Source organism: Streptomyces sp. NPDC000983, from assembly GCF_040299205.1.
GTDB lineage: Bacteria > Actinomycetota > Actinomycetes > Streptomycetales > Streptomycetaceae > Streptomyces.
Genome location: NZ_JBEPBM010000010.1, coordinates 55196 through 169555, shown reverse-complemented (window position 1 = coordinate 169555; position 114360 = coordinate 55196). Strand labels below are relative to the sequence as shown.

At 72.1% G+C, this 114360-nt stretch carries 105 protein-coding genes (2 of these 105 only partly in view); 40 read left to right on the top strand and 65 right to left on the bottom strand.

Annotated elements, in window-relative coordinates:
• From ABT296_RS14355 to ABT296_RS14345, 3 genes are all read right to left on the bottom strand, one after another.
• On the bottom strand, positions 1–45 hold the 5' portion of the coding sequence (locus tag ABT296_RS14355; RefSeq protein ID WP_351926886.1) for a response regulator. Its footprint begins 489 nt before the window's first position; the window shows 45 of its 534 coding nt (coding positions 1–45); its start codon is at positions 43–45; its stop codon lies off the left edge, out of view.
• Positions 46–186: 141 nt separating this feature from the next.
• Positions 187–537 carry a chorismate mutase gene (locus tag ABT296_RS14350; protein ID WP_351926884.1) on the bottom strand — a complete coding sequence of 117 codons (351 nt, stop codon included), beginning with the start codon at positions 535–537 and terminating at the stop codon, positions 187–189.
• Between the two features lie 194 nt (positions 538–731).
• Positions 732–1532, bottom strand: coding sequence for a S1 family peptidase (locus ABT296_RS14345; RefSeq protein WP_351926882.1), 801 nt, complete (start codon positions 1530–1532; stop codon positions 732–734).
• Between the two features lie 162 nt (positions 1533–1694).
• Between ABT296_RS14345 and ABT296_RS14340 the strand changes: the two genes are divergently transcribed.
• A complete protein-coding gene (locus ABT296_RS14340; protein ID WP_351926880.1) occupies positions 1695–2570 on the top strand; it encodes a hypothetical protein in 876 nt (291 codons plus the stop codon).
• Positions 2571–2735: 165 nt separating this feature from the next.
• Here the strand turns inward: ABT296_RS14340 and ABT296_RS14335 are convergent, their stop codons facing one another.
• A complete protein-coding gene (locus ABT296_RS14335; protein WP_351926879.1) occupies positions 2736–3641 on the bottom strand; it encodes an SDR family oxidoreductase in 906 nt (301 codons plus the stop codon).
• On the bottom strand, positions 3638–4387 hold the full coding sequence (locus ABT296_RS14330; RefSeq protein ID WP_351926877.1) for an SDR family oxidoreductase: 750 nt from the start codon (positions 4385–4387) through the stop codon (positions 3638–3640). The genes ABT296_RS14335 and ABT296_RS14330 overlap by 4 nt, the downstream gene beginning before the upstream one ends.
• A 77-nt stretch (positions 4388–4464) precedes the next feature.
• Between ABT296_RS14330 and ABT296_RS14325 the strand changes: the two genes are divergently transcribed.
• The 4 genes from ABT296_RS14325 to ABT296_RS14310 are packed head-to-tail and all read left to right on the top strand — an operon-like array spanning position 4465 to position 7786.
• On the top strand, positions 4465–5208 hold the full coding sequence (locus ABT296_RS14325; protein WP_351926875.1) for an enoyl-CoA hydratase family protein: 744 nt from the start codon (positions 4465–4467) through the stop codon (positions 5206–5208).
• Entirely contained in the window at positions 5209–6027 is an 819-nt protein-coding gene (locus ABT296_RS14320) for a CoA transferase subunit A (protein ID WP_351926873.1), read from the top strand.
• Positions 6024–6740 carry a CoA-transferase subunit beta gene (locus ABT296_RS14315; RefSeq protein WP_351926871.1) on the top strand — a complete coding sequence of 239 codons (717 nt, stop codon included), beginning with the start codon at positions 6024–6026 and terminating at the stop codon, positions 6738–6740. Before ABT296_RS14320 ends, ABT296_RS14315 begins: the two co-directional genes overlap by 4 nt.
• Positions 6740–7786 (top strand): NAD(P)H-dependent flavin oxidoreductase, encoded by a 1047-nt coding sequence (locus ABT296_RS14310; RefSeq protein WP_351926869.1) that lies wholly within the window; start codon positions 6740–6742, stop codon positions 7784–7786. The genes ABT296_RS14315 and ABT296_RS14310 overlap by 1 nt, the downstream gene beginning before the upstream one ends.
• 46 nt (positions 7787–7832) lie before the next feature.
• Here the strand turns inward: ABT296_RS14310 and ABT296_RS14305 are convergent, their stop codons facing one another.
• From ABT296_RS14305 to ABT296_RS14295, 3 genes are read right to left on the bottom strand one after another with little or no spacing between them, the layout of a single operon-like run.
• Complete coding sequence (locus ABT296_RS14305; protein WP_351926867.1) at positions 7833–8990, bottom strand: acetyl-CoA C-acetyltransferase; 1158 nt, start codon at positions 8988–8990, stop codon at positions 7833–7835.
• A 26-nt stretch (positions 8991–9016) separates the two neighbouring features.
• Positions 9017–9628 carry a TetR/AcrR family transcriptional regulator gene (locus ABT296_RS14300; RefSeq protein WP_351926865.1) on the bottom strand — a complete coding sequence of 204 codons (612 nt, stop codon included), beginning with the start codon at positions 9626–9628 and terminating at the stop codon, positions 9017–9019.
• A 15-nt stretch (positions 9629–9643) separates the two neighbouring features.
• Positions 9644–10429: an SDR family oxidoreductase gene (locus ABT296_RS14295; RefSeq protein ID WP_351926863.1), complete on the bottom strand. Its 786-nt coding sequence runs from the start codon at positions 10427–10429 to the stop codon at positions 9644–9646.
• A gap of 49 nt (positions 10430–10478) precedes the next feature.
• Between ABT296_RS14295 and ABT296_RS14290 the strand changes: the two genes are divergently transcribed.
• Both ABT296_RS14290 and ABT296_RS14285 read left to right on the top strand, forming a co-directional pair.
• Positions 10479–11618, top strand: coding sequence for an acyl-CoA dehydrogenase family protein (locus tag ABT296_RS14290; RefSeq protein ID WP_351926861.1), 1140 nt, complete (start codon positions 10479–10481; stop codon positions 11616–11618).
• A complete protein-coding gene (locus ABT296_RS14285) occupies positions 11618–12868 on the top strand; it encodes an acyl-CoA dehydrogenase family protein (RefSeq protein WP_351926859.1) in 1251 nt (416 codons plus the stop codon). The genes ABT296_RS14290 and ABT296_RS14285 overlap by 1 nt, the downstream gene beginning before the upstream one ends.
• Before the next feature lie 20 nt (positions 12869–12888).
• Here ABT296_RS14285 and ABT296_RS14280 read toward each other — a convergent pair whose 3' ends face one another.
• Positions 12889–13617, bottom strand: a complete 729-nt coding sequence (locus tag ABT296_RS14280) for a vWA domain-containing protein (protein ID WP_351926857.1) — start codon at positions 13615–13617, stop codon at positions 12889–12891.
• A 150-nt stretch (positions 13618–13767) separates the two neighbouring features.
• Between ABT296_RS14280 and ABT296_RS14275 the strand changes: the two genes are divergently transcribed.
• Both ABT296_RS14275 and ABT296_RS14270 read left to right on the top strand, forming a co-directional pair.
• Positions 13768–14679, top strand: coding sequence for a rhomboid family intramembrane serine protease (locus ABT296_RS14275; RefSeq protein WP_351926855.1), 912 nt, complete (start codon positions 13768–13770; stop codon positions 14677–14679).
• Positions 14676–15575, top strand: a complete 900-nt coding sequence (locus ABT296_RS14270; RefSeq protein WP_351926852.1) for a chitosanase — start codon at positions 14676–14678, stop codon at positions 15573–15575. Before ABT296_RS14275 ends, ABT296_RS14270 begins: the two co-directional genes overlap by 4 nt.
• 4 nt (positions 15576–15579) lie before the next feature.
• Here ABT296_RS14270 and ABT296_RS14265 read toward each other — a convergent pair whose 3' ends face one another.
• Both ABT296_RS14265 and ABT296_RS14260 read right to left on the bottom strand, forming a co-directional pair.
• On the bottom strand, positions 15580–16569 hold the full coding sequence (locus ABT296_RS14265) for a glycoside hydrolase family 113 (RefSeq protein ID WP_351926850.1): 990 nt from the start codon (positions 16567–16569) through the stop codon (positions 15580–15582).
• Positions 16570–16597: 28 nt separating this feature from the next.
• Positions 16598–18460 carry a DUF2334 domain-containing protein gene (locus tag ABT296_RS14260; protein ID WP_351926848.1) on the bottom strand — a complete coding sequence of 621 codons (1863 nt, stop codon included), beginning with the start codon at positions 18458–18460 and terminating at the stop codon, positions 16598–16600.
• Between the two features lie 453 nt (positions 18461–18913).
• On the opposite strand from ABT296_RS14260, the gene ABT296_RS14255 reads away from it, so the two are divergent.
• The 3 genes from ABT296_RS14255 (at position 18914) to ABT296_RS14245 (ending at position 22072) form a co-directional block, all read left to right on the top strand.
• Positions 18914–20158: a glycosyltransferase family 2 protein gene (locus tag ABT296_RS14255; RefSeq protein ID WP_351926846.1), complete on the top strand. Its 1245-nt coding sequence runs from the start codon at positions 18914–18916 to the stop codon at positions 20156–20158.
• A gap of 88 nt (positions 20159–20246) precedes the next feature.
• Positions 20247–21389 (top strand): non-hydrolyzing UDP-N-acetylglucosamine 2-epimerase, encoded by a 1143-nt coding sequence (gene wecB, locus ABT296_RS14250; protein WP_351926844.1) that lies wholly within the window; start codon positions 20247–20249, stop codon positions 21387–21389.
• A 17-nt stretch (positions 21390–21406) separates the two neighbouring features.
• Positions 21407–22072: a LamG domain-containing protein gene (locus ABT296_RS14245; protein ID WP_351926842.1), complete on the top strand. Its 666-nt coding sequence runs from the start codon at positions 21407–21409 to the stop codon at positions 22070–22072.
• A 110-nt stretch (positions 22073–22182) separates the two neighbouring features.
• On the opposite strand, the gene ABT296_RS14240 is transcribed toward ABT296_RS14245, so the two are convergent.
• From ABT296_RS14240 to ABT296_RS14230, 3 genes are all read right to left on the bottom strand, one after another.
• Positions 22183–23646 carry a glutamate synthase subunit beta gene (locus ABT296_RS14240; RefSeq protein ID WP_351926840.1) on the bottom strand — a complete coding sequence of 488 codons (1464 nt, stop codon included), beginning with the start codon at positions 23644–23646 and terminating at the stop codon, positions 22183–22185.
• Complete coding sequence (gltB, locus tag ABT296_RS14235; RefSeq protein WP_351926838.1) at positions 23639–28231, bottom strand: glutamate synthase large subunit; 4593 nt, start codon at positions 28229–28231, stop codon at positions 23639–23641. The genes ABT296_RS14240 and gltB overlap by 8 nt, the downstream gene beginning before the upstream one ends.
• 401 nt (positions 28232–28632) lie before the next feature.
• Positions 28633–29364: a VIT1/CCC1 transporter family protein gene (locus ABT296_RS14230; RefSeq protein ID WP_351926836.1), complete on the bottom strand. Its 732-nt coding sequence runs from the start codon at positions 29362–29364 to the stop codon at positions 28633–28635.
• A 271-nt stretch (positions 29365–29635) separates the two neighbouring features.
• Here ABT296_RS14230 and ABT296_RS14225 point away from each other — a divergent pair, with 271 nt between their 5' ends.
• The 7 genes from ABT296_RS14225 to ABT296_RS14195 all read left to right on the top strand — a co-directional run bounded on the left by ABT296_RS14225 (position 29636) and on the right by ABT296_RS14195 (position 37645).
• Positions 29636–30661: an ADP-ribosylglycohydrolase family protein gene (locus ABT296_RS14225; protein WP_351926834.1), complete on the top strand. Its 1026-nt coding sequence runs from the start codon at positions 29636–29638 to the stop codon at positions 30659–30661.
• Positions 30662–31035: 374 nt separating this feature from the next.
• Positions 31036–32190: an ADP-ribosylglycohydrolase family protein gene (locus tag ABT296_RS14220; protein WP_351926832.1), complete on the top strand. Its 1155-nt coding sequence runs from the start codon at positions 31036–31038 to the stop codon at positions 32188–32190.
• Positions 32191–32198: 8 nt separating this feature from the next.
• On the top strand, positions 32199–33377 hold the full coding sequence (locus ABT296_RS14215; RefSeq protein ID WP_351926830.1) for an ADP-ribosylglycohydrolase family protein: 1179 nt from the start codon (positions 32199–32201) through the stop codon (positions 33375–33377).
• Entirely contained in the window at positions 33365–34759 is a 1395-nt protein-coding gene (locus ABT296_RS14210) for an ADP-ribosylglycohydrolase family protein (RefSeq protein ID WP_351926828.1), read from the top strand. The genes ABT296_RS14215 and ABT296_RS14210 overlap by 13 nt, the downstream gene beginning before the upstream one ends.
• Positions 34756–35649, top strand: coding sequence for a ribokinase (rbsK, locus tag ABT296_RS14205; RefSeq protein ID WP_351926826.1), 894 nt, complete (start codon positions 34756–34758; stop codon positions 35647–35649). Before ABT296_RS14210 ends, rbsK begins: the two co-directional genes overlap by 4 nt.
• The gene (locus ABT296_RS14200; RefSeq protein ID WP_351926824.1) at positions 35646–36836 is read left to right on the top strand and encodes a CaiB/BaiF CoA transferase family protein; all 1191 of its coding nucleotides are present in this window, start codon (positions 35646–35648) and stop codon (positions 36834–36836) included. The genes rbsK and ABT296_RS14200 overlap by 4 nt, the downstream gene beginning before the upstream one ends.
• Positions 36833–37645: an HpcH/HpaI aldolase/citrate lyase family protein gene (locus tag ABT296_RS14195; RefSeq protein ID WP_351926822.1), complete on the top strand. Its 813-nt coding sequence runs from the start codon at positions 36833–36835 to the stop codon at positions 37643–37645. Before ABT296_RS14200 ends, ABT296_RS14195 begins: the two co-directional genes overlap by 4 nt.
• 72 nt (positions 37646–37717) lie before the next feature.
• On the opposite strand, the gene lgt is transcribed toward ABT296_RS14195, so the two are convergent.
• The 11 genes from lgt to hisI form a co-directional block, all read right to left on the bottom strand.
• A complete protein-coding gene (gene lgt / locus ABT296_RS14190) occupies positions 37718–38725 on the bottom strand; it encodes a prolipoprotein diacylglyceryl transferase (protein ID WP_351926820.1) in 1008 nt (335 codons plus the stop codon).
• A gap of 82 nt (positions 38726–38807) precedes the next feature.
• Positions 38808–39584 (bottom strand): DsbA family protein, encoded by a 777-nt coding sequence (locus tag ABT296_RS14185; RefSeq protein WP_351926818.1) that lies wholly within the window; start codon positions 39582–39584, stop codon positions 38808–38810.
• 107 nt (positions 39585–39691) lie between these two features.
• Positions 39692–40510, bottom strand: a complete 819-nt coding sequence (trpA, locus tag ABT296_RS14180; protein ID WP_351926816.1) for a tryptophan synthase subunit alpha — start codon at positions 40508–40510, stop codon at positions 39692–39694.
• Positions 40507–41790: a tryptophan synthase subunit beta gene (gene trpB, locus ABT296_RS14175; RefSeq protein ID WP_351926815.1), complete on the bottom strand. Its 1284-nt coding sequence runs from the start codon at positions 41788–41790 to the stop codon at positions 40507–40509. The genes trpA and trpB overlap by 4 nt, the downstream gene beginning before the upstream one ends.
• A 105-nt stretch (positions 41791–41895) precedes the next feature.
• Entirely contained in the window at positions 41896–42063 is a 168-nt protein-coding gene (gene trpM, locus ABT296_RS14170) for a tryptophan biosynthesis modulator TrpM (protein WP_351926813.1), read from the bottom strand.
• 21 nt (positions 42064–42084) lie between these two features.
• Positions 42085–42894, bottom strand: a complete 810-nt coding sequence (trpC, locus tag ABT296_RS14165) for an indole-3-glycerol phosphate synthase TrpC (RefSeq protein WP_351926811.1) — start codon at positions 42892–42894, stop codon at positions 42085–42087.
• A gap of 123 nt (positions 42895–43017) precedes the next feature.
• On the bottom strand, positions 43018–43464 hold the full coding sequence (locus tag ABT296_RS14160; RefSeq protein ID WP_351926809.1) for a DUF2752 domain-containing protein: 447 nt from the start codon (positions 43462–43464) through the stop codon (positions 43018–43020).
• A gap of 63 nt (positions 43465–43527) precedes the next feature.
• Complete coding sequence (locus ABT296_RS14155; protein ID WP_351926807.1) at positions 43528–43767, bottom strand: HGxxPAAW family protein; 240 nt, start codon at positions 43765–43767, stop codon at positions 43528–43530.
• 106 nt (positions 43768–43873) lie between these two features.
• Entirely contained in the window at positions 43874–44512 is a 639-nt protein-coding gene (locus tag ABT296_RS14150; RefSeq protein WP_351926805.1) for a TIGR02234 family membrane protein, read from the bottom strand.
• A gap of 51 nt (positions 44513–44563) precedes the next feature.
• Positions 44564–46042, bottom strand: coding sequence for an anthranilate synthase component I (locus ABT296_RS14145; RefSeq protein WP_351926803.1), 1479 nt, complete (start codon positions 46040–46042; stop codon positions 44564–44566).
• A gap of 11 nt (positions 46043–46053) precedes the next feature.
• Positions 46054–46452: a phosphoribosyl-AMP cyclohydrolase gene (gene hisI, locus ABT296_RS14140; protein WP_453174336.1), complete on the bottom strand. Its 399-nt coding sequence runs from the start codon at positions 46450–46452 to the stop codon at positions 46054–46056.
• 73 nt (positions 46453–46525) lie between these two features.
• Here hisI and ABT296_RS14135 point away from each other — a divergent pair, with 73 nt between their 5' ends.
• Positions 46526–47161, top strand: coding sequence for a TIGR03085 family metal-binding protein (locus ABT296_RS14135; RefSeq protein WP_351926798.1), 636 nt, complete (start codon positions 46526–46528; stop codon positions 47159–47161).
• Between the two features lie 57 nt (positions 47162–47218).
• Here the strand turns inward: ABT296_RS14135 and hisF are convergent, their stop codons facing one another.
• Genes hisF through hisD form a run of 8 tightly spaced genes read right to left on the bottom strand, consistent with a single transcriptional unit; the run spans position 47219 to position 52914 of the window.
• The gene (gene hisF / locus ABT296_RS14130) at positions 47219–47974 is read right to left on the bottom strand and encodes an imidazole glycerol phosphate synthase subunit HisF (RefSeq protein WP_351926796.1); all 756 of its coding nucleotides are present in this window, start codon (positions 47972–47974) and stop codon (positions 47219–47221) included.
• The gene (locus ABT296_RS14125; protein ID WP_351926794.1) at positions 47971–48372 is read right to left on the bottom strand and encodes a RidA family protein; all 402 of its coding nucleotides are present in this window, start codon (positions 48370–48372) and stop codon (positions 47971–47973) included. Before ABT296_RS14125 ends, hisF begins: the two co-directional genes overlap by 4 nt.
• Positions 48369–49094: a bifunctional 1-(5-phosphoribosyl)-5-((5-phosphoribosylamino)methylideneamino)imidazole-4-carboxamide isomerase/phosphoribosylanthranilate isomerase PriA gene (priA, locus tag ABT296_RS14120; RefSeq protein ID WP_351926792.1), complete on the bottom strand. Its 726-nt coding sequence runs from the start codon at positions 49092–49094 to the stop codon at positions 48369–48371. The genes ABT296_RS14125 and priA overlap by 4 nt, the downstream gene beginning before the upstream one ends.
• Positions 49094–49738 (bottom strand): imidazole glycerol phosphate synthase subunit HisH, encoded by a 645-nt coding sequence (gene hisH, locus ABT296_RS14115; protein WP_351926790.1) that lies wholly within the window; start codon positions 49736–49738, stop codon positions 49094–49096. The genes priA and hisH overlap by 1 nt, the downstream gene beginning before the upstream one ends.
• Positions 49735–49899, bottom strand: coding sequence for a CG2302 family histidine operon protein (locus ABT296_RS14110; protein WP_351926789.1), 165 nt, complete (start codon positions 49897–49899; stop codon positions 49735–49737). Before ABT296_RS14110 ends, hisH begins: the two co-directional genes overlap by 4 nt.
• Positions 49896–50489 (bottom strand): imidazoleglycerol-phosphate dehydratase HisB, encoded by a 594-nt coding sequence (hisB, locus tag ABT296_RS14105; protein WP_030318918.1) that lies wholly within the window; start codon positions 50487–50489, stop codon positions 49896–49898. Before hisB ends, ABT296_RS14110 begins: the two co-directional genes overlap by 4 nt.
• A complete protein-coding gene (locus ABT296_RS14100) occupies positions 50486–51592 on the bottom strand; it encodes a histidinol-phosphate transaminase (RefSeq protein WP_351926786.1) in 1107 nt (368 codons plus the stop codon). The genes hisB and ABT296_RS14100 overlap by 4 nt, the downstream gene beginning before the upstream one ends.
• Positions 51589–52914: a histidinol dehydrogenase gene (hisD, locus tag ABT296_RS14095; RefSeq protein ID WP_351926784.1), complete on the bottom strand. Its 1326-nt coding sequence runs from the start codon at positions 52912–52914 to the stop codon at positions 51589–51591. The genes ABT296_RS14100 and hisD overlap by 4 nt, the downstream gene beginning before the upstream one ends.
• Before the next feature lie 160 nt (positions 52915–53074).
• On the opposite strand from hisD, the gene ABT296_RS14090 reads away from it, so the two are divergent.
• The 4 genes from ABT296_RS14090 to ybaK all read left to right on the top strand — a co-directional run bounded on the left by ABT296_RS14090 (position 53075) and on the right by ybaK (position 57018).
• The gene (locus ABT296_RS14090) at positions 53075–54652 is read left to right on the top strand and encodes an oxidoreductase (protein WP_351926782.1); all 1578 of its coding nucleotides are present in this window, start codon (positions 53075–53077) and stop codon (positions 54650–54652) included.
• 88 nt (positions 54653–54740) lie between these two features.
• Positions 54741–55754, top strand: coding sequence for a hypothetical protein (locus ABT296_RS14085; RefSeq protein WP_351926780.1), 1014 nt, complete (start codon positions 54741–54743; stop codon positions 55752–55754).
• Positions 55755–55765: 11 nt separating this feature from the next.
• Positions 55766–56506 (top strand): LON peptidase substrate-binding domain-containing protein, encoded by a 741-nt coding sequence (locus tag ABT296_RS14080; protein WP_351926778.1) that lies wholly within the window; start codon positions 55766–55768, stop codon positions 56504–56506.
• A 14-nt stretch (positions 56507–56520) separates the two neighbouring features.
• Positions 56521–57018, top strand: a complete 498-nt coding sequence (gene ybaK, locus ABT296_RS14075) for a Cys-tRNA(Pro) deacylase (RefSeq protein WP_351926776.1) — start codon at positions 56521–56523, stop codon at positions 57016–57018.
• A 285-nt stretch (positions 57019–57303) separates the two neighbouring features.
• Here ybaK and ABT296_RS14070 read toward each other — a convergent pair whose 3' ends face one another.
• The 4 genes from ABT296_RS14070 to ABT296_RS14055 all read right to left on the bottom strand — a co-directional run bounded on the left by ABT296_RS14070 (position 57304) and on the right by ABT296_RS14055 (position 61240).
• Positions 57304–57990 carry an AAA family ATPase gene (locus ABT296_RS14070; RefSeq protein ID WP_351926774.1) on the bottom strand — a complete coding sequence of 229 codons (687 nt, stop codon included), beginning with the start codon at positions 57988–57990 and terminating at the stop codon, positions 57304–57306.
• Positions 57991–58024: 34 nt separating this feature from the next.
• Positions 58025–58849, bottom strand: a complete 825-nt coding sequence (locus ABT296_RS14065; RefSeq protein WP_351926772.1) for an ABC transporter permease — start codon at positions 58847–58849, stop codon at positions 58025–58027.
• A gap of 85 nt (positions 58850–58934) precedes the next feature.
• The gene (locus ABT296_RS14060) at positions 58935–59909 is read right to left on the bottom strand and encodes an ABC transporter ATP-binding protein (RefSeq protein ID WP_351926770.1); all 975 of its coding nucleotides are present in this window, start codon (positions 59907–59909) and stop codon (positions 58935–58937) included.
• A 107-nt stretch (positions 59910–60016) separates the two neighbouring features.
• Positions 60017–61240 (bottom strand): NYN domain-containing protein, encoded by a 1224-nt coding sequence (locus ABT296_RS14055; protein ID WP_351926768.1) that lies wholly within the window; start codon positions 61238–61240, stop codon positions 60017–60019.
• Between the two features lie 224 nt (positions 61241–61464).
• Here ABT296_RS14055 and ABT296_RS14050 point away from each other — a divergent pair, with 224 nt between their 5' ends.
• Positions 61465–61629, top strand: a complete 165-nt coding sequence (locus ABT296_RS14050) for a hypothetical protein (RefSeq protein WP_351926767.1) — start codon at positions 61465–61467, stop codon at positions 61627–61629.
• Positions 61630–61727: 98 nt separating this feature from the next.
• Here the strand turns inward: ABT296_RS14050 and dnaE are convergent, their stop codons facing one another.
• A complete protein-coding gene (gene dnaE, locus ABT296_RS14045) occupies positions 61728–65267 on the bottom strand; it encodes a DNA polymerase III subunit alpha (RefSeq protein ID WP_351926765.1) in 3540 nt (1179 codons plus the stop codon).
• A gap of 181 nt (positions 65268–65448) precedes the next feature.
• On the opposite strand from dnaE, the gene ABT296_RS14040 reads away from it, so the two are divergent.
• From ABT296_RS14040 to ABT296_RS14025, 4 genes are all read left to right on the top strand, one after another.
• Positions 65449–66807: a DUF2252 domain-containing protein gene (locus ABT296_RS14040; RefSeq protein ID WP_351926763.1), complete on the top strand. Its 1359-nt coding sequence runs from the start codon at positions 65449–65451 to the stop codon at positions 66805–66807.
• A 96-nt stretch (positions 66808–66903) separates the two neighbouring features.
• Positions 66904–67602: a hypothetical protein gene (locus tag ABT296_RS14035; RefSeq protein ID WP_351926761.1), complete on the top strand. Its 699-nt coding sequence runs from the start codon at positions 66904–66906 to the stop codon at positions 67600–67602.
• A 68-nt stretch (positions 67603–67670) separates the two neighbouring features.
• Positions 67671–68510, top strand: coding sequence for a thioredoxin domain-containing protein (locus tag ABT296_RS14030; RefSeq protein ID WP_351926759.1), 840 nt, complete (start codon positions 67671–67673; stop codon positions 68508–68510).
• A 93-nt stretch (positions 68511–68603) separates the two neighbouring features.
• On the top strand, positions 68604–70265 hold the full coding sequence (locus ABT296_RS14025; protein ID WP_351926757.1) for an alkaline phosphatase D family protein: 1662 nt from the start codon (positions 68604–68606) through the stop codon (positions 70263–70265).
• Between the two features lie 17 nt (positions 70266–70282).
• Here ABT296_RS14025 and ABT296_RS14020 read toward each other — a convergent pair whose 3' ends face one another.
• Positions 70283–70855 (bottom strand): dienelactone hydrolase family protein, encoded by a 573-nt coding sequence (locus ABT296_RS14020; RefSeq protein ID WP_351926755.1) that lies wholly within the window; start codon positions 70853–70855, stop codon positions 70283–70285.
• 95 nt (positions 70856–70950) lie between these two features.
• On the opposite strand from ABT296_RS14020, the gene ABT296_RS14015 reads away from it, so the two are divergent.
• Positions 70951–72063 carry a mechanosensitive ion channel family protein gene (locus tag ABT296_RS14015; RefSeq protein WP_351926753.1) on the top strand — a complete coding sequence of 371 codons (1113 nt, stop codon included), beginning with the start codon at positions 70951–70953 and terminating at the stop codon, positions 72061–72063.
• Positions 72064–72102: 39 nt separating this feature from the next.
• Here ABT296_RS14015 and ABT296_RS14010 read toward each other — a convergent pair whose 3' ends face one another.
• From ABT296_RS14010 to ABT296_RS13990, 5 genes are all read right to left on the bottom strand, one after another.
• Positions 72103–73677 (bottom strand): Na+/H+ antiporter, encoded by a 1575-nt coding sequence (locus tag ABT296_RS14010; RefSeq protein WP_351927037.1) that lies wholly within the window; start codon positions 73675–73677, stop codon positions 72103–72105.
• Positions 73678–73763: 86 nt separating this feature from the next.
• The gene (locus ABT296_RS14005) at positions 73764–74234 is read right to left on the bottom strand and encodes a GNAT family N-acetyltransferase (RefSeq protein WP_351926751.1); all 471 of its coding nucleotides are present in this window, start codon (positions 74232–74234) and stop codon (positions 73764–73766) included.
• Positions 74231–75175 carry an RluA family pseudouridine synthase gene (locus ABT296_RS14000; protein WP_351926749.1) on the bottom strand — a complete coding sequence of 315 codons (945 nt, stop codon included), beginning with the start codon at positions 75173–75175 and terminating at the stop codon, positions 74231–74233. Before ABT296_RS14000 ends, ABT296_RS14005 begins: the two co-directional genes overlap by 4 nt.
• 43 nt (positions 75176–75218) lie before the next feature.
• Positions 75219–75818 (bottom strand): signal peptidase II, encoded by a 600-nt coding sequence (gene lspA / locus ABT296_RS13995; RefSeq protein ID WP_351926747.1) that lies wholly within the window; start codon positions 75816–75818, stop codon positions 75219–75221.
• 62 nt (positions 75819–75880) lie between these two features.
• A complete protein-coding gene (locus tag ABT296_RS13990) occupies positions 75881–76828 on the bottom strand; it encodes a TraR/DksA C4-type zinc finger protein (RefSeq protein ID WP_351926745.1) in 948 nt (315 codons plus the stop codon).
• Positions 76829–77425: 597 nt separating this feature from the next.
• On the opposite strand from ABT296_RS13990, the gene ileS reads away from it, so the two are divergent.
• A complete protein-coding gene (gene ileS, locus ABT296_RS13985) occupies positions 77426–80563 on the top strand; it encodes an isoleucine--tRNA ligase (RefSeq protein ID WP_351926743.1) in 3138 nt (1045 codons plus the stop codon).
• A 281-nt stretch (positions 80564–80844) separates the two neighbouring features.
• Here ileS and ABT296_RS13980 read toward each other — a convergent pair whose 3' ends face one another.
• The 16 genes from ABT296_RS13980 to rsmH form a co-directional block, all read right to left on the bottom strand.
• Positions 80845–82041, bottom strand: a complete 1197-nt coding sequence (locus ABT296_RS13980; RefSeq protein ID WP_351926740.1) for a DivIVA domain-containing protein — start codon at positions 82039–82041, stop codon at positions 80845–80847.
• Between the two features lie 53 nt (positions 82042–82094).
• Entirely contained in the window at positions 82095–82379 is a 285-nt protein-coding gene (locus tag ABT296_RS13975) for a YggT family protein (protein ID WP_007448661.1), read from the bottom strand.
• A 92-nt stretch (positions 82380–82471) separates the two neighbouring features.
• Positions 82472–83113 (bottom strand): cell division protein SepF, encoded by a 642-nt coding sequence (sepF, locus tag ABT296_RS13970; RefSeq protein WP_351926738.1) that lies wholly within the window; start codon positions 83111–83113, stop codon positions 82472–82474.
• 128 nt (positions 83114–83241) lie between these two features.
• Positions 83242–83961 (bottom strand): YggS family pyridoxal phosphate-dependent enzyme, encoded by a 720-nt coding sequence (locus ABT296_RS13965; protein WP_351926736.1) that lies wholly within the window; start codon positions 83959–83961, stop codon positions 83242–83244.
• 6 nt (positions 83962–83967) lie between these two features.
• On the bottom strand, positions 83968–84696 hold the full coding sequence (pgeF, locus tag ABT296_RS13960) for a peptidoglycan editing factor PgeF (RefSeq protein WP_351926734.1): 729 nt from the start codon (positions 84694–84696) through the stop codon (positions 83968–83970).
• The gene (gene ftsZ / locus ABT296_RS13955; RefSeq protein ID WP_351926731.1) at positions 84693–85883 is read right to left on the bottom strand and encodes a cell division protein FtsZ; all 1191 of its coding nucleotides are present in this window, start codon (positions 85881–85883) and stop codon (positions 84693–84695) included. The genes pgeF and ftsZ overlap by 4 nt, the downstream gene beginning before the upstream one ends.
• Positions 85884–86171: 288 nt before the next feature.
• The gene (locus tag ABT296_RS13950) at positions 86172–86966 is read right to left on the bottom strand and encodes a cell division protein FtsQ/DivIB (RefSeq protein WP_351926729.1); all 795 of its coding nucleotides are present in this window, start codon (positions 86964–86966) and stop codon (positions 86172–86174) included.
• A 25-nt stretch (positions 86967–86991) separates the two neighbouring features.
• Positions 86992–88083: an undecaprenyldiphospho-muramoylpentapeptide beta-N-acetylglucosaminyltransferase gene (gene murG / locus ABT296_RS13945; RefSeq protein WP_351926727.1), complete on the bottom strand. Its 1092-nt coding sequence runs from the start codon at positions 88081–88083 to the stop codon at positions 86992–86994.
• Between the two features lie 6 nt (positions 88084–88089).
• On the bottom strand, positions 88090–89442 hold the full coding sequence (gene ftsW / locus ABT296_RS13940; protein WP_351926725.1) for a putative lipid II flippase FtsW: 1353 nt from the start codon (positions 89440–89442) through the stop codon (positions 88090–88092).
• A gap of 108 nt (positions 89443–89550) precedes the next feature.
• On the bottom strand, positions 89551–90975 hold the full coding sequence (gene murD / locus ABT296_RS13935) for a UDP-N-acetylmuramoyl-L-alanine--D-glutamate ligase (RefSeq protein ID WP_351926723.1): 1425 nt from the start codon (positions 90973–90975) through the stop codon (positions 89551–89553).
• The gene (gene mraY / locus ABT296_RS13930) at positions 90957–92030 is read right to left on the bottom strand and encodes a phospho-N-acetylmuramoyl-pentapeptide-transferase (protein WP_351926721.1); all 1074 of its coding nucleotides are present in this window, start codon (positions 92028–92030) and stop codon (positions 90957–90959) included. The genes murD and mraY overlap by 19 nt, the downstream gene beginning before the upstream one ends.
• A complete protein-coding gene (locus tag ABT296_RS13925; RefSeq protein ID WP_351926719.1) occupies positions 92027–93433 on the bottom strand; it encodes a UDP-N-acetylmuramoyl-tripeptide--D-alanyl-D-alanine ligase in 1407 nt (468 codons plus the stop codon). The genes mraY and ABT296_RS13925 overlap by 4 nt, the downstream gene beginning before the upstream one ends.
• A 4-nt stretch (positions 93434–93437) precedes the next feature.
• Positions 93438–94958 (bottom strand): UDP-N-acetylmuramoyl-L-alanyl-D-glutamate--2,6-diaminopimelate ligase, encoded by a 1521-nt coding sequence (locus tag ABT296_RS13920; protein WP_351927035.1) that lies wholly within the window; start codon positions 94956–94958, stop codon positions 93438–93440.
• Positions 94959–95121: 163 nt separating this feature from the next.
• Complete coding sequence (locus tag ABT296_RS13915; RefSeq protein ID WP_351926717.1) at positions 95122–97077, bottom strand: peptidoglycan D,D-transpeptidase FtsI family protein; 1956 nt, start codon at positions 97075–97077, stop codon at positions 95122–95124.
• 7 nt (positions 97078–97084) lie between these two features.
• On the bottom strand, positions 97085–97540 hold the full coding sequence (gene ftsL / locus ABT296_RS13910) for a cell division protein FtsL (RefSeq protein ID WP_351926715.1): 456 nt from the start codon (positions 97538–97540) through the stop codon (positions 97085–97087).
• Positions 97541–97570: 30 nt separating this feature from the next.
• On the bottom strand, positions 97571–98527 hold the full coding sequence (rsmH, locus tag ABT296_RS13905) for a 16S rRNA (cytosine(1402)-N(4))-methyltransferase RsmH (RefSeq protein ID WP_351926713.1): 957 nt from the start codon (positions 98525–98527) through the stop codon (positions 97571–97573).
• A gap of 422 nt (positions 98528–98949) precedes the next feature.
• Here rsmH and ABT296_RS13900 point away from each other — a divergent pair, with 422 nt between their 5' ends.
• From ABT296_RS13900 to ABT296_RS13885, 4 genes are all read left to right on the top strand, one after another.
• Entirely contained in the window at positions 98950–99498 is a 549-nt protein-coding gene (locus tag ABT296_RS13900; RefSeq protein ID WP_351926712.1) for a beta-class carbonic anhydrase, read from the top strand.
• A gap of 237 nt (positions 99499–99735) precedes the next feature.
• Positions 99736–100764: an AAA family ATPase gene (locus ABT296_RS13895; RefSeq protein WP_351926711.1), complete on the top strand. Its 1029-nt coding sequence runs from the start codon at positions 99736–99738 to the stop codon at positions 100762–100764.
• On the top strand, positions 100764–102119 hold the full coding sequence (locus tag ABT296_RS13890) for a DUF58 domain-containing protein (RefSeq protein WP_351926709.1): 1356 nt from the start codon (positions 100764–100766) through the stop codon (positions 102117–102119). The genes ABT296_RS13895 and ABT296_RS13890 overlap by 1 nt, the downstream gene beginning before the upstream one ends.
• Entirely contained in the window at positions 102116–104494 is a 2379-nt protein-coding gene (locus ABT296_RS13885) for a transglutaminase TgpA family protein (RefSeq protein WP_351926707.1), read from the top strand. Before ABT296_RS13890 ends, ABT296_RS13885 begins: the two co-directional genes overlap by 4 nt.
• A 164-nt stretch (positions 104495–104658) precedes the next feature.
• Here ABT296_RS13885 and ABT296_RS13880 read toward each other — a convergent pair whose 3' ends face one another.
• The 3 genes from ABT296_RS13880 to ABT296_RS13870 all read right to left on the bottom strand — a co-directional run bounded on the left by ABT296_RS13880 (position 104659) and on the right by ABT296_RS13870 (position 106899).
• Positions 104659–105051, bottom strand: a complete 393-nt coding sequence (locus ABT296_RS13880) for an SCO2097 family morphological protein (RefSeq protein WP_351926705.1) — start codon at positions 105049–105051, stop codon at positions 104659–104661.
• 275 nt (positions 105052–105326) lie between these two features.
• Entirely contained in the window at positions 105327–106154 is an 828-nt protein-coding gene (locus ABT296_RS13875; protein ID WP_351926703.1) for a methyltransferase, read from the bottom strand.
• A gap of 145 nt (positions 106155–106299) precedes the next feature.
• On the bottom strand, positions 106300–106899 hold the full coding sequence (locus ABT296_RS13870; protein ID WP_351926701.1) for an SAV_6107 family HEPN domain-containing protein: 600 nt from the start codon (positions 106897–106899) through the stop codon (positions 106300–106302).
• Positions 106900–107059: 160 nt separating this feature from the next.
• On the opposite strand from ABT296_RS13870, the gene ABT296_RS13865 reads away from it, so the two are divergent.
• The 5 genes from ABT296_RS13865 to ABT296_RS13845 all read left to right on the top strand — a co-directional run bounded on the left by ABT296_RS13865 (position 107060) and on the right by ABT296_RS13845 (position 113149).
• Entirely contained in the window at positions 107060–107893 is an 834-nt protein-coding gene (locus ABT296_RS13865) for an ATP-binding cassette domain-containing protein (protein ID WP_351926699.1), read from the top strand.
• Positions 107865–109949: a YhgE/Pip family protein gene (locus ABT296_RS13860; RefSeq protein ID WP_351926697.1), complete on the top strand. Its 2085-nt coding sequence runs from the start codon at positions 107865–107867 to the stop codon at positions 109947–109949. The genes ABT296_RS13865 and ABT296_RS13860 overlap by 29 nt, the downstream gene beginning before the upstream one ends.
• Before the next feature lie 23 nt (positions 109950–109972).
• On the top strand, positions 109973–110602 hold the full coding sequence (locus tag ABT296_RS13855) for a TetR/AcrR family transcriptional regulator (RefSeq protein ID WP_351926695.1): 630 nt from the start codon (positions 109973–109975) through the stop codon (positions 110600–110602).
• A 378-nt stretch (positions 110603–110980) separates the two neighbouring features.
• Positions 110981–111607, top strand: a complete 627-nt coding sequence (locus ABT296_RS13850; protein WP_351926693.1) for a DUF4126 domain-containing protein — start codon at positions 110981–110983, stop codon at positions 111605–111607.
• Positions 111608–111637: 30 nt separating this feature from the next.
• Positions 111638–113149: a phytoene desaturase family protein gene (locus ABT296_RS13845; protein WP_351926691.1), complete on the top strand. Its 1512-nt coding sequence runs from the start codon at positions 111638–111640 to the stop codon at positions 113147–113149.
• 34 nt (positions 113150–113183) lie between these two features.
• Here ABT296_RS13845 and ABT296_RS13840 read toward each other — a convergent pair whose 3' ends face one another.
• Positions 113184–114125, bottom strand: coding sequence for an SCO2102 family sporulation regulator (locus ABT296_RS13840; RefSeq protein WP_351926690.1), 942 nt, complete (start codon positions 114123–114125; stop codon positions 113184–113186).
• Positions 114126–114181: 56 nt separating this feature from the next.
• Positions 114182–114360 carry the 3' portion of a methylenetetrahydrofolate reductase [NAD(P)H] gene (gene metF, locus ABT296_RS13835; RefSeq protein ID WP_351926688.1) on the bottom strand. The gene runs 745 nt beyond the window's last position, so 179 of the gene's 924 nt are visible here — the last part of the coding sequence; its start codon lies off the right edge, out of view; its stop codon occupies positions 114182–114184.

Below are 114360 nucleotides of genomic sequence, written 5' to 3'. Positions count from 1 at the left end.
GTCCTGGTGGTCGTCGACGATGAGGATTTTGGCGTCCGGCTCCATGGCGTGACGTCCCTCCCGCAGGGCGCGACCGGCTCGGGTCCGTGGCGCTGACGGGGTGTGCCCGCCGGCTGACGAGGAGTGCACAGCGCAGCATGCCCGCTGGGGGTGGGCCGTGTCACGCGCGGGGAGGGTCGGGGGTCGTCAGTCGGCCGTGGGCGGGTCGGGGTGGTTGGTGTCCTCGGCGATGCTTTCGTGGTGGCGGATGACCTCGGCGATGATGAAGCCGAGGAACTTCTCGGCGAAGGCCGGGTCGAGTTTGGCGTTCTCGGCGAGGGTGCGCAGGCGGGCGATCTGGCTGGCTTCGCGGGTGGGGTCGGCGGGCGGCAGCTGGTGGGCCGCTTTGAGGTGGCCGACCTGCTGGGTGCACTTGAAGCGTTCGGCGAGCATGTGGACGACGGCGGCGTCGATGTTGTCGATGCTGTCGCGCAGGCGGGCGAGTTCCGCGCGGACGGCGGGGTCGACGTCACCGGTGGTGGTGTTGCTGGTGGTCATGGGCGTGAAGCCTACGGTGCGGGGGGTGGGTGGCTCTTCGGCGGATGGGCTGGTTCCGGTGTGGCTGCGCCTCGCCGTGCCGGGTGCCTCTACGGAAGCGGGCCGCACGCCCCCTCCCTGTGGAAGGGGGCGTGCGGCCCGTGGTGCCGTGTGCCGGGTGGCGCCGGGTGCCGGTGCCGTGCCGTGCCGGGTGCTCAGAGGGCCGACGCGGCCCGGGCTATGTCGGCGGCGAAGGTGTTCACCTGGGTGTAGACGCCGGGCACGGCCGCGCGGGCGCAGCCGTCGCCCCAGCTGACGATGCCGACCTGGATCCACTTGCCGGCGTCGTCCTTGCGGAACATGGGGCCGCCGGAGTCGCCCTGGCAGGTGTCGACGCTGCCGCGGGTCCAGCCGGCGCAGATCTCTTCCTTGGCGACCAGGCGGTTGCCGTAGTGGCGCTTGCACACGCGGTCGGCGACGAACGGCACGGTGGCCTTGAGCAGCTTGTTGCTGCCGGTGCCCGCGCTCTCCCGGGTGTCGCCCCAGCCGGCGATCGTGAACATGCCGCGGTTGTAGCGGTCGGTGGTGGCGAGCTTCAGGGTGGGCTTGTCGATCGGCTTGGCGAGCTTGACGAGCGCCCAGTCCTTGCCGGTGCCGTCGTAGCCGGGGGCGACCTTGACCTTGGTCGACTTGACCTTGATGGCCGCCGAGGAGTTCAGGTCGTTGACGCCGGCGGTGACGGTGATGCGGGTGTTGTTGCCGGAGCCGTCCATGCAGTGGGCGGCGGTCAGGACGACGTCCTTCTTGTACAGCGCCCCGCCGCAGCCCATCGAGAGATGGACCATGAAGGGGAACTCGCTCTGTACCGCGGGCGTTCCTCCCACGACGCGGGTGTCCGCGGCCTGGGCGGCGCTCAGGGGCTGGAGGGAGGCGACGGCGAGGGTGACGGCGCCGAGGGCCGCGGCCCTTCTGGCAAGGGTCAGGCCGGCGCTTCTCTTGGGCTGGTTATGGGTCAACGCATGTCCTTTCGTGGGGGGTTGGGCGGCCCGCAGTATGAGGATCAAGGCGGGGTGATGGCAAGGACGGATCTCACGCACCCGCGAGGGAACCCGCCCGGGGAAATATCCCTCACATCCCCGTAGAGTGGATGGGGGTTCAGGCGTCTTGGGGGTTGGGACGTGACGAGCGGCGGACCGGTCGAGCACGGCTACCCGCACCTGGAGACGGTGCGGGCGGCGATCACGGCCCTGTACAAGCGGTTGTCGAACGACACCGTCCGGACGTTCGCGAGCAGTGTGGTCCCGGCCGACGTGGCCTTCTGCGACACGGACGATCTGCATCTGGGGGCGCAGCGGGTGGCCCGGGAGCTGGTGCGGCACTATCGGCTGCCGGACGCGCGGATCATCGTGAGCTTCCGTGAGATGACGCATGCGGCGAACGTCGAACTCGCCGCGGGGCCCGAGTACTTCGTGGAGTTGAACGACCGGTTCCGGACGCATCGGCGGGATATCGGGGCGGCGTTGGCGCACGAGATCATGCATGTGTATCTGCACCGGCTGGATCTGTCGTTCCCCGGTACCCGGGACAACGAGATCCTCACGGACACGGCGACGGCGTATCTGGGGGCCGGGTGGCTGCTGCTGGACGCGTACCGGGAGGACGGGGCGTCGTCGCAGAAGCTGGGGTATCTGACGCCGGAGGAGTTCGGGTACGTGCTCGGCAAGCGGGCGTTGGTCTTCGGTGAGGATCCCTCCGTGTGGTTCACCAGTGCGCAGGCGTACACGGCGTACGGGAAGGGGCTGGCGGAGGCCCGGCGGGACGGGGAGCGGCCGCCGTTGGTGGCGGCGGGGTGGGCGGGGCGGCGGCGGTATGCGCGGGACCGGCGGCAGGGGGGTGGGGTGGGGGCGGGGTATTCGTTCAGTGCGGATGGTGGGGGGCGGTTGCGGGTCTCGTTTCCTTGTCCTACCTGTCAGCAGCGGATTCGGGTGGCTGTGGCGGGGCGGGTGCGGGTGCGGTGCGGGTTGTGTCGGACGGTTCTGGAATGTGACACGTAGGACTTCTCTGGGTGCGCTTCGGGGCACCGGGGGTGCGGGTGTTCTTTGGCAGGTGCGGGCTCGTTGTGGCTGGTCGCGCAGTTCCCCGCGCCCCTGGGGTGAGGGCGCGCGCTGTCCGTGCGGTGGCAACCGGGGGTCTTGGTGGTCGCGGGGTGGGGGCGGAGTCTATTGTCCGTAGACCGGGGCTGGTTGTGGGGCCTTTGCTAGGAGGGCTCGGGTTGTTTCGCCTGCCTCGGTCGGGGTCCAGCGGGTGGGGTTGGTGGTGGTGGGGCCTCTGTGCCAGCCATTCATTACCGTGATGCGGCCGCCTTCCGCTTCGAAGACTCTGCCGGTTACTCCGGTGCAGGCTGTTGAGCCGAGCCAGACGACGAGGGGGGAGACGTTCTCCGGGGCCATCGTGTCGAAGCCGGTTTCGGGGGGTGCCATGCGGTCGGCGAAGGTGCGTTCCGTCATCCTGGTGCGGGCGGCGGGGGCGACGGCGTTGACCTGGACGCCGTAGCGGGCGAGTTCGGCGGCCGCCACCAGGGTCAGGGCGACCACGCCGGCCTTGGCGGCGCTGTAGTTGCCCTGTCCCACCGCGCCCAGCAGCCCAGCGCCGCTGCTGGTGTTGACGATCCGGGCCGCCGGGGGCCGGCCCGCCTTGGTCTCGGCGCGCCAGTGGGCTGCGGCGTGCTTCAGTGGCAGGAAGTGCCCCGTGAGGTGGACGCGGACCACGGCGTCCCACTCCTCCTCGTCGAGGTTGACCAGCATCCGGTCCCGGAGGAACCCGGCGTTGTTGACGAGGGTGTCGAGGCGGCCGTAGGTGTCGAGGGCCGTGCGGACGAGGGAGGCGGCGCCCGGTGTCGTGGCGATGTCGGCACCGTGGGCGACGGCTTCGCCGCCGGCGGCGCGGATCTCGGCGACGACGCGGGCGGCGGGGCTGTCGGCGTCGGGGGTGCCGTCGAGGCCGACGCCGAGGTCGTTGACGACGACGCGGGCGCCCTCCGCGGCGAAGGCGAGCGCGTGGGCCCGCCCCAGTCCCCGGCCCGCGCCGGTGACGACGACGACCCGTCCTTCGCAGATGCCGTTCATGATGCGGCTCCCTTCGTCGTCGGTGCCGCCGCGTCGAGGAAGGCGGGCCGTTCTCCGCCGCCGTGGACGTGGAGGCTCGCGCCGGTGATGTAGGCGGCGGCGTCGGAGGCGAGGAAGACGGCCGCCGCGCCGACGTCGGCCGGTTCGGCGAGCCGGCCGAGGGGGACGGTGCGGGCGACGGCCGCCAGGCCGCTGGGGCCGCCGTAGTGCAGGTGGGACAGTTCGGTGCGGACCATGCCGACGACCAGGGTGTTGACGCGGACCTCGGGTGCCCACTCGGCCGCCATGGAGCGGGCGAGGCTGTCCAGTCCCGCCTTGGCCGCGCCGTAGGCGGCGGAGCCCGGGGAGGGGCGGTGGCCGCTGACGCTGCCGATCATCACCACGCTGCCCCGGGAGCGGCGCAGCAGGGCGTGGGCGGCGAGGGTGACCGTGAGGGGGGCGAGGAGGTTGAGCTGCACCACGCGCGCGTGCCGTTCCGCGTCGGCGTCGGTGAGCAGCCGGTAGGGGGTGCCGCCCGCGTTGTTCACCAGGACGTCCAGCCGGGGCAGGGCGGCGAGGAAGCGGTCCACGGACGCCGGGTCGCGGACGTCGAGTGGGTGGAACTCGACGCCGGGTGCGGGGACTTCGGGTGGTCTGCGGGCGCCGGCGACGACGTGGGCGCCGGCGCGGGCGAGGGCGTCGGCGATGCCGGCGCCGACTCCGCGGGTGCCGCCGGTGACGACGGCGAGCTTCCCGTTCAGGTCCATCCGATGGCTCCCGTTCCGTTCGTTCCGCTGCTACCTTCCACCTAACAAACGTTAGGTGGAAGGTAGCTGATGCGCCCATGAGTGTCTCCACCTCGTCCCCGGAAAACGGGATCCGTCTCGTCACGGTGGACCGTCCGCCCGTCAACGCCCTGCCGGTGGACGCCTGGTTCGCGCTGGCCGACGCGGTGCGGGAGGCGGGCCGGGATCCACGGGTGCGGTGCGTGGTGCTGGCGGCGGCCGGCCGGGGATTCAACGCGGGCGTGGACATCAAGGAGCTCCAGGGCAGCGGCGGGAACGCGCTCGTCGGGGTCAACCGGGGCTGCTACGAGGCGTTCTCGGCCGTGTACCGGTGCGAGGTGCCGGTGGTGGCTGCGGTGCAGGGCTTCTGTCTCGGCGGGGGTGTGGGGCTGGCCGGGAACGCGGACGTGGTCGTGGCCAGCGAGGACGCCGTCTTCGGGCTGCCGGAGCTGGACCGCGGTGCCCTGGGCGCCGCCACCCACCTGGCCCGGCTGGTCCCCCAACACCTGCTGCGCGCCCTGTACTTCACCGCGCGGACGGTGTCGGCGGCCGAACTGCACGCGCACGGTTCGGTGTGGCGGGTGGTGCCGCGCGAGGAACTGCGGGAGGTGGCGCTGGAGTTGGCGCGGGAGATCGCCGCCAAGGACGGCGAGCTGCTGCGTCTGGCGAAGGCGGCCCTCAACGGCATCGATCCGGTGGACGTGCACCGCAGTTACCGCTTCGAGCAGGGCTTCACCTACGAGGCGAGTGTCAGCGGTGTCGGGGACCGGGTGCGGAACACCTTCGGACAAGGCGGTGGCTGAGTGAGGGACCAGGTGGACAAGACGCTCACCGCCGAGGAGGCGGTGTCCCGGCTCGCCGACGGCATGACCCTGGGCATCGGCGGCTGGGGCTCCCGCCGCAAGCCGATGGCCCTGGTGAGAGCAGTGCTCCGGACCGGGATCACCGATCTCACGGTCGTCTCCTGCGGTGGACCGGACGTCGGCATGCTCGCCGCCGCCGGACGGATCCGCCGCCTGGTCGCGCCGTTCGTCACCCTCGACTCCATCCCCCTGGAGCCGAACTACCGCGCGGCCCGGGAGCGGGGCGGGCTGGAGCTGACCGAGCTCGACGAGGCGATGTTCCTGTGGGGGCTGCGCGCCGCCGCGCACCGGATGCCGTTCCTGCCGGTGCGCACCGCACTCGGCTCGGACGTGATGCGGGTCAACCCGGCGCTGCGCACGGTGACTTCGCCGTACGAGGACGGGGAGACGTTCGTCGCGGTGCCGGCGCTGCGGCTGGACGCGGCCCTGGTGCACGTCAACCGCGCGGACCGGCGGGGCAACGGCCAGTACCTGGGCCCCGACCCGTACTTCGACGACCTGTTCTGCGAGGCCGCCGACGCCGCGTACGTGTCCTGCGAGCGGATCGTGGACACCGCGGAGCTGACGAAGTCGGGGGCGCCGCAGACCCTGCTGATCTCGCGGCACACCGTGACCGGGGTGGTCGAGGCGCCGAACGGCGCGCACTTCACCTCCTGCGCCCCCGACTACGGGCGGGACGAGGCCGCGCAGCGGGAGTACGCGACCACGCCCTGGGAGCAGTACGCCGGGCGCCTGCCGCACGCACCGGAGGAGCGATGACCGTCACCCGCGCCGAGTACTGCGTGATCGCCTGCGCCGAGACCTGGCGGGGCGCCGGGGAGGTCCTGGCCAGCCCCATGGGCCTGGTCCCCTCCGTGGGCGCCCGGCTGGCACGGCTGACGTTCGCGCCGGAGCTGCTGCTCACCGACGGGGAGGCGATGCTGGTCGCCGCGGACGGCACCGTGGAAGGCTGGCTGCCCTACCGGCGCCATCTGGACGTGGTCACCGGGGGGCGGCGGCACGTCATGATGGGCGCGAGCCAGATCGACCGCTTCGGCAACCAGAACATCGCGTGCGTCGGACCGTGGGAGAAGCCGCGACGGCAGCTCCTCGGGGTGCGGGGGGCTCCGGTCAACACCCTGAACAATCCCACCAGTTACTGGGTGCCCCGGCACTCCCGGCGGGTCTTCGTCGAGCGCGTGGACATGGTGTGCGGGGTCGGTCACGACCGGGCCGCCGGTGCCCGTCACCACCGGCTGGGGCGGGTCGTGTCCGACCTCGGTGTCTTCGACTTCGACACCCCCGACCGGTCGATGCGGCTGGCGTCGCTGCATCCCGGGGTGAGCGTGGAGGAGGTCCGGGAGGCGACCGGTTTCGCGCTGACGGTCGCGGACGAGGTGCCGTACACGCGTGAACCCGCCCCGGACGAGCTGCGGTTGATCCGCGAGGTGATCGATCCGGCGGGCAGCCGGGCGCGGGAGGTGGACCGCTGATGGAGACGGCGCTCACCCGGCTGGTCGGGGTCCGGCATCCGCTGGTGCAGACCGGGATGGGCTGGGTGGCCGGGCCCCGGCTGGTGTCTGCGGCGGCGAACGCGGGCGCGCTCGGCGTGCTGGCCTCGGCGACCATGTCCGTCGACCGGCTGCGGGAGGCGGTCCGGGAGGTCAAGTCCCGTACGCCGGAGCCGTTCGGGGTGAATCTGCGGGCGGACGCGGGGGACGCCGGGGACCGGGTGCGGGTGATCGTCGAGGAGGGGGTGCGGGTCGCGTCGTTCGCGCTGGCGCCCTCGGCCGAGCTGATCGCCGAGCTGAAGGGGGCGGGAGTGGTGGTGATCCCGACCGTCGGGGCGCGGCGGCACGCCGAGAAGGTGGCCGCCTGGGGCGCGGACGCGGTGATCGTGCAGGGCGGTGAGGGGGGCGGGCACACCGGGGAGGTGGCGACGACGGTGCTGCTGCCGCAGGTGGTGGACGCGGTGCGGATCCCCGTGGTGGCGGCGGGCGGCTTCTTCGACGGGCGGGGGCTGGTCGCGGCGCTGGCCTACGGTGCCGCGGGCGTCGCCATGGGCACCCGGTTCCTGCTGACGTCGGACTCGACGGTCCCGGACGCCGTCAAGGCGCGCTATCTGGCGGCGACGGTCCGGGACGTCACCGTCACCAGGGCGGTGGACGGGCTGCCGCACCGCATGCTGCGCACGGAGCTCGTCGACGCGCTGGAGCGGTCCGGGCGGGCCCGGTCCCTGCTGCGGGCGGTGCGGCGGGCGGCGGCCCTGCGGCGGCTGTCCGGGGTGGGCTGGCACCGGATGCTGCGGGACGGGCGGGCCCTCAGACACGGCAAGGAGCTGACCTGGAGCCAGGTCCTGCTCGCCGCGAACACCCCGATGCTGCTGCGGGCGTCGATGGTCGAGGGCCGTACGGATCTGGGGGTGATGGCGTCCGGGCAGGTCGCCGGGGTGATCGAGGACCTGCCCTCGTGCCGGGAACTGGTCGACCGGATCATGTCCGAGGCGGGCCGCACCATGGGCACGCTGCCGCCCGCCTGACCGAGGCGAGCGGGTGGCGCGTACGCCGCGGGCTTTTCGCGGCCCCCTACAGCCGTTCGATGATCGTCACGTTGGCCTGGCCGCCGCCCTCGCACATCGTCTGGAGGCCGAACCGGCCGCCGGTGCGCTCCAGTTCGTGCAGCAGGCTCGTCATCAGCCGTACGCCGGTGGCGCCCAGGGGGTGGCCGAGGGCGATGGCGCCGCCGTTGACGTTGACCCGGGCGGGGTCCGCGCCGGTCTCCTTCAGCCAGGCCAGGACGACGGGTGCGAAGGCCTCGTTGATCTCGACGAGGTCGATCTCGTCGATGGTCATGCCGGTCTTCTTCAGGGCGTGCGCGGTGGCCGGTATCGGCGCCGTGAGCATGCGGATCGGGTCCTCGCCGCGCACCGACAGGTGGTGCACGCGGGCCCGGGGGGTCAGCCCGTGTTCGCGGACCGCCCGCTCGGAGGCGAGGAGCATGGCCGCCGCTCCGTCGGAGACCTGGGAGGAGCAGGCGGCGGTGACGGTGCCGCCGTCGATGACCGGTTTGAGCGCGGCCATCTTCTCCAGTGAGGTGTCGCGGCGCGGGCCCTCGTCGGCGGTCACCTCGCCGAGGGCGACGAGTTCGCGGTCGAAGCGGCCCTCGTCGAGTGCGCGGACCGCCCGCTGGTGGGAGCGCAGGGCGAACTCCTCCTGGTCGCGGCGGCCGATGCCCCATTTCGCGGCGATCATCTCGGCGCCGGCGAACTGGTTCACGGGCCGGGAGCCGTACCGGGCCTTCCAGCCCTCGCTGCCGGCGAAGGGGCCCTCGGTCAGTCCGAGCGGTTCGGCGGCCTGCCGGGTGGCGAAGGCGATCGGGATCATCGACATGTTCTGCACGCCGCCGGCGACGACCAGGTCCTGGGTGCCGGAGAGGACGCCCTGGGCCGCGAAGTGCACGGCCTGCTGGGAGGATCCGCACTGCCGGTCGACGGTGACGCCCGGCACCTCCTCGGGCAGTCCGGCGGCCAGCCAGCAGGTGCGGGCGATGTCCCCGGCCTGCGGGCCGACGGCGTCGAGGCAGCCGAGGACGACGTCGTCGACGGCCGCCGGGTCGATGCCCGCGCGGGCCACGAGTTCCTTGAGGGCGTGCGCGCCGAGGTCGGCGGGGTGGACCCGGCCGAGCCCTCCCCCGCGCCGCCCCACGGGCGTGCGGACCGCTTCGACGATGTAGGCCTCGGCCATGACGACTCCCTCTCCCGGGGTGGGCGTTATGTGCGTACGGCGATCCCGTCCAGCACCATCGACAGGTACTGCCGGGCGATCTCCTCCGGGCTGTGGTGTCCGCCGGGCCGGTACCAGGACGCGGCGACCCACACCGTGTCCCTCACGAACCGGTAGGTGAGCCGGACGTCGAGGTCGGCCCGGAAGACCCGGTCCTCGACCCCGCGTTCCAGCGTGGACAGCCACGCCTTCTCGAACCTCAGCTGGGACTCGGCGAGGAACGCGAACCGCTCCTGCGCCACCAGTTGCTTGCTCTCCTTCTGGTAGATCGCGACGGCGGCGCGGTGCCGGTCGATCTCCCGGAACGACTCGGTGACCAGTGCTTCGAGGGTCTCGCGCGGGCCGCGGTCGGCGCCGAGGACGGTGTCGTAGCCGTCCCAGAGCTCGTCGAGGAAGGTGCGCAGGATCTCCTCCAGCATCGATTCCTTGGAGTCGAAGTGGTAGTAGAGGCTGCCCGCGAGCATGCCCGCGTGGTCGGCGATCTTGCGGACGGTGGTGGCGTTGTAGCCCTGCTCGGCGAAGACCTCGGCGGCTGTGTCGAGGAGTTCGCGGCGGCGCGCGGGCGCGGCCGTCACCTGGGGCTTCTTCTTGGTCGGCACGGTTCCATTCTCGTCCTACGGATGCTGTCCGCTGACGGAGACGACCTCTCCGGTCAGATAGGAGGAGTAGCCGGACGCCAGGAAGACGATCGTGTTGGCGACCTCCCAGGGTTCGGCGTACCGGCCGAGGGCCTCGCGTGCGGTGAGTTCGGCGAGGAGTTCGGGCGAGGTCACCTTCACCAGGTGGGGGTGCATGGCGAGGCTGGGCGCGACGGCGTTGACGCGGACCCCGTGAGCGGCGGCCTCGATCGCGGCGCAGCGGGTCAGGGCCATCACGCCGGCTTTGGCGGCGGCGTAGTGGGCCTGGCCGGCCTGGGCGCGCCAGCCGAGGACGGAGGCGTTGTTGACGATCACTCCGCCGGGTCCCCGCATCCGGCGCAGGGCGGCGCGGGTGCAGCGGAAGGTGCCGGTGAGGGTCACGTCGAGGACTTTCGACCACTGGTCGTCGCTCATGTCGACCAGCGCCGAAGTCCCGCCGAGCCCGGCGTTGTTGACGACGACGTCGAGGCGTCCGTGGTCGGTGAGGGCGGTGTCGAAGAGGGCGGCCACCTGGTCCTCGTCGGTGACGTCGCAGGGGACGGCGGTGACCCGGTCGGCGCCGAACTCGGCGGCGAGTACGGCCTGATGCTCCTTGAGACGTCCGGTGTGGGCGTCGCTGACGAGTACGCGGGCGCCCTCCTCCAGGAAGCGGCGGGCGGTGGCCCCGCCGATGCCCGTGCCGGCGGCCGCCGTGATGACGGCGGTGCGTCCCTTCAGCAGCCCGTGCCCCGGGACGTACGCGGGGCTCTCGACGCCTGTCATAGGGGCACGCTAACCTACCAAACACTTGTTAGGGAAGGAGTGGCGGCCGATGGATCTCACGTTCACCGAGGAGGAGACGGCCCTGCGCGCCGAGGCCCGGGCCTGGCTGCGCGAGCGGGTGCCGGCCCGGCCGCTGCCCTCCCTGGAGACCGAGGAGGGCTTCGCGGCGCACCGCGTGTGGGAGGCCGAACTGGCCGCGGACCGCTGGTCGGTGGTCGACTGGCCGGTGGAGTACGGCGGCCGGGGCGCCTCGCTGGTGCAGTGGCTGCTGTTCGAGGAGGAGTACTACGCGGCCGACGCGCCCGGCCGGGTCGGGCAGAACGGCATCGGGCTGCTCGCGCCGACCCTGTTCGACTTCGGCACCCCCGAGCAGCGGGCCCGGGTGCTGCCGCCGATGGCGACCGGTGAGGTGGTCTGGGCGCAGGCGTGGTCGGAGCCGGAGGCGGGCTCGGACCTGGCGTCGCTGCGGGCCCGGGCCGAACGTACGGCGGGCGGCTGGCTGCTTACGGGGCAGAAGACCTGGTCGTCCCGGGCCGCCTTCGCGGACCGCGCGTTCGGCCTGTTCCGCAGCGACCCGGACGCGCCGGGACCCCACGAGGGCCTGGTCTACCTGATGTTCGACCTGCGGGCCCCCGGGGTGACGGTCCGCCCGATCCGCCGGCTGGACGGCAGACCGGCCTTCGCCGAACTGTTCCTGGACGAGGTCTTCGTCCCGGACGAGGACGTGGTCGGCGAGCCCGGCCAGGGGTGGCGGATCGCGATGTCCACGGCGGGCAACGAACGGGGGCTGAAGCTGCGTTCACCGGGCCGCTTCCTGGCCGCGGCCCAGCGGCTGCTGCGGCTGTGGGAGGCCAGGGGGCGGCCCGCGGCACAGCGGGACCGGGTCGCCGACGCCCTGATCGGCGCCCGCGCCCACCAGTTGCACACCTACGCCGCCGCCTCCCGCGTCCGGGACGGCGAGCGGCTGGGCGCCGAGTCCAGCCTGAACAAGGTCTTCTGGTCGGAGTTCGACCTCGCCCTGCACGAGACGGCCCTCGACCTGCTCGGCGAGGAGGGCGAGCTGGCGGACTCCGCCTGGGCCGAGCGGTACGTCTTCGCCCTCGCGGGCCCGATCTACGCGGGGACCAACGAGATCCAGCGGGACATCATCGCCGAGCGGCTGCTGGGCCTGCCCAGGGGGCGGCGCTGATGCGGTTCCTGCCCGACCGTGAACAGCGGGCCTTCGCCGCCTCCCTGGACGCGATGCTGAGCCGCGCGGACACCCCGGCCGTCGTACGGGAGTGGAGCCGGGGCGAGCACGCGGTCGGGCGGGCGCTGTGGGCGCGGCTCGCCGGGGCCGGGGTGTTCTCGCTCGCCGCCGGGGAGGAGGCCGGCGGGGTCGGGGTGCGGCCCGTGGAACTCGCGCTCGCGTTCGTGGAACTGGGCCGGCACGCGGTCCCCGGCCCGCTGGTGGAGACCGTCACCGCGGCGCTGCTCCTCCCCGACGCGAAACTCACCGAGCGGCTGGTGACGGGCGAGACGATGGCCACGGTGGCCCACACCGGCACACCGCCCGCCGACACAGGGGCGGGCACGGGCCCCGGCACCGGAGCGGGCGCGGGCCCCGGCACCCGAACCGGCGCCCCCCGCACGGAACCCGGCACCTCCGGCGACGGGCCCTGCACCGGAGTCGGCACCCGACCCGGCACCCCCGGTGACGGCACCGGCACCGCCGACACCGGGCCCGGCACCCCCGGCGCCAACCCCGACACCGAACCCGGCACCCCCGGCGCCAACCCCGGCACCCCCAACACCGAACCCAGGACCCCCCGCGCCAACCCCGACACCCCCGGCACCGAACCCCACACCGGCCCCTACGCCCTCGACGGCGACGCTGCCGGCCTGTGGCTCGCCCTCACCCCCGCGGGCCTGTTCCGGTGCTCCGGGCACGGCCCCGTGCGCCGCTCGCTCGACCTCGCCCGGCGGCTGACCGCGCTGGAGGGGCCGGAACCGCTCCCCTTGGGCCCGTCCGCGGCGCGAGCCGTACCGCTCGCCCGGCTGGTCACCGCAGCCCAGGCCCTCGGCGTGGGGCAGGCCCTGCTCGACCGGACGGTCGAGCACGTCCGTCGGCGGACCCAGTTCGGCGTCCCCGTCGGCTCGTTCCAGGCCGTCAAGCACCGGCTCGCCGACGCCGAGGTCGCCCTCGCCTTCGCGCGCCCCCTCGTCCTCGGTGCCGCCCTCACCCTGGCCCCCGCCGAGGTCGCCGCGGCGAAGGCGGCGGCCTGCGAGGCCGCGTACGCGACCGCGCGCACCGCACTGCAGTTGCACGGCGCGATCGGCTACACGGCGGAGTGCGACCTGTCGCTGTGGCTGACCAAGGCGCGCGCCCTGCGCACCGCCTGGGGCAGCCCCGAGGAGTGCCGCGCGGCCGTGCTCGGTGCCGGTGACCGCCGCTGGTGACCCGCCGCGGCGAAGGAACGTCAGGCGCCCGGAGGCAGGATGCCCTGGGCCCGGGCGGCCGCCAGCCACTGGGGGAACTCGCCGACCAGGCGGTCGTAGAGGTCGGCGTCGGAGACCTTGCGCGGGTCCTGGCCGGCGTGGAAGAAGCCGGCGTTGTCCACCGCCCGCTTGTCCGGCACGGACAGCTCGTCGAGCTTGCGCAGATAGTCGAACTGCTTGCTGTTCGGGTCGCCGAAGCCGATGAACTGCCAGAACAGCGGCAGCCGGGCGGCCTTGCACAGGTACCGTTCCGCGGCGAGCTTGTTGATCGGGCCGCCGTCGGTCTGGAAGACGACCAGGGCGGGCTCGCGGGAGCCGCTGTCGAGGTAGTGGTCGATGACGGCGTCCATGGCCAGGTGGTAGCTGGTCTTGCCCATGTGTCCGAGCCCGGCCACGATCCGGTCGACGCGGCCCTGGTGGTCGGCGAGGGCGATGTCGGTCTCGGCGTCGACGTCGGTGGAGAAGAACACCACCGGCACCCGTCCGTCGTCGTCGAGGTGCGCGGAGAGCCCGAGGACGCGGTCGGCGAGCGCCTGCACACTGCCGTCCTTGTAGTAGGGCTTCATCGACCCTGAGTAGTCGACCACCAGGTAGACCGCGGCGCGCAGCCCGTCCAGGCCGTGCTTGGTGAGTGACACCCCGGCGCTCCTGTACGCGTCGACCAGCGCGGGCGCCGTCTCCTGGACCTTGCTGAGGCTGATCGCGGCCATCCGGTTTCCCCCTTGATCTCGACCGTCAGGCTGCCGAGGCTACGTCACTGCGGACCCGCCTCTCCCGGCATGCCCGGCTGTTGGTTATTTTGTTCGCCGCCGCCCCCACCGGCTCACAGCCCGTCCACATGCGTTTCGAGGAGAGCCGGCTTGGAACCCGAGTCCGCCGTCACGACCTGCTACCGCCATCCCGCGGTGGAGTCGTACGTCCGCTGCACGCGCTGCGAGCGGTTCATCTGCCCGGACTGCATGCGTGAGGCGGCCGTGGGCTACCAGTGCGTGGAGTGCGTCCGGGAGGGGGCCAGGTCGGTCCGGCAGGCGCGGACCGTCGTCGGCGGCCGGATCTCGGGCCCGCCGGTGGTGACGATCGCGCTGATCGCGGTGAACGTGCTGGCGTATCTGGCGGAGGTGCTGCGCCCGTCGATCGTGGAGCGGTTCTCGCTGGTCGGGGCGCGGATGCTGGGCCCGGACGGCGGCTACTACGTGTACATGTCGCCGCAGCCGGAGGGGTTCCGGGCCGAGGGTGTCGCCGCCGGGGAGTGGGAGCGGCTGATCACCAGCGCGTTCCTGCACCTGGAGCCCACCGACGGCGTCTTCGGGCTGATGCACATCGTGATGAACATGTTCTCTCTGTGGACGCTGGGCCGGGTGGTGGAGCCCATGCTGGGGCGGTCCCGGTATCTGGCGCTGTACCTGCTGTCGGCGCTCGGCGGGTCGGTCTGCGCGCTGCTGCTGGCCGATCCGGGGCAGTCCTCGCTGGGCGCGTCCGGGGCGGTGTTCGGTCTGGGGGCCGCGTACTACGTGGTGGCCCGGCGGATCGGCGCCGACATGCGCGGGGTCAACCGGTTCATGGGGTTCCTGCTGCTGTGGCTGCTGCTGTCCGCGGGGCTGACGTCCTGGCAGGGCCATCTGGGCGGGCTGCTGACGGGCGGGGCGGTGGCGCTGGCGTACGCGTACGTACCGCGTGGTCCGCGGCGCACGCCGATCCAGGTGGCGGCGTGCGCGGGGGTGCTGGTGCTGCTGATCCTGGCGGCGGCGATTCGAGTCGGAGGGCTCACATGAAACGTAAGGGAATCCTGGCATTCGCGGCGGTGCCCGTCGTGCTCACGGCGGGCGCGTACTTCCTGATGCCCACCGACTCGGCGCGGAGCCCGGACAGCGCCATACCGGTGGCCGAGCTGGCCCGTGAGGAGGCCAAGGAGCGGGCGGAGTCGGAGCGGGCCGCGGACGAGAAGACGATCGCGAGCCTCCCGCCCGGTCTGGCGGCGGCCGACGAGAAGGAACTCGCGCTGAAGGTCACGGCCTCCGCCGAGTTCTCCAGCCTGAACTGGCGGCTGGGCTACGCCAGCGTGGAGGACAACGGCGACGGGTGCGGCTACACGGCCGGCGTCGTCGGCTTCTGCACCGGCACCCACGACCTGCTCGCGCTGGTGGAGCGGTACACCGAGAAGTACCCGGACAACGCGCTGGCCCGCTATCTGCCCGCCCTGCGCGAGGTGGACGGCACGGACTCGCACGAGGGTCTGGAGGGGTTCCCGGCGGCGTGGCGGGCGGAGGCGAAGCAGCAGGCGTTCCGTGACGCTCAGGACGAGGAGCGCGACAGCGTCTACTTCGACCCCGCGGTCCGGCTCGCCAAGCTGGACGGGCTGGGCACGCTCGGGCAGTTCATCTACTTCGACGCGATGGTGCTGCACGGCCCGGACCTGAGCGCGAACGGCTTCTACGGTCTGCGGGAGCGCGCGCTGCACGAGGCGAAGCTGCCCGCCAAGGGCGGTTCGGAGAAGGCGTACCTGGACATCTTCCTCGACATCCGCAAGCAGGCCATGCTCCGCAAGAAGGCCACCGCGGACACCTCGCGCATAGACACCGCGCAGCGGGAGTGGCTGTACAACGGCAACCTGGACTTCGGCACCCCGCTGACCTGGCGGATGTACGGGGAGCCGTACCGGCTGCCCTAGGACCCTAGTCGGCGGCCCATGCCTCCTTGAGGACCCGCTCGGCGGGTTTGCCGTGGGGGGTGTAGGCGAGGTGGGCGGGGGTTTCCGCGCTGTCGGGCCAGTCGTCCCACATCCACCAGCAGACGCCGGCCCACCAGGGGCGGCCGGTGAAGGTGTCCAGCAGGGCCCGGTAGGCGGCGGCCTGTTCGGCGGCGCCGGGGCGGGTGCTGACCGTCCAGTCGTAGGGGGCGGTGGTCGTGCCGTGCTGGCTGACGTAGCCGGCCTCGGTGAACAGGATGCGCCGGCCCTGTTCGCGGGAGTAGGCGGCGAGGCTCTCGCCGATGGGTTTCCAGGCCCGGCGCAGGCGGTCGCCGGAGTCGGTGGGGCGGTCGGAGAGCGGCCAGTAGGCGTCGATGCCGATCAGGTCCAGGTCGCGCCAGAACCGGATGTGCCGGTACTCGTCGTAGTTGGCGGCGTAGGTGAGGGTGCCGTCGTAGCGTTCGCGGACCGCGGTGACGACCTCGCGCCAGGCGTCGCGGTCGCCGGAGACGCCGGCGAGTTCGGTGCCGACGGCGAGCATCTCGGTTCCGGTGTCGGCGGCGAGGGCGGCGTAGTGGGTGATCAGGCGGCGGTAGGAGGCGAACCAGGCGGCGCGGTCGCGGGGGCGGATCTCGGCGCGGTCCACGTCGCCGGGCAGGTCGACATGGGGTTTGATCATCACCTTCAGGCCGAGTGCGTGGGCCCGCTCCACGATCCGGCGCAGGCTCGCGTCGTCGGCGGTCTCCTCGGTGCGTCCGACGGCGGAGTCGGCGGGGTGTTTCTGGTACCAGGTAGGGGTGAAGGTGACCCAGCGGGCCCCGGTGGCGTGGATGTCCCGCAGATAGCGGTCGGCGTCGGGGCTGTCGTAGTCGGTGCGGTACCACGAGGGCAGGGTGATGCCGCGGATCACGGGCGTCTCCTGGGACGGCTGGGACGGCGCCCGGCAGCCGGCGGCGAGGAGGACCGCCGCCGTCACAACGGCGGTCCTCCCCCTCACTGCCGCCTCACAGGCTCGCGGGGCTGACGAAGGTGTAGCCCAGGGCCTTGATGCCCTCCACCGTCTCCCGCAGGGGCTGGACGGGGAAGTACGGGTGGTAGAAGAAGCTGGCGAAGCCGTCCCGTACGGCGAGGTTGGCCCTGGCCGAGGCGATCAGGTCGGCCGGCAGGCGGGGCGGATGGTTGTTGTATGCCTCCGGCTCGTAATTCCCGATGTTTTCGGGAATCACTTTGGTCCCGTACACATCACGGACGACGTACGGGAAGAACTGTCCGATGAAACGGTTCGGATCCGACGCGGTGCCGCTGAGCGTTCCGGAGAAATACAGCGAGCGTTCGAGTCGGGCCGCATAGTTCGAACTGAAGACCTGGTAATCGGTGGCGGAACCCGCGTAGTGCGGGGTCGTCCACAGGTTCGGCCTCGGCAGTCCCGCCGCCGCGAACTCGGCGAGCGCGCTGTCGACGCGCCCCTGGGCCCAGGCGGCGGAGTCCCCGGTGACCGGCCCGTCGTAGATCACGCTGTCCGCGGAGTCCACATGGGCCCGGTAGAACTCGAAGTCGTCGCCGCTGACGCCGTTGTAGGGGTTGGCCGCGTTGCCGTACTGGTGGGTGTAGCCGTGGTTCATCAGCACGGCGCCCCGGTCCAGCATGTACTTCAGCGTGTTGACCAGCTGGGGCCGGTCGGTGAGCTTCACCGTCTCCGGGACGCCGTTGTTGTAGGCGCCGTTGGGGTCGGTGTAGACGGGGATGACGTTGATGCCGTACGGGATCTGCTCCGCGTACAGGTAGTCGGCGATGGCCCGCAGTTCCGAGGGTTCGGAGTTGGGGCTGATGTCCTCCAGTCGTACGATCGCCCGGTGCCGTTCGGCGGTGGCCGGGGCGAGGGCGTCGAAGAGCAGGTCCTCGAAGACGATGACCCGGTCGCTCTCGGAGACGTAGGCGAAGGGGATCTCACCGATGTAGGTGAGGTTGGACGAGCGGACGGCCCAGCCGAAGGTGTGCCCGTTGGAGCTGTCCAGACCCTCGGCGACCCGGGTGACCTGCGGATATCCGGCACCCGTCAGCACGTTGGGGCGCAGGACCCCGCCGTCCTGCCCGGCCGGGATCTTCCGGGTGAGCGTCTGGCCCTTGTACGTCACCTGGGTGACGGTGCCGACGGAGCCGCCGTCCTCGTAGTACGACGTCGTCGGGTCCCAGCCGTACTTCTGGGTGAACTGGGCGACGCCGACGGCGCCGGCCATGTTCCAGATGTTGGCCCCCATCCAGGTCACGGGCTTGGTGGTGGTCATGGCGTCCTGGTAGAAGGCGGCCGGGACCGCGTCCGGGACGTCGCAGCAGTAGTAGGTCGAGCCGATGTACACCGTGGCGGTGTACGACTCGACCAGGCCCGCGGTGTACTGCGAGACGGGCTTGGCGGTCACCTCGCCGAAGTGGCCCGCGAGGTTGGCCGCGGCCATCGCGTACAGCTCGCCGAGGTGCCCGTAGGGGCCGGCCGTGTCGTACAGGACGAGGGTGGCCGTCCCGGCGGCGGGTCCGACCTCGGCCGGTGCGGCGAGGGCCGCCTGGCGGCCGACGGCCGAGGCGAGTGCGGTTGCCGTCTTCCGCGCCGGGGCGAGGGCCGCCCGGGCTTTGGCGCGCGGCCGGTCGTGCCGCGCCCGGTCGGCCTTGAGCTGGGCCTTCGCCCAGTTCTTGAGGTCTACCCGGTTGAGTCCGGACCGGGTTCCGTGCGATTCGCCGCGTCCCCGGTCCCTGTCGCCCGCCGCCTGCGCCCCGGCGGACAGGAAGGCTCCGCCGAGCAGTGCCGTGACGAGTAACAGGACCAGGGAAAGCCTCGAAAATCCCCGTCTCCGAGGCCGGTTGAGTGGTCTCACGATCAATCCCCCCACTTTGCCAAGGCTTTGGCAAAGAGTTATTCCGGCAAGAAGTCACCGATTGTTCTCGGCGATCAAGAAGGGTGTCAATGGGCCGTTCGGTGAATTACCCAGGGGACCGGTTGTCTCCACTCGATGATCGAACCGGTTCGTTTTCCTGGCACTCTTCTGGCCCGGCCCGGCAGTCTGCTAGGTTCCTCTTCGCGCGATGGGGACGCGCTGTGAAATGTGGGGGGAAAATGTACGGACGACCCGCCCTGGGGGCTCTGCTGCCCATGGCCGGGGCCATGGCCGCGCCGGAAGCGATACCGGGCCTACCATTGGCCAAAGCTCTGCAGGCGACGGCCGGTGCCGGATTCCTGCTCTACTGCCTGACCGCCTGCCTCATACTCATAACCCGGACGCACCTGCGCAGGCAGACAAGGAAAGCGCAGGTCAGCGCCGGTGGTGGCCATGATCGTTGATCTTCTGCTGTGGGCGAGCGCGAGCCTGATCGTGCTGGCCGGCTGTTACAACACAAGTCTTTTCCTTCTCTCCCGACGCAGAATTCGCCGTGTTCGCACGGACCGGAGAGAACGCTTCTACATATTCCTGCTCGCCTGCCTGAACGAGGAGCGAGTTCTTTCCGAAAGCCTCGCGCGTATCACCTCGCTGCCCGCCGGGAATTTCATGGCGCTGGTCATCGACGACGGCTCCGAGGACCGCACCGCCGACATCGCGCTGGCCGCCGACCCCGACCGGGTCCGGGTGCACCGGCGCACACTGCCGAACGCGCGCCGGGGCAAAGGGGCGGCGCTCAATGACGGAGTGCGCCATCTCAGGGAGTCGGGGCTGCTCGCCGGCCGCGATCCCGCCGATGTCGTGCTGTGCGTGGTGGACGCCGACGGGCGCCTCGACCCGCATGTGGTGCAGTCGGTGGACCCGTATTTCGACGACCCCCGCACCGGCGCGGTGCAGGTCTGCGTCCGGATGTACAACCGCCGCCAGGGGCTGCTCGCCCGGATGCAGGACATGGAGTTCGTCGTCTACGGCGACGTGTTCCAGAGCGCGCGCCGGTTCATCGGCAGCGTGGGCATGGGCGGCAACGGCCAGTTCATGCGGCTGTCCGCGCTCGACACCCTGGGCGGGGACGGCCCGTGGAGCGACAGCCTCACCGAGGACCTCGACCTCGGGGTCCGGCTGATCGCCAAGGGCTGGACCAACCAGCACTGCACCACCGCCTCGGTCTCCCAGCAGGCCGTGCTGAGCCTGCGCAGGCTGATCCGCCAGCGCTCACGCTGGTTCCAGGGCCATCTGCAGTCGGCCGGACTGGTCCCGCTCATCCTGCGGGACGTGCCGACGCGTCCGGCGCTGGACCTGCTGTACCACCTGTCCAGCCCGGTGCTGATCCTGCTCACCTCGCTGCTTCCGCTGTCCTTCCTCGTCGCCCTGGGGGCCACCACCGTGGCCTCGGTCCAGCAGGGACAGCCGCTGGTGTCGCCGATGTGGCTGCTCGGCCCGTACCTGCTGTCGTTCACCGCCGCCTACGCCTACGGATACGTCTACGCACGGCGCGAGCGTGACCTCGGTCTGGTGCGCTCGGTGCTGCTCGCGCACGTCTTCGTCTTCTACGGCTACATCTGGTTCGCCGCCGGCTGGTGGGGCTTCTGGCGGATGCTCACCGGCAAGCGGACCTGGCTGAAGACCGCTCGCACCTGAGGACCGGCGCGTCCGTACCCGCTCGACTCTCATCTCTCACCCTTTTCCGCGCGGCACCGCGGCCGCGCACGCCCGAGGGGGGCTTGCCATGTCCACATCTCCGTCCGTGATGCCCGTGCGCACCATGCTGGTGCTCGGCACCCGGCCCGAAGCGATCAAACTCGCGCCGGTGGCCCGGTCCATGGCCGCCGACGAGCGCTTCGAGCCGGTCGTCGTCACCACCGGCCAGCACCGGGAGATGCTCCACCAGATGCTCGGCCTGCTCGGTGTCGGCAACCGGATCGCGCTCGACGTGATGCGCAGCCGCCAGCAGCTGTCCGACCTGACCGCCCGGCTGGTCGCGGAGCTGGGGGAGGTGATGCGGGCGCAGCGGCCGGACCTGGTGGTGGTCCAGGGGGACACCACGACCGCGCTGGCCGGGGCGCTCGCCGCGTTCTACGAGCGGGTCCCGGTCGCCCACGTCGAGGCGGGGCTGCGCACCGGTGTCATCGACAACCCCTTCCCCGAGGAGCTCAACCGCAGCCTGATCGGCCGTATCGCCCGCTGGCACTTCGCCCCGACCCCGCGCTCGGCACGGCATCTGACCGACGAGGGCGTGCCCGAGGAGAAGGTGTTCGTCACCGGCAACACCGTCATCGACAACCTGCTGTGGGTGCTCGCCGAGGGCACCGGCGCGTGCGCGTTCCGCACCCGGGCCCGGCGGATCCTGGTCACCCTGCACCGGCGGGAGAACCAGGGCGACCGGATGCGCGGGATGGGCCGGGCGCTGGCCCGGCTGGCCGGGCGGGGGGACGTGGAGATCGTGCTGCCGCTGCACAAGAGCCCGGCGGTGCGGGAGGCGCTGCTGCCCGAACTCGACGGCCAGGACGGCATCTCGCTGGTGGAGCCGCTGGACTACCTGGACTTCGCGGCCACGCTCGCCGGGTGCGACCTGGTGCTCACGGACTCCGGCGGCATCCAGGAGGAGGCCCCGAGCCTGGGCAAGCCGGCCCTGGTGCTGCGGACCACGACCGAGCGGCCGGAGGCGGTGGAGGCGGGCGCGGCCCGGCTGATCGGCACCGACCCGGAGGTCATCGTGCGGGCCGCCGGGGAACTCCTCGACGACACCGCGCTGTACCGGCGGATGGCGGGCGCGGGCAACCCGTTCGGCGACGGGAAGGCCGCGGACCGGGTACTGGCTCAGCTGGCCGAGGACTTCGCGGCCGATGTCCCGGTGGACGCGACGGTCTGAACGCCATACTCGGCCCTGTGAACCAGCACTCCCGGCGTGGCGTCCGCACCGTTGTCGTGGCGGCGGCGGCGCTCGCCGGGGTGCTCTGGATCGCCCTCGGCCACAACGGCTCACCCGCCCCGGCACCGGCCGTGAAGCCGTGGGCGGACGGTTCGGTGCACGGCCCCTGGCTGTCGGTGTTCAACGGGCACGGCACCAACTCGGGCGACGACGACACCCTGTCCCTGTCGCCGAGGGCCGCCCGGGATCCGGGCACCACCCACGCGGGGCTGGTGGTGAGCACCCGGTCGTACGGGGACGTCCGCCTGACGGCCCGGATGCGGACGGTGGAGCAGTTGCGCACCCCGCACCCCAACCCGTGGGAGGTGCCGTGGCTGGTGTGGGCGTACACCGACCCGGAGCACTTCTACTACGTCACCCTCAAGCCCAACGGGTGGGAGCTGGGCAAGCGGGATCCGGCGTATCCGGGGGGTCAGCGGTTCCTCGCCACCGGGCACCAGCGGTACGAGGTCGGGGACCGGCACGGGGTGCGGGTGGAGCAGCGCGGGGCGTCGGTGACGGTGACGGTGGACGGGGAGCGGCTGGTGGAGTTCACCGACACCGAACGCCCGTATCTGGCGGGGAGGGTGGGGGCGTACACCGAGGACGCGACGGTGACGTTCGAAGGGCTGGAAGCCTCGTAGAAAGGGCGACGGCGTCTGCCCGGTCGTCCGGTCGGGGACAAGGGGCAGACGCCATCTGTGTTCCGTACGCCGTTGTACGGGACGTTTCCTGAGCGGTCCTCGAGGGACCGTCAGACCATGAGGGACCTGTCGGTCGGGCGGATCGGGGCCGGGAGGTCGCTGGCGCCGGTCAGGAAGCGGTCCACGCCGCGGGCGGCGGAGCGGCCCTCGGCGATGGCCCACACGATCAGCGACTGGCCGCGGCCCGCGTCACCGGCGACGAACACGCCGGGCACGTTGGTCTGGAACTCGGCGTCGCGGGCGACGTTGCCGCGCTCGTCGAGGTCCAGGCCGAACTGGTCGACCAGGCCGTTGTCACGGTCGGTGCCGGTGAAGCCCATGGCGAGGGTGACCAGCTGGGCGGGGATCTTCCGCTCGGTGCCCGGCTTCGGGGTCAGCCTGCCGTCGACGAACTCGACCTCGGACAGGTGCAGCCACTGGACGTTGCCGTCCTCGTCGCCCTCGAAGTGGGTGGTGGAGACGGAGTAGACCCGCTCGCCGCCCTCCTCGTGCGCCGAGGTGACCTTGTAGAGCATCGGGAAGGTCGGCCACGGCTGGGAGACGTTGTTCCGCTCCTCGTTCGGGCGGGGCATGATCTCCAGCTGCGTCACCGAGGCCGCGCCCTGGCGGTGGGCGGTGCCCACGCAGTCGGCGCCGGTGTCGCCGCCGCCGATGACGACGACGTGCTTGCCCTCGGCGGTGATCGGCGGGGCGACGTAGTCGCCCTCCTGCACCTTGTTGGCCAGCGGCAGGTACTCCATGGCCTGGTGGATGCCGTTGAGTTCGCGGCCGGGGACGGGCAGGTCGCGGGCGGTGGTGGCGCCGACGGCGATGACGACGGCGTCGTAGCGCTTCTTGAGGTCGGTCGCCTTGAGGTCGCGGCCGATCTCGATGCCGGTCCGGAAGCGGGTGCCCTCCGCGCGCATCTGCTCGATACGGCGGTTGATGTGCCGCTTCTCCATCTTGAACTCGGGGATGCCGTAGCGGAGCAGGCCGCCGACGCGGTCCGCGCGCTCGTAGACGGCGACGGTGTGGCCGGCCCGGGTCAGCTGCTGGGCGGCGGCCAGGCCCGCGGGGCCGGAGCCGATGACGGCGACCGTCTTGCCGGAGAGCCGCTCGGGGGCCTGCGGGGCGACGTCACCGGTCTCCCACGCCTTGTCGATGATCGAGACCTCGACGTTCTTGATGGTGACGGCCGGCTGGTTGATGCCGAGCACGCACGCCGACTCGCAGGGAGCCGGGCAGAGGCGACCGGTGAACTCCGGGAAGTTGTTGGTCGCGTGCAGGCGGTCGGAGGCGGCCGCCCAGTCCTCGCGGTAGGCGTAGTCGTTCCACTCCGGGATCAGGTTCCCGAGCGGACAGCCGTTGTGGCAGAACGGGATGCCGCAGTCCATGCAGCGGCTGGCCTGCTTGCTGATGATCGGCAGCAGGGAGCCGGGGACGTAGACCTCGTTCCAGTCGCGCAGACGCTCGCCGACGGGGCGGGACTTGGCGACCTCGCGCCCGTGGTTGAGAAAGCCCTTGGGATCAGCCATTGGTCGCCGCCTCCATCATCTTCTCGGTGATCTCGGTCTCGGTGAGACCGGCTCGCTCGGCGGCGTCCTTGGCGGCGAGCACTGCCTTGTACGTGCTGGGGATGATCTTGCTGAAGCGTGCGGCGGAGGCGTCCCAGTCGGCGAGGAGCTTCTCGGCGACCGTGGAGCCGGTCTCCTCGGCGTGCCGGCGCACCACGTCGTGCAGCCACTTGCGGTCGTCGTCGCAGAGGGTCTCGACGGCGTCGAGGTTGCCGACGTTGACGTTGTCCTTGTCGAGGTCGATGACGTAGGCGACACCGCCGGACATGCCGGCCGCGAAGTTGCGGCCCGTCTCGCCGAGGACCACCGCGTGACCGCCGGTCATGTACTCGCAGCCGTGGTCGCCCACGCCCTCGGAGACCACCAGGGCACCGGAGTTGCGGACGCAGAACCGTTCGCCGGTCCGGCCGCGCAGGAACAGCTCGCCGCCGGTGGCGCCGTAGGCGATGGTGTTGCCGGCGATGGTGGAGTACTCGGCGAGGTGGTCGGCGCCCCGGTCCGGGCGGACGATCACGCGGCCGCCGGAGAGGCCCTTGCCGACGTAGTCGTTGGCGTCGCCCTCCAGGCGGAGGGTGACGCCGCGCGGCAGGAAGGCGCCGAAGGACTGGCCGGCCGAGCCGGTGAAGGTGATGTCGACGGTGTCGTCGGGCAGGCCCGCGCCGCCGAACTTCTTCGTCACCTCGTGGCCGAGCATGGTGCCGACCGTGCGGTTGATGTTGCGGATGGCGACCTGGGCGCGCACCGGCTGGGCGTCGGTGGCGGAGTCCGCGGCGAGGGCGTCGGCGGCGAGCTTGATCAGCTCGTTGTCGAGCGCCTTCTCCAGACCGTGGTCCTGCTCGACGATCTGGTGGCGGACCGCGCCCTCGGGCAGCTCGGGCACGTAGAACAGGGGGGCCAGGTCCAGGCCCTGGGCCTTCCAGTGGTTCACCGCGCGGGTGACGTCGAGGGCCTCGGCGTGGCCGACGGCCTCCTCGATGGAGCGGAAGCCCAGCTCGGCGAGGATCTCGCGGACCTCCTCGGCGATGAACTTGAAGAAGTTCACGACGTACTCGGCCTTGCCGGAGAACCGGTCCCTGAGGGTCGGGTTCTGGGTGGCGATGCCGACCGGACAGGTGTCCAGGTGGCAGACGCGCATCATGACGCAGCCGGAGACGACGAGCGGCGCGGTCGCGAAACCGAACTCCTCGGCGCCCAGCAGCGCGGCGATGACGACGTCGCGGCCGGTCTTGAGCTGGCCGTCGGTCTGCACGACGATGCGGTCGCGCAGGCCGTTGAGCAGCAGCGTCTGCTGGGTCTCGGCGAGGCCGAGCTCCCAGGGGCCGCCGGCGTGCTTGAGCGAGGTCAGCGGGGAGGCGCCGGTGCCGCCGTCGTGACCGGAGATGAGGACCACGTCCGCGTGGGCCTTGGAGACGCCCGCCGCGACCGTGCCGACGCCGACCTCGGAGACCAGCTTCACGTGAATCCGCGCCTGCGGGTTCGCGTTCTTCAGGTCGTGGATCAGCTGGGCGAGGTCCTCGATGGAGTAGATGTCGTGGTGCGGCGGCGGGGAGATGAGGCCCACGCCCGGCGTCGAGTGACGCGTCCTGGCGACCCACGGGTAGACCTTGTGGCCGGGCAGCTGGCCGCCCTCGCCGGGCTTGGCGCCCTGGGCCATCTTGATCTGGATGTCGTCGGCGTTGACCAGGTACTCGGAGGTCACGCCGAAGCGGCCGGAGGCGACCTGCTTGATCGACGAGCGGCGGGCCGGGTCGTAGAGGCGGTCCGGGTCCTCGCCGCCCTCACCGGTGTTCGACTTGCCGCCGAGCTGGTTCATCGCGATGGCGAGGGTCTCGTGCGCCTCCTTGGAGATGGAGCCGTACGACATGGCGCCGGTGGAGAAGCGCTTGACGATCTCGGAGACCGGCTCGACCTCGTCGACGGAGATCGACGGGCGGTCGGAGACGAAGCCGAACAGGCCGCGGAGCGTCATCAGCCGCTCGGACTGCTCGTTCACCCGGTCCGTGTACTGCTTGAAGATGTCGTAGCGCGCGGTGCGCGTGGAGTGCTGGAGGCGGAAGACGGTGTCCGGGTCGAACAGGTGCGGTTCGCCCTCGCGGCGCCACTGGTACTCGCCGCCGATGTCGAGCGCGCGGTGCGCCGGGGCGATGCCGGAGGCGGGGTAGGCCTTGGCGTGGCGGGCGGCGACCTCCTTGGCGACGACGTCGATGCCGACGCCGCCGATCTTGGTGGCGGTGCCGTTGAAGTACTTCTCCACGAAGCCCTGGTCGAGGCCGACGGCCTCGAAGACCTGGGCGCCGCGGTAGGAGGCGACGGTGGAGATGCCCATCTTCGACATGACCTTCAGCACGCCCTTGCCGAGGGCGTAGATCAGGTTGCGGATGGCCTGCTCGGGCTCCATGCCGGGCAGGAAGGTTCCGGCGCGGACCAGGTCCTCGACGGACTCCATCGCCAGGTAGGGGTTGACGGCGGCGGCGCCGAAGCCGATGAGCAGGGCGACGTGGTGGACCTCGCGGACGTCGCCGGCCTCGACCAGCAGGCCCACGTGGGTGCGCTGCTTGGTGCGGATGAGGTGGTGGTGGACGGCCGCGGTGAGCAGCAGCGAGGGGATCGGCGCGTGCTCGGCGTCGGAGTGCCGGTCCGACAGGACGATCAGGCGGGCGCCGTTCTCGATGGCGGCGTCGGCCTCGGCGCAGATCTCCTCGATGCGGGCGGCGAGGGAGTCGCCGCCGCCGGAGACCCGGTACAGGCCGGAGAGGGTCGCGGCCTTGAAGCCGGGCATGTCGCCGTCGGCGTTGATGTGGATGAGCTTGGCCAGCTCGTCGTTGTCGATCACCGGGAAGGGCAGGGTGACGGAGCGACAGGAGGCGGCCGTGGGGTCGAGCAGGTTGCCGGCCGGGCCGAGGGAGGAGCGCAGGGAGGTGACGAGCTCCTCCCGGATGGCGTCCAGCGGCGGGTTGGTGACCTGCGCGAACAGCTGGGTGAAGTAGTCGAAGAGCAGGCGCGGGCGCTCGCTCAGCGCGGCGATCGGCGAGTCGGTGCCCATCGAACCGATCGGCTCGGCACCGGCCTTGGCCATCGGCGCGAGGATGATCCGCAGCTCTTCCTCGGTGTAGCCGAAGGTCTGCTGGCGGCGGGTGACCGAGGCGTGGGTGTGCACGATGTGCTCACGCTCGGGCAGGTCGGACAGCTCGATCTCGCCGGCTTCGAGCCACTCGGCGTACGGCGCCTCGGCGGCGAGCTGCGCCTTGATCTCGTCGTCCTCGATGATGCGGTGCTCGACGGTGTCGACGAGGAACATCCGGCCGGGCTGGAGGCGGCCCTTGCGGACGACCTTGGCGGGGTCGATGTCGAGGACGCCGACCTCGGAGCCGAGGACGACCAGGCCCTCGTCGGTGACCCAGTAGCGGCCGGGGCGCAGACCGTTGCGGTCCAGCACGGCGCCGACCTGCTTGCCGTCGGTGAAGGTGACACAGGCCGGGCCGTCCCAGGGCTCCATCATCGTGGAGTGGAACTGGTAGAACGCGCGCCGGGCCGGGTCCATGGAGTCGTGGTTCTCCCACGCCTCCGGGATCATCATCAGCACGGAGTGCGGCAGCGAGCGGCCGCCGAGGTGCAGCAGTTCGAGGACCTCGTCGAAGGACGCGGAGTCGGAGGCGTCGGGGGTGCAGACCGGGAAGATGCGGTCCAGCTCGCGCTCGCCGAACAGGTCGGAGACGAGCTGCGACTCGCGGGCGCGCATCCAGTTGCGGTTGCCCTTGACGGTGTTGATCTCACCGTTGTGGGCGACGAACCGGTACGGGTGGGCGAGCGGCCACGACGGGAAGGTGTTGGTGGAGAACCGGGAGTGCACGAGCGCGATCGCGGAGGCGAAGCGGCGGTCGGACAGGTCCGGGAAGAAGGGCTCCAGCTGGCCGGTGGTCAGCATGCCCTTGTAGACGATGGTGCGGGCCGACAGCGACGGGAAGTAGACGCCGACCTCGCGCTCGGCGCGCTTGCGCAGCACGAACGCGCGGCGGTCCAGGTCGATGCCCTCCGAGGCGCCGTCGCCGACGAAGATCTGCCGGAAGACCGGCATCGTCGAGCGGGCGGTGGCACCGAGCAGTTCGGGGGCGACGGGGACCTCGCGCCAGCCGAGGACGGTGAGCCCTTCCTCGCCCGCGATCGTCTCGATCCGCGAGACGGCGTCCGCGGTGCCGTCCTCGGGGAGGAAGGCGATGCCGACGGCGTACGCACCGGCCGCGGGCAGCTCGAAGCCGGCCACGGCGCGGAAGAAGGTGTCCGGAACCTGGGACAGGATGCCCGCGCCGTCGCCCGAGTCGGGCTCGGAGCCGGTGGCACCGCGGTGCTCCAGGTTGCGCAGAACCGTGAGCGCCTGCTCGACCAGCGCGTGGCTCGCCTCGCCGGTGAGGGTGGCCACGAAGCCGACGCCGCAGGCGTCGTGCTCGTTGCGGGGGTCGTACATACCCTGCGCAGCAGGGCGAGCATCCATGAACGACCAGTTCTGGCCATTCGCGGAATGCTGGGACGGCTGGCGCGGCGTACGCATCGGCTCTCCCGTCGTCGTCAGTGGCATTTCGGCATTCAGCTGGTGCCGAGGGACGACGTTGGCCCTCTGCGTGTGTGATCTGCTAGGAGATCAAAATTTCGTGCAGGTTACATGATGGAGCGGTTCTCGGGAACTGGATACACCGTTTCAACATGCGGACGCCGGGGGGTGACGGCGAGGCCGCGCACGGCGGCCGAAAGTCAAGGGGGGACCGAGTGGGGCGAGATCGGTCAGATCGATGCCCGTCGGACGGTGGCGAGGGGGACGTCGTCGCCCACCTCGCACAACTGCGCGGCAGGCACCATTGCCCACAGCGCTTACGGCTCATGCCCGGTGGTCCAGCACTCGAAACCAGCGAGTAACGGTTACTTATGCGGCCCATCGCATAAGTTCCAGTCCGCTTATCCTACGGCGATTCCGAAGAGGCTGCCCAGGGCGTACGTCACACCGGCGGCGGCACCACCCAGGGCAAGTTGCCGCAAACCGCTGTACCACCAGCTCCGCGCGGTCACCTTGGCCACGACCGCACCGCAGGCGAAGAGCCCGAAGAGGGCGAGCAGCACGGCGGGCCACAGCGCGGTGGCGCCGAAGAGATAGGGCAGGACGGGCAGCAGGGCGCCCAGGGCGAACGCGCCGAAGGAGGACACGGCGGCGACGGCGGGCGAGGGCAGGTCGCCCGGGTCGATGCCGAGTTCCTCGCGGGCGTGTATCTCCAGCGCCTGCTCCGGATCGCGGGAGAGCTGCCGGGCGACCTCGGCGGCGAGCGCGGGCTCGACCCCGCGCGACCGGTAGAGGGCGGCCAGCTCGGCCTCCTCGTCCTCGGGGTGCTTGCGCAGCTCCCGCCGCTCCACGTCCAGCTCCGCCTCGACCAGCTCGCGCTGCGAGGCGACGGAGGTGTACTCGCCGGCGGCCATGGAGAAGGCGCCGGCCGCGAGCCCCGCGAGTCCGGTCAGCACCACGGCCTGATGTCCGACCTGCCCGCCGGCGACCCCGGTCATCAGGGCGAGGTTGGAGACGAGCCCGTCCATGGCGCCGAAGACGGCGGGGCGCAGCCAGCCGCCGTTGACATCACGGTGGGTGTGGTTGTCGCGGTGCGCCTCGTGGAGCGTGGCCTCGGTCTCGATGATCGCCATGAAAGGGGTCCCCCTAGAACTAAGGAAAGGCTAACTTTGGACAAGTTCCACTCTTTGACAACGATCAATCTACGCCTCGCATTCCTCCATCGCCAGGAAGGAAAGGCTGGGCTAACCTGCGGCTTTCCGTCCGAGCGCTCATTCGATATGGAGGCTGCACAGATGTCGACCGGGTGACGCTGGGACCCGGGAGGCTCTCCCGCGCCCCTCCCGTGGCACACATGCGGCAAAGGGCTCCGCGCCCCGCGAGCCCCCGGAGGAGAGGCCGCGTATGGCATCGACCGCCTGCATTCCCTCGGTCCCGGCGCCGGGGGACGCCGCCGAACTCCGCGACCGGGCGCGCGGCGCGCTCCTCGGTCTGGCGGTGGGGGACGCGCTCGGCGCCCCGGCCGAGAACATGAAGCCGTCGGAGATCAGGGCCCGCTGGGGCCGCATCACTGGGTACGTGGTGGACCGCCCGGCCGGCACCGACGACACGGAGTACGCGATCTTCTCCGGGCTGCTGCTCGCCCGGCACGGCGCCGCGCTCACCCCGGCCCATGTGGAGGCGGCCTGGCACGAGTGGATCGCCGACCGGGACGAGGGGCCCTTCCGCGGCGCCGGCTTCAGCGAGCGCGGCACCCTGGAGAACCTGCGGCGGGGCCTCGCGGCCCCCATCTCCGCCCAGCACCGGCACGCCTGGAGCGACGGCCTCGCGATGCGGGCGGCGCCCTTCGGGGTGTTCGCCGCGGGCCGCCCGGCCGAGGCGGCCCGCCTGGTCGCGATCGACGGCTCGGTGAGCCACGACGGCGAGGGCATCTACGGCGGCCAGGCGGTGGCGGCGGGCGTCGCGGCGGCGATGGCGGGCGCCCCCACCATCGCGGTGGTGGCCTCGGCGCTCGCGGTGGTCCCCGACGACTCCTGGACGGCCCGCTCCCTGCGCCGGGCGGTGGCGGTGGCCCACCGCGGCGAACGCGCGGTCCGCTCCGCGGTGGTCATCGGCGGCTACCCCTGGACCGACCTGGCCCCCGAGGCGGTCGCCCTGGCCTTCGGCGCGTACGCGGCGGCCGACGGCGACTTCGTCCAGTCGGTGCTGACGGCCGTCAACATGGGCCGGGACGCGGACACCACGGCGGCCGTCGCGGGCGCCCTCGCCGGCGCGACCCAGGGCGCCCCCGCCATCCCCGCCGACTGGGCGGCGGCCATCGGCCCGGCCCGGGGCACCTGCCTCCCGGCGATGCGGGGCCACCACGTCCTGGACGTAGCGGACCTCCTCACCCCGGGCGACCGCACACCGGCACCGGAGACCGCCTCATGACCCCAGAACCGTTGAACTCATCCCCCGTCCTGACCGACGACCCCACCCCCCACCCAGCCTCCCCCCTCCTCGAAGACGGGACGACACTCCTCCCCACCTCCCCCCTCCTCGAAGCCGAGGCGCCCCACCTCCCGACCTCCCCGCCCCTCGAAGACGGGACGACACACTTCCCAGCCGCCCAACTCCTCGAAGCCGAGACCCCTCACCTCCCGACACCCGACAACACACTCGCCCCCGTCTCCGCCCCTCCGGCACCCGACAACGAGACCGCACCCCCTCCAGCCCGTCCGGCGCTTGAGGACGAGGCCCTTCGGGCCGACGGGGGTCCGGGGGGCGGAGCCCCCTGGGCGGGGCCGAAGGGGCGGCAGCCCCTGATGTCGGGAAGGGAAGGGGCGGCGGGGGCGAACAAAAGGACCCCCCGCCACATCGAGGGCCTCCTCCTCGGCCTCGCCGCGGGCGACGCGGCCGGCTGGCCCGCCGCCCGCCACAGAGCCGCCCGCATGCCGGAATGGACCCGCCGCCTCACCCGCGAACTCGACACCTTCGCCGAACAGAACGCCACCACCACCCTCCCCGTCCCCATCGCCCTCAACCAGCCCCCCGAACCCCTCCTCCTCGGCCCCTCCGACGACGCCGAGTGGGCGGCCTTCGCCGCCGAGGCAGTACTCCGCGCCGGCGACGACACCGTCCTCGGCGACCTGAGCCGCCACCGCCGCATGCGCGCGGCGATCGACCTCACCTGGAACGCCATGGCCGGCGAGGTCGCGGCCGCGGCGGACCGCGCCCCAGAGATCGAGTCCGCCGTACTCCCCCTGCGCGCCCGCATCTCCGTCCGCGCGGGTCTCGGCAACCTGGCGACCGGCCTGCGCCCGCCCGCCACCGGCCACGACAACCCGCACTACTTCGACGACGCCGCCTGCGTCCGCGCCTGCGTCCTCGCCGTCGCCCACCCCGGCGACCCCCGACTCGCCGCGGAACTCGCCGAGTTCGACGCCCGCTACACCCAGGACGGCGACGGCGTGCACGGCGCGAGGGCGATGGCCGCGGCGATCGCCCTCGCCCTGACCGGCGCCACCCCCGAGACCTGCGTCGCCGCCGCCCTCGCCGAACTCCCGCCCGCGACCGAGATCGGCCGCAACGCCCGCCACGCCCTGGCCCTCGCCCACGACGCCGACAGCGCCTTCGCACTCGTCCCGCACCTGGAGCACCAGATCGTCGACCACGTCTACAGCTACGGCATCGCCGCCGCCGAGACCGTCCCCGTGGCCCTCGCCCTGACCATCGCCGCGCACGGCAGGATCGCCGAGGCCGTACCCGCCGCCGCCTGCCTCTCCCGGGTCGCCGACTCCGCACCCGCCCTGGCCGGCGCGCTCACCGGCGCCCTGGGCGGCGGCGCCGCGATCCCCGCGTCCTGGCGCGACGCCTGCCGCACCCTGTCCGGCTGCGCCCTCCCCCGCCTCACCGGCACCGACCTCGTGGAACTCGCCGAACTCCTCGAAGCCACACAACCGGCCGCGGCAGGAGGATGATGCGGCGCATGAAGAGCAAATCACCAGAAAACTGGACAGAGACGGGCCTGGACGACCGGATCACGGGGGCACTCGTCGGAGCCGCCGTCGGCGACGCCCTCGGCGGCCCGGTCGAGGGCTACTCCCCCGAGCAGATCGCCGAACGGCACGGCGGCCGGGTGCACGGCATCGTCGGCCCGTGGAACGGCGACACCTGGCGCACGGCCCGCCCCATCGCGCCGTACCACAAGGGCGACGGACACGTCACCGACGACACCTTGATGACGCACGCGCTGATCCGCGTCTACGCCACCGTCCGCGACCACCTCGACGCCTACGCCGTCGCCGACCACCTGGTCCCGGACCTGATGACCACGCCCCGCTGGATCCCGGAGCTGGAGGCGGAGGCGCTCCCCCTGCAACGGGTCTTCCTCGCCGAGAAGTGGCTGGTGGCCCGCATCCACTACGGCCACGTCGACCCCCGGGAGGCCGGCGCCGGGAACATCGTCAACTGCGGTGCCGCGATGTACATGGCGCCCGTGGGCCTGGTCAACGCGGCCAACCCGGCCGCCGCCTACGCCGAGGCCCTCGACATCGCCGGCGCCCACCAGTCCTCGTACGGCCGCGAGGCGGCCGGTGTGTTCGCGGCGGCGGTCGCGGCGGCCTGCGCACCCGGCGCCACCCCGGACTCGGTGATCTCCGCCTGTCTGGCGCTGGCCAAGGACGGCACCCGCGAGGCGATCGAGAAGGTCTGCGAAGTCGCCGCCCGGCACAGCGAGTTCGAGTCGGCCCTGGTCCCGCTGCGCAAGGCGGTGGCCCCCTACGACACGGTGGGCCCCGACTACCGCTCCCCGTCGCTGGGCGCCCGCCGCCCCTCCCGGCTGCACGCGATCGAGGAACTCCCGGTCGCGCTGGGCATGTTGCTGCTGTCGGCGGGCGACTACCGCCGCACGGTGCTCGGTTCGGTCAACTACGGCCGGGACTGCGACTCCATCGCCACCATGTCCGGCGCCCTGTCCGGCGCCCTGGGCTCCCCGGTCCCCGAGGAGTGGTCGAAGCGGGTCGCCGACGCCAGCCGCCTGGACCTGTGGGAACCGGCCCGCACCCTGGCCGGGGTGACCCGCGAGGTCTTCGACCGGGACGTCCGCCGGCACCGCGCCCACGAAGCGGCGTTCGCCGCGCTCGGAGGCCCAGGATGCTCCGACTGACCTGGGTCCAGCCGGAGGACCTGATCGGCCACGAACTGCGCCAGGCCGCCCAGGACGGCCGCGAGCCGTCGAGGATCGCCGCACGCTGGAAGGCGGCCGGCGGACTCGACGCCCCCGAACGGGCCGGCGCCTCCGCCCAGCCGGCCTCCCGCTACCTCCGGCTCCTCGCCGAGGACCTGCTGGACGAACTGGCCGACCTGCACAGCACACTGGCGGACCGCGAACCGACGGACCTCGCCGCGATCAGGGCCCTGTGCCCGCACTGGCCGGCCCGCCCCGCCGCCGACGCCTCCCCGGGCGCCGCCACCCAGGGCCCCGCCTCCCCCGGCCCCGCCGCCCTGGAGGCCGCCTGGCTGGGCCGGGCCGTGGGCTGCCTGCTGGGCAAGCCGGTGGAGAAACTCCCCCTCGAAGCGATCCGCGCCCTGGCCGCCCCCACCGGCAACTGGCCCCCGACCGGGTACTTCACCGCCAAGGGCGTCCCCGCCGACCTGCTCGCCGCGCACCCCTGGAACCGCCGCTCGGCCGGCACCTCGCTCGCCGAGAACATCGACGGCATGCCCGAGGACGACGACCTCAACTACCCGCTCCTCAACCTGCTGCTGCGCCGGCGCCACGGCCGCGGCTTCACCACCGCGGACGTGGCCGGGCTGTGGCTCGCCGAACTCCCCGCCGGCCGCACCTTCACCGCGGAACGCATCGCCTACCGCAACCTCCTGTCCGGTCTGGAACCCCCGCGCACGGCCCACCACCGCAACCCGTTCCGCGAGTGGATCGGCGCCCTGATCCGCGCCGACCTGCACGGCTGGACCAACCCCGGCGACCCGGCGGCCGCCGCCGAGCAGGCCCACACCGACGCCGTCCTCTCCCACACCGCCAACGGCGTCTACGCGGCGATGTTCGTCGCCGCCGTCATCGCCCGGGCGGCCACCGGCACCCACGACGTCCACGCCTGCCTGCGCACCGGACTCGACGTCGTCCCGCCCAGCTCCCGGCTGGCCGCGGCCGTCCGGCACGCCGTAGGACTCGCCGCGGAACACACCGACTTCGACACGGTCGTCGACGCGCTGCACACCACCCACGCCGCGACCCACCACTGGGTGCACGCCGTCCCCAACACCGCCCTGATCGCCGCCGCCCTCACCCACGCCGACGGCGACTTCACCGCCTCCGTCTCCCGCGCCGTCTCCGGCGGCTGGGACACCGACTCCAACGGCGCCACGGCCGGCAGCGTCGCCGGACTCCTCGCCGGGCACCCCGACGCCCTCGGCGACCACTGGACGGCCCCGCTCAAGAACCGGCTGTCGACCTCGGTCGGCGACTTCGACGGCATCGGCTTCGACACCCTGGCCCAGCTCACCCACCGGGAGGCGCTCCGCCCATGACCCACATCGCCGTACTCGGCAGCACCAACATGGACCTCGTCGCCTTCGTGGAGAAGGCCCCCCAGCGCGGGGAGACGGTCACGGGCCGCGAGTTCCGTACGATCCCCGGCGGCAAGGGCGCCAACCAGGCCGTCGCCGCGGCCCGCGCGGGCGCCACCGTCTCCATGATCGGCGCGATCGGCAACGACTCCTTCGGCGCCCGGCTGCGCTCGACGCTGGAGCACTCCGGCGTGGAGACCGACCATCTGCGCACCACCGAGGGCTCCTCCGGCACCGCCCACATCGTCGTCGACGACCACGGCGGCAACGCGATCGTGGTGATCCCCGGCGCCAACGGCACCGTCGACCACCTCGTCCCCGGCGACGAGGGCCTGATCGCCTCCGCCGACGCCCTGCTGCTCCAGCTGGAGATCCCGCTCGCCGCCGTACTCGCCGGCGCCCAGGCGGCCCGCGCCCACGGCGTCCGCACCATCCTCACCCCGGCGCCCGCCCAGCCGCTGCCCCCCGAACTCCTCGCCGCTACCGACCTGTTGCTGCCCAACGAGCACGAGGCCGCCGCCCTCACCGGCCGCACCGACCCGCGCTCGGCCGCCCTCGCCCTGCTGGAGCGGGTCCCGCAGGTCGTCGTCACCCTCGGCGCCGAGGGCAGCCTGTACGCGACCCGCGAGGCCGAACCGGTCATCGTGCCCGCGCCCCGGGTCACCGCCACGGACACCACCGGCGCCGGTGACACCTTCGCCGGCACGCTCGCGGTGGCGATCACCGAGGGCCGTCCGATGCCGGACGCACTGGCCTGGGCGGCGGCCGCCGCCTCCCTGTCGGTGGAGCGCGCCGGGGCGTCGGAGTCGATGCCCTACCGCCCCGAGATCGAGGCGCGGTACACGTCATGAACCAGACCCCCCTGAGCGGGCTCCGCGTCCTGGACATGGCGACCCTGTTCGCCGGACCGCTCGCCGCGACGGCGCTCGGCGACTTCGGCGCCGAGGTCATCAAGATCGAGCACCCGGCGAAGCCCGACCCGTCCCGCGGCCACGGCCCGGCGAAGGACGGCGTCGGCCTGTGGTGGAAGCACCTGGGCCGCAACAAGCGGACCATCACCCTGAACCTGTCCACCCCGGGCGGCCGCGCCACCCTGCTCCGGCTGGCCGCCACCGCCGACGTGATTATCGAGAACTTCCGCCCCGGCACCCTGGAGAAGTGGGACCTGGGCTGGCCCGAGCTGTCCGCCGTCAACCCCCGGCTGGTCCTCACCCGGGTCACCGGCTTCGGCCAGTTCGGCCCCTACTCCCACCGCCCCGGCTTCGGCACCCTCGCCGAGGCGATGAGCGGATTCGCCGCGCTGACCGGCGAACCGGACGCACCCCCGACCCTCCCGCCGTTCGGCCTCGCCGACTCGATCGCGGGCCTGGCCACGGCGTACGCCGTCCTCACCGCGCTCGCCGCGCGCGAGCGCACCGGCGAGGGCCAGGTAGTGGACCTCTCCCTCATCGAGCCGATGCTCTCGGTGCTCGGCCCGCAGCCCACCTGGTACGACCAGCTCGGCTACGTCCAGCAGCGCACCGGCAACCGCTCCGCCAACAACGCCCCGCGCAACATCTACCGCACGGCGGACGGCGGTTGGGTCGCCGTCTCCACCTCGGCGCAGTCGGTGGCGGAGCGGGTCATGCGGCTGGTCGGCCGGCCGGAGCTGATCGACGAGCCGTGGTTCGCCACCGGCGCCGACCGGGCGCGGCACGGCGACGTCCTCGACGAGGCCGTCGGCGGCTGGATCGCCGAGCGGGGCCGCGAGGAGGTGATCGCGGCCTTCGAGAAGGCGGAGGCGGCCGTCGCCCCGGTGCAGGACGTCCGCGAGGTGATGACGGACCCGCAGTACCAGGCGCTCGGCACCATCACCACGGTCGACGACCCGGACCTCGGCCCGCTGCGCATGCAGAACGTCCTGTTCCGGCTGTCCGCGACACCCGGCGCGATCCGCTGGACGGGCCGCGCGCACGGCGCCGACACCGACGAGGTCCTCACCGAACTGGGCCTGACCCCCGCGGAGCTGACCGCACTGCGCTCGGAGGGTGCCGTATGACCACCCCGCTGACCTGGCTGTACGCCCCCGGCGACCGCCCCGAGATCATGGCGAAGGCGCTGCTGGCCGGCGCCGACGTGGTGGTGGTCGACCTGGAGGACGCGGTGGCGCCCGACCGCAAGGAGTACGCGCGGGCGGCGACCGCCGAGTTCCTCTCCGAGCCCCGGCCGGTCCCGGTCCACGTCCGGGTCAACGACCTGGACGGCCCGCTGGCCCCGGCCGATCTGCGGGCGCTGGCCGGACTCCCCGGGGTCGGCGCCCTGCGGCTGTCCAAGGTCTGCACCCCCGACCAGGTGCGGCGGGTCGCGCGGGCCACCGACCTCCCCCTGTACGCCCTGCTGGAGACGGCGCTCGCGATCGAGAACGCCTACGCCGTGGCCCGGGCCCACCCCGCCCTGACCGGTATCGCCCTCGGCGAGGCGGACCTGCGGGCCGACCTGGGCGTGCGGGACGACACGGGGCTGGACTGGCCCCGCTCCCGGGTGGTCGTCGCGGCCCGCGCGGCCGGTCTGGCACCCCCGGCCCAGTCGGTGCACGCGGACGTCCGGGACCTGGCGGGCCTGGCGGCGAGCTGCGCCCACGGCCGCGCCCTGGGCTTCCTCGGCCGGGCCGCCATCCACCCGCGCCAGCTCCCGGTGATCGAGCGGGCCTACCTCCCCACCGGGGAGGAGCTGGAACGCGCGGAGTCGATCGTCAAGGCGGCCGCAGCGTACGGGGGTGCGCAGGCGCTGGCGGACGGCACCTTCGTGGACGCGGCGGTGGTGGTGGCGGCGCAGCGCACGCTGTCCCTCGCCGCCCGCCGCGGCTGACGGAGGCCGGGAGCAGGGGACGACGAAGGGCGCCCGGGAATCCCCGGGCGCCCTGACCGTCGTACGGGAACGTCAGCCCTTCTTGGCCGACCCCGCCCCGTCGGTCGCCTCGTCCTTCACGCCGGAGGACTCCTCCTGCGGATCGTCGGCGCCCGCGGGCTCCACGTCGCTCTCGTCGTCGGCCTTGCCGATCACAGACTTGTCGGTCGCGGCCTTCTCAGCGTCCTCGCCGTCCTCGCCGTCCTCGCCTGCGGCCAAGTCGACGGCTCCCGGCTCCACCACCGCTTCGCGGCCCGGCCGCTTCTTCGCGGAGATCACGATGTACAGCACCGCCAGCAGGAACACCACCAGGGCGGTCCAGTTGTTCAGCCGCAGACCCAGGATGTGGTGGGCCTCGTCGACACGCATGTACTCGATCCAGAACCGGCCCGCGCAGTACGAGGCCACGTACAGCGCGAACGCCCGCCCGTGGCCGAGCTTGAAGCGGCGGTCCGCCCAGATGACGAGCAGCGCGACACCGACGCACCACAGCGACTCGTACAGGAACGTCGGGTGGTAGGTGCCCGGCTCCCGCCCGTCGGAGGAGGAGGTGATCTCCACCGCCCACGGCAGATCGGTGGCCTTGCCGTACAGCTCCTGGTTGAACCAGTTGCCCCAGCGGCCGAGGGCCTGGGCGAGGGCGATGCCCGGGGCGACGGCGTCGGCGTACGCGGGCAGCGGGATGCCCCGGCGCCGGCAGCCGATCCAGGCGCCCACCGCGCCGAGCGCGATGGCGCCCCAGATGCCGAGGCCGCCCTCCCAGATCTTGAAGGCGTCCACCCAGTCACGGCCCTCGCTGAAGTACAGCTCGTAGTCCGTGATCACGTGGTAGAGGCGTCCGCCGATCAGGCCGAACGGGACGGCCCACACCGCGATGTCGGCCACCGTGCCGGCCCGGCCGCCGCGGGCGATCCACCGCTTGTTGCCGAGCCAGACGGCGACGAAGACGCCGATGATGATGCAGAACGCGTAGCCTCGCAGCGGAATGGGGCCGAGGTGGATCACGCCGCGCGACGGGCTGGGGATGAAGGCAAGTTCCATGGCAGGGTCGACGCTACCCTGCCGGGCGGCGCGCGCGTCGGGCGGCCCGGCTACGGCTCCATAACGGGCGCGCCCGCGCACCTCACCCCTGGGCCGCCTCCTGCACCCGCTGTTTCAGCTTCTGCGGCGTCATCGACTGGTCCTGGTAGATGTTCTTGCCGTCGAGCAGGACGGTCGGCGTGCCGGTGAAGCCACCGCTGCGGAAGGCGTCGTTCGACTTCTCCACCCAGCTGTTGTGGGTGCCCTCCTCCACACAGGTGCGGAACGCGGGGGTGTCGAGCCCCTCGACCTTGGCGGCGAGTTCGAAGAGCTTGTCGTTGTCCGCGAAGGCGTCGTCGGTCTCGGGGGGCTGGTTCTGGTAGAGCACGTCGTGGTACTCGACGAACTTCCCGGCGTCCTGGGCACAGGCCGCCGCGTTGGCCGCGTTGCGGGAGCCGGAGCCGCCCAGGTTGCCGTCGATGATCGTCGCGAGGCGGTACTCCACTCTGAGCTGGCCGGCGTCGGTCAGCTCGTGGATCGTCGAGCGGTAGGTGTCCTCGAAGGACTTGCAGGCCGGGCAGCGGAAGTCCTCCCAGACCACGAGGGTCGAGGCGGCGTCCTCCTCGCCGGCCGGGATCGTCAGGCTGTCCTCGCCCTGCGCGCCCGAGGGCGCCACGACCGGTCCGGCGGATTCGCTGCCGTCGTCCTTGCCGACGTTGGCGGCGATCACTCCGATGACCGCCGCGAGCCCCAGCACGCAGACGACGCTCGCGCCGACGATCAGCGTGCGGCGGCGCTTCTCCGCGGCCTTCTGCTTCTCTCGCTCTGCCGCCATCCGGTCCCGGGCGGTGCGCTTTCCCTCACGGTTCTTCTCGCTCACACCCCGGAAACGAACCGGGGAGGCGCCCAGCGCCTCCCCGGTCCCAGGTCCACCCGTTCGAGTGATCGAGGTGAAATGTCCCGTTCGACAACAGGATGTTCCGCGCGCTACACCCGGCCGCGCACGCCCTTCGCCAGGTCCCCGGCGAGTTCCCGGACGGCCTCGACGCCGGCCGCGTCGTCCGGCGCGTCCAGCATCCGCTTCACGAAGGCCGAGCCGACGATGACGCCGTCGGCGAACCCGGCGACCTCGGCCGCCTGCACGGCGTTGGACACCCCGAGACCGACGCAGACGGGCAGGGCGCTGCCGGTGGCCCGGGTGCGCTCGACCAGGGCCTGCGCCTGCGTGCCGACCGACTCGCGCGTCCCGGTCACGCCCATCAGGGAGGCCGCGTAGACGAAGCCGCTGCCCGCCGCGGTGATCCGGGCGAGCCGCTCGTCCTTGCTGCTGGGCGCCACCACGAAGACGGTCGCGAGACCGTGCTTCTCGGCGTGCTCCCGCCACAGTTCGGACTCCTGGACCGGCAGGTCGGGCAGGATGCACCCGGCGCCGCCCGCCTCGGCCAGCTCGGCGGTGAACCGCTCGACGCCGTAGCGGTCGATGGGGTTCCAGTAGGTCATGACGAGCACCGGCTTCCCGGTGGCCCCGAAGGTCTCGCGGACCGTGCGCATCACGTCCGCGATCCGCACTCCGCCGCGCAGGGCGATGTCGTCGGCGGTCTGGATGACCGGGCCGTCGAGCACGGGGTCGCTGTGCGGCAGACCGACCTCGACGACGTCGGCGCCGCCGTCGAAGGCGGCCTTGATCGCCTCGATGCCGCCGTCCACGGTCGGGAACCCGGCCGGGAGGTAGGCGATGAGCGCGGCGCGGCCCTCCGCCCTGGCGGCGGCGAGGGTGTCGGACAGCAGCTGGATGTTCCCGCTCACTTGGCGTCCCCCGCGATCTCGGCGGTGTCGGCGGCGTTCGCCGCGACCTCGGCGTCGGTGTCGTACAGCCCGAAGTAGCGGGCGGCGGTGTCCATGTCCTTGTCGCCGCGGCCGGAGAGGTTGACCACGATCAGCCCGTCCCGGCCCAGCTCGCGGCCGATCTCCAGGGCGCCGGCGAGTGCGTGCGCGCTCTCGATCGCCGGGATGATGCCCTCGGTGCGCGACAGCAGGCGCAGGGCCTGCATCGCCGCGTCGTCGGTGACCGCGCGGTACTCGGCGCGGCCGCTGTCCTTGAGGTAGGAGTGCTCGGGCCCGATGCCGGGGTAGTCCAGACCGGCCGAGATCGAGTACGGCTCGGTGATCTGGCCCTCGTCGTCCTGGAGGACGTAGGAGCGGGAGCCGTGCAGGATGCCGGGCTCGCCCGCGGTCAGGGTGGCCGCGTGCTCGCCGGTCTCGACGCCGTGGCCGGCGGGCTCGCAGCCGATGAGGCGGACGTCGGCGTCGGGGATGAAGGCGTGGAAGAGGCCGATGGCGTTGGAGCCGCCGCCGACGCAGGCGACGGCCGCGTCGGGCAGTCGTCCGGCCCGCTCCAGGAGCTGGCGGCGGGCCTCCACGCCGATGACCCGGTGGAAGTCGCGGACCATGGCCGGGAAGGGGTGCGGGCCGGCGACCGTGCCGAAGAGGTAGTGGGTGCGGTCGACGTTGGCGACCCAGTCGCGGAAGGCCTCGTTGATGGCGTCCTTCAGCGTGCGGCTGCCGGACTTCACGGCGATGACCTCGGCGCCGAGCATGCGCATCCGGGCCACGTTGAGGGCCTGGCGCCGGGTGTCGATCTCGCCCATGTAGATGGTGCAGTCGAGGCCGAACAGGGCGCAGGCGGTGGCCGTCGCGACGCCGTGCTGGCCGGCGCCGGTCTCGGCGATGACGCGGGTCTTGCCCATGCGCTTGGTGAGCAGGGCCTGGCCGAGCACGTTGTTGATCTTGTGCGAGCCGGTGTGGTTCAGGTCCTCGCGCTTGAGGAAGATCCGGGCGCCGCCGGCCTGCGCGGCGAACCGCGGGACCTCGGTCAGCGACGAGGGGCGGCCGGTGTAGTTGACGAGGAGTTCGTCGAGCTCGCGGGCGAACTCGGGGTCGTGCTTGGCCTTGTCGTACTCGACGGCGACCTCGTCCACGGCGGCGACGAGGGCCTCCGGGATGAACTTGCCGCCGAATGCGCCGAAGTAGCCTTCGGTGCTGGGTACTTGGCCCTCGGGGTCGGGGATGAAGAACTCGCTGGGCATGCGGAAACCTCACGGTGAGTTTGGGAAGTACCTAATCGCCGTGGGGGCGGGGTTCGTCTCTTGGCTGCGGGCCCGATGTGGCTTGTCGCGCAGTTCCCCGCGCCCCTAAGGGGCGCGCTGCCATCGGCGGCCGTTCACCTGACCCGGTTCGTCGCCGATGACGTACCGCACGCGACGGCCGTGGACCCGGCGGGCGGGTGCGCGGCAGCCACGGGGGCGGCAGCCGCGCGCGAGGCGGGCGTACCGGTCCGTGGTCGTCGTCGTGAGAGTCATCGGGGTCAGCCTAACGGGTGATCAGCCGCGGCCGTGCCGGAGAGCCGGGTGTTCGCCTGCCGCCACGAGGTCGGCCACCGCCGACTTCGGGTCGCGGCCGGTGACCAGGGACTCGCCGACCAGGACCGCGTCGGCGCCGGCGTTGGCGTAGGCGATGAGGTCGTGCGGTCCGCGGACGCCGGACTCGGCGATCTTGACGACGTCGGCCGGGATCTCGGGCGCGACGCGCTCGAACGTGCCGCGGTCGACCTCCAGCGTCTTGAGGTTGCGCGCGTTGACGCCGATGATCCGGGCGCCGGCGTCCACCGCGCGCTCGACCTCGTCCTCGTCGTGCACCTCCACCAGCGGGGTCAGGCCGATGGAGACCGCGCGCTCGATCAGCGACTCCAGGGCCGGCTGGTCGAGGGCGGCGACGATCAGCAGCGCGAGGTCGGCGCCGTAGGCCCGGGCCTCCCAGAGCTGGTACGAGGTGACGATGAAGTCCTTGCGCAGCACGGGGATGTCCACCCGGGCGCGGACCGCCTCCAGGTCGGCGAGGGAGCCGCCGAAGCGCCGCTGCTCGGTCAGTACGGAGATGACGGCCGCGCCGCCCGCCTCGTAGTCGGCGGCGAGTCCGGCCGGGTCGGCGATCGCGGCCAGCGCGCCCTTGGAGGGGCTGGAGCGCTTGACCTCGCAGATCACCTTGACGCCGTCGCCCTTGAGGGCCGCGACGCCGTCCTTGGCGGCGGGAGCCTTGGCCGCGCGCTCCTTGAGTTCGTCGAGGCTGACGCGCGCCTGCCGCTCCGCGAGGTCGGCACGGACTCCGTCGATGATCTCGTCGAGCACACTCACGCGAGCGGCCCCCTTCCCGATGCGATGACGAAAACGGGTGGTCACTGCGATGGTATCCGCAGGAGGGCGTAGCCCTCGCATCCGGTTGACGGCGGTCCCACTACCTGGACGTTCACCGATTGATCAAGGATGCAGCCAGTCACCGAGGGGCAGGTTCCGGACAACCGTGAAGACCAGCAGCAACGCGCCGAGCGTCCACAGCCAGGCGGGTGCGAGGGCGAGCCGGAGCGGCCGTCCGCGCGCCGCGCGGACCACCCAGACGGTCCACAGCGCGGCGAAGCCCAGATAGCCCAGTACGGCCACCGCGTTGCTCTGGAGCGCGGCGGCGAGGTCGCCGTGGATGAAGGAGTGGGCGCTGCGCAGTCCGCCGCAGCCGGGGCAGTACAGGCCGGTGAACCGCAGGAGCGGGCAGACCGGGTAGTGGCCGGGCTCGTGCGGGTCCACGGTGCCGACGTAGGCGAAGGCCCCCGCCACGGCCGCGAGGACACCGGCGGGCGCGGCGAGCCGGCCCGGGACGGTGCCGGCGCGGGGCCGGGTCGCACTGCGGCTGTCGCTGTTCACGCCTCGCATTGTGCCCGTACAACGCGTGAGGGGCGGCCCGGGGCCGCCCCTCGACGAGTCGTTCCGCGCGGTTCAGCCCTCGACGGTGGCCGGCTCGCTCGTGCGCAGGGGCTTGCCGGCGTTCTTCTGGCCGAGGCCCATGCCCTTCATCAGCCAGCCGACGACGCCACCGAGGGCCACGACGGCCATACCGGCCCAGAAGCCCGCGGGGCTGGCCAGCACCATGAAGGCACCCGCGATGCAGAACCCGATGAAGGCGATTGTGACACCGGTCCAGGCGGCCGGGGTGTGACCGTGGCTGCTGCCCGCCATGACGTGCTCCTCGTTGCTGTGGGTAAGTCGGTGAGCCGGACGCTCGGTTCCATTGTCCCGCATGGGCATACGGGTGATGACCGCGGGTGGCCTTCGCCGGCAGCCCCTACGCGCCGGTCGGGTCCTCGCCCCGGTCGAGGGCCTTCCAGAGGTCCTCGGGGCGGTCGGGGTCCACGACGGGCGCCTTGCGGGGCTTGGGCGCGCCCGAGCGCTCGTAGCGGCTGGACATCGCCGGCCACGCCGGGGCGTAGCGCAGGGCGAGCAGTCCGGCGAGCAGCATCAGGGCCCCGCCGACGGCGGCGACGTACGGCCAGGCGGTGTGGCTGAGGGCGGCGACCGTGGCGGCGGTGTCGCCGGTGGCGCGGGCGGCCTGCTCGTCGAGGGCGGAGCTGTCACCGGCGCCGATCAGCGCGGCGGCGACGGTGCCGGCGCCGGAGAGCGCGAGCAGGCCCGCCACGAGCATGCGGCCGAGGCGGCGTACGGCGAAGACGGCGACGAGCGCGGCGAGGCCCACTATGGCGAGCGACGCGGGCACGCCCGTGACGTCGCTGCCCTTCGCGGTGAGCGGGAAGCCGCCGCCGGCCACCGTGGCGGTGCCCTCCGACCAGCTCTGTCGGGTGGCCAGCAGGGCCACGGCCGCGCCGAGCGCGCCGGAGAGCAGGGCCACGGCGAGGCTGAGCCGGCCGGCCCGGGCGGGTCCCGCGGATTCGGTACGGGGGTGAGGTACGGCAGTCACGTACTCCACTATCGCCTGAACCCCGGGCCATCCGTCACCCGGGGTTGTATGAGAAGCGCCCTATTTGCTCAGCCGGTTCGCCGTGTGCACGGCGCGGAGCACGGCGGCCGCCTTGTTGCGGCACTCGGTGTCCTCGGCGACCGGGTCGGAGTCGGCGACGATCCCGGCTCCGGCCTGGACGTAGGCGGTGCCGTCGCGCAGCAGCGCGGTGCGGATGGCGATGGCGGTGTCGGAGTCCCCGGCGAAGTCGAGGTAGCCGACGCAGCCGCCGTACAGGCCGCGGCGGGAGGGCTCCAGTTCGTCGATGATCTGCATCGCGCGGGGCTTGGGCGCGCCGGAGAGGGTGCCGGCCGGGAAGCAGGCGGTGAGGACGTCGAAGGCGGTGCGGCCCTCGGCGACCTTGCCGGTCACCGTGGAGACGATGTGCATCACGTGCGAGTAGCGCTCGATGGACATGAAGTCGACGACTTCGACGGAGCCGGGTGCGCAGACCCGTCCGAGGTCGTTGCGTCCGAGGTCGACGAGCATGAGGTGCTCGGCGCGCTCCTTGGGGTCGGCGAGCAGATCGTCGGCGAGGGCCTGGTCCTCCTGCGGGGTGGCGCCGCGCCAGCGGGTGCCGGCGATGGGGTGGACCATGGCCCGCCCGTCCTCGACCTTGACCAGCGCCTCCGGGGAGGAGCCGACGACGTCGAAGCCGTCGAAGCGGAAGAGGTACATGTACGGGGAGGGATTGGTGGCCCTGAGCACCCGGTAGACGTCCAGGGCGCTCGCGGTGCACGGCGTCTCGAAGCGCTGGGAGGGGACCACCTGGAAGGCCTCGCCGGCCCGGATGCGTTCCTTGACGTCCTCGACCGCCGCCCGGAACTCGGTGCCGCCCCACAGGGCGGTGTACTCGGGCAGTTCGGAGGGCGGCAGGACGGCCGGGGGCTGGGCGACGGCGCGGGAGAGGTCGGCCTCCATGGTGTCGAGGCGGGCGACGGCGTCCGCGTACGCCTCGTCGACGCCGGTGTCGAGGTCGTTGTGGTTGATCGCGTTGGCGATCAGCAGGACCGAGCCCTCCCAGTGGTCCATCACCGCGAGGTCGCTGGTGAGGAGCATGGTCAGCTCGGGCAGCTCCAGGTCGTCGCGCTCGCCGGGGCCGATCTTCTCCAGGCGGCGCACGATGTCGTAGCCGAGGTAGCCGACCATGCCGCCGGTGAACGGGGGCATGCCCTCCTGGTGGGGGGTGTGGAGGGCCTCGATGGTGGCGCGCAGGGCGGCGAGCGGGTCGCCGTCGGTGGGGACGCCGACGGGCGGGGCGCCCAGCCAGTGCGTGTGGCCGTCCCGTTCGGTGAGGGTGGCGGCGGAGCGGACGCCCACGAAGGAGTACCGGGACCAGGAGCGGCCGTTCTCCGCGGACTCCAGCAGGAAGGTGCCGGGGCGCTCGGCGGCGAGCTTGCGGTAGAGCGCGACGGGGGTGTCGCCGTCGGCGAGGAGCTTGCGCGTGACCGGGATGACGCGCCGGTCGGTGGCGAGCTTGCGGAAGGTCTCGAGGTCCATGGCCGGTGACCTTACTGATCTCCGGCCGGTACGCCGGAATCCTTGAGGAGGACGTCGGCGTCGAAGCAGGTGCGCGCGCCGGTGTGGCAGGCGGCGCCGACCTGGTCGACGCGGACGAGCACGGTGTCGGCGTCGCAGTCGAGGGCGACGGACTTGACCCACTGGTAGTGGCCGGAGGTGTCGCCCTTGACCCAGTACTCCTGGCGGCTGCGCGACCAGTAGGTGCAGCGGCCGGTGGTCAGGGTGCGGTGCAGCGCCTCGTCGTCCATCCAGCCGAGCATGAGCACCTCGCCGGTGTCGTACTGCTGGGCGATGGCGGGCACGAGCCCGTCGGCGCCGCGCTTGAGGCGGGCGGCGATCTCGGGGTCCAGGGGGCTGGGCTGGCGGGACTGGCTGGTCATGCCTGCCATTGTGCCGCGCGGCGCCCGGCGGTCCGGCCCGCGTCCACTGTGCGGACCCGGACGGCGGTCGTAGGCTGACGGCATGTCGACTTTCGCCAAGCGTGAACGACTCCTGCTGGCCGACCTCCTGGAGGCGGAGGGCCCCGAGGCCCCGACCCTGTGCGAGGGGTGGACCACCCGTGATCTCGCCGCGCACGTCGTGGTGCGCGAGCGTCGCCCCGACGCCGCCGGCGGCATCCTGATCAAGCCGCTCGCGGCCCGGCTGGAACGGGTGATGGGCGAGTTCACGGACAAGCCGTACGAGGAACTGATCCAGCTCATCCGCACCGGTCCGCCGCGCTTCTCGCCGTTCTCGCTGAAGCAGGTCGACGAGATGTCGAACACGGTGGAGTTCTACGTCCACACCGAGGACGTCCGCCGGGCCCGCCCCGACTGGGCGCCGCGCGAGCTGGACCCGGTGTTCCAGGACGCCCTGTGGTCCCGGCTGGAGCGCACCGCCCGGCTGATGGGCCGCGGCACGCCGACGGGGCTGGTACTGCGCCGCCCGGACGGCCAGACGGCGGTCGCGCAGCGCGGTACGCCGGTGGTGACGGCCACCGGGGAGCCGTCGGAGCTGCTGCTCTTCCTCTACGGCCGACAGGACGCGGCCGATGTGGAGCTGACGGGCGAGAAGGACGCGATCACCAGGCTGCACGAGGGGAAGCAGCTGGGCATCTGAGGGGTGGGGGCATGAGGAAGCCCCGGCCGTCGCACGGCCGGGGCTCGTCCTGCGTGGTCACCGGACGGGGTGGCCCGCTTCCCGCAGCGCCTGCTTGACCTGGCCGATGCGCAGGTCGCCGAAGTGGAACACCGAGGCCGCGAGGACCGCGTCCGCGCCCGCGCCGACCGCGGGGGCGAAGTCGTCGAGCCGGCCGGCGCCGCCGGAGGCGATGACCGGCACGGTGACGTGCTTGCGCACCGCCTCGATCATCTCGATGTCGTAGCCGTCCTTGGTGCCGTCGGCGTCCATCGAGTTGAGCAGGATCTCCCCCGCGCCCAGCTCCGCCGCCCGGTGCGCCCACTCGACGGCGTCGATGCCGGTGCCCTTGCGGCCGCCGTGCGTGGTCACCTCGAAGCCGCCGGACCCGGTGCGCCGCGCGTCCACCGACAGCACCAGCACCTGCCGGCCGAACCGCTCGGCGATCTCGCGGATCAGCTCGGGGCGGGCGATGGCGGCGGTGTTGACGCCCACCTTGTCCGCGCCCGCGCGCAGCAGCTTGTCGACGTCCTCGGCGGTGCGTACGCCGCCGCCGACGGTCAGCGGGATGAAGACCTGTTCGGCGGTGCGGCGCACCACGTCGTAGGTCGTCTCACGGTTGCCGGACGAGGCGGTGATGTCCAGGAACGTCAGTTCGTCGGCGCCCTCGGCGTCGTACACCTTCGCCATCTCGACGGGGTCGCCGGCGTCACGCAGGTTCTGGAAGTTGACGCCCTTGACGACCCGGCCGTTGTCCACGTCCAGGCAGGGGATGACTCGGACCGCCAGGGTCATGAATCCACGGCTCCTCTGTATGCCTCTAGTTCCACTTCGACCAGGATGCGCGGGTCGACGAAGCCCTCCACGACCAGCAGCGTGGAGACCGGACGCACGGCGCCGAAGATCTCCCGGTGGGCGCGGCCGACCTCGTCGACGTCCCGGGCGTGGCTGAGGTACATCCTGGTGCGGAGCACGGACCCGATGTCGAGCCCGAACTCGCCGATCGCCTCCACGGCGTGCGCGAAGGCGACCCTGGCCTGCTCGTACGGGTCGCCCTCGCCGTACAGCACCCGGCCCTTGAACGATGTCGTGCCCCCCACCAGGACACGGTCGCCCGCCGCGACGGCGCGTGCGAAACCGAAGGACTCCTCCCAGGGAGATCCGCTCTGCACCCGCCGCACGGCATCGGTCACGACACAGCCTCCAGGGCCTCTTCCAGGGTGAACGCCTTCGCGTACAGGGCCTTCCCGACGATGGCGCCCTCGACACCGAGGGGTACCAGTTCGGAGATCGCGCGCAGGTCGTCCAGCGACGACACGCCGCCGGAGGCCACGACCGGGCGGTCGGTGGCCGCGCAGACGTTCTTCAGCAGCTCCAGGTTCGGGCCCTGGAGGGTGCCGTCCTTGGCGATGTCGGTGACGACGTAGCGGGCGCAGCCCTCGTTGTTGAGGCGCTCCAGCGTCTCGTAGAGGTCGCCGCCGTCGCGGGTCCAGCCGCGGCCGCGCAGGGTCGTGCCGCGTACGTCGAGACCGACGGCGATCTTGTCGCCGTGCTCGGCGATGACCTTGGCGACCCACTCCGGGGTCTCCAGCGCGGCCGTGCCCAGGTTCACCCGGGTGCAGCCGGTGGCGAGGGCGGCGGCGAGGGTGTCGTCGTCGCGGATGCCGCCGGACAGCTCCACCTTGATGTCCATGGCCTTGGCGACCTCGGCGATCAGGGCGCGGTTGTCACCGGTGCCGAAGGCGGCGTCCAGGTCGACCAGGTGCAGCCACTCGGCGCCGGAGCGCTGCCAGGCCAGGGCCGCCTCCAGGGGCGAGCCGTAGGAGGTCTCCGTGCCGGACTCGCCGTGCACCAGGCGGACCGCCTGCCCGTCACGGACGTCGACGGCCGGGAGGAGTTCGAGCTTCGAAGGCATCAGAGGGTTCCGATCCAGTTGTTCAGCAGCTGCGCTCCGGCGTCGCCGGACTTCTCGGGGTGGAACTGGGTGGCCCACAGGGCGCCGTTCTCCACGGCGGCCACGAAGGGCTCGCCGTGCGTGGACCAGGTGACCCTGGGGGCCCGCATCGACGGGTTCTTGATCTCCAGGGTCCAGTCGTGGACGGCGTAGGAGTGCACGAAGTAGAAGCGGGCGTCCGCGTCCAGGCCGGCGAACAGCTCGGAGTCGGCCGGCGCCTCGACGGTGTTCCAGCCCATGTGGGGCACGATGTCCGCCTGGAGCGGCTCGACGGCGCCGGGCCACTCGTCGAGGCCCTCGCTCTCCACGCCGTGCTCGATGCCGCGGGCGAAGAGGATCTGCATGCCGACGCAGATGCCCATCACCGGGCGGCCGCCGGAGAGCCGGCGGTCGATGATCCAGTCGCCGCGGGCCTCGCGCAGGCCCGTCATGCAGGCGGCGAAGGCGCCGACGCCGGGCACCAGCAGCCCGTCGGCGTTCATGGCCGCGTCGAAGTCGCGCGTGATCTCGACCTGGGCGCCCGTGCGGGCCAGGGCCCGCTCGGCGGAGCGCACGTTGCCGAAGCCGTAGTCGAAGACGACGACCTTCTTCGCCGACGCGCTCAACTCCACACCTCCAGCCGCATCACACCGGCGACCAGGCACATCGCGGCGCCGATGGAGAGCAGGACCACCAGGCTCCTGGGCATCTCCTGCTTGACGAAGGAGTAGATGCCGCCGACCAGGAAGAGGCCGACGACGATCAGGACCGTGGAGAGGCCGTTCACAGGGCGCCCTTCGTCGACGGGAGGATGCCGGCGGCGCGCGGGTCACGCTCACTGGCGTAGCGCAGGGCGCGGGCGAGGGCCTTGAACTGGCACTCCACGATGTGGTGCGCGTTGCGCCCGTAGGGCACGTGCACGTGCAGCGCGATCTGCGCCTGGGCCACGAAGGACTCCAGGATGTGCCGGGTCATGGTGGTGTCGTACTCGCCGATCATCGGCGCCATCTTCTCGGGCTCGGTGTGCACGAGGTAGGGGCGGCCGGACAGGTCGACGGTGACCTGGGCGAGGGACTCGTCCAGCGGGACCGTGCAGTTGCCGAAGCGGTAGATGCCGACCTTGTCGCCGAGGGCCTGCTTGAAGGCGGCGCCGAGGGCGAGGGCGGTGTCCTCGATGGTGTGGTGGGAGTCGATGTGCAGGTCGCCCTCGGTCTTCACGGTGAGGTCGAACAGACCGTGCCGGCCGAGCTGGTCGAGCATGTGGTCGTAGAAGCCGACGCCGGTCGACACGTCGACCTTGCCGGATCCGTCGAGGTCGATCTCGACGAGGACCGAGGTCTCCTTCGTGACTCGCTCCACGCGTCCCACGCGGTTCATGCGCTCTGCTCCTTCTTCAGTTCACGGACCGCGTCGAGGAACGCGTCGTTCTCTTCGGGGGTGCCGGCGGTGACCCGCAGCCATCCCGGTACGCCGTTGTCCCGGACCAGGACGCCCCGGTCGAGGATGCTCCGCCAGGCGGCCTGGGTGTCGTCGAACCGGCCGAACTGCACGAAGTTGGCGTCCGAGGAGGTCACCTCGTAGCCGATCGCCAGCAGTTCGGCGACCAGGCGGTCCCGCTCGGTCTTCAGCTGCTCGACGTAGCCGAGCAGGGTGTCGGTGTGCTCCAGGGCGGCCAGCGCGGTCGCCTGGGTGACGGCCGACAGGTGGTAGGGCAGCCGGACCAGCTGCACCGCGTCGACCACGGCCGGGTCGGCGGCGAGGTAGCCCAGGCGCAGGCCCGCCGCGCCGAACGCCTTCGACATCGTGCGGGAGATGACGAGATTCGGCCGTCCTTCGAGCAGCGGCAGCAGCGAGTCGCCGTGGCTGAACTCGATGTACGCCTCGTCGACCACCACCATCGACGGCTTCGCGGCCTGCGCGGCCTCGAACAGCGCGAGGACGGTCTCGGGCGGGACGGCGTTGCCCGTGGGGTTGTTGGGGGTGGTGACGAAGACGACGTCGGGCCTGTGCTCGGCGATCGCCTGCCGGGCCGCGTCCACGTCGATGGTGAAGTCGTCGCCCCGCGGACCGGAGATCCAGCCCGTGCCGGTGCCCCGGGAGATCAGCGCGTGCATCGAGTACGACGGTTCGAAGCCGATGGCCGTGCGGCCGGGGCCGCCGAAGGTCTGGAGCAGCTGCTGGATGACCTCGTTGGAGCCGTTGGCGGCCCAGACGTTCGCCGGGCCGACCCGGTGGCCGGAGGTCTTCGTCAGGTACTCGGCGAGCCGGGTGCGCAGCTCCACCGCGTCCCGGTCGGGGTAGCGGTTGAGGTCGCGGGCCGCCTCGCGCACCCGCTCGGTGATCCGCTCGACCAGCGCCTCGGGCAGCGGGTAGGGGTTCTCGTTGGTGTTCAGCCGTACCGGCACGTCCAGCTGGGGCGCGCCGTAGGGGGACTTGCCGCGCAGCTCGTCCCGTACGGGGAGATCGTCGATGCCAGTCACTTGCCCTCGGGAACCTTCCAGCCGAACCGTGCCTTGATCGCCGCGCCGTGCGCCGGGAGGTCCTCCGCCTCCGCCAGCGTCACGACGTGATGGGCGACGTCGGCCAGCGCGTCCTCGGTGTAGTCGACGATGTGGATGCCGCGCAGGAAGGACTGCACGGACAGGCCGGAGGAGTGGCAGGCGCAGCCGCCGGTGGGCAGGACGTGGTTGGAGCCGGCGGCGTAGTCGCCCAGCGAGACCGGCGCCCAGGGGCCGACGAAGATCGCGCCGGCGTTGCGGACCCGGCCGGCCACGGCGGCCGCGTCGGCCGTGTGGATCTCCAGGTGCTCGGCGCCGTAGGCGTCGACGACCCGCAGGCCCTCCTCGACGCCGTCGACGAGGACGATCGCGGACTGCTTGCCCTTGAGGGCCGGGACGATCCGGTCCTCGATGTGCTTGGTCGCCGCGACCTGCGGCTCCAGCTCCCTCGCCACGGCGTCCGCGAGCTCGGCGGAGTCGGTGACCAGGACGGCCGCGGCCAGCGGGTCGTGCTCGGCCTGGCTGATCAGGTCGGCGGCGATGTGCACGGGGTCGGCGCTCGCGTCGGCGAGGACCGCGATCTCGGTCGGGCCCGCCTCGGCGTCGATGCCGATCTTTCCGGTGAAGTAGCGCTTGGCCGCGGCGACCCAGATGTTGCCGGGCCCGGTGACCATGTCGGCGGGCGGGCAGGACTCGGTGCCGTACGCGAACATCGCCACCGCGGTCGCGCCGCCGGCGGCGTAGACCTCGCTCACGCCGAGCAGCGCGCAGGCGGCGAGGATCGTCGGGTGCGGCAGGCCGCCGAACTCGGCCTGCGCCGGGGAGGCGAGCGCGAGGGACTCGACGCCGGCCTCCTGCGCGGGCACCACGTTCATGATCACGGAGGACGGGTAGACGGACCGGCCGCCGGGGGCGTACAGGCCGACGCGGTCGACCGGCACCCACTTCTCGGTGACCGTGCCGCCGGGGACGACCTGGGTGGTGTGCGTGGTGCGGCGCTGCTCGCGGTGGACCAGCCGGGCCCGCCGGATGGACTCCTCCAGGGCCGCGCGTACGGCGGGGTCGAGCTCCTCGAGCGCCTTGTCGAGGGCCTCCTCGGGGACCCGGACCCGCTCCAGCCTGACCCCGTCGAACTTCTCGGCGAAGTCGATCAGCGCCGCGTCGCCCCGATGATGCACGGCCTCGCAGATCGGACGCACCTTCTCCAGGGCGGCCGAGACGTCGAAGTCGGCTCGGGGCAGCAGGTCGCGCAGGGCGGGTCCCTGGGGAAGGGCGTCGCCGCGCAGATCGATTCGGGAGATCACGCCGTCAATTCTCTCAGACCGGGATCGGGCACCGTTCGCGCGTATCAATGGCTGATACAGAACGTGGAAGATCCCGTTCACCACTAGCGTTCCTGCCGTCACTCAGCGGGCATCACGGATGTACCGAACACATGGCGCAGCCGGGGAGGAAGGGAAGACCGTGACCGAGGGGGCCGGCATCCGGGGCGGAGATCTGCCGGACGACCTGACCGCCGCCGAGGCCGGCATGTGGCAGGCCTTCCGCAACGGCACCGTGTACGACCTGAGCAGCGGCGACTCGGTCGTCGACGATCCGCACGGCGGGCACCCCTGGGGGCCCGAGCGGACCGTGCGGGCCCGCATCGTGTGCTGGCTGCTGCTCGACGGGCCGCCCGCGCTGGCCGGCCGGGTGCCGTCGCTGAAGCTGGCCGGCGTGCGGATCAGCGGGGTGCTGGACCTGGCGGGCGGCACCGTGGATCCGTACGTGGAGCTGCGCGGCTGCCGTTTCGAGCGGGAGGTGCTGCTGCCCGAGGCCCGCTTCACGACCGTACGGCTGGTGGACTGCTCGGTGCCGCGGCTGGAGGCGGCCCGGCTGCACACCGAGGGCGACCTGCACCTGCCGCGCTGCCGCTTCCACAACGGCATCCGGCTGACCGACGCCCGCATCGGCACCGACCTGCTCCTCAACCAGGCCGTCGTGTACCGCGACCGCAGCGGCCGCTCGATCGCAGCGGACGGCATGTCGGTCGGCCAGGACCTCCAGGCGGAGCTGCTGGAGTCGCACGGCGAACTGAGCCTGCGCGGCGCGAAGATCGGCGTCTCGCTGAGCCTGCGCGGCGCCCGGCTGGCCAACCCCTACACCCGCCGCGCCCTCAACGCCCCGCAGCTGACCGTGGAGCGCTCGCTGTACCTGACCCCGGCCGGCCTGGGGAATCCGCTGCTCAGCGGGACCACCCCGGCCCGCGGCACCCGGATCCAGCGCTTCGAGTGCGAGGGCGGGGTCCGCCTGGACGACGGCCGGTTCGGGGACGCGGTCGACATGGAACGCGCCCGGTTCACCCTCACCGACGACCAGGAACTGTCGCTGCGCCGGATCCAGACGCCGGAGCTGCGCTTCCTCGGGGAGCGCCCGGCGCGCGGCACGGTGGTGCTGTCGGGTGCGCGGATCGTCAACCTGATGGACCGCGCGGACGCCTGGCCGGGCCCCGGACGGCTGCACATGGGCGGGTTCGCCTACGAGAACCTGGTGCCGCGCGGCCCGTTCCCGCTGGCCGAGCGGCTGGCCTGGGTGTCGGCGGCGACCGCCGAGTACAACCCGGAGCCCTACGAGCGCCTCGCCACCGTGCTCCGGGCGGGCGGCGAGGACGAGGACGCCCGCGAGGTGCTGCTGGCCAAGCAGCGCAGGCGCCGGGAGAGCCTGCCGGTCGCCGCGAAGTTCTGGGGGTACGTCCAGGACTGGACGGTCGCCTACGGGTACCGGCCGGGCCGGGCCGCGGTGTGGATGGCGGTGCTGTGGGCGGCGGGCTCGGTGGCGTTCGCGCACGCCGGTCATCCGCCCATCAAGCGGGGCGAGCATCCGGAGTGGAACCCGACGCTGTTCGCGCTGGACCTGCTGCTCCCGGTGATCGACCTGGGCCAGGTCGGCTTCTGGCAGCTCAACGGAGGCTGGCAGTGGCTGGCGGCGGCCATGATCCTGCTGGGCTGGATCCTGGCGACGACGGTGGCGGCGGGGGCGACCCGGCTGCTGCGCCGGGGCTGAAGCTTTTTACCGGTCCTTGACCGGCGGCAGTACAACTTTCCCCGAGTTCGCCCGACCCTCTGGCGCGGGTTCGGCACGCGGCTTTTCAATGGTCGACACCATGGCTCTGCTGCTGCCGTTCATCCGCGGTCCGCGGACGGCGAGGACCGCACCCCCCACCTCCGGTCCCCTCGCCGACGACGAGGTGCTGCTCGACGCGCCCGACGCCCGGCTGGGACCCGCGCTGGTCGCCGCCGCACGCGGTGACCACGAACCGGCCGCCGCCCTGCTGGCCGCCACCCGCGCGGCCGGGGAGTGGGAGCACCGGGACCGCTACACCGCCCGGCTCGCCGCCTTCGCCCACGCCCGCCCGGAGTGGTTCGACTCCTGGCGGTCCGCGGCCCCGCGCGACCCCGACGGCCTGCTGGTCGACGCCCAGCTGCGGGTGGACCGCGCCTGGCTGTCACCGGCCCGCGCCGAACTGCTGCGCGAGGTAAGCCCGCTGGTCACGGCGGCGGCCCACGGCGACGACCGCGACCCGGTGCCCTGGCGGATCGCCCTGGACCACGCCCGCGGCTCCCAGGCGGGACCGAAGTACGTCGAGGAACTGTGGGAGGCGGCCATGCGCCGGGCCCCCCACCACTACGGCTGCCATGTCGCGGCCCTGCGCTACCTGGCGTCCTCCTGGCACGGCTCGCACCTGGAGTGCCTGGACTTCGCCGACCGCGCCGCCCAGGACGCCCCGGCCGACTCCCTCGTACAGGCGCTGCCGGTGCGGGCGGTGTTCGCCTACCTCACCGACGGCTGCGGCCCCGAGCTGCCCCGGGCCCAGCTGGACGCGGCGGCGGACCGGGCGGCGGCCCTCTCCGCGCTGCTGCCGGCGGCGGACCCGTGGCCGGCGGAGCTGCGCAACCTGCTCACCTATGTGCTGGTACGGCTGGAGCGCACCCCGGACGCCCTGGAGCAGCTGCGGCTGACCGGCCCGTACGCCACGTCCTTCCCCTGGGACCGCTTCTCGGACGACCCGCTCGGGCACTGTCTGCGGGTGCGGGCCGAACTCCGGACGCCGTCGGGGCGTCCGATCTCCGGGCACCTCGGACGTGTCCGGTCCGGGGACCATTAGGCTGTTGCGTCGTGACCACCGTCCGGCTCCCGCTGTTCCCCCTGAACTCCGTGCTCTTCCCGGGGTTGGTGCTGCCTCTGAACGTCTTCGAGGAGCGCTACCGCGCCATGATGCGCACCCTGTCGAAGGCTCCCGACGACGAACCGCGCCGCTTCGCGGTCGTGGCGATCCGCGACGGCCACGAGGTGGCACCGAGCGCGCCCGGCATGCCCGACCCGACGACGCTGCCGCAGCGCGGGCCGGCGGCGGGCTTCGGCCCCGAACCCATCAAGTCCCTCCACGCGACGGGCTGTGTCGCCGACGCGGCCACGATCCGGGAGCGGGCCGACGGCACCTTCGAGGTGCTGGCGACCGGCACCACCCGGGCGCGGCTGATCTCGGTGGACGCCACCGGCGAGTTCCTGACGGCGGAGCTGGAGGAGCTGACGGAGGAACCGGGCGAGGAGGCCGGCGCCCTGGCCGAGGGGGTGCTGCGGGCCTTCCGCAAGTACCAGAAGCGGCTGGCCGGCGCCCGGGAGCGCTCGCTGTCGACGGGGGCGGAGCTGCCCGACGAGCCGTCGGTGGTGTCCTACCTGGTCGCGGCGGCGATGATGCTGGACACGCCCACCAAGCAGCGCCTGCTCCAGGCCCCCGACACCGCCTCGCGGCTGCGCGAGGAACTGAAGCTGCTGCGCGCGGAGACGTCGATCATCCGCAACCTGCCGTCGCTGCCGGCGGCGGACCTGACGCGTACGCCGACGAGTCTGAACTGAGGGCGGGCGGCCGGATGGCGAAGAAGCAGAAGGCGCAGCCCGGGGGCACTCCGGCGACGGTCGCCCTGACGGCGGCGGGGGTCCCGTTCACCACCCACGCCTACGAGCACGACCCCTCGCACCCCTCCTACGGCGAGGAGGCGGCGGAGGCGATGGGCGTCTCCCCCGACCGGGTCTTCAAGACCCTGGTGGCGGAGGTGGACGGCAGGCTGACGGTGGCGGTGGTCCCGGTGGCGGGCCAGCTGGACCTGAAGGCGCTGGCGACGGCGGCGGGCGGCAAGCGCGCGGCGATGGCCGACCCGACCCTGGCGGAGCGCACCACGGGCTACGTCCGGGGCGGTATCTCCCCGCTCGGCCAGCGCAAGAAGCTCCCGACGGTCCTGGACGCGTCGGCCACCGCCCACCCGACGATCTGCGTCTCGGCGGGCCGCCGCGGCCTGGAGATCGAACTCTCCCCCACAGCCCTGGCCACCCTCACGACAGCGACCCTGGCCCCCATCGCCCGCCCCTGACCCCTCGACGAACCCCCTTCTGTCCGCTAAGCAGACAGGACATGTCGAAAAAAACCCGAAAACGCAAATGGCGCCTGAAGAAGCGCAGGGCGAACCACGGAAGACGCCCGGCGTAAAAAAGACTCTCTTCAAACTCCGCCCGGCGCACCCACCAGCCCACCCGGCGCACCCACCAGCCCGTCCGGCGCTTGAGGACAAGGCCCCTTCGGGGCCGAAGCGGGGGCCCGGGGGCGGCAGCCCCCGGAGTCGGGACGGGAAGGGGCGGCGGGGGCGGAAAAAGCCCACCTAACCCACCGGCGCCCCGTACCCACCCTTCCCCCGGTACTGCTCCTCATAGGGATCCGGATCCCGGGGCCCGAACAACCCCGTCAACCCCAGATGCACCACCAGCGCAGAAATCGACCACACCAGCCACGCCCCCTTCGCATCGAGCTCAAGCGGCGCCGAGAACGTAACCCCCTTACCCACCTCCCGCGCCCGAGCGATGACATCGTCCGCAGGCCCGAGCCACACGCCCACCCGCCACGCCAGCAACGACCCCAGCAGCCCCCCGACCGCCAGCGCCACCACCAACGGCACACCCCCACGCCGCCGCGCGAGAAAGACCACGAGCGCACTCACCGCCCCGAAGGCGATCGCCAGCAGCGTGAAGGTCCCTTCGACACCGATGGCCTGCTCCCCCTCGGTGTCCTTGATGTAGACGACCCAGCCCCCGTCGACCATGTCCCCGACCAGCGGCACCCGCGGCGCCAGCCAGGACCACAGCACCCCGAGCAGCGCCCCGGCCACCGCGACGGCGACCGTGACGACGGCGGCCTCCCGCAGCTCGGTCCGCATGCCGGGCCCGTCGTCCTCGTACGCGGGCAGCTGCCCGTAGGGGTGGGGTCCGCCCCGGGGCACGGGAGGCTGCTGCCACGCGGTGCTGGCGGGCTGGTCACGCGGCGGCGGAGGCGGAGTCAACGGTGCGGTCACCCTGACATCGTGCCAGGCCCACCCGTGTGACGCGTCACCGGACGGCCGCCCGACGGTACGCCCAGGTGGCCGCGGCCAGCGAAACGACGCCGACCAGCCCGCAGACGGCGAGGTCGCCGAGGACGAACGCCCAGTCGGGCCGCTCGCCGAAGGTGCGGGCGAACGCGTCGACGCCGTAGGTGGAGGGCAGCAGGTCCCGGGCGAACCGGATCGCCTCGGGCATCCGCTCGGCGGGCAGTACGCCCAGCAGCAGTGCCGCGGACATGCCGAGCTGGCCGAGCACGGTCGCGAGTTCGGGCCGCGGGGCGAGCAGCCCCAGCGCGGCCCCGAGCCCGGCGAGGGCCGCCCCGGCGAGCGGGATCACCGCGATGAGCACCCACAGGTGCGTCAGCGGCAGGCCGAAGAGGACGCAGCCGAAGACGGCGGTGACCACGGTCCCGGGCACGGTGAAGGAGGCGTACGCGCCGGCGGCGCCGAGGACCACGGCGGCGGGCGGCACGGGCAGCGTCGCGTAGTGGTCGAGCCCGCCGCTGGAGCGCAGTTGCCCGAAGTACTGGGCGAGCAGGTTCAGGGCGACGAAGGCGACCACGAGGACGGAGGACCCGGCCACCACGGCCCGCGCCTCGCCGCCGCCGTCCACGACACCGCGCATCAGGATCATGATGCCGATGGACTGGAAGGTCGCCACGAACAGCAGCGGGATCCGGGCGACCCGCGCACGCGAGAGCTGGGCCCGGTAGACGGCGCACAGCGACGGCCACAGCCGGGCCCGCGGTCCGAGCTCGGCCGCGTCCGTGACGGGCGACTCGTCCGCGGCCAGCGCACGGCCCGGCAGAACCTCGGCGGGTACGACACTCACGTGGCGCTGCTCCTCTTCGCTGCGGCGGCGGTCCCGTTCCGTACGAATGCGACGCTGTTTGTACTCAAACCCGGCCGGGTGGCGCTCAAGCCTTCACCAGCCCCTGCTGCGCGGCCCCGCCCAGCGCCAGGTAGACGTCCTCCAGGCTGGGGGTGGCGAGGGTGAAGTCGTCGAGGGCGGAGAAGGCGGCCCCGCCGGTGACGGTGGCGACGACCGCGCGGGCCTCCTCGGGCGCCAGCCGCAGCGTCCAGCGGCGGCCCGACTCCACGACCCGGTCCTGCAACGCGGCCACCTCGGGCACGTGCAGGGGTGCCGCCTCCCGCCACACCAGGTCGACCCGGACCTCCCCGGCGACCTGTTCCTTGAGGCCGGAGGGGGTGTCGCAGGCGATGACCCGGCCGCGGTCGAGGACGGCGACCCGGTCGAGGACGGTCTCGGCCTCGATGACGTTGTGGGTGACGAGCAGCACGGTCGTGCCGTGTTCGGCCCTCCGCCGGTCGACGGCGGACCAGACCGCGCGCCGCGCCACCGGATCCATCCCGGTGGTCGGCTCGTCGAGCACCAGCAGCGGCCGCGCGCCGACGAGGGCGGCGGCGAAGCAGGCGAGCCGGCGCTGTCCGCCGGAGAGCTTCTTCAGGGGCCGCCCGGCCAGCCCGGTCAGGCCGAGTTCCTCCAGTACGGCGTCCCGCTCGGCGCGGGCCGCGCGCACCTCCAGGCCGCGGAGGCGGCCGGTGGTCTCGGCGGCGAGGGAGACGGTCAGTTCGTCGAGGGCGGTGGACTCCTGGCCGAGGTAGGCGAGGATCCGCGCGGCCCGTTCCGGGTGGCGCACGATGTCGTGGCCGAGGATTTCCACGCTGCCCCGGTCGGGCCGCATCAGCCCGGTGAGCTGCCGTACCAGGGTGGTCTTGCCGGCGCCGTTGGGTCCGAGCAGTCCGAAGATCTCACCGCGCCGGATGTCCAGGCGTACGTCGTCGGTGGCCCGTACCTCGGGGGTGCCCGGCGCGCCGCGCCGTCCGCGTACCGCGGGATAGGTCTTGGTCAGCCCGCGCACGGCGCACACGACATCCCCACGGGGCCGAAGTGCCGGTGTCGCGCGCGTACTCACAAGGGATGAGAGTACGGGGTCGCGCGGCCGGACCCGGCCCCGGGGGCGGCGTATGTGCCGTTTCACTCCCCCGCGGGAGCGTGTTCGGCGGCCGTCCGTACATCGATCTCGCGCCAGAACCCGGCCCGGATCGCGTACCGGTCGTGCTCGTCGATCTGGTCGTCCTTGTGCGCGAGCAGCCCGAACCGGGCCGCGTAGCGCAGCAGTTCCCCGTCGACGCGGTGCGGGATGCGCGGATACATCCCGGAGAGCTTCTGCACATGGCTCTGGTCACCGAGCCGTTCCACCCACCGTCGGGCGAACACCTGTCCGACCTCGTAGGGGTCGCCGCCGACGGTGGTGATGTCCTCCTCGCGGTCCGCCCACCGCTGCTCGGCCGTGGTCAGTTGGGCGAGGGTCGGCATGGTGGCGATGTCGTGCGGTTCGGCGGCGGTGCCGGGCCGGTCGACCCAGCCCTTGTCGGAGGACCAGCGCAGGGTGGCCCCGGCCGGGTGCGGGTGAGCGGCGGGCGGGGCCCCGGGGCCGCGCAGGGCGGCCAGGTCCTTCGGCGTGGGGACGCCCTTGGGCGCCGGCACCCGCTCCGGCGCGCCGTTCTCCGCCGCCACGGCCGGCTGGCGGTGCTCGCGGTCCTCGGCGGGCCGCTCGGCCGCGGCGAGCGCGGAGTCGGGCAGGGGTGCGGAGAGGATCGCGGCGATCTCGGGCCGCGGGGCGGGCGGCGGCGCGCAGACCCCGCCGAGCTCCTTGGCGCGTACGGCCTTGGTGATCCAGGTGCGGTCCAGCACCCGCCGCTCGTCGGCCTCGGCGACCAGGTCCTCGGACTGGTTGTAGTCGCCGTCGGCGGCCTGTACGGCCCACAGGTGGACGGCGACCCCGTGTTCCTTGGCGGCCATCATGCCGGGCAGCAGATCGCCGTCCCCGGTGACCAGGACGATGTCGGAACAGGCCCGGTTGCGGGCCAGTTCGGTCAGCTCCGCGTGCATCGCGGCGTCCACGCCCTTCTGGGCCCAGCGTCCGTCGCTGCGGGTCAGCGCGCCGAGCCGGACGGTCACCCGGGGCATCACGCGCAGCCGGCGGTGCTCGGGCTGCGGTACGCGGTCGGGGGCGCCGTCGAACCAGTAGATGCGCAGCAGCGGGCGTTCGGTGTCTGACTCGGCCCGTTCGCGCAGGCCCTGGATGAGGGCGGCGTGGTCGACGGTGATCCGGGAACGGGACGGCTCCCCGGCGAGGAGGGAGGCGGCGGCCCCGAGCAGATACCCGGCGTCCACCAGGACGATGCAGCGGTCCACGCGGTCCACCCTCTTTCCGGGAGGTTTGCTTCGGGCTTCCTTCGAGTCTGCCCGACCGCGCGAAGGTTAACGGCCGGAACTCGATCTTCGGCGTGGCGTTTGGGGGTGCCCGGCTCGAACCAGCCTCGTCACGGTCGGTAATGATACGAAATGCGCTCTTTGTCAGCCTATGTGAGTCTGGTCGCGGCCCTGGCCCCTAGATCCCCCTCAGGAGGCAGATCACCATGGCCAAGAACAAGAAGAGTGACCGAAAGCAGCCGCAGTCCGAGCGCGGGGCGCAGCAGGCCCAGCAGTCCTCGATGGAGGCGCAGGCCGAGCAGCGGATGTCCCAGGTGACCCCGGGCGACCTGGCGCGCAAGGGCAAGCAGAAGAGGTTCGGTCACAACTGACATCTTCATAACGGGGCCTTTGAAGCCCAGGCACATGACGAGGGGCGCACCCGGACGGATGCGCCCCTCTCGTATGTGCCACCGACGGCGGCCTCGGCTCAGCCGGCCAGGCAGGACGGGCCGAGCAGCACCTTCAGGTCGCCGAAGAGCGCCGGGTCGGGCTTGACCCGGTGCCGGTCCAGGCGCAGGACCGTCGTCCGGGTCGGGCCCTGGAGCTTGATGCGGACCTCGCTGTCACCCCGGTGGTGGCTGAGGATCTCGCCGAGGCGGCTGACCATGGGCGGGGTGACCTTGACGGCGGGGATGGTCAGGACGACCGGGGCGTTGGTGCCGGCGTTGGACAGGTCCGGGACCTGCAGCTCCATGGCGACCAGCCGCGGCACGTCCTCGCGCTTGTCGAGGCGGCCCTTGACGAACACGACCGCGTCCTCGACGAGCTGCGTCGAGACGAGCTGGTAGGTCGCGGGGAAGAACATGCACTCGATGGACCCGGCGAGGTCCTCGACGGTGGCGATGGCCCAGGCGTTGCCCTGCTTGGTCATCTTGCGCTGGAGGCCGGAGATGATGCCGCCGATGGTGACGACCGCGCCGTCCGCGTGCTCGCCGCCGGTGAGCTGGGAGATGCCCGCGTCCGCCTTGTCCGACAGGACGTGCTCCAGGCCGAAGAGCGGGTGGTCGGAGACGTAGAGGCCGAGCATCTCCCGCTCCTGGGCGAGCAGGTAGGTCTTGTCCCACTCGTCGGTGGTGAACTCCACGTCCAGTCCGAAGCCGGGCTCGTCGCTCTGCTCGTCGCCCATGCCGCCGAACAGGTCGAACTGGCCCTCGGCCTCCTTGCGCTTGACCGCGACCACGTTGTCGATCATCGGTTCGTACTGTGCGGTCAGGCCCTTGCGGGTGTGCCCCAGGGTGTCGAAGGCGCCGGCCTTGATGAGCGACTCGGTGGTGCGCTTGTTGCAGGCGGCGGCGTCGATCTTGTCGAGGTAGTCGGGGAAGGAGGAGTACTTCCCCTTGGCCTTGCGGCTCTTGATGATCGACTCGACGACGTTGCCGCCGACGTTGCGGACGGCCTCCAGGCCGAAGAGGATCACGTCGTCGCCCTGGGCGGCGAAGTTGTGCACCGACTCGTTGACGTTCGGCGGGAGCACCCGGATGCCCATGCGGCGGCATTCGTTGAGGTAGATCGCCGACTTGTCCTTGTCGTCCTTGACGGAGGTCAGCAGCGCGGCCATGTACTCGGCGGGGTGGTTGGCCTTGAGGTAGGCGGTCCAGTACGAGACGAGTCCGTACGCGGCGGAGTGGGCCTTGTTGAAGGCGTAGCCGGCGAACGGGACCAGCACGTCCCACAGGGCCTGGATGGCCTCGTCGCTGTAGCCGTTCTTCTGGGCGCCGGCCTGGAAGATGGTGAAGTTCTTCGCCAGTTCCTCGGGCTTCTTCTTGCCCATCACGCGGCGGAGGATGTCGGCCTCGCCGAGCGAGTACCCGGCGATGATCTGGGCGGCCTTCTGCACCTGCTCCTGGTAGACGATCAGGCCGTAGGTGACGGCGAGGACCTCTTCGAGGGGTGCCTCCAGCTCCTTGTGGATCGGGGTGATCTCCTGGAGCTTGTTCTTGCGCAGCGCGTAGTTGGTGTGCGAGTCCATGCCCATCGGGCCGGGACGGTAGAGCGCGGAGACGGCGGAGATGTCCTCGAAGTTGTCGGGCTTCATCAGGCGCAGCAGCGAGCGCATGGGGCCGCCGTCGAACTGGAAGACGCCGAGGGTCTCACCGCGCTGGAGGAGTTCGAAGGTCGTCGGGTCGTCGAGCGGGAGGGCCAGCAGGTCGAGGTCGATGCCCTTGTTGGACTTCACCATCTTGACGGCGTCGTCCATGATCGTCAGGTTGCGCAGGCCGAGGAAGTCCATCTTCAGCAGGCCCAGCGACTCGCACTGCGGGTAGTCCCACTGCGTGATGGTCACGCCGTCGGTGTGCCGCACCCAGATCGGGGCGTGGTCGACGATGGGCTCGCTGGACATGATGACGCCGGCGGCGTGCACGCCCATCTGCCGGACCAGGCCCTCCACGCCCTTGGCGGTGTCGATGACCTTCTTGACGTCCGGCTCGTTCTCGTACATCGCGCGGATCTCGCCGGCCTCGCTGTAGCGCGGGTGGGAGGGGTTGGTGATGCCGTCGAGGTCGATGCCCTTGCCGAGGACGTCGGCGGGCATGGCCTTGGTGAGGCGGTCGCCCATGGCGTACGGGTAGCCCAGGACGCGCGCGGAGTCCTTGATGGCGTTCTTGGCCTTGATCTTGCCGTAGGTGCCGATCATGGCGACCTTGTCGGAGCCGTACTTCTCCGTCACGTACCTGATCACCTCGACGCGCCGACGCTCGTCGAAGTCGATGTCGACGTCGGGCATGGAGATGCGCTCGGGGTTGAGGAAGCGCTCGAAGATCAGGCCGTGCGGGATGGGGTCGAGGTCGGTGATGCCCATGGCGTAGGCGACGATCGAGCCGGCCGCGGAGCCTCGGCCGGGGCCGACCGCGATGCCCTGCTTCTTGGCCCACATGATGAAGTCGGCGACCACGAGGAAGTAGCCCGGGAAGCCCATCGAGATGATGGTGTCCATCTCGTACTCGACCTGCTTCATGCGGTCGTCCGGGATGCCCTCGGGGAAGCGGCGGTGCATGCCGCGCATGGTCTCCTCGCGGAACCAGGAGACCTCGGTGTAGCCCTCGGGGATGTCGAACTTGGGCATGAGGTTCTTCTCGACGAACATGCCCGTGGTGTCGACCTGCTCGGCCACCAGGAGGGTGTTGGCGCAGCCCTCCTGCCAGGCGTCCGAGGAGTCGATGGCGTACATCTCGTCCGTGGACTTCAGGTAGTAGCCGGAGCCGTCGAAGCGGAAGCGGTCGGGGTCGGAGAGGTTCTTGCCGGTCTGGATGCACAGCAGCGCGTCGTGGGCGGTCGCCTCGTGCGCGTAGGTGTAGTGCGAGTCGTTCGTCACCAGCGGCGGGATGCCGAGCTTCTTGCCGATCTCCAGCAGGCCGTCGCGGACCCGGCGCTCGATCTCGATGCCGTGGTCCATCAGCTCCAGGAAGTAGCGGTCCTTGCCGAAGATGTCCTGGTACTCGGCGGCCGACTTCAGGGCCTCGTCGTACTGGCCCAGGCGCAGCCGGGTCTGGAGCTCGCCGGAGGGGCAGCCGGTGGAGGCGATGAGCCCCTCGGACCACTGGGAGATGGTCTCCTTGTCCATCCGGGGCCACTTCTGGAGCCAGCCCTCGGCGTAGGCGTCCGAGGACAGCTTGAAGAGGTTGTGCAGACCGGTGGAGTTCGCCGCCCAGATCGTCTTGTGGGTGTAGCCGCCGGAACCGGAGACGTCGTCCCGCTTCTGGTGCGGCTGGCCCCACTGGATCTTGCGCTTGTTGCGCCGGGACTCGGGGGCGACGTACGCCTCGATGCCGATGATCGGGGTGACCCCGGACTTCTTCGCCGTGTGGAAGAAGTCGTAGGCGCCGTGCAGGTTGCCGTGGTCGGACATGGCAATGTGGGTCATGCCCATCTCGTTGCACGCGTCGAACATGTCCTTGAGCCGCGCGGCACCGTCCAGCAGCGAGTACTGGGTGTGGACGTGCAGGTGCGTGAACGGCGGCTTTGACACGGCTGCGGCCTCCAAGGCGAACGAACGACGACGGATGTCCGACCGGCTGCGGACAGTCTGGGGGACAGCGTCGAAGTCTAAGCCTCGGCACTGACACACGCCGGGCACTCGCGCGTACCTTCGTGCGTTGGAGACGGCAGAGACGCTGTCGTACATGCACTGCACCAGGAGGCACCCAGCGATGTCGGTCCCGAAGCTCAGCGACGAGCAGCGCGGCGAGGAGATCCTCGCCGTATTCGACACCGCGTTCGGCGAGCTCCTGGCCGCCGACCCGGCCGCCTTCCGGGTGAAGTTCCGGAAGATGGCCGCCTCGGCGTTCGCCTTCTACCGGGGTACGGCGTGCCTCTTCTACCACGACCTGGACACCGCCAACGGCGGGGAGGGCGCGCCGGGCGGGTCGCGGATATACAGCGGTCCGTTCCTGGACGAGCGCACCTCGCGCGTGTGGATCCACGGCGATCTGCACGCGGAGAACTTCGGCACGTACATGGACTCCACCGGCCGTCTGATCTTCAACGTCAACGACTTCGACGAGGCCTACGTCGGCCCCTTCACCTGGGACCTCAAGCGGTTCGCCGCCTCGGTGGCGCTCATCGGGTACGCCAAGGCGTTCAGCGACGAGCAGATCACCGACCTGGTCCAGGTGTACGCGGGCGCCTACCGGGAGCGGATCCACTCCCTGGCAGCCGGCGCCAAGAGCGACGAGGTGCCGCCGTTCACCCTGGACACCGCCCAGGGGCCGCTGCTGGACGCGCTGCGCGACGCCCGCTCGCTGACCCGGTTCGGGCTGCTGGACTCGATGACCGAGATCCGGGACTTCGAGCGCCGGTTCGCCCCGGGCGGCGGCTCCGTCGAGCTGGACGCCGCGACCCGCTACAAGGTCCTCGCCGCGTTCGACGGCTACCTGGAGACGCTGCCGGAGTCCTCCCTGGCCCGCCCGGACTCCTACCGGGTCAAGGACGTCGTCGGCCGCCGCGGCATCGGCATCGGGTCGGCGGGGCTGCCCTCGTACAACATCCTGCTGGAGGGCAACAGCGACGCCCTGGAGAACGACGTCGTGATCTACATCAAGCAGGCCCAGACCCCGGCCGTCTCCCGGCACATCACCGACCCGGCGATCCGTGAGTACTTCCAGCACGAGGGCCACCGCACGGTGATCTCCCAGCGCGCCCTCCAGCAGCACGCCGACCCCTGGCTCGGCTGGACCGAGCTGGACGGCGCCGGGCAGTTGGTCGCGGAGGTCTCGCCGTACGCCGTGGACCTCGACTGGAGTGACATCGACGACACCGAGGAGATCGCGGCGGTCGTCGCCGACCTCGGCCGGGCGACGGCGACGATGCACGCGGCGGCGGACGACACCTCCGGCGAGTCCCTGGTGCCGTTCTCCACCGAGCGGGCCATCGACGCCGCCCTCGCGGCCGACGAGGACGGCTTCGCCGGGCTGCTGGTGGACTTCGCGCACGCGTACGGGGCACGCGCGCGGGCCGACCACCAGATCTTCGTGGACCTGTTCCGCAACGGCCGGATCCCCGGGCTGTGAACCGGTCCGCGAGAACCGCTCCGTGAGAGCCCTGCTGTGACGGCGGGGGCGCTCACAGGGTCCCTTACGCCCCTCCGTGCCAGACTCTCCAGCGCTATGGACATATCCGGGACCCAGTTGCGAGCGCTCCGCGCGGCGCTGTTCACGGCACTCGTCGTGACGCTCAGCACCGCGTCGCACGTTCTGCTGTCCCGGGCCCCGCTGCCGCTGAACACCGTGGCGCTGGTCGCCGTCACGGTGTTCGCGGTCGCCTACGCGCTGGCCGGACGGCAAGAGCGCGGCTTCGGCCGGATCGCCGCGCTACTGATCCCGCTGGAGCTGGCCGCCGACACCCTCTTCACCGCCGGCCAGCACGCCTGTTACGGCGCCGCCGGCGGCCCGGTCACCGGCCCCCTGCGCTCGGTCGGCCTGAATCTGCTGTGCGGCGACGGCACCCGGGTCGGCACCGCACTGACCGCCGTCGGCGAGCGGACCGGCACCGACCGGATCGCGGCCCTGCTCGCCCACTCCGACCCGAGGACCGCCTGGCTGCTGCTCGGCGCCCACCTCACCGTCGGTCTGCTCGCCGCCGCCTGGCTGCGCCGCGGTGAGCGCGCGCTGGCCCAGCTGCTGCGGGCCGTCGGCGCCACCACCTTCCGGCCGCTGCTGCTCGCGGTGGCCGCCGTGACCGTCCGGCCGGCCCGGTCGGCGCGCCGGGTGCCGCGCCCCCGCCGCCGTACCACCGCCGCCCGTGAGCGGCTCCTCGTGCACTCCCTGGGACGGCGTGGACCGCCCCGCTCGGCCGCTTTCGCCTGAGCAGAACCGGTCCACCCCTATGTATTCCGCACACACTGCGTGTGCGCTTCCCCATGGAGAAAACAGACATGAGCAAGCGGAACAGCCAGGCGGCGAAGTCGGCGGCGCGCGAGCGGCTGCGCGTCGAGCGCGAGCGCGAGGCCAAGCGGGCGAAGGTCAAGCGGCAGGCCGTGGTGGCCTGCTCGGTCGTCGGTGTGCTGGCCGCGGCCGGCGGTATCGGCTACGCCGTCGTCCAGTCGAACAAGCCCAGCCACTGGGAGTCCCTCCAGGACGCGAAGGTCGTCGCCCCGGCCAACACCACGGGCACCAACGGCACGACCGTCGTCATCGGTGAGGACAGCGCGAAGAAGACCCTCAAGATCTACGAGGACCCGCGCTGCCCGATCTGCGCCTCGTTCGAGCAGACGGTCGGCTCGACCGTCGACAAGGACGTCGAGGACGGCAAGTACAAGATCCAGTTCGTCGGCGGCACCTTCCTCGACGGCGACCAGCTGGGCGACGGCACGGTCGGCAGCAACGGCGAGGGCTCCAAGAACGCGATGAGCGCGCTCGGCGCCGCGCTGAACGTGAGCGGCGAGGCGTTCCTCGACCTCAAGACGGCGCTGTACTCCGAGAAGTGGCACCCCGAGGAGTCGGACGACAAGTTCAAGGACGACGACTACCTGATCGAGATCGCGGACACCGTCGACGCCCTGAAGGACAACGCGAAGTTCCGGAACGCCGTGAAGAACGGCACCTACGACGCCTGGGCGCTGGCCATGTCGAAGACCTTCGACACCAACAAGGACGAGGTCACCGGCACCCCGAGCCTGGTGATGGACGGCAAGATGCTCACCACCGACCAGGGCAACCCGCCGTTGACGGTGGACGAGTACACCACGCTGGTGAACGCGGCGCTCAAGGGCTGAACCGGCCCCCCGGGCCGAACCGGAGCCGAAGAGCGGGCGAACTTTCGCGAGTTCGCCCGCCCTCGTTCATACCGCTCAGTAACCTGATGGCTCGTGACCAGTCGACACAGATCCCACGAGCCGCTCAACTCCCTCTCCCCGCGCCGCCGTACGGTCGTCAAGGCCGCGGCGGCCTCCGCTGTCCTGGCCGGACCGCTCCTCGCCGCGGCGCCCGCCGGCGCCGCCGGCACGGCACCCGCGTTCCTGCACGGCGTGGCCTCCGGCGACCCGCTGCCCGACGGCGTCCTGCTGTGGACCCGGGTGACCCCGGTGCCGGAGGCGATACCCGGCTCCGGGCTCGGCCCGGACACCGAGGTCGCCTGGACCGTGGCCACCGACAGGGCGTTCACCCAGGTCGTCGCCGAGGGCTCCACCCGGGCCACGGCCGCCGCCGACCACACCGTCAAGGCGGACATCCGCGGTCTGCGGCCCGCCACCGACTACTGGTTCCGCTTCTCGGCGGGCGGCACGACCTCCCCGGCGGCGCGTACCCGCACCGCGCCGGCGGCGGACGCGGCCGTGACGGGCCTGCGCTTCGGCGTCGTCTCGTGCGCCAACTGGGAGGCCGGCCACTTCTCCGCGTACCGCCATCTCGCCGCCCGCGGCGACCTGGACGCCTGGCTGCACCTCGGCGACTACATCTACGAGTACGGCACCGGCGAGTACGGCACCCGCGACACCGTCGTACGGCCGCACGCGCCGGCGCACGAGATCCTCACCCTCGCCGACTACCGCACCCGGCACGGGCGTTACAAGACCGACCCCGACCTCCAGGCGCTGCACGCGACGGCGCCCTGCGTGGCGATCTGGGACGACCACGAGATCGCCAACGACACCTGGTCCGGCGGCGCGGAGAACCACACCGAGGGCGCCGAGGGCGCCTGGGCGGACCGTCAGGCCGCCGCCAAGCAGGCCTACTTCGAGTGGATGCCGGTGCGTCCGGCCGTCGCCGGCACCACCTACCGGCGGCTGCGCTTCGGCAAGCTGGCCGATCTCTCCCTGCTGGACCTGCGGTCCTTCCGCTCGCAGCAGGCGTCCGTCGGCAACGGCGGTGTGGACGACCCGGAGCGCTCGCTCACCGGGCGCGCCCAGCTGGACTGGCTGAAGGCGGGCCTGTCGGCCTCCGACACCACCTGGCGGCTGGTCGGCAACTCGGTGATGATCGCGCCGTTCGCCATCGGCTCGCTCGCCGCCGACCTGGTCAAGCCGCTCGCCGAACTGCTCGGACTGCCCAAGGAGGGCCTCGCCCTCAACACCGACCAGTGGGACGGCTACACGGACGACCGCCGTGAACTCCTCGCCCACCTGCGCGCGAACGCGATCCGCAACACCGTGTTCCTGACCGGCGACATCCACATGGCGTGGGCCAACGACGTCCCGGTGAACGCCGGCACGTACCCGCTGTCGGCCTCGGCGGCCACGGAGTTCGTGGTCACCTCGGTGACCTCCGACAACCTCGACGACATCGTGAAGGTCCCCGAGGGCACGGTCTCCGCGGTCGCCGCGCCGGTCATCAGGGCCGCCAACCGGCATGTCCACTGGGTCGACACCGACCGCCACGGCTTCGGCGTCCTGGACATCACCGCGGCCCGCGCGCAGATGGACTTCTACGTCCTGTCGGACCGCGCGAAGGCCGACGCCACGGCGTCCTGGGCCCGCTCGTACCGCACCCGCACCGGCACCCAGAAGGTGGAGCGCACCTACGACCCGGTGTGATCCGCGCGCTGCCGGCGTCAGCCGAGCGAGTCGAGGAAGCCGAGCGCCACCCGCCAGGTGGCCTCGGCGGCCTCGGCGTCGTAGTCCGGCAGGCCGGGGTCGGTGTACAGGTGACCGGCCCCGGCGTACCGGTAGATCTCCACGTCGGCGCCGGCCCGGCCCATCTGGAGGTACCAGGCGCTCAGCCAGTCGTCGGTCTCGTACGGATCGGGCTCGGCGACGTGCAGCTGCACCGGCAGTTCGTCCACCGCGGCGTTCGGCGCGATGTCCGAGGTGCCGTGCAGGAGCAGCAGTCCGCGGGCCTTGTCGTCGCCGAGGGCGAGGGTCTGCGCGACGGAGGCGCCGAGCGAGAACCCGGCGTAGACCAGGCCCCGTTCGGAATAGGGGGCGGCGGCCAGCACGGCCCGCCTGAGCAGTTCGTCCTTGCCGATCGCCTCCTGGGCGGCCATGCCCTCCTCGACCGTGTCGAACGTACGGCCCTCGAAGAGATCCGGCGTCCAGACCTCGTGTCCGGCCTCGCGCAGCCGGTCGGCCGCCTGCCCCACCGCGGGGCGCGGACCGAAGGTCGAGTGAAAGAGCATGATGTTCATGGGGCCATGGTGCCAGCCGGGTACGGCAGCGCCGTGTCCGGCGTCTCAGAGGGCCGGATGTTCAGCACCCCCGGATCGCGGTTACGTTCGAAGGCATGGAGAACGTACTCCGACCACTGATCGTGATCGGCGGCTCGGTCGTGCTCACCCTGCTCATCGGGTGGGTCACGGACGTGCTGCTGAGCAAGGCCGACCGCCGGCACTCCGAGACGCCCCTGTGGGGTCTGCTGCGCCGGGCCCGTGTCCCGTACCAACTGGTGCTCTGCGCGGCCCTGCTGAGGGGCTCCTACGACTCCGCCAAGGTGCTGGAGGAGCACCGGATCGGGATCGGCCAGACGCTGACGCTGGTGCTGATCGGCTCGACGGCGTGGCTGGTGATCCGGATCGCGGGCGCGGTCGTCGAGACGACGTACAGCCGTTACGCCCGCGTCCACCGCGACGCGGCCCGGGTACGGCGGGTGCGGACCCAGGTGACGCTGATCACCCGGGTGGTGGCGGCGGTGGTCGGCGTGGTCGCCGTGGCCGCGATGCTGCTGACGTTCCCCGCGATGCGGGCGGCCGGCGCCTCGCTGCTGGCCTCGGCGGGGCTCATCGGCATCGTCGCGGGTGTGGCCGCGCAGTCGACGCTGAGCAATATGTTCGCCGGGTTCCAGATCGCCTTCGGCGACATGGTGCGCATCGGCGACACCGTGGTGGTGGACGGCGAGTGGGGCACGGTCGAGGAGATCACGCTGACCTTCCTGACGGTGCGGACCTGGGACGAGCGCCGGCTGACCATGCCGGTGTCGTACTTCACCTCGAAGCCCTTCGAGAACTGGTCCCGGGGCGGCATCCAGATGACCGGCATCGTCTACTGGCACCTGGACCACTCGGCCCCGATGGACCTGATGCGCGAGCAGCTCCGCGACATCCTGCGCGCGTGCCCCGCCTGGGACGGCCGCTCCTGCGACCTGACGGTCACCGACGCCACCCCGAACACCATCCAGGTACGGGCGCTGGTGACGGCCAAGGACGCCGACGACATCTGGACGGTCCGGGTGACGGTCCGCGAGCAGATGATCCGCTGGCTCTCGCGCCACCACCCCTACGCGCTCCCCCGGGTCAACACCGCGGACGCCGCCCTGCCCCCGGGCATCCCGGCCCCGCTGCGCTCCCCGGACGGCGCCCCCTCGCGCCGCGCCCACGAGCCGCCGCGCACGGGCCGCTGACCACCGCGGGCCGCCCCCACGGGCGGCCCGCGGCGCCGGTCACCGCAGACTGCGTACGTCGAGATGGCGCAGCACGCGGTCCACCACCTCCGGATCGGCCCCCGGCTCACTGCGTGCCGCGAGCACCTCGTGCCGCGCCGCGCTCAGCATCTCCGTCTGGATCCGCCGCATCCGCTTGACCGTGCGCCGCACCTCCCGGCGCTCCTCGTCGCCGAGGTCCGGGGAGATCCGCACCCCGATCTCGAAGGCCCGCCGCATCATCTGCTCGGCCAGTTCGTCGGGCAGCTCCTCGACCGCCTCGATCTCCCGCAGCCGCCGCTTCGCCGCCCGGGCGGCGCGCACCGCCAGCTCCTTCTCGAACTCCTTCTCGTGTGCCGCGTCCGCCCGCACCCCCAGCCGTCTGACCAGCCACGGCAGCGTCAGCCCCTGCACCACGAGCGTCGCCATGATCACCCCGAACGCGATGAAGATGATCTCGTCGCGGTCGGGGAAGGCGGAGCCGTCGTCCACCTCCAGCGGGATCGCCAGCGCCAGCGCGACCGAGGCGACCCCGCGCATCCCCGACCACCACATCACGACGGTCTCCCGCCAGCTCACCGGGATGTCCTCGTCGTAGTCGCGCTTGGCGTGCATCCGCTTGGTCAGCCAGGTCGCCGGCAGCAGCCACAGCAGCCGGACCAGCACCACGACGCCCGCCACGGCCGCCGCCCAGCCCAGCAGCTCGCCCCAGCGCCCGGAGGCGGTCCGTACGGCGTTGTGCAGCTCCAGGCCGATCAGCCCGAAGGCGACGCCGGTGACCAGGGTGTCGACGACGTTCCAGACCGTGTGCCCGGCCAGCCGGGTCATCACGTCGTCCGCGTCGATGGCGTACTCCGCCAGGAACAGCGCGGTGACCAGCACGGCCAGCACCCCGGACCCGTGCAGCTCCTCGGCCAGCACGTAGGAGGCGTACGGCACCAGCAGGGTCAGCCCGATCTGCAGGGTCGGGTCGCCGAGCAGCCCCATGAGCCGGTTGGCGCCCCAGCCCAGGGCGAGCCCGACGGCCAGCGCCACCAGCGCGGAGAGGAGGAAGTCGAGCCCGGCCTGCCAGAAGGAGAAGCTGCCGCTGACGACGGCCGCGATGGCGACGTGGTACAGCACGATCGCGGTGACGTCGTTGAACAGCCCCTCGCCCTCCAGGATGGACACCAGCCGCCGGGGCAAGCCGAGCTGGCCCGCGACGGCGGTGGCGGCGACCGGGTCGGGCGGCGCGACCAGGGCGCCGAGCGCGACCGCGGCGGCCAGCGGCAGACCGGGGATGACCGCGTCGGCCACGGCGGCCACGCACGCGGTCGTCACGAACACCAGCGCCACCGCCAGCAGCACGATGGGCCGCACATTGGCGGCGAACTGCCGCCAGGAGGTCCGCCGCACCGCCGCGTACAGCAGCGGCGGCAACAGCAGCGGCAGGATCAGCTCGGGCGGCACCTCGACGTTGGGCACGAAGTCCAGCAGCGCCAGCGTCCCGCCGAGCAGGGTCATCAGCACCGGTGCGGGCAGCCCGAGCCGCTCCCCGACGGGGACGCTCACCACGGCCCCGAGCAACAGCACGAACAACAGGGCCAACTGGTCCACGGTCAGCGCTCCGGCGAGGTCGGCGTCCACAGGGCAGGGCTCAAGCCTGCCACGGCACCGCTCTCACCAGCGCTTTCGGCGCGAAGCTACACAGCGCGGCGCATCGCCCGGTGCGGGATGCCGGCGTCGGGGAACTCCGGCCCGTAGGCCTCGTAGCCGAGCCGCTCGTAGAAGCCGAGGGCCTGGGTCTGGGCGTGCAGGTCGACCGCGGCGAGGCCGCGCTCACGGGCCGCGTCCTCGATGGCGCGCACCAGCGCGGCGCCGATGCCGAGACCGCGTGCCTCCTTCGACACCGCGAGCCGGCCGAGCGAACCCACGGACGGGTCGCCGCCGACCTTCGCCGCGGCGGCCTCGCCGTGCAGCAGACGGCCCGCGCCGAGCGGCACCCCGTCCTTGCGCACCGCCAGCACATGCACGGCGACGGCGTCGTAGGCGTCGTACTCGATCTCCTCGGGCACGCCCTGCTCGCCGACGAAGACCTCCCGGCGCACCGCGAAGCACAGCGCCCGGTCGGCGTCCTCGGCGGCGACGCGCACGGCGTACGCGGGGACGGTCATCCGTAGGTCTCCTCGCGCACCTGGTCCAGCGCCTGCTGGAGGTCGTCGGGGTACTCGCAGGAGAACTCCGCCCACTGGCCGTCCCCGGGGTGCTCGAAGCCGAGCCGGACGGCGTGCAGCCACTGCCGGGTCAGGCGCAGCCGCTTGGCGAGGGTCGGGTCGGCGCCGTAGGTCAGGTCGCCGACGCAGGGGTGGCGGTGGGCGGCCATGTGGACGCGGATCTGATGGGTGCGGCCGGTCTCCAGCTTCACGTCGAGCAGGGAGGCCGCGCGGAACGCCTCGATCAGGTCGTAGTGCGTGACGGACGGCTTGCCGTCGGCCGTGACCGCCCACTTGTAGTCGTGGTTGGGGTGCCGGCCGATGGGCGCGTCGATGGTGCCGCTGGTCGGGTCGGGGTGGCCCTGGACGAGCGTGTGGTACCGCTTGTCGACCGTGCGCTCCTTGAACTGGCGCTTGAGCGAGGTGTAGGCGCGCTCGGACTTGGCGACGACCATCAGACCCGAGGTGCCGACGTCGAGCCGGTGCACGATGCCCTGCCGCTCGGCGGCGCCGGAGGTGGAGATCCGGTACCCGGCGGCGGCGAGCCCGCCGATGACGGTCGGCCCGGTCCAGCCCGGCGACGGATGCGCCGCGACCCCGACCGGCTTGACGATCACGACCACGTCGTCGTCGTCGTGCACGATCTCCATGCCCTCGACCGGCTCGGCCACGACCTGAACCGGCGCGGCGGCCTGCGGCATCTCGACCTCCAGCCAGGCGCCGCCGCTCACCCGCTCCGACTTGCCGACGACCGTGCCGTCGACCAGCACCTTGCCCGCCGCGGCGAGCTCCGCGGCCTTGGTACGGGAGAAGCCGAACATGCGGGAGATTGCGGCGTCGACGCGCTCGCCCTCCAGGCCGTCCGGCACGGGCAGGGTACGGATCTCGGGAATCGTGCTCACCCGTCGAGTATGCCGGACGGGTGAGCCGGTCCCGTACCGGTGCTCAGTCCTTGTGGACGGTGCCGTCCGGGTCGAGTCCCTTGAAGGACAGCAGCACGATCAGGATGCCGCCGCACACGATCGCCGAGTCGGCGAGGTTGAAGACGGCGAAGTGCTTGGGCGCGATGAAGTCCACGACCGCGCCCTCGAAGACGCCCGGCGAACGGAAGATCCGGTCGGTGAGGTTGCCCAGCGCACCGCCCAGCAGCAGACCGAGGGCGATGGCCCAGGGCAGGCTGTAGAGCTTGCGGGCGAGCCGGGCGATCACCACGATCACGGCGGCCGCGATCACCGTGAAGATCACGGTGAAGGCCTCGCCGAAGCCGAAGGCGGCCCCGGCGTTGCGGATCGCCTCGAACTTCAGCCAGTCCCCGATGATCTCGATGGGCTCGTGGTGCTCCAGCTTGGCCACCACGATCATCTTGCTGATCAGGTCGAGGGCGTACGCGAACGCGGCCACCGCGAACAGCACGGCGATCCGCCGCCTGCCCCTGGGCCGCGCCTCGCCGGCCTCCTGCCCGTTCGGCCCGGACGACTGCTCCGGCTCTGCCTCGGCCCCGTCCGGGGATTCCGGCGTACCGATGATGCGCTCCGCCTCTGTCAACGTGAGTCCCTCAACCTAGGTACCTGACTGAGGACGAGGGTACGGCACGCCCGAGTGGGCCCTCAGTACCGGCGTTCCTGCTTCTGCTTGCACTCCACGCACAGCGTGGCGCGCGGGAACGCCTGCATACGGGCCTTGCCGATGGGGTTGCCGCAGTTCTCGCAGAGGCCGTAGGTGCCGGCGTCCAGCCGCTCCAGGGCCCGCTCGGTCTGGGTGAGCATCTCCTGGGCGTTGGCGGCCAGCGCCAGCTCGTGCTCCCGGGTGATGTTCTTCGTCCCGGTGTCGGCCTGATCGTCGCCGGCGCCGTCCCCCGAGTCCCGCATCAGACCGGCGACGGCCCGCTCGGAGGAGGTGATCTCGGCCCTCAGTCGCTCCCCCTCGGACGTCAGCTCGGCGCGGGCCTGAGCGACCTCCTCGGGGGTCCAGGGGTCCTCACCGGGCCGTACCGCGAGCTCCCCCGGCACCACCGCCGCGGAGACGCGTGCCTGGGGAACGCCGCTCTTCGCCGCCGTGGCCGTGCCAGGAGTCTTCTTCGCAACCACCGTCGTGGCTCCCGTCTGCTCCGCGGCCTGCGCCGCACCCGCCGTCTTGGCCGTGCTCTTCCCCGCCGCCTTCTTGGCGACGGTCTTCCTCGCGGTGCTCTTCGCGGCCGCGGTCCTCTTCGCCGCGATCTTCTTCGCCGGGGTCCTCTTCGCCGCGGCCTTCCTGGCGACCGGCTTCCCGGCGGCCGCGCCGTCATTGGCGGCGCGGCCGGTGGCGGCGCCGCCAATGACCCCAGCCTCCGCGCTCTCCGCACCCTCCGCGGCGGCGCTCTCCGCCGCCTTCCTCGCCGTGCTCTTCCCGGCCGCCGTCTTCCTCGCCCGGCCCTTCCCGGTGGCGGTCCCGCCGGACCGCCCCGCGGACGCCCTGTGGGTGCTCCTCTTCCCGCCGACGTCCTCGGCCGCGTCGCCGGAGGCTGTCGTGGAGCTGCCGGTCGCCGACTGCTGTACGGCGGTCTTCTTCGCCACCATGGCCGCGACCCCTTCACATATTGTGATCTTGCTCGCGAATCGTGCTGGGACGATAAATCGACTCGAGTCCCGCGGCAATGGGGCGCACCGCCCGATTCGCCCGCCGCGCGGAGGCCACGTGGCCGACATGCATGCGTTGTGCCCAGCTCCCCGCCGGGTAATCCGCGAAGCCGGACGTCCCGGAATGCGAACACCCGTACCGGACCATTCGGGTCACCGCAGGCCACGCCCGACCCCGGTCCGAGGGGCCGGGAAAACCGGTCGGCCGCCGTCCCCGGCGCGCCGTACACTGGGCGGAGCGAAAAGCTTGGATGGGGACGAGTAGCGGCGTACGCAGCCCAGAGCGACCCGGGGACGGTGGGAGCCCGGGGGCGAGCGCGACGTGAAGATCACCCCGGAGCCGCCGGAAGAAAGCCCGGACCGAGGGCGAGTAGACCCGGCATCGCTGCCCCAATGAGAGGGCTCACCGAGGCACAGGACGCGTCGGGGGGCCAAGGAGGGTGGTACCGCGGGAGCGCGCCCGGAACGGCGCAACGCAAGACGCAGCTCTCGTCCCTCCGGACGGAAAGCAGCAAGTCCGCCGGAGGAAGCCCGCTGATGACACAGCCGACGTACCGCCAGGTGCCCGCCCAGGTCGACCTGCCCGCGCTCGAACACGCGGTGCTCGACTTCTGGCGCGAGCAGAAGATCTTCGCCAAGAGCCTGGAGCAGTCCGAGGGCCGCCCCGAGTGGGTCTTCTACGAGGGTCCGCCCACCGCGAACGGCATGCCCGGCGCCCACCACATCGAGGCCCGCGTCTTCAAGGACGTCTTCCCCCGCTTCCGCACCATGCGCGGCTACCACGTGGCCCGCAAGGCCGGCTGGGACTGCCACGGCCTGCCCGTGGAGCTGGCGGTGGAGAAGGAGCTCGGCTTCAGCGGCAAGAAGGACATCGAGGCGTACGGCATCGCCGAGTTCAACGCCAGGTGCCGCGACTCGGTGCTCCGGCACACCGACGCCTTCGCCGACCTGACGACCCGCATGGGGTACTGGGTCGACCTCGACGACGCCTACGTCACGATGGAACCCGAGTACATCGAGTCCGTGTGGTGGTCGCTGAAGGAGATCTTCAACAAGGGTCTGCTGGTCCAGGACCACCGCGTCGCCCCCTGGTGCCCGCGCTGCGGCACCGGCCTGTCCGACCACGAACTGGCCCAGGGCTACGAGACGGTCGTCGACCCGTCCGTGTACGTCCGTTTCCCGCTCACCTCCGGTCCGCTGGCCGGCGAGGCCGCGCTCCTGGTCTGGACGACGACCCCGTGGACGCTGGTGTCCAACACCGCCGTCGCCGCCCACCCCGAGGTCGGCTACGTCGTCGCGACCGACGGCCGGGAGAAGCTGGTCGTCGCCGAACCGCTGCTCGCCAAGGCCCTCGGCGAGGGCTGGGAGGCCACCGGCCAGTCCTTCACCGGCGCCGAGATGGAGCGCTGGACCTACCAGCGGCCCTTCGAGCTGGTGGAGTTCCCGGAGCCCGCTCACTACGTGGTCAACGCCGAGTACGTCACCACCGAGGACGGCACCGGTCTGGTCCACCAGTCCCCCGCCTTCGGTGAGGACGACCTCAAGGTCTGCCGCGCCTACGGTCTGCCGGTGGTCAACCCCGTCCGCCCGGACGGCACCTTCGAGGAGGACGTCCCCCTGGTCGGCGGCGTCTTCTTCAAGAAGGCGGACGAAAAGCTCACCGAGGACCTCCAGCAGCGCGGCCTGCTCTTCCGGCACATCCCGTACGAGCACAGCTACCCGCACTGCTGGCGCTGCCACACCGCGCTCCTCTACTACGCGCAGCCGTCCTGGTACATCCGCACCACCGCCGTCAAGGACCGCCTCCTCCAGGAGAACGAGAAGACCAACTGGTTCCCGGAGACGGTCAAGCACGGCCGCTTCGGCGACTGGCTGCAGAACAACATCGACTGGGCGCTCTCCCGCAACCGCTACTGGGGCACCCCGCTGCCGATCTGGCGCTGTGAGAACGACCACCTCACGGTCGTCGGCTCCCGCGCCGAACTCACCGAGCTGACCGGCACCGACCAGTCGGAACTCGACCCGCACCGCCCGTTCATCGACGACGTCACCTTCGACTGCCCGCAGTGCGCCACCACGGCCACGCGCGTGCCGGAGGTCATCGACGCCTGGTACGACTCGGGTTCGATGCCGTTCGCACAGTGGGGCTACCCGTACAAGAACAAGGAACTGTTCGAGTCCCGCTACCCGGCGCAGTTCATCTCCGAGGCCATCGACCAGACCCGCGGCTGGTTCTACACGCTGATGGCCGTCGGCACGCTGGTCTTCGACAAGTCCTCGTACGAGAACGTGGTCTGCCTCGGCCACATCCTCGCCGAGGACGGCCGCAAGATGTCCAAGCACCTGGGCAACATCCTCCAGCCGATCCCGCTGATGGACCAGCACGGCGCCGACGCGGTGCGGTGGTTCATGGCGGCCGGCGGTTCGCCGTGGGCGGCCCGCCGCGTGGGCCACGGCACCATCCAGGAGGTCGTGCGCAAGACCCTGCTGACGTACTGGAACACGGTCGCCTTCCAGGCCCTGTACGCCCGTACGTCCAACTGGGCGCCGTCCGCGGCCGATCCGGCCCCGGCCGACCGCCCGCTGATCGACCGCTGGCTGCTCTCCGAACTCCACGCGCTCACCGACCAGGTGACGCAGTCCCTGGAGACGTACGACACCCAGCGCGCCGGCAAGCTGCTCTCCGCGTTCGTCGACGACCTCTCCAACTGGTACGTCCGCCGCTCCCGTCGCCGCTTCTGGCAGGGCGACAAGGCGGCGCTGCGCACCCTGCACGAGGTCGTGGAGACGGTCACCAAGCTGATGGCCCCGCTGACCCCGTTCATCACCGAGCGGGTCTGGCAGGACCTGATCGCCCCGGTCACCCCGGACGCCCCGGAGTCCGTCCACCTGTCCTCCTGGCCGGAGGCGGACCTCACGGCGATCGACCCGGAGCTGTCGAGGCAGATGGTGCTCGTACGGCGCCTGGTGGAGCTCGGCCGCGCCACGCGCGCGGAGTCGGGTGTGAAGACCCGTCAGCCGCTGTCCCGCGCGCTGGTGGCGGCCTCGGGCTTCGAGTCCCTCGACCCCGAGCTGCACACGCAGATCACCGAGGAGCTGAACGTCTCCTCGCTGGCCTCGCTCTCCGAGGTCGGCGGCAGCCTGGTGGACACCACCGCCAAGGCCAACTTCCGCGCCCTGGGCAAGCGGTTCGGCAAGCGGGTGCAGGACGTGGCCAAGGCCGTCGCGAACACCGACGCCGCCGCGCTGTCGCTCGCGCTGCGCGAGGGCACGGCGTCGGTCGAGGTCGACGGTGAGACGATCACCCTCGCCCCGGACGAGGTGATCATCACCGAGACCCCGCGCGAGGGCTGGTCGGTGGCGTCCGACTCGGGCGCGACGGTCGCCCTGGACCTGGAGATCACCGAGGAGCTGCGCCTGGCGGGCCTGGCCCGTGACGCGATCCGCCTGATCCAGGAGGCCCGCAAGAACAGCGGCCTGGACGTGGCCGACCGGATCGCCCTGCGCTGGACGGCGACGGACCCGGCCACGATCGCGGCCCTGACCGAGCACACGGCCCTGATCGCCGACGAGGTCCTCGCCACGGACTTCGCCCAGGGTGACGCGGACGACACCTACGGCACCCCCTTCACCGACGAGCCCCTCACCCTCACCTTCCGCCTCCACAAGGCATAACCCCACCCAAGAAGGCCCGGTGCTCCCCGTGACGGGGAGCACCGGGCCTTCTCTCGTACCTGCGGGCCGGCGCGCCCAGCTGCGGGCAGTCGTGCCGCTGGGGCGGCACGGGTGGGCGCTGGGGGTACCCCCTCTGGGGGAGGCACCCCGACGGCGCCGGGCTGCGCACCCACCCCGCACCGCCCCGGTTAACGTCAACACGCGTAAAAGGGGCGGGCCCCGGATCGAAATCCGGGGCCCGCCCCTGAACGCTGCCGACGCCTAAGGCGTACTACAGGCCGTCAGTTGTCGTCCTCATCGATCAGGAACCCACGCATCGGCGAGGGAGCCTGCCCCATCGGACCCGGCCCCTGGGGCCGAACCGGCGCCATCGGCTGAGTCATGGCCGGCGACATCTGCTGCTGAGCACCGTAGGACGGCGCCGCCGGAGCGGGACCACCCATCCCCTGCGGCCCACCGTAGGACGGCGCACTCGCACCGGCCGGAGCCATGGAGGGCGCCGGCGACGGCGGCAGCGACGCGGCGGCCGGAGTACGCGGCGGAGCGAGCGAGTCGTCGGCCTGGGTCTCCAGCTGACGCAGCTGCGACTCCAGGTAGGACTTCAGCCGCGTCCGGTACTCGCGCTCGAAGCCGCGCAGGTCCTCGACCTTGCGCTCCAGCGTGGCGCGAGCTGACTCCAGGGAGCCCATCGCGACGCGGTGCTTCTCCTGCGCGTCCCGCTCAAGGGCGTCGGCCTTGGCCCGGGCGTCGCGCTCCAGACCCTCGGCACGCGAACGCGCCTCGCCGACGATCTTGTTGGCTTCGGAGCGGGCCTCGGCGATCGCCTGGTCGGCGGTCTGCTGGGCCAGCGAGAGGACACGGGCGGCACTGTCGCCGCCGGGGCCCTGACCGGGGCCGCCCATCGGACCGCCCATGGGACCACCCATGGGGCCGCCCATCGGACCGCCCATCTGCTGCATCGGGGGCTGGCCCATCGGACCGGGACCCTGGCCCATCGGACCCTGGCCCATCGGGCCGGGCCCCTGGGGACCGCCCTGACCACCGGGACCGGCGGGCAGCTGCGGGGCACCGCTCGGCAGCTGGGGCGGGCCACCCATGGGGCCACCCATCTGCTGCTGCGGCGGGCCCGATATGCCGGCGGGCACCGGAGCGCCGGGGCCACGCATACCCTGCGGGGGCATACCCTGCTGAGGCATACCCTGCTGGGGCATGCCCTGCGGAGGCATACCCTGCTGGGGCATACCCTGCGGGCCGTCCTGGGACTGCTCCGGAGGCTTGCGCATGTTCTGCTGGTTCTGCGCGGCGGCGCGCGTGGCCGCGGCCAGTTTGGCGCGCAGGTCCTCGTTCTCGCGGAGCAGGCGGGTCAGCTCGGCTTCGACCTCGTCGAGGAAGGCATCGACCTCGTCCTCGTCATAGCCTTCTCGGAGGCGGACGGTCGTGAACTGCTTGTTCCGCACGTCCTCGGGGGTCAACGGCATCTCTTCACCTCAACGTAGTCGTCGGCATTCGGCAAGACGGTAGTTCACATCGCTCACAGCCGGCTCACGATCGAGATCAGGATGTAGACGATGATCATCAGTACGAAGAAGGACAGGTCGAGCGCCACGCCCCCGAGACGCAGCGGCGGAATGAACCGCCGCAGAAGCTTGAGCGGTGGATCAGTGACAGTGTAAGTGGCCTCCAGAACGACCACCATCGCCTTGCCGGGTTGCCACGAGCGGGCGAACTGGAAGACATAGTCCATGACCAACCGGAAGATCAGCACGATGAGGAAGCACATCAGCGCGATATAGACGACATCCAGGACCACGCTCATGCCCCTTGCTTCCCTCTCCCCTGTTCCGCGCTGCTGCGGTACTGCGTTACTTCGTTGACTTGCTCTTGTACTGCTTTTTCCGGTTGTGCGTCTCAGCTCTGATTGAAGAACCCGCCCTCTGCGATGCGGGCCTTGTCCTCCGCCGTGACATCGACGTTAGCAGGCGACAACAGGAACACCTTCTGCGTCACCCGCTCGATGCTGCCGTGAAGACCAAACACCAAACCGGCAGCAAAGTCGACAAGTCGCTTCGCGTCTGTGTCATCCATCTCAGTCAGGTTCATGATCACCGGGGTGCCCTCACGGAAGTGTTCCCCGATGGTACGGGCCTCGTTGTAGGTCCGCGGGTGAAGCGTGGTGATCCGGTACGGCTCTCGTTCCGACACGACCTTGGGCATGATCACCGGTGCGTTCTTCTCCAGGCTCTGACGTTCTTGTGTGATGGACGCCACGGGCGCGATGCGCGCCGGACGACCGGATTCCGCGGCGAGCGAAGCGGCGTGGGGCACCGGCTCCCGCGGGGGCGACGGCTGCACCACTCTTACCGATTCGTCCCTTTGTGACTGATGTGCACCGTGGGACAGGTGAGACCGCTCGTGCGGCCGGTGATCCCGCTCGGGTTCGGGATCGAGTTCGGGTTCGAAGTCGTCGTCGGGATCAAAACCGCGGCCGTCGTACCCATCGTCCTCCACGAGGCCGAGGTAGACCGCCATCTTGCGCATCGCGCCGGCCATGCTCTGAGTCCTCCGCTCTGTGGTGGATCGGCTGACGACTACCAAGTGCCCGCGATCCACGAGTCGTCACACCCGCTATTCAGCGGTAATGACCATATTTTCTGCTGTGGTCCGACTTCCTGGCGACGTTACCCGAGCCTCGGGCGGACTCCGAGTACCGCAGTGCCGACGCGTACATGTGTCGCTCCCGCCGCCACGGCCTGTTCGAGGTCCGCACTCATCCCTGCCGAGACCATGTTCGCAGCCGGATGGGTTCGCCGCAGGTGGGTCGACAAATCCATCAACCGCTCGAACGCCGCCAGTTCACGTCCCGCGTACTCTCCGGTCAAGGGTGCGACCGTCATCAGTCCGGCGAGCCGGAGTCCCGGAGCCGCGGCGACGAGATCGCCCAACTCCTCGACGCCGCCCGGAGCCACCCCGCCCCGCTCACCCCGCTCGCGCTCACCGGCGTCGAGGGCGACCTGGATCAGGCACCCCACCTCGCGCCCGGTCCGCCCGGCCTCCTTCGACAGCGCCGTCACCAGCTTGGAGCGGTCGACGGACTGCACGAATCCGGCATAACCGACCACGGAGCGCGCCTTGTTGGTCTGCAACTGGCCGACGAAGTGCCAAGTAAGGGGCAGATCCGAGCATTCGGCCGCTTTCGGCGCCGCGTCCTGGTCCTTGTTCTCGGCGACGTGGCGCACACCGAGCTCGGACAGGATCCGCACATCGCTCGCGGGGTAGGTCTTGGTGACCACGACGAGGGTCACCTCCTCGCGCTTGCGGCCCGCGGCCGCGCACGCGGTGGCGATGCGTTCCTCCACTTTCGCCAGATTCGCGGCGAGTTCGGCCTTACGTTCTGTCATGCCCCATCAGTCCAGCCAGACATAGCCGGCGAGCCGGCCCGTGGTCCGGTCGCGGCGGTACGAGAAGTGGTCCCCCGATTCGCGGGTGCACACCGGCGACCGCTCCCGGTCGCGCACCCCGAGCCGGTCGAGCTGGGCGTGCACCCCGGCGGTCACGTCGACCGACGGCGTCCCCCAGCTGGTCTCGGCGTGTGCCGCCGGTTCGAGCGCGGCCACCTCGGCGCGCATCTCCGCCGGCACCTCGTAGCACCGGCCGCAGACGGCGGGTCCGGTGCGGGCGACGATCCGGGCCGGGTCGGCGCCCAGTTCCGTCATGGCGCGGACGGCGGCCGGGACCACCCCGGCGATCATGCCGGGCCGCCCGGCGTGCGCGGCGGCGACGACACCGGCGACGGGGTCGGCGAGCAGTACGGGTGTGCAGTCCGCGGTGAGGACGGCGAGGGCCAGACCCCGCTCGGCGGTGACGACCGCGTCGACCTCCGGCACCGGGCGCTCCCCCCAGGGCCGGTCGACGACCGCGATGTCGTTGCCGTGCACCTGGTTCATCCAGACCACCCGGCCCGGGTCGAGACCGAGCGACTTGGCCGCCAGCTCCCGGTTGGTCCGTACGGCGTCGGCGTCGTCACCGACCGCGCCGCCGAGGTTGAGCTCCTCGTACGGAACGGCGCTCACCCCGCCCCACCTGTCGGTGAAGGCGAAGTGCGCGCCGCTCACGGTGTCGCGCTGTCCTATCACTTCAGGAAGTCCGGCACGTCCAGCTCCTCGGCCGCGCTGTCCGAGTAGGACCGGGACGGCGGGACCGGCGGGGCGACCGGGAGGTCGGCGGCGGGCTCGGGGGCGGGCGCCGGCTCCTCCTTCGGCGTGACGCTGCCGAGCGAGCCGAAGGACGGGCGGCTCTCGGGCTGCCGCACCGGGGCGGGCTCCTCGCGCTTGGCCGAGGACGAGCCGAGGATGTTGTCCCGCTTGGCCGGCGGCTGGCCGCCGTCGAAACCGGCCGCGATCACGGTGACCCGGACCTCGTCGCCGAGGGCGTCGTCGATGACCGCGCCGAAGATGATGTTGGCCTCGGGGTGGGCGGCCTCGCTGACCAGCTGGGCGGCCTCGTTGATCTCGAACAGACCGAGGTCGGAGCCGCCGGAGATGGAGAGCAGCACACCGCGGGCGCCGTCGATGGACGCCTCCAGCAGCGGCGAGGAGATCGCCATCTCGGCCGCGGCCACCGCGCGGTCGTCGCCGCGGGCCGAGCCGATGCCCATCAGGGCCGAGCCGGCCTCGGACATGACCGACTTGACGTCGGCGAAGTCGAGGTTGATCAGACCCGGGGTGGTGATGAGGTCGGTGATGCCCTGGACACCGGAGAGCAGGACCTGGTCGGCCGACTTGAACGCGTCGAGCACCGAGACCTGGCGGTCCGAGATGGACAGCAGCCGGTCGTTGGGGATCACGATGAGGGTGTCGACCTCTTCGCGGAGCTCGGCGATGCCGTCCTCGGCCTGGTTCGCGCGGCGCCGGCCCTCGAAGGTGAACGGGCGCGTGACCACGCCGATGGTCAGGGCGCCGAGCGAGCGGGCGATGTTGGCCACGACGGGCGCGCCGCCGGTGCCGGTGCCGCCGCCTTCACCGGCCGTCACGAAGACCATGTCGGCCCCCTTGAGGACCTCCTCGATCTCCTCGCGGTGGTCCTCGGCGGCCTTGCGGCCGACGGCCGGGTTGGCTCCGGCGCCGAGTCCGCGGGTGAGTTCACGACCGACATCGAGCTTGACATCGGCGTCGCTCATCAACAGCGCCTGGGCGTCCGTGTTGATGGCGATGAACTCGACACCCTTGAGACCGACCTCGATCATCCGGTTGATGGCATTGACACCACCGCCGCCGACACCGATGACTTTGATGACTGCGAGGTAGTTCTGCGGTGCTGCCACGTCGAAGGCCTCTCGCCTCGAGTTACGTGTCGCCGGACCGGAGAAGCGCTGTGGCTCCGAGATCCGCCGACTGATGCCGAATTGGGACGGTCCGTATCGCCGACCCGAACCCTAACGCTGAAGTTTAGGGTTACCAGTGTGTCCGTTCCTTGAAGTCTTCTGAACAGGACACTAAGTCGACAAGTGGCGCGCGTTCAACGAACACGCCGAACCTCCCGTTTTTCTTTTCACCCTATGTGATCAGCCGTAGCGGTGCCCAACCAGGGTGCTGGCCTGCACTGATGCGCGTCAACTCGCCGATGACGCAGGGGCGGTGGGAACACTCACGTCGAAGTGACGCGCGTCCGGCGAAGCTTTCATCAGGGCGACGAGTGTGCGACCCTTCGCCCCGCCCTCCTCGGAGCTGCCCCAGTCGACGGTCCGGCCGCCGGTCAGCTCCAGCGAGACGGCGTCGTAGGAAAGGACCTTGACGGTCCTGGTGTCCTTGGCGACGCGGGCCGGGAGGGTGCCGGCCACCCGGACCGCCTCGCGCACCAGGCGGTCCTCACCGAAGCGGCGCAGGCTCGCGGCGGCCGAACCGGACGACTCCGTCGCCAGTTCGAGTTCGGGGATGCCCTTCGGGGCATCGGAAACCGTCGCGAACCGGACGCCTTTTCTGTCCACTTCGGTGAAGTTCGCACCCTTTCGCACCACCAGGACGGGCTTTCGCTCGGTGACCTTCAGGCCGATGCCGTGGGGCCAGGAACGGCTGACGTCCACGCCGTCCACACGCGGCAGTTCCCGCTTCAGACGCGCCTCGATGGCGTCGGTGTCGACGGAGGCCAGCGGCGATCCGACCGGCACGTCGGCGGCCTCGCGGACCTGCGCGGGGGTCAGCACCCGGGTGCCGGAGACCGTCACGCGCTCCACCCGCAGCCAGTTGGAGCCGTACAACGCCCAGACGCCGCCAGCCCCGAGGAGAACGAGGGCGACCGCCAGGATGATGATCATACGGAGCCGTGGGGGCCGCATACGCCGGGCAGGCGGCGGACCGGACGACTCCCGCTGACGTTCACCGCGCTCGGCGGTCGTCGATCCGATCACACTGCCTGCCCTCCGTCGTACGGCCCTAGCGTCGGTTCGAGGCGATCGCCTCGTACACCATGCCGACGAGCAGTTCGTCGGCGTCCCGGCGGCCGAACTCGCCGGCGGCGCGGGACATCTCGTACAGCCGGTGCGGGTCGGCGAGCACGGGCAGGACGTTGTGCTGCACCCACTCGGGGGTGAGCTCCGCGTCGTCGACCAGCAGACCGCCGCCGGCCTTGACCACCGGCTGGGCGTTCAGCCGCTGTTCGCCGTTGCCGATGGGCAGCGGGACGTAGGCGGCCGGGAGTCCGACGGCGGAGAGTTCGGCGACGGTCATCGCGCCCGCGCGGCAGAGCATCATGTCGGCCGCGGCGTACGCGAGGTCCATCCGGTCCAGGTAACTTACCGGGATGTACGGGGGCATTCCCGGCATCTGGTGCACCTGCGGCAGTTCGTTCTTCGGGCCGACCGCGTGCAGGATCTGGATCCCGGCCTGCTGGAGCCAGGGCGCGACCTGCTGGACGACCTCGTTCAGGCGCCGGGCGCCCTGGGAACCGCCGGAGACCAGCAGGGTCGGCAGGTTGGGGTCGAGGCCGAACAGCGCGCGCGCCTCGGGGCGTACGGCCGCCCGGTCCAGGGTGGCGATGGAGCGGCGCAGCGGGATGCCGATGTAACGGGCGTCGCGCAGCTTGCTGTCCGGGGTGGAGACGGCGACCCGGGCCGCGTACCGCGAGCCGATCTTGTTGGCCAGCCCGGGCCGGGCGTTGGCCTCGTGGATCACGATCGGCACACCGAGGCGCTTGGCGGCGAGGTAGCCGGGCAGGGCCACATAGCCGCCGAAGCCGACGACCGCGTCCGCCTTGGTGCGCTCCAGGATCTGCTCGGCCGCCTTGATCGTGCCGCGCAGCCGGCCCGGCACGGTGATCAGTTCGGGGGTCGGCTTGCGCGGCAGCGGGACGGCCGGGATCAGCGCCAGTTCGTAGCCGCGCTGCGGGACGAGCTGGGTCTCCAGGCCGCGCTCCGTGCCCAGGGCCGTGATCCCCACGGTCGGGTCCTGCCTGCGCAGGGCGTCCGCGAGGGCGAGCGCGGGCTCGATGTGGCCCGCGGTTCCTCCGCCGGCAAGTACGACATGCACCGAAATTCACCGCTCTCCGGACGGACGCGCCACCGAGGCGCGCCGTCGCATCGTGTTCCATCTCCGCGGCCCCTGTGGACCCCCGGCACCCCGCTTTCTACCAAAGCGAGGTTGCCGCATCGCAAGCGCCGCCCGCGCACCGGGTTCCTCGCGCGCGAAGGCGATCAGCAACCCGATGGCGAACATGGTCGGCAGCAGGGCGGACCCACCGTAGGAGAACAGCGGGAGGGGGACGCCGGCGATCGGCAGCAGGCCGAGCACCGCACCGATGTTGATCACCGCCTGAGCGGTGACCCAGGTGGTCACACCTCCCGCGGCATACCTCACGAACGGGTCCTCCGTACGTCCGGCCACGCGGATACCCGCATAGCCTAGAGCCGCGAACAGGGCGAGTACCGACAGCGTCCCCGCCAGGCCCAGTTCCTCACCGGTGACGGCGAAGATGAAGTCGGTGTGGGCTTCGGGCAGTTGTCCCCATTTCTCCACACTCGCGCCGAGCCCGGAGCCGAAGATCCCCCCGGACGCGAGGGCGTAGATGCCGTGCACCGCCTGCCAGCAACTGTCCCCCGGGCCGGGGTCGGTGGCGCCGATGCACTGCAGGCGTGCCATCCGGTTGGGGCTGGTCTTGATGAGCAGCAGCCCGATCAGGGCGGCGATCGACAGCACGCCCACGAAGAGCCGCGTCGGGGCGCCCGCCAGCCACAGCAGGCCGAACAGGATCGCGGTGAGGATGATCGCCGTACCCATGTCGCCGCCGAGCATGATCAGGCCGAGCAGCATGAAGGCGACCGGGACGAGCGGCACCAGCATGTGCTTCCACTGGGCCAGCAGCTTCTTGTCCTGTTTGCGGGCGAGCAGGTCGGCGCCCCACAGCACCAGGGCGAGCTTGCCGAACTCGCTGGGCTGGAGCTGGAAGGGGCCGCCGACGGAGATCCAGTTCTGGTTGCCGTTGACCGACATCCCTATCCCCGGCACCTGCACCAGCGCCATCAGGAAGACGGCGCCCGCCAGGATCGGGTAGGCGAGCGCGCGGTGCAGCTTGACCGGCATCCGCGAGGCGGCGAGGAGCAGTCCGGCGCCCAGGGCCGCGGCCAGCAGTTGCTTGCGGAAGAAGTACGAGCCGGGCAGCGACATCTGCAGCGCCTTGATCTGGGAGGCCGAGTAGACCATCACCAGCCCCAGCACGGTGATCAGCAGGCTGCCGCCGAGGATCAGGTAGTAGGCGGTCAGCGGCCGGTCCCAGGCCTTCCTGGCACGGGTGTGGAGCCGCTGGAGGGGGTTCTGGCGCCGCGGTCCCGGGGCGGCGGGCCGCCGGACGGCCCGCTGGACCGGAGGGCGGCCCGTACGGCTACTGGACATCACCGGCTCCTCGTACGCATCCGCCGAACCCGCGCCCCATCCGAGTCACCCCGTCCTCCTGGGGTCCCCGGGCACCCCAGGCGCTGCCGTGGTGGCCGAGACCCGCCGTCAGGCGTCGGCACCGAGTTCGCGGACGGCCTCCGCGAACGCGTCACCGCGCTTGTTGTAGTTGGCGAACATGTCCATCGAGGCACAGGCCGGGGCCAGCAGCACCGTGTCGCCTGCGGTCGCGAGCCGCTGGGCCTCCTGGACAGCCGCGAGCATCGCCCCAGTGTCGGTCCGGTCAAGGTCCACGACGGGTACTTCCGGGGCGTGTCGCGTGAGGGCTTCGCGGATCAGCGCCCGGTCGGCGCCGATGAGGACGACACCGCGGAGCCGGGCGGCCGACTTGGCGACGATCTCGTCGAAGGTGGCTCCCTTGGCCAGCCCGCCGGCGATCCACACGATCGACTCGTAGGCCGCCAACGAGGCTTCCGCGGCATGGGTGTTGGTGGCCTTGGAGTCGTCCACGTACGCGACCCCGGCCACGTCCGCGACGTGGGCGATGCGGTGGGCGTCCGGGGTGAAGGCGCGCAGGCCGTCGCGGACGGCCCTGGCGGGCACGCCGAAGGCGCGCGCCAGGGCGGCGGCGGCAAGGGCGTTGGCGATGTTGTGCGGGGCCGGCGGGTTGACGTCGCAGACCTCGGCCAGCTCCTGGGCGTTCTTGTGCCGGTTCTCCACGAAGGCGCGGTCGACCAGGATGCCCTCGACGACGCCGAGTTGGGAGGGCCCCGGGGTGCCGAGGGTGAAGCCGACGGCGCGGCAGCCCTCCTCCACGTCGGCCTCGCGCACCAGGTCCTCGGTCGCCTTGTCCGCGGCGTTGTAGACGCAGGCGACCCGATTGCCCTCGTAGACGCGGCCCTTGTCGGCGGCGTACGCCTCCATGGAGCCGTGCCAGTCGAGGTGGTCGGGGGCGAGGTTGAGGACGGCCGCGGAGTGGGCGCGCAGCGAGGGCGCCCAGTGCAGCTGGTAGCTGGAGAGTTCGACGGCGAGGACGTCGTACTCCTCGTCGCCGAGGACCGCGTCGAGCAGGGAGACGCCGATGTTGCCGACGGCGGCGGTGCGCAGTCCGGCCGCGGTCAGGATGGAGGTGAGCATCTGGACCGTGGTGGTCTTGCCGTTGGTGCCGGTGACCGCGAGCCAGGGCGCGGCGTCGGGGCCGCGCAGCCGCCAGGCCAGTTCGACGTCGCCCCAGATCTCCAGGCCGGCCGCGCGGGCCGCCTCGAAGAGCGGCTTGTCGGGCTTCCAGCCGGGCGCGGTGACGACGAGTTCGGTGCCCTCCGGCAGGGTCGCGCCGTCCCCGAGCCGCACGGTGACGCCCAGCGCCTCCAGTTCCGCGGCCTGCGCGCGGGCGCGGGCGTCGTCGCCGTCGTTGACGACGGTGACCCGGGCGCCCAGGCCGTGCAGCACCTTGGCCGCGGGGATACCGGAGACGCCGAGCCCGGCGACGGTGACGTGCTTGCCCTGCCAGTGCGTCACTTGTCCGCTGCCCATCCCGCGTAGAAGAGACCGAGGCCGACGATCACGCAGATGCCCTGGATGATCCAGAAGCGGACCACCACGAGCACCTCGGACCAGCCCTTGAGTTCGAAGTGGTGCTGGAGCGGCGCCATTCGGAAGACGCGCTTTCCGGTGAGCCGGAAGGAGCCGACCTGGATGACCACCGACATGGTGATCAGGACGAACAGGCCGCCCATGATGGCGACGAGCAGCTCCGTGCGGGAGAGGATGGCCAGACCGGTCAGGACGCCGCCGAGGGCGAGCGAGCCGGTGTCACCCATGAAGATCTTGGCCGGCGACGTGTTCCACCACAGGAAGCCGAGGCAGGCGCCCATCAGCGCGGAGGCGACGACCGCGAGGTCGAGCGGGTCGCGGACCTCGTAGCAGGCGCCGGGGTTGGTCAGGGTGCCCGCGTTGGCGCAGGACTCCTGGAACTGCCAGACGCCGATGAAGGTGTAGGCGCCGAAGACGAGGACCGAGGCGCCGGTGGCGAGGCCGTCCAGACCGTCCGTGAGGTTCACGCCGTTGGACATGGCCAGGATCATGAAGAGCGCCCAGAGCACGAACAGCACCGGGCCGATGGACCAGCCGAAGTCGGTGATGAACGACAGCTTGGTGGAGGCCGGGGTGTTGCCGCGGGCGTCGGCGAACTGCAGCGAGAGCACCGCGAAGGCGATACCGACGATCAGCTGGCCCGCCATCTTGGCCTTGGCCCGCAGACCGAGCGAGCGCCGCTTGACGATCTTGATGTAGTCGTCGAGGAAGCCGACCAGGCCCATGCCGATCATCAGGCCCAGCACCAGGATGCCGGAGTAGGTCGGCGGCTTGCCCGTGATGATCTTCGACAGGAAGTACGCGGCGACCGTGGCCAGGATGAAGGCGATGCCGCCCATGGTCGGCGTGCCGCGCTTGCTGGCGTGCTCGCGCGGGCCGTCGTCCCGGATGTACTGGCCGTAGCCCTTGCGGGCGAGCAGCTTGATCAGCAGCGGGGTGCCGATCAGGGTGAGGAAGAGGCCAATGACGCCCGCGAAGAGGATCTGGTTCATCATCGGGCGGCAACCTCACCCTCGGCACCGGTCTCGACGAGCGCCTGCGCCACGCTCTCGAGGCCGACCGAACGGGACGCCTTCACGAGTACGACATCCCCCGGGCGCAACTCGCTGCGCAACAGGTCGACCGCCGCCTGTGCGTCGGACACGTGCACCGACTCCTCACCCCACGAACCCTCGTTATATGCGCCCAGTTGCAGCCAGGACGCTTCCCTGCCCCCGACCGCGACGAGCTTGCCGACATTGAGCCGGACGGCGAGCCGTCCGACCGCGTCGTGCTCGGCGAGCGCCTCGTCCCCGAGCTCGGCCATCTTGCCGAGCACCGCCCACGTACGACGTCCCTTGCCCATCGCCGCGAGCGCGCGCAGGGCGGCTCGCATGGACTCGGGGTTCGCGTTGTAGGCGTCGTTGACGACCGTCACGCCGTCCGGGCGCTCGGTGACCTCCATCCGCCAGCGGGAGAGGGAGCCCGCCTCGGAGAGGGCGGTGGCGATCTCTTCCGCGGACATGCCCAGCTGGTGGGCGACGGCGGCCGCGGCGAGCGCGTTCGACACGTGGTGCTCACCGTACAGGCGCATGGTCACTTCGCTTGCACCGGAGGGTGTGTGAAGCATGAAGGAAGGCTGTCCGCTGTCCGTGAGTCGCACGTTCTCGGCACGTACGTCCGCTTCGCCGGACTCTCCGAAAAGGAGCACCTTCGCCTTCGTCCGGGAGGCCATGGCCCGTACCAGCGGGTCGTCCGCGTTGAGGATCGCGGCGCCGTCCTCGGGGAGGGCCTCGACGAGTTCGCCCTTGGCCTCGGCGATCTGCTCACGGCCGCCGAACTCGCCGATGTGGGCGGTGCCGACGTTGAGCACCAGGCCGACCTTCGGCGGCGTGAGCCCGGTGAGGTAGCGGATGTGGCCGATGCCGCGGGCGCCCATCTCCAGGACGAGGAACCTCGTCTCCTCGGTGGCGCTCAGCGCGGTGAGCGGCAGCCCGATCTCGTTGTTGAGCGAGCCGGGCGTGAACACCGTCGGCGCCTTGCGCCGGAGCACCTGGGCGATCAGGTCCTTGGTGCTGGTCTTGCCCGCGGACCCGGTGAGCGCCACCAGGGTCGTGCCGAGCCGTCCGACGACGTGCCGGGCGAGGGCGCCGAGCGCGGTCTGGACGTCGTCCACGACGATCGCGGGCACGCCGACGGGCCGGGAGGCCAGCACGGCCGCCGCGCCCGCCTCGACGACCGCCGCCGCGTAGTCGTGGCCGTCGACCCGCTCGCCGACGAAGGCGACGAACAGGCTGCCCGGCACCACCTCGCGGGAGTCCCGGACGACGGGTCCGGTGACCTGCGCCGACGGATCCGGTATGTCGTACGTCTGCCCGCCGACGACTGCTGCGATCTCGGCGAGGGAGAGGGCGATCACAAGTTCATCCCTGGGTCTTCTGGATAGCTTCGCGAAGCACCTGGCGGTCGTCGAAGGGACGGACCACCCCGGCGATGTCCTGGCCCTGCTCGTGGCCCTTGCCGGCGACCAGCACGGTGTCCCCGGGCCGGGCCCGGGCGACGGCGGCGGCGATGGCGGCGGCCCGGTCCTCGAAGACCTGGACCTCGCCGCGCTCGTGCTGGGGCACCGAGGCCGCGCCCTGGAGCATCGCCGCGAGGATCGCGAGGGGGTCCTCGGAGCGGGGGTTGTCGGAGGTCAGTACGGCCGTGTCGGCGAGCCGGGCCGCGGCGGCGCCCATCGGGCCGCGCTTGGTGGTGTCCCGGTCGCCGCCGCAGCCGAGCACGATGTGCAGGCTGCCCTCGGTGACCTTGCGCAGGGCGCGCAGCACCGATTCGACGGCGTCGGTCTTGTGGGCGTAGTCGACGACCGCGAGGTAGGGCTGGCCCGCGTCCACCCGCTCCAGCCGGCCCGGCACCCCGGGAACGGCGGCGACGCCGTCGGCGGCGGCCTGCGGGTCGAGGCCCGCGACGGCCAGGGCGGCGACGGAGGCGAGGGTGTTGGCGACGTTGAAGGGGCCGGCCAGCGGTGAACGGGCCTCGATCCGCTCGCCCTTCGGGCCGACCGCGGTGAACGTCGAGTCCATGGGCCCGACCCGGACGTCCTCGGCACGCCAGTCGGCGTCCGGGTGTCCTTCGGCGGAGAAGGTGACCACGGGGACCGTGGCCTCCTTGGCGAGCCGGCGGCCGTACTCGTCGTCGAGGTTGACCACCCCGAGCCGGCTGCGCTCGGGCGTGAACAGCTGCGCCTTGGCCCGGAAGTAGTCCTCCATGTCGGAGTGGAACTCCATGTGTTCCGGGCTGAGGTTGTTGAAGACGGCGATGTCGAAGACGCAGCCGTCGACCCGGCCGAGGACCAGGGCGTGACTGGAGACCTCCATGGCGACCGCGTCGACCCCGCGCTCGCGCATGACGGCGAACAGGGCCTGGAGGTCGGTGGCCTCGGGGGTGGTGCGTTCGGACTTGATGCGCTCGTCGCCGATGCGCATCTCGACCGTGCCGATCAGTCCCGTCGAGCGGACGGTCCTGAGTCCGCCCTCGACGAGATAGGCGGTGGTGGTCTTGCCGGAGGTGCCGGTGATGCCGATCTGGAGCAGGTCGCGGCCGGGGTGGCCGTAGATCGTGGCCGCCAGTTCGCCCATCCGCCCGCGCGGATCGTCCACCACCAGCACGGGCAGGCCCGTGGCGGTGGCGCGTGCGGCGCCGGTGGGGTCGGTGAGCACGGCGACCGCGCCGAGGCCGGCGGCCTGGGTGACGAAGTCGGCGCCGTGCAGCCGGGCTCCCGGCAGGGCGGCGTACAGGTCGCCGGGGCGGACGGCGCGCGAGTCGTGGGTGATGCCCGTGACCTCCGCGTCCTGGTCCGGCCGCGCGGCACCCAGTTGTCCGGCGAGCTCCGCGAGGGATGTGGCGGAGACCTGGACCGGCCTGGGCGGCCCGGGATATGTCACGGGTGCGCCCTTCTGGGTGGTTCGGGACTGATCAGCGTGTGGCACGGCGGTGAGCGTACCGGGCCCACCCGCCTCGGAGCGAAGCGAGGCGGCGGGCGTCGAGTGGTTCCCGGGGTCGGGGGTGTTCGTTGTCACGAGGTGGTTCCTGGCTGCTCGGTACTGGTCAGGGCGTGAAGGTGACCGGGAGCTTGGCGGCCGGGGCCCCGGTCGGCGGTACCTGGAGGGTCTTCAGTGCGAACTCCATGACCTTCTTGTAGACGGGCCCGCAGATCTGGCCGCCGAAGTAGCTGCCCTCGGTGGCGTTCTGGATGGCGCAGTAGACGGTGATCCGGGGCTGGTCGGCGGGGGCGAATCCGGCGAACGAGGAGGTGTAGCCGCGGTACTTGCCGGTGGCCGGATCCACGCGGTTGGCCGTACCCGTCTTGCCCGCGACCCGGTAGCCGGGGATGCGCGCCTTGGTGCCGGTGCCCTCCCTGTCGTCGACGACCGACTCCAGCATCCTGGCGAGGGTCTTCGCCGTCTTCGCGCTGACGACCCTGGACTTCTCGGGCTTCGGGGCGGGGGTGAACCGCCCGTCGGCGCCCTGGGTACCGCGCACCAGGGTGGGCTCGATCCGGACGCCGCCGTTGGCGATCGTCGAGTAGACCGAGGCGGCCTGCACCGCGTTGATGGAGACGCCCTGGCCGAAAGGGATCGTGTACTGCTGGGAGGTCGACCACTGGTCCGGCGGGGCGAGGATGCCCTTGGTCTCGCCGGGGAAGCCGAGGCCGGTGTGGCTGCCGAGGCCGAACTTGCGCAGGTAGGAGTAGAGGACCTTGTTGGACTCCCGCTGCGTCTTGCCGAGCTGTCCGGTGGCCAGGATGGTGCCGATGTTGCTGGACTTGGCGAGCACCCCGTTGAGCGTGAGGTACCAGGTGGGGTGGTCGATGTCGTCCCGGAAGAGCCGGTCGCCGCGGTGCAGCCGGTTGGGGACGACGACATGGGTGTCGGGGGCGGCCACGCCCTCCTCCAGTACGGCGGCCATCGACATCACCTTGGCCGTGGAGCCGGGCTCGTAGGCGTCCTCCAGGCTCCAGTTGTGCAGGGTGGAGGCGTCGGCCTCGGAGAGGTCGTTGGGGTCGAAGCCGGGCGAGTTGGCCATGGCGAGGATCTCGCCGGTCCTGGTGTCCTGGACGATCACATAGCCGCGGTCGGCCTCGGACTCGCGCACCTGGTCGCTGATGGCGTTCTGCGCGGCCCACTGGATGTCGCGGTCGATGGTGAGCTCGACGTCGCTGCCGGGCACGGCGGGGGTCTCGGTGGAGCCCGCGGTGGGGACCTGGCGGCCGCCGGACTGGGCGTAGCGGATCTTGCCGTCCTCGCCGGCCAGTTCCTCCTCCAGCTGGCTCTCGATCCCGCCGCCGCCCTTGCCGTCGTAGTTGACCCAGCCCAGTATCCCGGCGGCGAGGTCGCCGTTGGGGTACACGCGTTTGCTGCTGGCCACCGAGAAGACGCCCGCGAGGACGTTGGGGCTGCCCGGGTCGGTCTCGGTCTGGGTGGCGAGGGTGCTCTTGAGGTCCTTGATCTGCTTCCAGACCTGCGGGGTCTGGCGGCGCGAGAGGAGCACGTACTGGCCCTTGGCCCTGAGCTTCTTGGTGAGGACTGCCTGGTCCTGGCCGAGGATCGGGGCGAGCAGGGCGGCGGCCTGTTCCGGGCCGTCGGCGGTCTTGAGGGCCTTGCGCGTGAACATCGTGGGGTCGGCGGTGATGTCGTAGGCGTCCACGCTGGCGGCCAGGGCGACGCCGTTGCGGTCGGTGATCCCGCCCCGCTCGGCGGCGAGGGTGTAGCCGACGTAGCGGTTCCTCTCGGCCTTCGCCGCGTAGGTGCTCGCGTCGACGGCCTGGACCTGGAGCAGCCGTACGGTGAAGGCGATCAGGACCAGCGTCAGCGCCAGGCCCACCATGCGCAGCCGGGGGCGGGGGCTGCCGAGGCGGAGCGCCTGCGGGGCGGCCGGCCTCGGCGGGGTCGGCCGGCGGGCGGGGCGTGCTCCGGGGCCGGGGGTGCGCCGGTTCGCGGGGCGGTCGGGCCGTGCGGGGCCGGGGACCCGGCGGCGCGGCGGTTGTTTGCCTGAGTCGGCCACTCTTCCGTCACCTGCCGGGGGTCGTGGGGGTCGGGGGCGGGGTGGTGAACGCCTCGGGGGCCAGGACCAGCGGTTTCACCCCGGTCTGCCGGGCCGCGGCGGGGGCGGGCGAGGGGACGCCCTTGACCCTGCCGTCGGGGTCGAGGAAGGCGGGGTCGCCGCCGGGCACCATGCCGAGTTCGCGGGCCCGGCGCTGGAGGGCGTCGGGGGCGGAGTAGGCGTCGACGTCCCGCTGGAGCCCTTGTTCCTCGTCGGTGAGGCTCTTGGTCTCGCGCTGGAGGTCGTCGAGCCGGAACGCGCCCTCGCTCAGGGCGGAGTTCAGCACCAGCAGCCCGATCAGACCGCCGCCGAGCAGCAGCACGACGAGCAGGACGAAGGGGGTGCGGGCGGCCTGGGCCCGGCCGGCCGGGAAGAGCCGCGCGAGCCGGGCCGCCCTCCCCTTCAGTTCGGGTCCCCTACTCACTGGGCCTCCCGGGAGCACGGCTCACCTGGCTCATTGGACGGACTCCCTGATGCGTTCGGCGCCGCGCAGCCGGGCCGGTGCCGCGCGCCGGTTCTCGGCGACCTCTTCCTCGGTGGGAAGTTCGGCACCGCGCGTGAGCAGCTTGAGCCGGGGCTGGTACTGCTCGGGGACGACCGGCAGGCCGGGCGGCGCGGTGGTGGCGGCGCCGGCCGCGAACACCTGCTTGACCAGCCGGTCCTCCAGCGAGTGGTACGACAGCACGGCGATGCGTCCGCCCACCCCGAGGACCTGTACGGCGCCGGGGATCGCCCGCTCCAGCACGGACAGCTCGCCGTTGACCTCGATGCGCAGCGCCTGGAAGGTGCGCTTGGCGGGGTTGCCGCCGGTGCGCTTGGCGGCCTGCGGCAGCGCGTCCCGGATCAGCTCCACCAGCCGCGCGCTGTTGGTGAACGGCTCCTTCTCGCGCTCGCGCACCACGGCGGAGACGATCCGCTTGGCCTGCTTCTCCTCGCCGTAGGCGCGCAGGATCCGCACGAGTTCGCCCGCGGGGTAGGTGTTGAGGACCTCGGCGGCGCTGATGCCGGTCGTCTGGTCCATGCGCATGTCCAGGGGGGCGTCCTGGGCGTAGGCGAAGCCCCGGTCGGCCTCGTCGAGCTGCATGGAGGAGACCCCGAGGTCGAACAGGACGCCCTGCACGCGCGCGATGCCGAGCCGGTCCAGCACCTCGGGCAGTTCGTCGTAGACGGCGTGCACCAGGGTGGCGCGGTCGCCGTAGGGGGCGAGCCGCTCTCCGGACAGGCGCAGGGCCTCCTTGTCCCGGTCCAGGGCGACGAGCCGGGCCTCGGGGAACTGCTGGAGGAGGGCCTCGCTGTGGCCGCCGAGCCCGAGGGTGCAGTCGACGACGAGCGCGCCGGGGGCCTGGAGGGCGGGGGCCAACATGTCCAGGCACCGCTGGAGCATCACCGGGACGTGTCGACTCTGGCTCAAGGGGCCCTCTCAGGTCCGGCGGGCGGTACGCACCGCCGGGTCCCCGCCCTTCCCCGGTGGAGGGGGGCCTGCCGGCGCCGGGGAGCGTCAGCCGGCCGGGAGCGGGAGGAGGCCGAGCCGTACGTACGCGCCGCGCACGTGGGGAGATCCCCGGCGGGCGCGCCGGGTCCTACGGGAAGTTCAGTCCAGCGGGGAGGGCTCGCCTCCCGCTTCGCGTCACTTTAGTCCACCGTGTCTCGCGGTCAATCAACCGGCCTGCGCGTCGCGCCCCGGGGTCGGAACGAAGCCGTTCGACGGGCGAATTCACTCCTACAGGGGCACTCGCACCACCCTTGTGGGTTAGCTCACAACAGAGCTCAATGACGTTCTTTGTCCCCTCTCACAGCGGGACGGGACCATGGGTGACCAGTACCGTCATAGGTATGACGACTTCTGCATCGGTTCCCACAGGTCCCCAGGGCGCGCTGGCCGATGGCGGCACGGTCACCGACCGTCTCGTCGAGGCGAACGGTCAGTACGCCGCCGCGTTCACCGACCCCGGCATGGACGCCCGTCCCGTGCTCCGCGTGGCGGTGGTGGCCTGTATGGACGCCCGCCTCGACCTGCACGCCGCGCTCGGCCTGGAGCTCGGCGACTGCCACACCATCCGCAACGCGGGCGGCGTGGTCACCGACGACGTGATCCGCTCCCTCACCATCAGCCAGCGCGCGCTCGGCACCCGCAGCGTGGCGCTGATCCACCACACCGGCTGCGGTCTGGAGTCCCTCACCGAGGAGTTCCGGCACGACCTGGAGATGGAGGTCGGCCAGCGCCCCTCCTGGGCGGTGGAGTCCTTCCGGGACGTCGACCAGGACGTCCGGCAGTCCATGCAGCGCGTGCGGACCTCGCCGTTCCTGGTGAGCACCGACGACGTCCGGGGCTTCGTCTTCGACGTGAAGACGGGCCTGCTGCGCGAGATCGACCCCGCGTAACCTCCCGTCGAAGCTGTCGTTTCGCTGTTGATTTCCGCCTCTGGACTGCCCAAAAGCCAGTAAAACCTGACATATCGCAGGCAGTTGTCCACAGGCGAGTGACACGAAACGGTAACGGCAGCAAGAATGCGGGTGTGACGTCACACGGAACATTCCCTGTGTGGTGTCCGTGTTTCGGGGTGGGCCGGTCCGCAACGCAGAGCGTCGGCCCGGAAAGAACGGGCCGAGGAGGGCCGGGTGACGACCTATGACGATCGAGCGAGCCTCACTGATCTGACCGCCACTGTGGAGCGTGTCCGCAGTTCGGTGGAGGGAGTGATCGAGGGCAAGCCCGAGGTCGTACGGCTCTCGCTGACCGTGCTGCTCGCCGAGGGGCATCTTCTGATCGAGGATGTCCCCGGCGTGGGCAAGACGATGCTGGCCAAGGCGCTGGCACGGTCGATCGACTGCTCGGTGCGGCGAATCCAGTTCACTCCCGACCTGCTGCCCTCGGACATCACCGGGGTGTCCATCTGGGACCAGCAGAGCCGGGACTTCGAGTTCAAACCGGGCGCGATCTTCGCCCAGATCGTGATCGGCGACGAGATCAACCGCGCCTCGCCCAAGACCCAGTCCGCGCTGCTGGAGTCCATGGAGGAGCGCCAGGTCACCATCGACGGGCAGAGCTACGAGCTGCCCAGCCCCTTCATGGTGGTGGCCACCCAGAACCCGGTCGAGATGGAGGGCACCTACCCGCTGCCCGAGGCCCAGCGCGACCGCTTCATGGCCCGCGTCTCCATCGGCTACCCCAGCCCGGAGGCCGAGCTGCAGATGCTGGACATCCACGGCGGGGTCAACCCCCTGGACGACCTCCAGCCGGTGGCCCACGCGCACGACATCGTGAAACTGGTCGACGCCGTCCGCGGGGTCCACGTCGCCGAGCCGGTCCGCCGCTACGCCGTGGACCTGGTCGCCGCCACCCGCAACCACCCCGACCTCAGACTCGGCGCCTCCCCGCGCGCGACGCTGCACCTGCTGCGCGCGGCGAAGGCGTCCGCCGCGCTGAGCGGCCGGGAGTACGCCCTGCCGGACGACGTGCAGGCGCTCGCCGTGGCCGTCCTCGCCCACCGGCTGCTGCCCACCGCCCAGGCCCAGCTCAACCGCCGCACCTCGGAGCAGGTCGTGCAGGAGATCCTGCAGCGCACCCCGGTGCCCTCGGCCGACCGGCAGAACGGCCTCGGCCGCGGCGCCCCGGCCTATCCCCAGCAGCCGCCGCGGAGGCTGTGATGAGCACCGGGGGGACGGGGCAGGCGGAGGCCGACCGGGGGGAGCAGGGCGGCCTGCGGACCGCGCTGTCCGGTCTGACCACCCGGGGACGCTCCTTCCTGGCCGCCGGGGTGGCGGCCGCGATCTGCGCGTACGTCCTCGGGCAGAGCGACCTGCTGCGGGTCGGGCTGCTGCTCGCGGTGCTGCCGCTGGTCTGCGCGACCGTGCTCTACCGCACCCGCTACCGGGTGGCCGGCAGCCGCCGGCTCTCCCCCGCGCGCGTGCCGGCCGGCAGCGAGGCCCGGGTCCATCTGCGGATGGACAACGTCTCGCGGCTGCCCACCGGGCTGCTGATGCTCCAGGACCGGGTGCCCTACGTGCTCGGCCCGCGCCCCCGCTTCGTCCTGGACCGGGTGGAGGCGGGCGGCCGCCGCGAGGTGTCCTACCGGGTCCGCTCCGACCTGCGCGGCCGCTACCCGCTGGGCCCGCTCCAGCTGCGGCTGAGCGACCCCTTCGGCATGTGCGAGCTGACCCGCTCCTTCTCCGCCCACGACACCCTGACGGTGATCCCGCGCGTGGAGCCGCTGCCCCCGGTCCGCCTCAGCGGCGAGGCCAAGGGGTACGGCGACGGACGCCAGCGCTCGCTGGCGCTGGCCGGCGAGGACGACGTGATCCCGCGCGGCTACCGCCACGGGGACGACCTGCGCCGGGTGCACTGGCGCTCCACGGCCCGCTACGGCGAGCTGATGGTGCGCCGCGAGGAGCAGCCGCAGCGGGCCCGCTGCACGGTGCTGCTGGACACCCGGGGCCCGGCCTTCGAGGGCGCCGGCCCGGACTCGGCCTTCGAGTGGGCGGTGTCGGGGGCCGCCTCGGTGCTGGTGCACATGCTGGAGCGGGGCTTCTCGGTGCGGCTGCTGACCGACACCGGCAGCTCGGTGCCCGGGGAGGGCGCCGACGGGTTCGCCGGCGCCAACCAGGAGTCGGCGGACGCGGCCGGGCTGATGATGGACACCCTCGCGGTGATCGACCACTCCGACGGCACCGGCCTGTCCCTGGCCTACGACGTCCTGCGCGGGGGCAACGAGGGGCTGCTGGTGGCGTTCTTCGGCGACCTCGACGAGGAGCAGACCGCGGTGGCCGCCAGGATGCGCCAGCGCAGCGGGGGCGCCCTCGCCTTCGTGCTGGACAGCGGGACCTGGGTGCGGGAACCGGGCGGGGCGTCGGACGAGAGCGAGGAGCGGCTGCGGATGCTGCGCGAGGCCGGCTGGACGGCGGTGGGCGTTCCGCGGGGCGCCTCGCTGGAGGAGCTGTGGCGCCGGGCGGACCGCGACCGCGCGGGCGTCGTCACGGCGGGCGGCGGGGAGGGACGGTCATGAACGGGCGGGCACGACTGGCGCTGAGCGCCGCGGTGGCGACCCTGGCCGCGTCCTGCGCCCTGCTGCCCCTGGTCGACCAGCCGAGCTGGCTCTTCCAGGCGCTGCTGCTGCTGGCCGTGCAGACCGGCGTCGGCATGGCGGCCCGCCGGATCCCGCTGGCCCGGGCGCTGACCGTCACCGCGCAGGCCCTGGTCACGCTGATGCTGCTGACCCTGCTCTTCACCCGCGACCAGGCCCTCTTCGGCCTGGTGCCGGGCCCCGAGGCCGTCGCGCGCTTCGGCGACCTGCTCCAGACGGGCACCGAGGACGTCGGGCGCTACGCCATCCCGGCGCCGCTGTCGGAGGGCATCCGGCTGCTGCTCGTCGGCGGCGTGCTGGTGATCGGGCTCGCGGTGGACACCCTCGCGGTGACCTTCCGCAGCGCGGCCCCCGCCGGACTGCCGCTGCTCGCCCTGTACTCGGTCGCCGCGGGACTCTCCGACGGCGCCGGGGACTGGGTGTGGTTCCTGGTCGCGGCGGCCGGCTATCTGATGCTGCTGCTGGCCGAGGGCCGCGACCGGCTCTCGCAGTGGGGCCGGGTCTTCGGCGCCGCGCCACGCGTCCCGGGCGCGGAGAACACCGGGGCGGTGGCGCCGGTGCGCAGCGGGCGGCGGATCGGTGTGGTCGCGCTGGGCATCGCCCTGGTGGTGCCGATCGGGCTGCCCGCGATGAACGGCGGCCTGCTGGACGGCGCCGGCACCGGAGTGGGCTCCGGGTCCGGGGGCGGCGGCACGATCTCCGCGGTGAACCCGCTGGTGTCCCTGCGCGACAGCCTGAACGTGGACGAGGACCGCCAGGTCCTCTCCCTGCGCACCACCACCGACGACCTGTCCGACATGTATCTGCGGATCGTGTCCCTGGACGACTTCGACGGCACCACCTGGAAGCCGTCCAAGCGGAACATCACCTCGGTGCCGGACGAGTTCCCCACCCCCATCGGCCTGAGCCCCGACATCAAGCGCACGGAGGTCAGGACCAGGATCTCGGCGGCGAACTGGTACGCCCAGGACTGGCTGCCGATGCCCTACCCGCCTAGCGGCGTCGACATCCGGGGCAACTGGCGCTACGAACCGCTCGGCATGACCCTCGTCGGCGACCACGGCCAGAACACCCGGGGCATGACGTACACGGTGGAGAGCCTGGACGTACAGCCGACGGCGGAGCAGCTGGCCGACGCCCCGGCGCCCTCGGCCGCGATCCTCCGCGAGTTCACCGAGCTGCCGTCGTCACTGCCGGAGGAGGTCGCCCGCACCGCGCGGGAGGTCACCGCGGGCACGGACAACCCCTACGAGCAGGCGGTCGCGCTCCAGGAGTGGTTCGCCGTCAGCGGCGGCTTCCAGTACGACACCGACGTCCAGGTCGGCAGCGGCTCCTCGGCGATCGTCAGGTTCCTGCGGGACAAGCAGGGCTTCTGCGTCCACTTCTCCTTCTCGATGGCGGCGATGGCGCGCTCGCTGGGCATACCCGCCCGGGTGGCGGTCGGCTTCGCGCCGGGCACCCCGCAGGGCGACAAGTCGGTGTCGGTGGGGCTGAGGGATGCCCACGCCTGGCCCGAGCTGTACTTCGAGGGCGCCGGCTGGACCCGCTTCGAGCCGACCCCGACCCGGGGCTCGGTGCCCACGTACACGCAGCCGGACGTGTCGGGCGAGGCACTGCCGGACGTGGCACGGCCGACCCAGCGGGAGAGCGAGGCGCCGAGCGCCGCGCCCTCGCAGAGCCAGAGCTGCGCGGCGGGCAATCCGGAGCTGTGCGCGAGCGAGTCCCCGCAGGCGGCCCTGGCCGCGGGCGGTGACGGACCGAAGTGGTACGCCCTGCTGGCCTGGTCCCTGGCCGGACTGGCGGTGCTGCTGCTCCCGCTGGCGCCGCTGCTGTGGCGGCTGCGCACCCGGGCCGTCCGGCTCGGTGCGCACGGCCGGAGCGAGGCGGAGGCGGCACCGCACACCCTGGCGGTCTGGCAGGAGCTGACCGACACGGCGTGGGACTTCGGGATCGCGCCGGACGAGTCGCAGACCCCGCGCAAGGCGGCGGCCCGGATCGTCCGGCTCGGCCATCTGGACCCGGAGGCCGCGGCCGCGGTGCACAGGGTGGCCGACGCCGTGGAGCAGGTGCTCTACGCCCCGACTCCGCGCCCGACGGCGGGCCTCGCCCAGGACGTCCGCACCGTGGTCGCCGCGCTGCGGGCCTCGCTCAGCCGGGGCACCCGGCTTCGAGCGGTGTTCATGCCGCGTTCGACCGTTCGTGTGGTCTGGGCGGTCTCGGACTGGTGGACCGGGGTCAAGGCACGGCTCTTTGCGGCCCGGCCGGCGTTGCGCAGGCCGTCCCGGCAACAGGGCTGAGAGCGGACGGACGGCAGGGGCCCGGGCGGGTGACACCGCCCGGGCCCCTGCCGCGTACGGCGCCCCGCGTCGGCGATCGCCCGGCCGGTGGAAGGCGTGCGTGAGGGGGCGACCACCTCACGGTGGTCGCCCCCTCACGTAAGTGTGGAGCTGTTGCGGTTGCGCTACTGACCCTGCTCGTCGCGGCGCCGCTGCCAGCGCTGCTCGATCCGGTCCATCATGGAGCGCTTCGTACGACCCTGACGGCCGGCCTGCTGACCACCCGCGGCGGGCTGTTCGCCCGGCTTGGGGGCCTTGCGCCAACCGGTCACGGCGAGTACCGCACAGCCGAGCATGACGAGGAATCCCACCACGCTGAGCCAGACCTGCTTGGCGACCATTCCAGCCATGAGGAGCGCGATACCCACGAGGAAGCCGGCCACCGCCTGGTACACCCGTCGACGGGTGTACGTGCGCAGCCCGCTTCCCTCAAGCGCTGTCGCGAACTTGGGATCTTCGGCGTACAGCGCTCGCTCCATCTGCTCGAGCATGCGCTGCTCGTGCTCCGAGAGCGGCACGGAGTCCTCCTCATCGTGCAGTCGCCGGGGCGACCCGGGGGGTCCCTTCAGGATAGGCAGGGAATCGCCCCCGTGAAACCCGCCCCTCTACGCCAATTGGCAACCGGGATCCGCCATGAGGTCCCGGCCCGCTGAAGTCTGCATTCCCCAGCGGCCGACCCGTCATGCCGGGCGGTCTCCCTCGATCATACGGCGCTGAGCGCGGTATCGGGGGGCCTGTGGCGTACTCCATGTGCAGCCAAGTCCCTGATCAGCGCCGCACCCCGGGAGGTGACTCAGGCCCCGGCGGTCCCCCGCGTCTCGCCGAGCACATGGAGCTGGGTGGCCACGGCGTGGAAGGCGGGCAGTTCGGCGGCGGCCTCCTCCAGCTTCAGGAGGGCCTCCAGGGCGCCGGGCTCGGTGTCCACCAGGACGCCGGGCACGAGGTCGGCGAAGACCCGCACGCCGTGCACGGCGCCGACCGCGAGGCCCGCTCCCTCGACGAGCCCGGTGAGCTGCTCGGCGGTGAACCGGTGCGGCACGGGGTCGCCGGCGCCCCAGCGGCCGTTCGGGTCCTCCAGGGCCTGCTTGGCCTCCTTGAAGTGGCCGGCGAGGGCGCGGGCCAGCACGGCGCCGCCGAGGCCGGCGGCGAGCAGGCTGAGGACGCCCTGGGGGCGCAGGGCGGCGACGGCGTTGCGGACGCCCTCGGCCGGGTCGTCGACGTACTCCAGGACGCCGTGGCACAGCACCGCGTCGTAGCCGCCGCGCTCGACCACGTCGAACAGGCCGTGGGCGTCGCCCTGGACGCCCTGGACGCGGTCGGCGACCTCGGCCTCGGCGGCCCGCCGCTCCAGCGCGAAGAGCGCGTTGGGGCTCGGGTCGACCACGGTGACCCGGTGGCCGAGGCGGGCGACCTGCACGGCGAACTTGCCACTGCCGCCGCCCGCGTCGAGCACGTCCAGCGCCTCCCGGCCGGTGGCCTTGACCTGACGGTCGAGGGCGTCCTTGAGGACCTCCCAGACCACGGCGGTACGGAGGGAGGCGCGCGGGCGGAGGGGGTCGGAGCCCGGTGACGTCGTCCGGGGGTGACGGTGGGCGACGGGCGGGCGCATCGGGTCCGACACGGCTGTTGACTCCTCGGCGCGGCACCGCCTCGAGGCACGGGCGGAGCGAACGGGGTGCCGTCCGGCCCGGAGGACCGGAACGGGACGGCTTCAGGCGGGTCCCACCCTATTGCCTCCCTCGCCGGGCCAGGTCATCGCGGTGCCGTCAGCCCGCGTCCGGGAAGTCCTGGTCCGGGCCCTCCCGGACGCCCGGCCCCGCCCTGTCGTCCCCCGCTCCCCCGTCCGCCGGGTCGCCGTCCCGGCGGGGCTGGGGCAGCACCGGCTGGAGGACCAGCATCCGCTCGACGAGGCGCAGGAACATCGCCACGTCGCGTATGAGGTCGTCGGCGTCGCGGTGGCTGGCCGCGCCCCGGATGCCGGCCTCGGCCCGGGCGCGCCTGCGGGCGCCGGAGGCGAACAGGGCGCTCCATTCGGTCAGCTCGGGCGCTATCTCGGGGAGCACTTCCCAGGCGCTCCGGATGCGGGCCCGGCGTCGGGTGGTGGGTTCGGGGCGGCCGCGCGCGGCCAGGACGGCCGCCGCGGTGCGCAGGGCGGCGAGGTGGGCGGTTGCGTAGCGCTCGTTCGACGTCTCCAGCACGGCGGCCTCGTCCAGTCCGGCGCGGGCCTGGGCGAGCAGGTCCAGGGCGGCGGGCGGGGCCGTGGCCCGGCGGAGCACGGGGTGCACGTCGCTCGCCGGTCCGGTCAGTGAGGGGGCAGGGCCGGTGGCGCGGCGCCGACGGGCGGCGGCTGCGGGGTAGCTGGCCATGACGAACCTCCTGTCGTCTGTGTGACGGCACGGGTGCCGTATGTGTCCATCGTGCGGTATGGCACTGACAATCCGTTCTGACCTGGTCTTTTGCTTCGATCGGGAGTTCGGGTTAGTTTTTGCACTGACCAGTCAGTTCAAAAAAGGGGATGGGGGAGCCGTGGCCGGAGTCGGCGTCACGGCCCGGGGGCTCGGCCTCGAAGGACCCCGCGGATGGGCGTTCCGCGGGGTCTCCTTCGAGGCGGAACCGGGTGCACTGATCGCGGTGGAGGGACCGTCCGGATCCGGGCGTACGTGTCTGCTGCTCGCGCTCACCGGACGGATGAGGCCCACCGAGGGCTCGGCGACGGTCGGCGGGGCCGCCATCCCCAGGCGGCTCGCGGCGGCGCGGCGGGTCGGGGCCCTCGCGCACGTCCCCGGGGTCACGGACCTCGACCCGTCCCTCACCGTCGGCGAGCACCTGCGCGAGCGGGCCCTGCTCCAGCGGCGGTTCGGGGGCTCGCTGCGGGGGCTGCTGCGTCCGCGCGCGGAGCGGGTGGCGTGGACCCGGGGGCGGATCGAGCGCGCGCTGGCCGCCGCCGGGCTCGACCGGGACGCCCTGCCCAAGGGGTCCCGGACGGCCGTACGGGATCTGGAGCGGGTGGAGGAGCTGCGGCTGTCGGTGGCGCTGGCGCTGATCGGCGAACCGGGTCTGCTCGGCGTGGACGACACCGACCTCAAGCTCTCCGGCACCGAGCGGGCCGAGGTCTGGGCGCTGCTGCGCTCGATCGCGGCGGCCGGCACGACCGTGGTGGCGGTGTGCAGCGAGGCGCCGGAGGGGGCTGTGGCGGTGTCCACGGCGGGCCACGACGGGGCCTCGGACGCCGACGGCGTCGCGCCCCCCGAGGACGCCGACGCGGACTCCGAGAAGGCCGCCGCGGACTCCCCCCGGGTTGCCGACGACAATGCGAAGGAGGGCGGCGCCGATGCGTTCGCCGAGACTGGCCGCGCTTGAGATCCGGCGCTTCGGCCGGGGAAGGCTGCCGCGCGCCGCGATGGTCGCGCTGCTGGTGCTGCCCCTGCTGTACGGCGCCCTGTACCTGTGGTCGTTCTGGGATCCGTACAGCAGGCTGGACCGCATCCCCGTGGCGCTGGTCAACGACGACCGGGGTGCGCGGGCGGACGGCGAGCGGATCGCGGCGGGCGACGACATCGTGCGGGGCCTGCACGAGAGCGAGGTCTTCGACTGGCACGAGGTGAGCGCGGACGAGGCGCGCGCGGGCGTGGAGGACGGCCGGTACTACCTGTCGCTGACCATGCCGGCCGACTTCAGCGAGCGGATCGCCTCCAGCTCGGGCGACTCCCCCGAGACGGGCGCGCTCCGGGTGCGCACCAACGACGCCAACAACTACATCGTCGGGCAGATCTCCCGGACCGTGTTCGCGGAGGTGCGCGACGCCGCGTCCACGAAGGCCTCGCGGTCCTTCCTCGACCGGATCTTCATCTCCTTCTCCGACATCCACGGCGCGACGGTCGACGCCGCCGAGGGCGCCGACCGGCTGGAGAGCGGCATCGGCAAGGCGGAGAAGGGCTCGCGGGACCTCGCCGACGGGCTGAAGGACGCCAAGGCGGGCAGCGGCAGGCTGGCCAAGGGGCTGAAGAAGCTCGACAAGGGCGCGGGCGACCTCCAGGACGGCTCCGAGAAGGTCGCCGAGGGAACGGGGAAGCTCGCGGAGAAGGCCAACGAGGTGGCCGGGAAGGTCGGCCCGTTCCTGGAGAAGAACGAGAAGACGATCGGGGACACCGCCCAGCTGGTCGCCGACGCCTCGGGCACGATCCGCGAGAACCTCGACGCCCTGGAGGAGCGGGCGCCCGCCGCCGCCGAGGACGCCCGTGAGGCGTCCGCCGACCTCGCCCGTGTCCACAGGGCCCGCTGCGAGGACGCCGCCCTGCCCGATCCCGCCTGCGCCGAACTGAAGACGGCCAAGGACGCCGCCGCGGTGGTGGCCGGCGTCGCCGCCGACGTGGACACGCTGGTCACCGGCCAGGCGGGCAACCTGGAGAAGCTCGACAAGGATCTGGCCACCCTGCAGGAGCAGGCCCAGGCCCTCGCCGACCGGGCACCCCGCCTCTCCGAGGACCTCGACGACGCCGTGACAAAGATCAACGACCTGAACGAGGGCGCCGGCAAGGTCGCCGCCGGGGCGAGGAAGCTCCACACCGGGCTCGGCACGGCCTCCACGGGCGCCACCGACCTCGACGAGGGCGTCGGCGACCTCAAGACCGGCGCCAAGGACCTCAAGGCGGGCCTGTACAAGCTCGTCGACGGCTCGGGGGAGCTCTCGACCGGACTGCACGACGGCGCCGAGCGGATCCCCGACTACGACCGCCGGGACCGCGACGAGCGCACCGAGGTGATGTCGGACCCGGTGCGGCTCGTCGCCGAGGACCTGCACAAGGCACCCAACTACGGCACCGGGTTCGCCCCGTACTTCATCCCGCTGTCGCTGTGGGTGGGCGCCATGGTGGCGTACATGCTGATCGCGCCGATGAACCGGCGGGCCCTCGCGGCGGGCGCCCCGGCCTGGCGGATCGCGCTGGCCGGCTGGCTGCCGGTGGTGGCGATCGGCGTGCTCCAGACGGTGGCCCTGATGTCGGTGCTGCACTGGGCGGTCGGCCTGCAGATGGCCCGCGCGGCCGGCACGGTCGGCTTCCTGTTCCTGGTGACGGCGTGCTTCGCCTCGCTCGTGCAGTGGCTGAACGCGCGCTTCGGGGCGGCCGGACGGATCCTCGTGCTGGCGCTGCTGATGCTCCAGCTGACCTCGGCCGGCGGCACCTACCCCGTGCAGACCAGCCCCGGCTTCTTCAACGCCCTGCACCCCTTCCTGCCGATGAGCTACGTCGTGGAGGCGCTCAGGCGGCTCATCACGGGCGGCGGCCTGGGACCGGTCTGGCAGGCGTGCGCCGTGCTCGTCGCGTTCACCGCGGGCGCCCTGGCGCTGACCGCGCTGTCGGCGCGCCGCCGTCAGGTGTGGACGCTCGACCGGCTGCACCCGGAGCTGACCCTGTGAGCGGGCGCGGGACAATCATGGCCATGGAAAGCAGCAGCGCCGCGTCGGGCGGCAGCACCCGCCGTGAGGCCACCCGGCAGAAGCTCTACGAGGCCGCCGTCACGCTCATCGCCGAGCAGGGCTTCTCGGCCACCACGGTGGACGAGATCGCCGAGCGTGCCGGGGTCGCGAAGGGCACCGTCTACTACAACTTCGCGAGCAAGTCGGTCCTCTTCGAGGAGCTGCTGCGGCACGGCGTGGGCCTGCTCACCGCCTCCCTGAAGGACGCGGCCGAGCGCACCGACCGCACGGGCGGCAGCAGGGTGGACGCGCTGGACGCGATGATCCGCGCGGGCCTCGGCTTCATCTCCGCCTACCCGGCCTTCACCCAGCTGTACGTGGCCGAGCTGTGGCGCACCAACCGGGCCTGGCAGTCCACCCTGATGGTGGTCCGGCAGGACGTCGTGGCGGTGGTGGAGGACGTGCTGCGCGAGGGCGTGGCGAACGGCGAGTTCAGCGACGAGATCGACATCCCGCTGACGGCCGCCGCACTGGTCGGCATGGTCCTGGTGGCCGCCCTGGACTGGCAGTCGTTCCAGCCGGAGCGCTCCCTGGACGATGTGCACGCGGCCCTGTCGAGGCTGCTCCAGGGACGGGTGAGCGGCCGGGGCTGACCCCGCGGGCACACATGAAGGAAGCGCCGGTCCGTCACGGCCCGTCCCCCGACAGGCCGCCGACGCACCGGCGCTTCCTTCGTGCTCCCCCGTTCCCCGTCCCCCGTTCCCCCGTACGGTTCCCCCGTCCGGTCGTTCCCCCGTGCCTCGCTTCCGCCGACGCCCGGGCCGGCGGAAGGAGCGGATCCGGGGCCGCTCCGTTCCGGCGCCCCGTGTCGCCGGTGCCGGAGCCGGTCCCTTCTCCGTGCCTCCACTCTCTCGTCCGCACGGGTCGGCCCCCATCCGCGCGCGTACTCAACTCACCGTCTAGGTACGCGTACTCAGTCCTGGGTGCCGAACCCCACCCGGGGCGCCCGCCCACTGGTTACGATCGCGTCCGTGTCGGTACTCCCCCTCGTCTTCACGAGCGGCTGGGCCAGCGGCATCAACGCCTACGCGGTGGTGCTGCTGCTCGGCGTGTTCGGCGCGACCGGGCTGAGCGACGAGGTCCCCGAGTCCCTTCAGCACCCCGAGGTGCTGATCGCGGCGGGCGTGCTGTTCCTGTGCGAGGCGGTCGCCGACAAGATCCCCTACGTCGACTCGGCGTGGGACTCCGTGCACACCCTGATCCGGCCGGCCGCCGGGGCCTGGGTGGGCGCGGCGCTCGCGGGGCAGAGCGGCTCGCTGTCGGACGTGGCCGCCGGTCTGGTCGGCGGCACCTCGGCGCTGGCCAGCCACGCGGTGAAGGCCGGGACGCGGATGGCGGTCAACACCTCGCCCGAGCCGTTCAGCAACGTGGTGGTGAGCCTGGCCGAGGATCTCGGGGTCGCCGGGATCGTCACCTTCGCGATGTTCAACCCCGAGGCGGCGGCGGTCATCGCCGGCCTGCTGCTCCTGGCCGGCCTCGGCATACTTCTCTTCCTCGCCTCAGCGATCCGGCGGTTCCTGCGGCGCAGGGCCCAGCGGCGCGAGGAGCGCCGGCTGGCCGGCCGCATCGACGAGGGGCCCGGACCTCCGCCGCGGTGACGGTCGGTGGCGGCGGATAAAGTCCCTGGCATGGCACGGATTGCGGTGATCGGCGCCGGGACGGGCGCGCTGGCGGCCGCCGCCCGGCTGGCCGTCGCGGGCCACCGGGTGGCGGTGTACGAGCGTACGGAGACGTACGGCGGCGCGGTGCGCCGTCTGGAGCGGGACGGTTTCCGCTTCGACACCGGTCCCGGGCTGCTGACCCTGCCCGCGGTCTGGCGCGACCTGTTCGTCAAGACCGGCCGGGAGCCGCTGGAGGACCGCGTCGACCTGGTCCAGGTCGATCCGTCGTCCCGGCACCTCTTCGCCGACGGCACCTCGGTCGCGCTGCCCAACGCCTCGCGCGCTGGGGTCGTCGCCGCGCTGGACGAGGCGCTCGGCGCGGGCGCGGGCGCCCGCTGGGGCGACTTCCTGGTCCGGGCCCGCGAGGCGTGGGACCGCGCCCGCAGACCGCTCCTGGAGGAGCCCCTGTGGCCCAACTGGGAGGTGCTGGCCGGGCGGGAGCCCTATCCCGCGGTGCCGCACAAGCGCCTGCTGCGTACCCGCAGGGCCGGCACCCTCGCCGAGGTCGGCGCCTGGGAGCTGCGCGACCCACGGCTGGCCGCGCTGCTGGAGAGCCACGCCCTCGGGTACGGGCTGGACCCCGAGAGCGCCCCGGCGGGCGCGGCCGTCCTGCCGTACATGGAGCACGCGTTCGGCACCTGGTACGTCCGGGGCGGGATGCGGGAGCTGGCCCGCGCGGTGTACGAGCGCTGCCTGGACCGGAAGGTCGACTTTCACTTCGGTGCCGGGGTGACCGGGGTGCTGGAGAAGGACGGCCGGGCGGCGGGCCTCGAACTCGCCGACGGCACCGTGGCGGAGGCGGACCTGGTGGTCGGCACCGGACCCTGGCGGCTGGGCGGGCTGACCCACGGCCGGGCGCTGTACGGCACGGCGGACGTCGAACCCCGGCCGGAGTTCCTGTCCGGCGGCCGGGTCGTGGTCTGTCTGGCGCTGCGCGGCGCCCGGGACCCCGGTGCCGCGCACCGGACGGTGGTGCACACCCCGGACCGGCGCGGCGAACTGGACGCCCTCGGGACCGCCGAGCCGCCCGCGCGGCCGACGGTCCGGGTGGACCGCCCCGACGATCCGGCCCTGTGGCCCGACGCGGAGCACGAGTCGGTGGTCCTGACGGCCACGGTGCCGGCGCTGACGGCCTACGACTGGACCGCCCCGGGAGTCGCCGACGCCTTCGCCGACCGGATGACCGAGGCCGCCGAGCGGGCGGTCCCGGACCTGCGCGAGCGGACGCTGTGGCGGGAGGTCCGTACCCCGGCGCACACCGCGGCGGAGACCGGTGCCGAGGGCGGGGCCGTGCCGCCGCCCGCGCTGGCCGCGGCGGAGGGCACCTTCCTGTACCCGGCCAACAGCACCCGGATGCCGGGGCTGTTCACGGTCGGCGGCTGGTCGCACCCCGGTGGCGGGCTCGCCCACGCGGGCATGTCCGGCGCGCTGGTCGCCGGACTGATCGTGGAGGGACCGGACTTCCGGGGCTCACAGTGAGGGCTTCCGAGGCCCCCACCAGGCTCCTCGGGTCTCAGAACCGGTACTGCTGCTCGTCGTAGCCGCCCTGCTGCCCCTGCCCCTGGCCGCCCTGGTACGGGTACTGCTGCTCCGGCGGGAGTTCGCCGCCGTAGGCGTCGTCGGTGCTGCGCTGCTGCGGGACCCACACACCGCTGGCCGGGGTCTCGCCGCCGTAGGTGCCGGCCGCGTACTGGTCCTGGCCGTAGCCCTGCTGACCGTACTGCTGGCCGTACCCGGCGTCGTAGGAGCCGCCGTCGTAGGTCTGGGTGCCGATGTAGGGGTCGGAGTAGGCGGCGTACTGCTGCTGGCCGGTCGTGTCGTAGCCGTACTGCTGCTGGTCGTACCCGGTGTAGCCGTCGTAGCCGTAGGTCTGGTCCGCGCCCTGGGCGGCCGCCGCGTACTGGTCCTGGGGCTGGGCCGCCGCCGCGTAGGAGGGGTCGGGGGTGGCGCCGTAGATGCCGTAGGAGCCGGTGTCCTCGGGCATGGGCTGCGGCTCGTAGACCGCGGTGCTCTCGGCGGCGGGGTTCGCCGGCGTGAAGACGTCGTCGCGGTCGTAGGAGTCGTCGTCGGCGTAGTCGGCGCCCGTGCGGCGGCCGTAGGAGTCGTCGTCGTAGCGGCCCTCGCCCGCTTCGAGGTCGGAGACCTCCAGCGTGGGCTCCTGGCGGTCCGGCTCGTCACGGCGCTTGCCGCCGCCGAGCGCCGGGGCGTTCACCGCCCAGCCGGAGGCGAACCCGCGGCGGAACGACAGCGTCACGTAGGTCTGGCCGATCGCGAAGGCGGCCGCGCCCAGACCTATGACGATCACCGACGGGATCAGCACGCCGAGCACGACGCCCAGGAAGCCGCCGAAGGCCAGCAGCCGCCAGCGCAGGCGCGCCTTGTACTGCAGCAGCACCTCGCCCAGCAGCCACAGCGCGACGACGCCGAACGCGACATAGAGGACCGTCCAGCCCATGTACGCCCCTCTCCCAGTGACCGTTACGCAGTGTGTCGTACAGCGGTGCGGCCGGTCTAGGCCTGGGGTGCTTGGTGCAGGCCCAGGTTCTCGTAGATCTCCAGTGTCGCCGTGGAGTTGTTGAGCGTGATGAAGTGCAGACCGGGCACTCCCTCCGCGAGCAGGCGCGCGCAGAACTCCGTGGCGAATTCGATGCCAATGGAGCGTACAGCGGCCGGATCGTCTTTGGCTGTGA

Excerpts from the sequence above, each read along its gene's own strand:
- ABT296_RS14155 (WP_351926807.1), bottom strand. The coding sequence starts at position 43,767 with ATGGCGGGCAGCAGCCACGGTCACACCCCGGCCGCCTGGACCGGTGTC.
- ABT296_RS14200 (WP_351926824.1), top strand. The coding sequence starts at position 35,646 with ATGAACCAGACCCCCCTGAGCGGGCTCCGCGTCCTGGACATGGCGACC.
- ABT296_RS13845 (WP_351926691.1), top strand. The coding sequence starts at position 111,638 with ATGGCACGGATTGCGGTGATCGGCGCCGGGACGGGCGCGCTGGCGGCC.
- rbsK (WP_351926826.1), top strand. The coding sequence starts at position 34,756 with ATGACCCACATCGCCGTACTCGGCAGCACCAACATGGACCTCGTCGCC.
- ABT296_RS13860 (WP_351926697.1), top strand. The coding sequence starts at position 107,865 with ATGCGTTCGCCGAGACTGGCCGCGCTTGAGATCCGGCGCTTCGGCCGG.
- ABT296_RS14015 (WP_351926753.1), top strand. The coding sequence starts at position 70,951 with ATGGAGAACGTACTCCGACCACTGATCGTGATCGGCGGCTCGGTCGTG.
- ABT296_RS14135 (WP_351926798.1), top strand. The coding sequence starts at position 46,526 with ATGTCGACTTTCGCCAAGCGTGAACGACTCCTGCTGGCCGACCTCCTG.
- ABT296_RS14330 (WP_351926877.1), bottom strand. The coding sequence starts at position 4,387 with ATGGACCTGAACGGGAAGCTCGCCGTCGTCACCGGCGGCACCCGCGGA.
- ABT296_RS13900 (WP_351926712.1), top strand. The coding sequence starts at position 98,950 with ATGACGACTTCTGCATCGGTTCCCACAGGTCCCCAGGGCGCGCTGGCC.
- ABT296_RS14195 (WP_351926822.1), top strand. The coding sequence starts at position 36,833 with ATGACCACCCCGCTGACCTGGCTGTACGCCCCCGGCGACCGCCCCGAG.
- ABT296_RS14145 (WP_351926803.1), bottom strand. The coding sequence starts at position 46,042 with ATGGACCTCGAGACCTTCCGCAAGCTCGCCACCGACCGGCGCGTCATC.
- ABT296_RS13975 (WP_007448661.1), bottom strand. The coding sequence starts at position 82,379 with ATGAGCGTGGTCCTGGATGTCGTCTATATCGCGCTGATGTGCTTCCTC.
- hisF (WP_351926796.1), bottom strand. The coding sequence starts at position 47,974 with ATGACCCTGGCGGTCCGAGTCATCCCCTGCCTGGACGTGGACAACGGC.
- murD (WP_351926723.1), bottom strand. The coding sequence starts at position 90,975 with ATGGGCAGCGGACAAGTGACGCACTGGCAGGGCAAGCACGTCACCGTC.
- mraY (WP_351926721.1), bottom strand. The coding sequence starts at position 92,030 with ATGATGAACCAGATCCTCTTCGCGGGCGTCATTGGCCTCTTCCTCACC.
- priA (WP_351926792.1), bottom strand. The coding sequence starts at position 49,094 with ATGCCTTCGAAGCTCGAACTCCTCCCGGCCGTCGACGTCCGTGACGGG.
- ABT296_RS14225 (WP_351926834.1), top strand. The coding sequence starts at position 29,636 with ATGGCATCGACCGCCTGCATTCCCTCGGTCCCGGCGCCGGGGGACGCC.
- ABT296_RS14325 (WP_351926875.1), top strand. The coding sequence starts at position 4,465 with ATGAGTGTCTCCACCTCGTCCCCGGAAAACGGGATCCGTCTCGTCACG.
- ABT296_RS14030 (WP_351926759.1), top strand. The coding sequence starts at position 67,671 with ATGAGCAAGCGGAACAGCCAGGCGGCGAAGTCGGCGGCGCGCGAGCGG.
- ABT296_RS14310 (WP_351926869.1), top strand. The coding sequence starts at position 6,740 with ATGGAGACGGCGCTCACCCGGCTGGTCGGGGTCCGGCATCCGCTGGTG.
- wecB (WP_351926844.1), top strand. The coding sequence starts at position 20,247 with ATGTCCACATCTCCGTCCGTGATGCCCGTGCGCACCATGCTGGTGCTC.
- ABT296_RS13990 (WP_351926745.1), bottom strand. The coding sequence starts at position 76,828 with ATGGTGGCGAAGAAGACCGCCGTACAGCAGTCGGCGACCGGCAGCTCC.
- ABT296_RS14085 (WP_351926780.1), top strand. The coding sequence starts at position 54,741 with ATGGTCGACACCATGGCTCTGCTGCTGCCGTTCATCCGCGGTCCGCGG.
- ABT296_RS14270 (WP_351926852.1), top strand. The coding sequence starts at position 14,676 with ATGAAACGTAAGGGAATCCTGGCATTCGCGGCGGTGCCCGTCGTGCTC.
- ABT296_RS14230 (WP_351926836.1), bottom strand. The coding sequence starts at position 29,364 with ATGGCGATCATCGAGACCGAGGCCACGCTCCACGAGGCGCACCGCGAC.
- ABT296_RS13980 (WP_351926740.1), bottom strand. The coding sequence starts at position 82,041 with ATGCCGTTGACCCCCGAGGACGTGCGGAACAAGCAGTTCACGACCGTC.
- ABT296_RS14335 (WP_351926879.1), bottom strand. The coding sequence starts at position 3,641 with ATGAACGGCATCTGCGAAGGACGGGTCGTCGTCGTCACCGGCGCGGGC.
- ABT296_RS14020 (WP_351926755.1), bottom strand. The coding sequence starts at position 70,855 with ATGAACATCATGCTCTTTCACTCGACCTTCGGTCCGCGCCCCGCGGTG.
- ABT296_RS14160 (WP_351926809.1), bottom strand. The coding sequence starts at position 43,464 with ATGCGAGGCGTGAACAGCGACAGCCGCAGTGCGACCCGGCCCCGCGCC.
- ABT296_RS14255 (WP_351926846.1), top strand. The coding sequence starts at position 18,914 with ATGATCGTTGATCTTCTGCTGTGGGCGAGCGCGAGCCTGATCGTGCTG.
- ABT296_RS14295 (WP_351926863.1), bottom strand. The coding sequence starts at position 10,429 with ATGACAGGCGTCGAGAGCCCCGCGTACGTCCCGGGGCACGGGCTGCTG.
- ABT296_RS14005 (WP_351926751.1), bottom strand. The coding sequence starts at position 74,234 with ATGACCGTCCCCGCGTACGCCGTGCGCGTCGCCGCCGAGGACGCCGAC.
- sepF (WP_351926738.1), bottom strand. The coding sequence starts at position 83,113 with ATGGCCGGCGCGATGCGCAAGATGGCGGTCTACCTCGGCCTCGTGGAG.
- ABT296_RS14280 (WP_351926857.1), bottom strand. The coding sequence starts at position 13,617 with ATGGCCGCGATCAGCCTCAGCAAGGTCCAGGAGACGGCGCCCGCGCTG.
- ABT296_RS14220 (WP_351926832.1), top strand. The coding sequence starts at position 31,036 with ATGTCGGGAAGGGAAGGGGCGGCGGGGGCGAACAAAAGGACCCCCCGC.
- ABT296_RS14315 (WP_351926871.1), top strand. The coding sequence starts at position 6,024 with ATGACCGTCACCCGCGCCGAGTACTGCGTGATCGCCTGCGCCGAGACC.
- ABT296_RS13840 (WP_351926690.1), bottom strand. The coding sequence starts at position 114,125 with ATGGGCTGGACGGTCCTCTATGTCGCGTTCGGCGTCGTCGCGCTGTGG.
- ABT296_RS14305 (WP_351926867.1), bottom strand. The coding sequence starts at position 8,990 with ATGGCCGAGGCCTACATCGTCGAAGCGGTCCGCACGCCCGTGGGGCGG.
- ABT296_RS14210 (WP_351926828.1), top strand. The coding sequence starts at position 33,365 with ATGCTCCGACTGACCTGGGTCCAGCCGGAGGACCTGATCGGCCACGAA.
- ileS (WP_351926743.1), top strand. The coding sequence starts at position 77,426 with ATGACACAGCCGACGTACCGCCAGGTGCCCGCCCAGGTCGACCTGCCC.
- lgt (WP_351926820.1), bottom strand. The coding sequence starts at position 38,725 with ATGGAACTTGCCTTCATCCCCAGCCCGTCGCGCGGCGTGATCCACCTC.
- ybaK (WP_351926776.1), top strand. The coding sequence starts at position 56,521 with ATGGCGAAGAAGCAGAAGGCGCAGCCCGGGGGCACTCCGGCGACGGTC.
- ABT296_RS14050 (WP_351926767.1), top strand. The coding sequence starts at position 61,465 with ATGGCCAAGAACAAGAAGAGTGACCGAAAGCAGCCGCAGTCCGAGCGC.
- hisB (WP_030318918.1), bottom strand. The coding sequence starts at position 50,489 with ATGAACCGCGTGGGACGCGTGGAGCGAGTCACGAAGGAGACCTCGGTC.
- ABT296_RS14215 (WP_351926830.1), top strand. The coding sequence starts at position 32,199 with ATGAAGAGCAAATCACCAGAAAACTGGACAGAGACGGGCCTGGACGAC.
- ftsW (WP_351926725.1), bottom strand. The coding sequence starts at position 89,442 with ATGTCCAGTAGCCGTACGGGCCGCCCTCCGGTCCAGCGGGCCGTCCGG.
- ABT296_RS14290 (WP_351926861.1), top strand. The coding sequence starts at position 10,479 with ATGGATCTCACGTTCACCGAGGAGGAGACGGCCCTGCGCGCCGAGGCC.
- ABT296_RS13890 (WP_351926709.1), top strand. The coding sequence starts at position 100,764 with ATGAGCACCGGGGGGACGGGGCAGGCGGAGGCCGACCGGGGGGAGCAG.
- trpB (WP_351926815.1), bottom strand. The coding sequence starts at position 41,790 with ATGCCCAGCGAGTTCTTCATCCCCGACCCCGAGGGCCAAGTACCCAGC.
- hisI (WP_453174336.1), bottom strand. The coding sequence starts at position 46,452 with ATGGCAGGCATGACCAGCCAGTCCCGCCAGCCCAGCCCCCTGGACCCC.
- ABT296_RS14285 (WP_351926859.1), top strand. The coding sequence starts at position 11,618 with ATGCGGTTCCTGCCCGACCGTGAACAGCGGGCCTTCGCCGCCTCCCTG.
- ABT296_RS13870 (WP_351926701.1), bottom strand. The coding sequence starts at position 106,899 with ATGGCCAGCTACCCCGCAGCCGCCGCCCGTCGGCGCCGCGCCACCGGC.
- ABT296_RS13885 (WP_351926707.1), top strand. The coding sequence starts at position 102,116 with ATGAACGGGCGGGCACGACTGGCGCTGAGCGCCGCGGTGGCGACCCTG.
- ABT296_RS14035 (WP_351926761.1), top strand. The coding sequence starts at position 66,904 with ATGGACATATCCGGGACCCAGTTGCGAGCGCTCCGCGCGGCGCTGTTC.
- ABT296_RS13965 (WP_351926736.1), bottom strand. The coding sequence starts at position 83,961 with ATGACAGAACGTAAGGCCGAACTCGCCGCGAATCTGGCGAAAGTGGAG.
- ABT296_RS14350 (WP_351926884.1), bottom strand. The coding sequence starts at position 537 with ATGACCACCAGCAACACCACCACCGGTGACGTCGACCCCGCCGTCCGC.
- ABT296_RS14040 (WP_351926763.1), top strand. The coding sequence starts at position 65,449 with ATGTCGGTCCCGAAGCTCAGCGACGAGCAGCGCGGCGAGGAGATCCTC.
- ABT296_RS13855 (WP_351926695.1), top strand. The coding sequence starts at position 109,973 with ATGGAAAGCAGCAGCGCCGCGTCGGGCGGCAGCACCCGCCGTGAGGCC.
- ABT296_RS14240 (WP_351926840.1), bottom strand. The coding sequence starts at position 23,646 with ATGGCTGATCCCAAGGGCTTTCTCAACCACGGGCGCGAGGTCGCCAAG.
- gltB (WP_351926838.1), bottom strand. The coding sequence starts at position 28,231 with ATGCGTACGCCGCGCCAGCCGTCCCAGCATTCCGCGAATGGCCAGAAC.
- trpM (WP_351926813.1), bottom strand. The coding sequence starts at position 42,063 with ATGACTCTCACGACGACGACCACGGACCGGTACGCCCGCCTCGCGCGC.